Here is a 93,829-nt window from a genome sequence, read left to right as displayed (position 1 = left end):
ATCAGATTTAGGAATAGCTGTGATCAAAAACAATGCGGAAGCATTCAAGGAAAGAATTGGGTTGTGGACTACTCTAGATGAAAGGCAGCAATACATTAACTATATTACCATGCACGATAGTTTTGTTCAACAGCACTGGACTTGCATAGTTGGTTCTCTTTCCCCAGCCTATGATTCTCTTCCTGAAAACATGCAGAAAGAATTGCAGAACCTAATCAACACTATACTTAATTGGTTGACAGTCTTATTAGATAAAGGAAAGAAGAACAAAGCTTTTCATTTCAAAGGAAATGCTAAAGACCAAGCTAATATGACACACTCTGCCCTCTTGTCTTCGTTACAGATGAATAAGGTTCTACGAAATGATATATACACTTCCATACAGGCAAAGTTATTAAGCCTCTAATTTTTTTTAGCCGAACAACTTACCTACTAGTAAGTATATAAATAATAAACTAATCATTATAATATAAAGTAAACATGAATGCAACAATTAGTTCAATAGGAGTCTATCACCCCAAAAGGGAAGTATTCAATTCTTTTTTTGAGAAATCGTTAGACACCTCCGATGAATGGATAAGAGAAAGAACAGGTATAGAAAGACGTTTCTTTGCTGCCCCGAACGAATATACGAGTGATATGTGCGTAAAAGCGGCCGAGAACCTATCTGCAAATTACAATAAAGATTTAGCAGATGTTGATTTCATTATCGTAGCAACGACTACACCCGATCAGATTGTTCCCAGCGTAGCAAGTCAGGTACAAGCCAGATTGAGAATACCTCATGCCGGAGCAATTGATATTTCATGTGCTTGTGCAGGTTTTTGCAATGGTCTAATTTTAGCCAAAGGGTTGATCGCTTCCGGTTCACATAAGAAAGTATTAGTTTTTGGTGCTGATACATTATCGAAAGTAACAGACTTTACAGATAGAACCACTTGTATCTTATTCGGAGATGCCGCTGGAGCAGTTATTGTAGAAGCATCCACAGAAAACCATTTATTAAAGACGATCACAGAAACCAACGGGCACTATGGAAAAGATTTATATCTAACTAGTTCAAAAACACAAATCAACAACGAGGAAGTTGTAGCCAATAATAAACTTCATCAAAACGGAAGAACAGTTTATAAATGGGCTGTTCAAACTTTAGCCAAAGGATTAAAAGTATTAGCAGAAAAGAATGACATTCAACTGGATGATGTTAGTTACTTCTTACCTCATAGTGCAAACTATAGACTATTGGAAGCCGTTTTCAATGAATTGGAGATACCAATGGAGCAATGTTTAGATAGCGTTAGAAGATACGGGAATACTTCTGCGTCCTCTATACCTCTAGCATGGTACAATGGTATCCGGGAAGATAAGATACAACCGAATGATATGTTGATGCTAATGGGCTTTGGGGGTGGTTTTACTTATGGTGGTTTGTGTATTCAAAACAATATCTGTAAGGTAGATAACGGATCACCTGCAAAAGTATAAAATCCGATGTTTGGTTGCATTTATTCCGGTTCTTTGCCAATTTGGGTGTGAGCCTGTTTGCTTAAAACAATCTCCCCCTACATACAAGAAAAAAAGTTTTATCTCTCATGGTCTCATCATTTTAAGACTAATCACATATTAATCAAATACTTACTGAATGAGAGATACTTTTTAAAAAGCCTATCTCTCATCATTTTCTCGCTATTTTCCATCAAAAAAGGCCTATCTCTCAGTCTTTTTTAGGTATCTCTCATAAAATTAAGCCGATATTTATTGCGATTGGACTAGTATAAGCCTCAAAAAATGCAGCTATCTGGAGACTAGTTAATAGAAAGACAGGGAAACGCATGCTAACTAATCACATTTTTATTCTCTTACGTCTGCACATGCCCGTTTTATATTGAACATATCAACGGAAGTATCTTGAATAGTCACCGTATTATTAGTAAAAATGGGCCAACTAATTTCGAAAGAAGTGCCTGTCTTTCGGCTGCGCACTGGAGTGCGTAGATCGTCGCACCTAGGTGAGTAAACTTGATGCACCCTAGTGAGGTCGATCGTTGCACCCGAGTGAGACGCCTTATTATTCCCACCATATATTATTATATAACGGTTCTTAAACGAAAAACAGTTGATCATAATGATAATAAGTAGGCAATAGTACGACAAACACACGATAACACATTTTCCCCTTATAGCATGGTGGTTAACAGAATAAGGATTTCAGCAAGAAATCCAAGAATCAATGCTAAAAACGAATATGAAGGAACAGCCAGAAGGAGGAATAAATTATAGTTCTAAACGGAATTACTTACACTTATAATGCCAAACAATCTTTATTCACTCACTTAAATAGCGTATTTCGTAGGTTAATTCGTCTATCGGTACAGTCCATCCCCTAGATTCCACATTGATCTCAGTTAAAGAAAGCCCCTTCTTCCTGCGCAGATAAACGATATTTAATGCATAGCCCACAGATTTGCAGGTGATCCAGCTCCAGTTTAGGTGAGGTGTATAGGGCTTTATAATAGGGACTCACTAAAGAATAAACGAGCAGTCAAATCACTTTCTCGTATAGTTTGAACCAATCCAGTCCATAATTTCCCAACCCCAAATCTACAGTATCAATATATTCAAAACCACACCGCTCATACAGCGAGATCGCCGGGAAATTATTTTCATACACATCCAAGCGGATAAATTTCAGGCCTGATTGTTGGGCCAATTTTAACGAGTAGTCCATCAAAGCACGCCCAATGCCTATTTTTAAGAATGAGGGATGCACCACAAATGTGCGTATCACAAAAATACGGCTGTAGTCAGCATCAACTTTCCATTTTACATTATTATAGGCATCATCGGGATGATGGTCTAAAATAACCGTTTTGGAGTGCAAAGGTATGGCTTCCACCTCAATAAATAAGTTTTTTTATAGATAGTGAAAGCCATACTCGTTAGTTATTCCTTCAGCGTTTTGGCATGTTTATAAATCAGCTTATTTATAAAATCCACAGGCTGAAAGAAGTGAAAGCAAAAAGTGTACATAGACTTATATCCTCAGGCATTCTTACCGAATTCATAAGCTTCCTGCACTGCTGTCGGCTTCTTTAAGATACTGCCACTGTCTCGTGCTCCAAAACCACGCACAATACCTATTTCTCTGGAATCATATAGGCAATGGATAAATCCCCGGAATCCTTGTATAGTTCCCTCAAGAGCTTCTTCATTATTATCGGTAGCAGTGATGATGTAATAGAATTCTTTACTTTTCAGATCCTTTTCGTATTTGAAAACACGGTCGATAAGAGTCTTCATTTGTCCAGTCATCGAATAGAAATAGACAGGAGAAGAAAGCACAATCACATCGGCAGCAGCCATTTTGTGAATGATCCGGATAGCGTCATCCGCATCTTCCGGATTATCACTTCGCTCATAGTACTTGTTTTCAAAGAACTGAATATCATGATCATTGATATTGATCATTTCCACGGTGTGATTCGCCTCCTCTGCTCCTTTCTTGAACTCATTACACAGTATTTCTGAGTTACCTCCCCGTCGAGGACTGGAAGATAAGATCAGAATGGACTTTGAACCCGATTTTACTTTCTCGGTATTTACGGAACTTGTATTTTTCTCGGACGACTCTTTTCCACAAGAGATACATACCACAGCGAAGAACGCTACCATCAGTACGAATAAACCTAATTTTGTTTTCATGTCTTTTACTTTTAGAAATTAATTTGTTGTTTCAGTTGTTCAGTGTATAAATCAATACGTCTCATTTCGCTCGAAATATCAATTGCTTGTGGACAATGAGGTTTGCAGATGTCACACCCTATACAATGATTGGCCTGTCGCAATTTAGGGACACTACGATCGTATCCGACAAGGAATGCCCGACGAGCCTCTTTATAGTTTTTATCTTTGGAGTTCAGAAGCCTCTTCCCGGCACTTATGATGCGATTGTAATGCCCGAAAACTCCCGGAATATTAACTCCATACGGACAAGGCATACAATACTGACACTCGGTACATTCGATGTAGTCATCGCTCATCATTATGTTTGTGACTTTTTCCAATGCGATATATTCAGCATCACTTATCGGATCGAGTGGAGAATAAGAGCGTATATTTTCCTGCAAATGTTCCATATAAACCATACCGCTAAGTACAGTCAGCACACTTTTGGGAGTCCCAGCATACCGGAATGCCCATGATGCGGCACTCTCTTCGGGACGCATTTCTTTTAAGAGACTTAATGCCGGCGGACTTAGTCGCGACAAACGGCCGCCCAAGAGAGGTTCCATGATAACAGCAGGTACATTCTTCTTCTCCAGCTCACCCAACAGATACTCCGCATTGGTATTCCATCCGGAGGCGTGCAACCAATCTATGTAGTTGAGTTGTATCTGCACAAAATCCCACTGATAATCCATCGCAAGCAGGTAGTCGAAAACTTCTACCTCGCCATGATAAGAAAAGCCCAAGTTGCGGATACGCCCGGCCTGACGTTCTTTGAACAAGAAATCGAGTAAACCATTGTCAATAAATCGTGCATTAAAATCTTTCATTCCACCCAAGCCAATAGCATGCAACAGGTAATAATCAATGAATTCCACTTGCAGATCTTCCATCGATTTGCGATACATACCAACCGATCCCTCAAAAGTTCTCATTGCCGGATCGTCCCGATGGGTAGACATCTTAGTTGCGATAAAGAACTTATCGCGTGGATGGCGTTTCAAAGCTATACCTGTTGCCGTTTCCGACCATCCTCTTACATATACGGGAGCTGTATCGAAATAATTCACCCCGTGGGCAATGGCATAATCAACCAAATCATTCACTGCATCCTGGTCTATCTCTTCTTCTCCTTTGTCATTCGTGCGTAAAGGCCAGCGCATACAGCCATATCCCAATAGCGAAACCTTGTCTCCAGTGTGCGAATTAATACGATAGGTCATTTTATCTGTAGGCACTTCCCCCAACGAACCACCTTCAGCAGAAGCTTTATTATTGAAAGTGCAGCCGACGCGACCATCGCAGCTGTAGTCGCAACAGATCCCGCACCCAATACCTTCAGAAAATTCCGACGGCTTATCTCTTTTTTATTCTTGTTCTGATCGTTGTTCTCCATTTCTATAGACATTTAAGCAGCATGAGGACCATGCGTAATAATAAAGTTCCAGTCGTTATATGTTCCTTCCGAGTAAGAAGGCTCCTTCAACTATGGGTTTCTCCATGATCTCTCCCACATCATAAACACCTTTTCCAAGGATATGCCCTGCATCGCGCACATTAGTTAGGCATTCTAGAAAACCCTGATAAGATTTAATAGTTCCTTCCATCGCATGGTCATCTTCTTCTGCCGCTGTAGCGATCAGATAGAAATCTTTATTTTTAATCTCTGTCCATTTCATCACCGAACGATCGATGATTGTTTTCAGTTGAGCATTCATACAGTAGAAATAGACCGGAGTAGAAAGCACAACCACATCAGCATCTATCATGCTATCTATTATCGCCGGCACATCATCTTTTATCGCACATCGCCCAGCATGCTTTTTACAAGAATAACACGCCGTACAATAATTAATATCCTTCTCACGCAAGAACACCTTTTCCACTTGGTGTCCTGCTTCTTCCGCCCCATAGATAAACAGGTCGGATAAATAATCGGAGTTTCCTCCTTTTCGCGGGCTTGCTGAAATAACCAATAGCTTTTTAATCATATTTATTTCTGTAAATTATTGTATGCTTCGTCTGTTACTGCTTCATGCCATACGGTAGGACCATTTTCCCGACCGGTAATCGCTACCTGAACAAACTCGCTATCCGGACTTGCCCCATGCCAATGAGGTATGTTGTGTGGACACTTCACCACATCTCCTTTATGGAGAATTACAACAGGCTTCCCTTCTTCCTGATAATATCCCACACCCTTTAGAGCCAGTATGATTTGTCCCGCCGGATGAGAATGCCAATACGTTCGAGCACCCGGTTCGAAGGTTACGCTTCCTACCGAATTTTGATTCAGACTATCTGAATCGATTAACGAGTTCAGCCAAGCATTACCCGTAAAGTTGGCATTAGAGAGTTTGTTTCCTCTTTCAAAAATAGTTTGGCTCTGCATATTCTCACCCGGTTGCTTGTCACACGTTGTATTCTTACAAGAAGCCAATGCAAACATACTTAACACGAATAATGAAATGATTGTCTGTTTCATAATTACTTGAGGTATTGTTTAAAGAAAGAATCAAGTTTAGGAAGTGAAATAGATAAAGACTCCGGTCGGTCATACAAGTCCACATGAGAAGCTCCCGGCACAACAAACAGTTCTTTCGGTTCGGCTGCCTTACGATAGGCCTCCTCACTAAAGTAAGCAGATACCGCTCGTTCACCTACAATGAATAATAGCGGACGTGGAGAGATCGTTTCAATCTGCACGAAAGGAAAGAAATTCATCATCGGAGCCTGACTCGTCAGCGAGTAAGACGTATCCGTACGAGGATGTTGCGCCCTCGGAGTCCGGTAGTAATCATAAAACTCACGGGTATTTTCAGTATCTGCTTCCGTTATTTGAGCGGGAACGCCAAGCGTATTAGTACGTGCTTCGCCCCGGAACTCTTTAGTACGCAGTTCTCCAATACGATCAAGCGTATTCATGCGTTGCTCATAAGAGATCGCATCACCAAGCCCTTGCCGACGAGCGCGTCCCAAATCATACATGCTGACTGTTGCGATAGCTTTTATCCGATGGTCGATGGCAGCTGCGCTCACAATATATCCGCCACCACCACAGATACCAAGTCCGCCGATACGGTCTTTATCTACAATAGCAAGATTACTTAGGAAATCGACAGCAGCACTAAAATCCTCGACACGTATTTCCGGTACCTCTATGTTGCGTGGAGTTCCTCCGCTTTCGCCCCAGAAAGAGGCATCGAAGGCTAGAGCTACGTAACCTAGTTCGGCTAACCTTTGTGCATGCAAGCCGGACGTTTGTTCTTTAACACCTGTAAAGGTATGACCGACTACAATAGCCGGATATTTTCTCTGTATATCCAAGTTTGATGGATAATATAAGTTGCCTACCACATTAATATCGATCCGGTTGCGGAAAGAAACCTTTTCCACCTTAACTCCATTTATCACCTCGGATGATTGAGTATCTATACGCAGACCCTTGCTCTGCAACACCTCATTTAAAACGGTACTAGCCGCATTAGCCTCTTTTCCACCGATGTTTACTTCTATTATCCGAATCATTTCTTTCAAGTGCGCAGGAGTTATTCCCACATTTATAGAAAGATTCATATGCGAATTCAACATCGGTTCGACACCTCCTATACTCATAAGCACAGAAACTGTTACCATTTCACGTTGTGCATAAGTCAGCACATCGCGCTCAAAGATATCGGCAAATAGATGTTCCTTAAGGAAAGTCTCGATTTCGGGACTGAAACCTGCATAACCTGCGGTTGCACGTCCTTCCGGTGGCGTAACACCCGCAAGCTCTGCCAATATCTCTTTCCCCCGTTCATATTTGTCTCGGGTATCTGTAATAGGAGATGCTTCGCGCCCCCACGTATCGTTGATACCACGGGCTTTACGTTCGTCCAATACAGTCATAAACGTTTGCAATCCACGTAAACTTCTTGGAAATCCGCAGTAAGCATAAAGATGCACCAACACTTCTTTTACTTCGTTGACTGTCAACCCGGCATCAAGCCCTGCGTTTAGCTCCACGTGCAACTTATCCAACTCCCCTTTTGCTGCAAACGAGGAGATTGTAACCATCTTTTCTTGTTTCTTACTTAACATATTGTTCTGTGCATGAATGTTACCGGATATACTCAGTAACAGGCTGACTAGTCCGATGTATAAATTTACTTTATTCATGATCTGTTTATTTAGTTATTATATAATTTCAATCAAGTCTCTTTTCCTTCATCCAAGCCGAAAGCAAGTCCGCAATTTCGATATTGTTGAGGTCGGACATCAGGAAATGTGTATTGCCATATATTCCTATTTTGGGCAACTCGACCAAAGTGGCATCTCCCCCATGACGATTAACCGCTTCTACAAAAAGCCTCCCCAAAGTCAGGCGTGTACGCCAGTTCTCGGCTCCAAGTTCATGGGTTACTTCCTCCGGGATATAATCGCCGAAATACATTACAATCGGAATCTGAGTGAGTTTCATAAAATCATCCGTCGAGACTTCTACTCCGGATAATACACCTGTACGTCCGCTTATCGGTTCGGGTAGTTCGCCTTCAGGAAACGGATAACTTCCAGGTTCGTAGGCTACAATAGCTTTCACATGCTGATTCTTTATACCCGTAATCCATCCCGGTAATCCTCCTTGCGAATGAGTGATTAAAATGCCCGGTCCTGTTTTATCAAAAAGCGCAGACATACTATTACTTACCACCTCCTGATCAAACGCTCCGGTATTCGGAGTCATCTGACGGAAGAAGTTTTCAAGACTTTCTTTATCTTTTGGGAATTGTACGCCTTGGTGATAATTGGGCCATATACCTATACGGAATATCTCGTACCACATCTGTTCATCGGCGATAGGTTCTAGGGTAGACGTCCCGGTACTTCGTCCTGCTTTTCCCCGGCGGGGTTGGTCTACTAAGTAGGTACTGAAACCCTTACGAAGAAAAATATTCTGAAAACCTTCTCGCCCATCCGCCGTTGTTTCCCATGTCTTTGAAGATTGCCCCGCGCCGTGAAGGAAGACAAGAGGTAATGGACGGGCATGATCCGGTATTTGATAAAACACATAGGCATGATCGCGTGATAAGTTTGTCCTTCGGGATAAGGTTTGAAATTATCAAACTGAGTTGCGTCATAACTTCCCGAATTTTGTATCACCGTGCCGCCCACAGTAAAGCTTCCTTGTTCTTTGATCACGAGTAATTCATTATGATCTTTCCGGCAGCATCCCGACAATACGAGAAGCATCGTTATCGCCAGCATTGCAGCATGTTTCTGTTGATTCCTCATCTTAGTTGTTTTCTTTGTTGAATATACCTCTTTACGGTTACAAAGATTTAATAAATATCTACAACCTGCCTTGAGAAACAGACTAACACGAAATATTCAACCCTTAAGACGAATGGAAACAGATAAGATCCTTCTACCGGGTGATAAAAGGATCTTATTTTACTGTGTATATGGTAAACTTATTTATTCACTCACCACCCATGTTTTGAAGTCGGCAGCCTTATTTTTGCTAATATAAATACGTTCCGGAACATCCGTGTCGAGTGTAATCAGCAAGCGATTGTCGAACCAAATCGTTATATCCTTAATACTATCACGGGCTATGATGTATTGTTTGTTGGCTCGATAAAAGCCGGCCGGATTCAAAGAAGTAAAAATTTGCTCCAATGTTTTAGAATAAGGATAGGACTGGCCATCTTTCAGACAAATCTGCGTACTCTTATCGGTTGTGTAAAAGTAAGAGACATCGCGCAAATCTATTGGGAGCAGTTTATCTTTTATTGGGATCAAAATCTTGTCCTTATATCGTGGAGTAGGCGCTAGTTGCGTCAAGCGAGACAAGTATTCAACCACATCATTCCGTGTCCATTTCTTAAACTTATTCAGTGCATGTGCTAACTCTTCCGTCTTGATTGGTTTTAGCAGATAGTCTACACTATTCAACTTGAATGCTTCGATTGCGTATTCATCATAGGCGGTTGTGAAGATAATCGGAATCTCTACTTCGATACTCTCAAATATCAGAAATGAAGAACCGTCGGACAAATGAATATCCATTAAGATCAAATCCGGCTCAGTATTTGTTTGCAACCAAGCGACGGTCTGTCTCACACTTTCCGTATTTCCTACAACTTGTATAGTGGGATCAATATCTTTCAGAATTTCCACCAAGCTTTCATAAGCAGCCGTTTCATCTTCTACTATTAACACGTTCATAATATGCTATATTAGTGGTAAATATACAAGGAATGTAACTCCATCATTCTCTATTCTGATTTGCTTGTTCATCAACAGCGAAAAGCGGTTCTCCAGATTCTTCAATCCGGTACCGTTAGTTACAGGAGAAGAGAGTTTAGGATATATAGGGTTTGATACAACCAATTCTTGAGCCTCATTCAGCCAGATCCTAATTTCCATCTTATGATCGCTGTCAATCATATTGTGGACAACAATATTGTCAAGAAGCGGAAGAATAGATAAAACCGGTATTTTATACGATAGCCTTTTCGGATCCGTCTCGATGTGATATTCCAGTTTATTGGCAAAGCGTACTTCCATCATATAGCGGAACGCATCTACAAACTCCAGCTCTTCGCCTAAGGTAACGAGTCCTTTTTTATCGCTTTGCAGAATATAACGAAAAACATCCGACAGCTTATTCACATAAGTAAGTGTAACCTCATTATCTTTCTTACGGATCAAGGAAGTCAACCCATTTAAAGAATTGAAGAAGAAGTGTGGGTTTATCTGATTGGTAAGTGCGTCATAACGGCTTTGGAGGTTTTCGATTTTAAGCTGTTCTATTTCTTGTTCTTTCTTGTTTTGTTCTTTATACAAGAGGAAGATATATCCCGTAAAAGTAGTCAAAAGACACATTATGAAGAATTGAAATAACACTAAGCTCCCGAAATGTCTGACCTTTGAATAGATCAAAAAAGAGATTAGCCCATAAAGCACATAGGCGGAAATAGTAATCAAAGCATTATATCCCAAGCGTATCTTAAAAGAGGGAGTCTTTAGTTTTTGCAGATTGAGTTTGATCAACAAGAAAATCAAGGCCGCATAAAAGCCGTAACGAAAAACAAAGAAAGCGATATACCCCACGCGTTTGGACTCTTCTAGCTTGCTTAATTCCCAAGGAATCCAAGTTACTTCGGGGTATATGACAAACAACGCACACACCAGACTTATAAAAACTAACTTATAGGGACTGTATATTTTGGACCAATCTATCATCTCTTCTTTTTTATATGACTAATACATCTTCTTTCAAATATACGAAAATAGTTCTTTCCGCCCTTAAATTGATAACGAATCGAACTAAAACGAAAAAAAGAGGATCGAAGACGAAACCGCATTGCATGTCTCACTTATATTTCGGCTAGCTTTTATAAACAGACTGATTTCCAGCAAACAAAAGGTTCTCATTACTCCCTAACCACATAAAATCCGGTAGAGTAGCCTATCCAATACGTCGAACCGTCCCCACGTTCTTTCGCTTTAAGAAAGTGGATGGTTTCGTCATCATGCCAGTACACTCCTGACATATTGCGCTCGCTTCCATAAAAAAGGAAATAAGGCACATACTTTCCGTTCTCTTTGACTTCGATATAATAGTGAATACCGTCATTTTTTAAAGTGCCAAATCGATATTTGCCGGATGGAGAATAGACATAGCTTGAAGGATTGACCGAGATCTCTTCCAAAGTCTTTAAGTCGTATACAGATACATAGCCGTGCCCACCCGTTATTATTACATAGTTCAGCTCAGGGCAATATTCGCACGCGGATTCTTCTCGAAAGTAAACGGGCGGTCCGTCTTCCTGTTCGATATACACTCCAAACGTATTCGAACTTCTAAGCTTCTCATCCTTCAGAAGGAGTTTTCCGAATTTCTCATCCGCTTCTTCATCGTAGTAAATTTGATACGGGTTCTTTTTTACTTTGCCATAATCATAGACTCCTACAGCCAACGCTTTCGGACGAATGCAATATTGTTTTTCCTGCGCATGCAACTGAGACGCAGCACATACCATCAATATCCACGCAAGTAGGTTAGCAAATATGGGTAATCTATTCATTTCCTCTTAAGGGTTTTCTTTATCTGTTTCAAGACATCGTTATAGTCTTTGTACGTATCTCTGGGATTTCCATCTTCGTCTTCCTCATTCCAATAGATTACATATCCGAGGTCGATAACCGTATCCTTCCGAATCTTATAGAAAGCACTCCAATCTCTGCCGGAAAGCGCATAACTCTCGACGATATTTAGTTTTGTATGGAACGTCGGTTGGCTAACCAGCTCAAAGCCTTTGACTTTGGTTAAGCGGTTTTGAGTTGTATCAACCAAATATAAATTATACGACTCGTTACCTCGTGCACTCGATCGGTTTTGAATGAGTATGTCTTTTACTTGGTCATTGTTGAAGTCTTCAAACCGGACTTCCCCACTAACCGACAATATTGAGTCTTCCATTATCACCTTGGAGTTCTGCTTGTCGATTAGTTTGAATAATCTATTCTTTTCCCCACAATCCGGATCTATCTCCTTAAACTGAATCAATTGAACTTCATATCTTTTGCCTGGGTAAATAGGTTCGCAATCAATAAGCCGGATTGGATTATGGTTTTGCTGAGCATAAACGGTATGGGATATCCCCAACAAACCAAAGACTACTATGTAGACGATGCTCTTCATTCGGATAGATTAAAAGATCCTTTCGTGAAATTGATATCTTCAGGATATAGCGTATATTTCGTTTTACCCGTTTTCCGCAGCTGGTAAACAACCGATACTTTGCCAACCGTAGGCAGAGGATGGATGTCGGCTTTATTCCAGACATAAAACTGCGAGGTAACGGGAACTTGAGTAAAATCGATTTCTTCTCCGTTCCAAACGAATTGATTGTCGGGCAAAGTGGCGGCATAAAGGGAGTCGGCTCTGACAACTTCAACTTGATGAAGTGAGCAATCGGACGCAATGTAGTACATTCGGACAAGGTTGTTATTGGAGTTGCCCATATTACGGTAATTGTAGGTAAAGAATGCATCGCCGTTGATGTACACTATATCCATAAACTTATGCCGGACAAATTCTTCGTCTATCTCAAGGCCTCCTGCAAACCGGAAGTACCCTTTGCTGTCGAACTTCACAATGACAACGGTATCTTTTATCGCCCGTTCGAAGCGTTGAAACTGCATAAAAGCACCATCGTTCGCATAGCCAAATACCTCTTTGGGCATCTGACTATACATGAGCAGTTGTCGGTACTCGGGTACTTTGTAGAGTGCGTTCTTCTGAACGCAGCTCGAAAACACAAAGGCCAACAGCAAAAGATAGATCGCGTATTTATTCATTACCTGATTTTCCGTTCCAAATAATCGAGGTCGTTGTTTATTAACGCTGTCAGGCATTGAACGACATCGTCTTCCGTCAGGTCTGTACTTTCCGTCAGGTAATCGTTATCCAGAGTTTTCACCAAGCCGAAGAACTTCTTCACGAGTTTGGGACGTTTGAAAAACACATAATACGTGACACCTCCCTTTTCGTCATCTACCGCCGAGATAGAAAGTCCGTGTCGATTTGCCTTGTTCTCAATTTCCAACGAGGGCGAATAATAGATCTCGCTTTCGTTCGCCTTGCTCATGCGGTCAAGATAATCTCTCCAAAGGATTGATTGGAACTTGTTGATAATCTCACTTTCGTTAATTTTGCCGAGTTCGATAATTCGAGACTGGAAAGGGTCGCAAAAAGAAGCTCTGAATTCCATATTATTTATTTTAAAGTTCACTTACAAACATAGCAAATATTTGATAAACAGCTACTATTATTCATTGAATCTACGCCCTATTGCGCAGTTCGTTCCTTTTCCCTGACCGTTGCATCTAGTTTTTGAACCGTCCTGCTGTTTTCGGATTCGGACAACTACGTTCGACTTTTAGTTGCACAGAAGTTTCAGGATAGGCTAAAATCCACATCCGATACTCTTTCCAGTCAAATGATAATCGTTTTTTATCAAACAGTTCATCCGAATCGAAAGTAATTGTTTCTTCTTCTCCATTCGCTGATAATTTAATCCACCCATACCTATATCATGAAAAGCTTCATCTGCATTACGTGAGCCTCTCCCTGTTACAGACATATCAAAACTTATGACTAGGCTATCTATCATCGTTTTTTGGTTAAGTTCTAAAAAGAATGGCTTCCCGAAATCATTTTCCTCAACAATGAGGAATACTTCGGCTTTACCTTTGGTTTCGTTCACTTCCAGACTGAAAAGATGTTTGCCAAATGCTTTGGGATAATTTTCTTTGAGTCCGCTGGTATTGATTTCCCAATAGTTGAGATAGGTGGAATGTTGTTGATCGTTTTCGGCGATCTTCATCTCCAGAAACACAGTAACGGAAGAATCGCTATAAGGTTTGTCCTGTATATACAATCTAACCGGTTCTACAGTAGTGTTCTCTATTTGAAAAGAAGGATTATCGTACCCTTCGACTAGCGGGATTTTCATTTTGTTTTCTGCATCGATATCTCCTGCTGAAAAAAGCAGCAAGAATAACAAGGGGATAATAAGAGACTTAAGGAGTTTCATAAAAGGTTGTTTTATATCGTTGAGAAATTATATGTAAGTGCGTATTGTACTCATATTCGTAAATTGAATACATTTCCGGCGAAAGATGCGCCTGCCTCATCAATAAGTTAGCTTTATAGAAAAGGCTATCTGTTGAATAGAAATCGTGTATCACTTCAATCTGATAATCATCCTGCGCGTATTTAGTTTCCGTGACATAAGCACTTCCGTTCTTGTTATACATGATTTTCTTACGATAATCCGGTCGTGTTTTTATGATAATATCCAATCCCTCTTCACGATATCCGTATTGCACTAAAGTATCTCCCCGCTGTTCGGAACGATATGATACGGTGTATGAGTTTTCGGGACTGGAAAAATCTTTAAAATATTCGGATACTATTTCTTCCGTATCGCCTTTGTAAATTATGATTTGTTGCTGATTGACCGTGTCAGTTCCGTGACTGTTGAACACATGATAACTCGTCAGACGATTGAGAGTATCGTAAGTGTAGCTTTTCTCCAAAAGGCTGTTAGGGGTTTCCATCTCAAATTCGGGAACATTGGTAGCACCAATAAACCTTTTCTCATAAACGATACGTCCTTGCGAATCTTTTCTTATCTGCTCGCAAGGAATAGTATCAGCCCAATGAACACAAATATCTCATGTCCATCTGTCAAGTAGTTTGTGACTTCGGTCAAAGACCGAGAGTTACCTTCCAAAAGTTTATATTCTTCCGTACGGACAGGATTGCCGTTCTTTACCCGGTGGATATATGTATATTCAATTGTATCATCCGGAATCAGCAAACCATCGACTACCCGGTAGATCCGCTCATTAACTTTATCGAGCAGACTGTCGGCGCGATAAAGGTTTTCGTATTGATAATACATTTCCATGTGTTTACCTTGCGACTGCCCGGTTCCGGTAACCTTTCTGTTCAATAGCTTTCCACAGGCCATAAATCCTAGAAAACAAGAAAAACATATGAGTATGTAAAGGATGTTTTTCATTCCAACACAAACTTCGTTCATATTAATGATACGGTGCAAATGTAAAACTTATTTAGCACCCCTGCAATTTAATTGAAAAATAATTACCAGATTCAAAACAAGACAGCTAATTAGAGCTAGAGAGACATCGTAGTATTAATGGAAATCATCCGATTATGAAGCTAATTTAAAACGATACAGGAGTAGAAATACATGTAAAATGAATGAGAGATGCCTCAAAAATGATGAGAGATAGGCAAAAAAAAGGCTGAAAAAGTGGAAAAAACATGAGAGATACCTATTTTAAAAAGTATCTCTCATCCCATACTTCGCTAATAATAAACAAATTAGCCTCAAAACAATGAGAGCATGAGAGATGAAACTTTTTTTCTTTCTTGTAGAGCGAGAAGGGACTCAAGCCTTACATGTGAAACTCGGCGAAGCGAAAGTGTTTATTAATAATTACACCTTATAGATTAGTAGAAGTAAAGTATTACCTAAACTTCTTTTCATCCCCAACGCTTTTTATATTAACCCTCTCCTGAAATGCCCAGAAGGAGGCTTTTAAAGTAAGCAATGATCAAACCCTTGCCGCCAGAAACGGGCTTGAATGCGCAAATCAACGTATTATTACCCCTTCTAGCCTTTTTTTCCACCTGCCCGGAGTAAATGGCCTACTTTCGCAACCGAAATTTAATGTATAAACATGTATACTATGAAACTGAAATTACTATATCTATCGTTGGCTATCTTCATAAGCCTACAAGCTTCAGCTGCTGACTTTGATCTTGTCGTAGCCAAAGATGGTACAGGAGACTTCACAACTGTTCAGGAAGCAATCAATGCCGTTCCCGATTTCCGTAAGGTAAGAACACGAATTCTGATCAAAGCCGGCAGCTATAAAGAAAAAGTAATCATTCCGGCTACCAAAACATTCCTTTCATTAATTGGTGAGGACGAAGCGATCATAACCTATGACGATTACGCTTCCAAGAAAAACAGATATGGAGAGGAGGTCGGTACATCCGGTTCATCCACTCTCTATATATTCGCTCCGGATCTCTTTGCGGAGAACATCACATTCGAAAACTCTTCCGGACCTGTTGGACAAGCGGTTGCCTGTTTTGTGGCAGCGGACCGCGTACATTTCAAGCACTGCCGTTTCCTAGGTTTTCAAGACACCCTATACACCAATTACGACCAAAGTCGTCAATACTATGAAGCGTGCGAAATATGGGGTTCCATCGACTTCATCTTCGGAGCCTCCACCTGTATCTTTTATAAATGTCACATTCATAGTCTGGCTGACGGTTTCATTACCGCCCCCTCTACGAATGAAGGGGAAAAATACGGATATATCTTCTATGATTGCCGCATTACAGCCGAGAAAGAGGTCAAAGACGTATATCTTTCCCGCCCATGGCGTCCCTACGGGAAAGCGGTATTTATCCGTTGCGAACTTGGTGCACATATCAATCCGTTGGGATGGGACCCATGGGATAAGCCGAACCCAGCGCACACCGTATTTTATGCAGAATACAAAAACAGCGGAAAAGGTGCAAATACGAAACATAGAGCCGTCTTTTCACGCCAACTTAAGAACCTGGATGATTATGAGATAGAGAAAATCCTTGCGAGAGAAGACGGATGGAACCCAATACAGTCAAAACAGTAAGACTGCGGTATTTTTCCACCGTTGAAACGCTTTTTTACCCCTTCATCTGGTCTGAGCACCCTATTTTTGCGAATGATAATCAACCCTATAATCTAATTACAATGAAAAACTCAAGTTAACTCGTCCCTGTTTCGTACTGGAAAATATCTGCAAAGAACCGAATTTAATATTATAAACATCAAATTATGCAAAACTTATCAAGAATCATTTTTGCCATGAGTGTACTTTCATTTATTGACAGTTCACCCAGCTTTGCCAACGACTCGGCAAACAATTCTTCAAACAAGAGCTATGCGATTGCTTCCACGCAGCAATCAGGCCAGAAGATGAAGGCTTCCGGCATCATAACCGATGCCAAAGGAGAACCTATCATCGGGGCTTCGGTACTTGAAAAGGGTACCACCCATGGAACGATTACAGATTTCGACGGTCGATTCATGCTGGAGGTCAAAGCCAATGCAACCCTTGAAATATCCTATATAGGTTATAAAACGCAGACCGTCACATTCAATAGCCAAAAATCGCTCGCTATCGTCATGCACGAAAACTCCGAAGTGTTGGACGAGGTCGTTGTCATTGGCTACGGCACCGTTAAACGTCGCGACCTAACCGGTTCCGTCGCTTCGGTGAAGGGAAGTGATGTAGCTGCCAATCCGGTAACGAATGTAGCTGAAGCGCTTCAAGGAAGACTACCGGGTGTCAATGTCATCTCTCAAGATGGAAGGCCCGGTGCAACAATTTCCATTCGTGTGCGCGGAGGTGGTTCCATCACTCAATCCAACGAACCTCTCTACGTAGTCGACGGATTCCCCGTATCGAACATTGATAACATTTCGGCGCAGGATATCGAGAGCATCGATGTGTTGAAAGATGCTTCCTCTACCGCCATCTATGGTGCCCGAGGCGCCAATGGGGTAATCCTTGTAACAACAAAATCGGCCAAAGAAGGAAGAATCAGTGTTTCTTACGATACGTATATACAGACCAAGACTGCTGCCAAAACACTTGAAACGCTATCCGCTCAAGAATATATACTCCACAACTGGAGTTATGCGGCATCTCGGGGTACGGCCAATCAGGATGCTGTGGAGAAGTACTTCGGCCTTGGAAGCAAGTATGGCAACCATTACGCTGATTACGCCAATGTAGCTGCTCACGATTATACCGACGATATCTTACGCACAGCATGGAGTCATAGCCACAACCTGAATGTATCGGGTGGCACAGAAAAGACAAAAGTAAATCTGTCGGTCGGTTACATCGACGACCAGGGTATCAAAATCAATTCAGACTATCACCGCTTGAATACGATCCTGAAGGTTCAGCAGAAACTAGCCAAGAACCTGACATTAGACGCCGATTTCCGTTATACGGAGAGCAACCTCAACGGACGTGAAGATGTGACGAACGGGAAAGGTTCGAATATATCCGGTGCCTACAGATACCGCCCGATAGACAATCCGCTGGGAGGTGTAGACTATTCGGAAGTCGCTTCCGGTTTCAGCTTCGGTGTGGCCAACATTGACGATAAGCACAACCCGGTAGAACTGATCAACGATGTCAAGAATGAGCAGTATTCCCGTTCGCTCCGTGGTACGGCTGCTGTTACCTGGGAAATTATCAAGGGGCTGACCGCACGCAGTGAGTTCTCATTGGGACGGGGTACCAGCAAGAACTCCTACTACGAGAATGGATACACGAATGGAGAAAAGAGAGCTACTCTTTCGCGCGGCACAAGCGAAAATTTACGGTCCGCAACAACATTGAGCTATCTGTTCGATTTAGGCAAAGACCATGCGTTCAACGTGCTGGTTGGTCAAGAGTTGCTAAATTCCTCTTCCGAATCTACACAGATCAACGGACGCGGATATCCGAATAACTTTGATTTCGACCGTACCATGGCACTGATCCACACAGCGACCAATTCTTTGTCGATGACCAATACAATTGCCGTACCCGATCATACCGTATCGTTCTTCGGCCGTCTGGGTTATACCTTAAAAGACAGATACCTCTTCACCGGTACGTTCCGTGCCGACGGTTCCAGTAAATTCGCTCCCAATAATCGGTGGGGATATTTCCCGGCAGCGGCTTTTGCCTGGCGAGTAATGGAAGAACCGTTCATGGAAAACACGAAAGATTGGTTGTCTAATTTAAAGCTTCGCCTTTCCTACGGAACTTCGGGTAGTGATAATATCAATTCAAACCTTTGGCGTGAAACATGGAGCAGTTTGGGTTCGAACAACAACCATGTGCCTATAAACGGAGAGCTGATCTCCTTCTATCGCCCCGATGCTGATGGCTAACCCTGACTTGAAATGGGAAACAACAATCTCCCGCAACCTCGGTCTCGACTTCGGGTTCCTGAACAACCGCATCACCGGTAGTTTGGATCTATATTGGAATACCACGAAAGATCTGCTTATGGCTGTTCCCGTAGACAATACAAGCGGCTATTCCTATCAGTTCCAGAATTTCGGAAAAACATCAAACCGTGGTTTAGAGTTGGCTGTAAACATCGACGTTATCAACAAAGGATATTTCCGTTTCAACGTTGGCGCGATCTATAACTATAACAAAAACAAGCTGGACGAGCTTGCCAATGCCGAACAATATCTCTACTCTTCCTATTGGGGTTCTTCTTCACTAGTCCCTACCAACGACTACATGCTGGTGGAAGGAAAAGCCATCGGATTGGTACGCGGCTTCATCAGCAGAGGTTTCTATACAGTCGACGACTTCAATTACAGCAATGGGCAGTATACGTTGAAAGATGGTATTCCCGACATTACCAAGAGCCTTACCGCTACTTACCTGCATCCTTTCGACCTGCCTAGCGGACAAACCGCTTTCCCGGGTGCACCGAAATTTGAAGATGTAGACAAGAGTGGTACGGTTGACGAAGAAGATGCCACAAACTTAGGCGAAGTTATGCCCAAGCATACAGGTAGCTTCCAACTAAATTTCGGCTACAAGAACTTTGATCTCTCGGCGAACCTGAATTGGTCTTTAGGAGGTAAGATCTACAATGTAAACGCGATGATGAATGCTTCCGGACAGGAGTTCGACGGAATTGGTGCCCAGCGTTCCGCATGGGTGGCAGACGCTTTCAAAGTCTACAATGTCAATGCATCAGGTAGTTTATATGCAGTTACCGACCCGGAAGAACTGAAAGCTCTCAATGCCAATGCCAAATACCACCTCCCCTATCATCAGAGTGGAATCACCTCTTCCGAATGGTTGGAAAACGCTTCTTACCTGCGTCTTCAAACGCTGACGCTGGGTTATACCTTCCCAAAAAGCTGGTTATTTAAGGCTCACATCGAGAAGGTTCGTCTGTACCTGACAGCCACTAATTTGTTTACCATCACAGGCTATTCGGGTATCGACCCACAGGTAAACGCAACTCCGACGGGACGCTCCGGCTTCAGCAGTGACTTGCGCATCTTCCCTACACTGAACATGGACTTCGGTTCGTATCCACGTGCACGGACATTTACCCTGGGTGCTAACATCTCTTTCTAATCCATACTAATTTAATACTCAAACAAGATGAATAAGATATATAATGCAATCCTTATTTCAGCCGTAGCATGCTCAATGACGGGGTGCAGCGATTATTTGGATACTTCTTCACCAAGCGTTACAGACCGCGACTTTATCTTCTCCAACGAAGAATCTTCACGCAGCGCCTTGTATTATGGCTATCAAACACTTCAGAGTAACAGAAGTGTGCACTCGGTAGGTCTCTTCTGGACTCCGATCTGGGGTTCGGACATCGAAGACTCTCAAGATACCTACAATGAAGGTAGCGCAGGCTGTCAGGAAAAATGGTTCTACCCAAGCGGCACTGACAAATACAACATCAATCAGGGCGAGGGAACTGAGGTATTCACCAAACTCTACGAGACGATCGCAATCACAAATTCGCTGATCTCCAACTTTGAGGCTCTTCCCAACTTCGGCGAGATTATGACGGGCGAACCGAACAATCTTTCTGATATCTATGGGCAGGCGGTAGCCTGCGGGCAACCTGTTACTGGGAGTTGTGCCGTTGGTATGGCGATGTACCTCACGCTTTGGTAGCCGGGCAAAAGACCCAGGGTCTTGCTTCCAGGTATGCGATCTATGATTATCACATCAAGAAATTGATGGAAGTTGAACCACATATGTACCGTCCCGGAGAAAGTTCGAACCGTGCGGATGTGATGAACCGCTCGTATGTTCAGGGACTTATTGGACGCCTGTGTCTGTATAATGGAGGTTATGCAACCCGCCGGACAGACCTCGGTAAAGATTTCTATGTGGATGGAGATGGCAAAGTACTTACTTTCGAAGATTGGAGTGTGGAAAAGAACCATGCCATTTATGGGCGCCGCAGCGACTGGAAAGAGGTATATGCGATTGCCAAACAGTATTTGACCGCTTGCGTAATGAATCCGGGATCAGTGGTTTTGAGAACTACCGACCCGCGTACCAAAGGCTCGAAAGGTCAGGAGTATGGCAACCCGTATCAGTATACCTTCCAACAAATGCACGGAGGTAACAACCTGGATCTGACCGATGAATCACTCTACGAGATTCCAATGGAATATAATTATTCATCAGACAGGCCTGCTTATATCGGCCGTCCTTCTTCAGGTGGTAACGGGCAAGCCCCTTGCGTTGCCTGCGGACAGGACCGCATTCAGGCTCACTTCTACTATGGATGGTTTGACAACAATGACCTCCGTCGGGATGCCTCATGCTCTGTAACAGGTAGTTCGGGTCAGGGACAAGAGCTCATGCAGTCGTTCGACCGTAGTGCCTGGGGTAAGGGTTGCGGTCCCGGTACCAACAAATGGGACTGGAATAGACTTCCTTCACCCAATACCCTGAGTTACGGTACCTCCGGCATCAATATGTCCTATATGCGTATTTCGGATGTCTATCTGATGCTAGCCGAAGTTGAAGCGGCTCTCGGCAATGAGGGTACGGCTAAAACATATCTGGCAACTGTCCACAACCGTGCATTCAAGAACAACATCGACCCGAACTTCGACAACTACATCAACAGTTGTGGTTCCGTATTCAATGCCGTTATCAAGGAGCGTGCACTGGAATTCAGTGGAGAGGGTGTCCGCCGGTTTGACATCATCCGTACAGGTATTCTACCCCAAGTAGCTGTTGAAAACCGTCAAATTATGACTGCCGTGATTGCAGGTATCCGCAACAAAGGCTATTACACCTTTGAGAACGGAAACCAGATTCCAGCCTATATCTGGACGAAGATGGTTAACGCCAAATCGACTTATGGTTATCGCCTTACCACTCAGACTCCAGCTGACAAGATGGACGATCCTGTGCTGTTCCCTGGATGGCGCGGACAGCATGATGACTGGGGAAGCATCGTTCCAGTCTATGCAAACCAGAACATGACCAATGTAGCTATCAAAGGGCTGTTCAAGTACATAGCACCGGACAGTCAGGAAGCAAAGGCGCTTGAAGCCGATGGATATGTGAAAACCAATTGGGGGATCGATATGTTGAATTACGAGGACTCATACGCTACCAAACTGTTCGCCGGATATAGCGATGCAGACTATGCAGCTAAAAACCCACCCATTCACCTGCTGCCTAATACCTATCAGGTATTGCTGAACTCAGGTATTACCAATGGCTACGGATTCAAACAACAATAACCAACTACTCATAGATGTGAAAAGGCTCATTTTTGGAGCTGTGATAGGACTGGCGGGTGTACTGCCGGTCCTTTCTCAGCAAAACCCCAAGGGGTATGAATTTGAACGGGAGATGCCACTTTTCCTGGACCAACTGAAAGCAGAACTAACCTATCCGATGGCATGGGGCAACAGTCCCATAGAGGATTTCGACGCATGGAGAACTGCTGCACGGGCAACAGTTACGGAAGCGATGCTTACCCCTCCTCCCAAGTCGCAGGACTACCGGACGGAGGTTATTGCCGAAGAAAAGCGTGATGGATATACCTGCCGGAAACTGACTCTTAACCTGACAGTCTATTCACGGGTGTATGCCTATTACTTGGTTCCGGATGGCAAAGGCCCCTTCCCTACCGTACTTCTCCTACACGACCACGGTGGACACTATTCCATTGGTAAAGAGAAGATGATCCGCCCCTTCGGAGTATCGGAAGAGAAGATGAAAGATGCCGAAGATTGGGCAGCTAACTGCTACGGAGGTCAGTTCTTGGGTGATTATCTGGCAGCTCACGGATACGCGGTGTTTTGTACGGATGCCTTATTCTGGGGTGACCGTGGAAGAAAGGAGGGAATAAACGGCAACAAACATATGGATATTGCCGGGCACTTCATGATGCTCGGGCGCAGTTGGAGCGCTTTCATGAATTTCGAGGATATGTATGCAACGGACTATCTGACTACATTGCCTGAAGTAGACACCGAACGTATCGGATGTGCAGGCTTCTCGATGGGTGCTTATCGGTCGTGGATGCTGGCTGCACTTTCTGATAAAATCAAGACTGGTGTTTCCATCTGTTGGATGGTCGACACAGGCACTCAGTTCTCATGGGAATATGGAAAAGAAAACGGTGGATTTGCCAACCAACTTCCGGGACTCCGCCAATACTTGGATTACCCGCATATAGCCAGCATGGCGTGCCCCAAACCGATGTATTTCCTCAATGGCTCTACAGACAAGCTTTTTCCTGAGCCGGGTGTGAAATCGGCATTCGCTGAGATGCATAAAGTATGGAAAGACAATCGCGCCGACAATCGCTTGAAGACCGAAATTTGGGATATGTCTCATAATTGCGGCATAAAGGTGCAGCTATCCATACTGGACTATCTTGACCAATGGTTGAAGTAATTCTCATGAGTTCTTTTCGCGGTATTCCGTCGGTGTAATTCCGTATTGTTTTTTAAAGCATTTGCTGAAGTAATGAGGGTCGGAAAGACCGACTTTATAGGTTATTTCAGATAAGGTTAGATTTGATTTCAGGATGAGTTGAGCCGCCATTTTCATGCGTGCCTCACGTACAAGTTCTACAGGAGAGAAACCCGCAATGGCTTTCAGTTTCTTCTGTAGAACTGAGAGGCTCACACACAAGGCCGATGCAATGTCGTCCACACTCAACTCCGAGTTCTGGGCATTGGCCTCAACAAACTCCATCACCTTACTCACAAACTCCTTATCACGTTCGGATAGGTTATTTTCCATCGTCTGTTTCTCTTCCGCATTGATTTCCGTAACATCTACATCCAAAAGGCGTGCATGGTAGAATGCTTGTAGTTTCTTACGCTGTGCAATCAGGTTGTCGACTCTTGCTTTCAGATACGATGTGCTAAACGGCTTGGTGATATAATCATCCGCCCCGGTCTCAATACCCTCAATCCGAGACTCGATCGTGGATTTCGCTGTAAGGAATATAATCGGAATATGGCAGGTACTAACGTTGGTTCGCAATTCTTTCGCCATCTGAATACCATCCATAATAGGCATCATCACATCACTGATTATCATATCGGGCATCTGCTCTACACACATCCGGTAACCTTCTTCTCCATTACAAGCTTCCAGAGTGTTATACCTAGAAGAGAACAGTGAGCATATCAGGTAGCGCAGCTCGGCATTATCTTCAACGATGAGCATCGTCTCGGCATGTGCTTTCACTTCATCCGGCTGAAACTCTGTAGTTCTTTCCGGAGTTTCATTTACCGGAGATCCATCGGACAAGACAAACTCGGTAGATTCGTCAAAATGGCGGGTACCTTTCAACAGACAAACTGTAAACGTGCTGCCAGTTCCAACCCGGCTTTCAACCTGTATATGCCCTTTATGCAACTCAACCAATTCTTTGACCAAAGACAAACCGATACCTGTACCGGGTATGCCAAACGGCGAAGTTTGCGCCAGAGACTCAAAGCGGACGAACAAGGATTTCTGCTTCTCTTCTGAAACTCCTACTCCCTGATCTACCACACTGATGCTGACCGAATCTTTTCCGTCCTCAATAACAACCCGAATCTCCTTCTCGGAAGGTGTATATTTAAAAGCGTTGGATATCAGATTGAACAAGATCTTCTCGAACTTATCGGTATCTACCCACAACCAGATATGTGGATTCTCGCACGAGAAGGTGAAACGCATCTGATGGTCTGCGGCGAGTTGATTGAAGCTTTCCATGATTTGAGTTGTCATAGCTACAATGTCCATTTGTTGTACGCTCATCCCCATCTTATGATTCTGAATCTTCCGAAAATCGAGGATTTGATTTACCAGCCGAAGCATACGGTTGACGTTTCTCTCTACCATCGACAGTTCGGTCTTATCCTCCGATTGCAACTTCCCGCGACTGAGTATCTGCTCTATCGGAGCCGAAATGAGCGTAAGAGGGGTACGTAGTTCGTGGGAAATATTGGTAAAATATTGCAGTTTGATATTGGCAATTTCCTGCTCCATAACCACCTTTTGTTTGAGTTTAAAGAAGATGAATAGGATATAAGCCGTCCCAAATATAACAAGGAGGATAGCAACAACATACAGCATATAAGCCCAAACGGTTTCCCAAAAAGACGGAAGGATTGTAATTGGAAGACTCCGGGTGTTGTCTACCCAATTGCCATCACTGTTGGTACTTCGGATTTGAAGCGTGTAATCACCCTTGGGCAAATTCGTATAGGTAGCATTTCGTAATTTCCCTATTTTATTCCAGGTGTAATCAAAACCAACCAACCGATAGGCATACTGAATATCTTCCGGGTTCTTCATTTCCAATGCGGAGAAGTGAATCGTGAATCCGTTCTTCGCCGCCGGCAGGGTCAGCTGGTCCGTATTATTTATATGTCTACTTAGCAGGTCGCTGTTGTTGGGATCGATAATCTCTTCACCTATCTGAATGCTGGCCAAATAGATGGAAGGAACAAATGTACTTGGCTGAATCGATTCGGGACGATACTTAAGGATGCCTTTGGTACTGCAAAAAAGAAGATCACCGCCCAAAGAGTGAATGGCTGCTCCTTCATTAAAACCGAACTGTAAAGGAAAGTATCGGGAAGAATAGACTGTAATCTCCTTGCTACTGATCGTAAAGCGGCACAGGTTTTCTTCTGTCGCACACCATAAGTTACCTTTGGTATCTTCGTCAAACGAAAGAATCACGTCGGATGGAAAGCCATCTTTGATGGTGTAACTCTTGAAAGAATATTCTCCACGTTCCCTTGGGGTTACCTCGTTCAAACCTCCTCCGAAAGTGGATACGAACATTTTACCGGCCTTGGTAAAACAGATATTATGGATGCTGTTGTTGCTCAGACTAGTCGTATCACCGGGAATATTCGTAAACGATTTGAATTTCAACTTACGGAAATCCCGGATATCTCCCTCACATTTCAACAAGCCGTTGCTGGTACCTACCCAAATATCGCCTTTCGGACTTGCCGCAATCTGACGGGAACGATAACAGTTTTCAACGGGGTAGTTCAATAAGTCATTCTGCGTATTGATAAACCGAGGCTCGGAACCAGGTGATTTGACTAAGATATTCACTCCTTTTTGAAAGGTCGCCATCCAAATATTCCGGTAACGATCTTCATAAAGACTATAAATCTCATTACTGTTCAAGCTATATTTATCATGAGGGTTAACGTGGTAATGCACCAATTTGTACTTTTGAGGAGTGGAAGTCTGTTGCAAAGCAAACAAGCCATTCCCCTTGGTGCCAATATAGAGGGTTCCATCTTTTGCCTGCATAATCGTATAGGCAATACCCAATTTATCATTCCGTTTTTTATCGATAGTACCATCGATGGTCAGATTTCCCAAATAGCGATAGTTGCGATCGAAGACACGTACCACCAAATCCTTGTTTCCCGTCCATACAAATCCATTGCGATCTTGAAAAACGGACCTCACATTGTTACCCGGAAAGTCTGGATCTGAATCCTTTGCTCGGACGAAAGAGAACAAAGACGATTTCAGCACAGCCTTTTCCAATCCGTTTCGATAGGAACCAATCCACAGGTCATTCTGCTTGTCCAGATAGACTGCGGTTACCTTGTTATCGGCATTCCAACCTTCCTGATTTTGCTTATTGTAAAATGGAATAAGCGCATTGTTCTTTCTGTCGAACCACCCTAATCCTCCACCGGACGGATGCACCCAAAGGTTATTCTCGGAATCCTCACAAATCATCAAATCGGCACGGGAGTCAACTATATCGCGACCATATTTATCTTTCAGAATATAATAGTTCCATAATTCACCCTGAGGCGTGAAACGTATGACACCACAAGACTCCGTACGTATCCAAAAGTTATCCTGCTTATCAAAGTAGACATCTAAAATCCTACTATGCTTCAACTGGCCGAAACCTATAGGTAGCTGATAATTTTTGTAAGTGTCCGTTTGGGGATTAAACAGATAGAAGCCGTCCGAGTCGGTTACTACAGCCAATAGTCCATTAGTCAACGGCCGAATCCAACGAATGGCCGAATGGGTTGGAAATTGGAAACGCATTTTCATTTCGCTCTTGGTATAATGAAAGAGGGTTCCGCCATTTGCCGCAAAATACAGTGTGTTGCATGATAAGCCTCATCATAGAAAGCGTAATTTGTCCCGTTCTGCCTACCGGATTATGGCAATCAATCGTTTGCCGGTCTTTCTCCGCACGCAAAACGCCCTTATCTGTCAATATCCACTGGTTACCGATCTTATCCGCAACGATCTTGTTTACTACAAAAGCCTTGATCTGAGAAGGTACAATAGGGAAAACCGTCAAACGATGACTCACCGAATCTGTGCGAATGCGGAACAACCGATTCTTCACATCCGTCACCCATACATCAGCATTTACTACATCGAAATTGATAACCTTATCTCTTATCTGCGTAATCGGCTCGAACTTTTCCAGATCGGTATTGAATCGACAAATCTGTCCATTGTAGTTCTGCACCCAAAGATAGCCGTATGTATCATCTTGAATCTTATCCAAGCGATTGTGGTTCAACCCCTTCAGTTCTTCCGGTTTGGACTTGAAGCCATAGAAGCTATACCCATCAAACTTAAACAACCCGTCCCAGGTAGCAAACCACATGACTCCCTTACGATCTTGATAGATTTGTTGGATCGTTTTCTGAGAGAGACCATCGGAAGAGTTATATTGGCTAAACGTATACGAGGGTTGGGCATTACAAATACAGCATGCAAATACCGACCAGCAGAAAAATAGGATTCGTTTCAATTTCAACATATTTAGAAATAAGGCTTTGTACAAGATGTAACGAAAAGATAACCCATCCTTCTCTCCCCACTCCTTTTTAAACACTTTTTCAGCAGACCTATTCAGAAAGAAGATACGCTTTATAGCTTCTACAGACCGGCTAAAGTCTTTTTGTAGCTAAAAAAAAGCCTTTCATTCCATGGGTCCATAAATTAGATGAACGAGCATTTTTTCTATGCAGCGGTTTATTGGCAGAGAGAGATGAATCAGTAGAACAGGATTCCCCATTCACGTTTACAAATTTACCGAGTTTTTTTCTCTAAAACAAGGCCTTTGGATTTAAAAAAACAAAAGATCGGAGCCTCAATCTTACCGGAAACACTAAAATAAGCTAGCAAAGAATCGTCAACCGACAACAAAGACAAAGTCCAGTCAAAGTCCCGCGACGGTTCTTTATTTCAAGTACTTGAAAAAGTCGTTTATTGTACATGAAACAGTCATTTGTTGTACATGGTCCATCTGCTGCCAACCCACCTTCGCACAAAAGAAGACAATTCACTGATATTCAACAAACAATATCAATCAAAGCCATTATCAAGTGCAGCCATTATCAAAATATCGCACTAGCGCAACAGCCATTAGCCTCTCACCCAATTATCACAAAAAAGATTTACTTAAACACTCTTCTCACATGGAAAAATTAATTCACAACAATTGTGTTTATTTCAAAGATAAGATTGAATTGACAAATGGTCAACAATTGATTCAAGTATAGAGCCAAGTAATAATCGCTATTTTTGATGGGTATTACGAGCTCTTTTCTTATTTTTGCAGTAAATAGAATTAAAGTAATGCTTCGTGATTTTGCAGCTATAGATTTTGAAACAGCCAACCAGGAGTTATCCAGTGTGTGCAGTGTGGGAATTGTAATTGTACGGAATGGTATTATTACCGATCGTTTTTACAGTCTTATTCAGCCTGAGCCAAACTACTATTGTTATGGCAACAGCAACATTCATGGATTGACCGCCAAAGATACAGATAATGAAAAAGTCTTCTCGGAAGTATGGAAGCAGGTTGAACCTCTCATCGAAGGATTGCCATTAGTAGCGCACAACAAAGGATTTGACGAATCTTGCCTAAAAGCCGTGTTTAGAACCTACCGAATGGACTATCCCGATTATCGTTTCTATTGCACGCTAGCCGAATCTCGACGCCAACTCAAACATTTGCCCAATCACCAATTGCATACGGTCTCTGCTGATTGTGGTTATATGCTCACCGATCATCACCATGCACTGGCCGACGCTGAGGCTTGCGCGGAAATAGCTTTGCAGCTATTATAAGATTTCACAACGGAAAGAATATATATAAAACAAGCAAGAGCTAAAGCTATATGCAATCAACCCCGTTCTCACTGGCAATATTTTAATGATTGGATTAGGAGATTGCAGCGAAGAGAAGATCGCCGCATTTAAGAGAGAAGTTATGGACTATCCCCATTATCTTCTTCCAAAAGGCGGAAATAGCAACAGACGATTAATTCTTTTTTAAATGAATGATTATCTTTGCCCAACATAATAAGACATCTTTCAACTATGAAAAACATTTTCTATTCGAATCAATTGTTCGTGAGTATTCGCAAATACAGCTTGCTGCTTTTATGCTTAATTCCCACAGCAGGAATAAAAGCACGAGTGGAGCAAGGCAAGACCCCTGTCGACTATGTCAACCCTTGCGTCGACACCCATAAATCGCGGTGGTTTTATTTCTCTTCGGCAAGCCGCCCTTACGGTATGGTCAGCCTAAGCCCCGACACTTGGGTGAAGGGTGGTTGGAATTCAGGATACCTCTATGACTCGACTGAAGTCAGATGTTTCAGCCATGTACACTGTTGGCAGATTTCCGGGGTACCGGTCATGCCGACAACAGGCGAAATCACCGGACATAAAGGTATGGAAGTCTACAAATCGGGATTCTCGCACGATACGGAAATTGTCAAACCCGGCTATCATCAAATCATACTCGATAAATACGGCATCAAAGCTGAATTGACAGCTACTTCCCGAGTAGGTATGCACCGATATACTTTTCCTCAAAAAGAGACAGCTAATTTACTATTCGATGTGGGAGCTTTGCTCGGAGATGGTGCCATGGAGAAAGCCGCAATCCGAAGAATATCGGCAAAAGAGATTGGCGGTTATGCTGTTATGGCCCCTACTTCCAGAAGGAAAAGAACGTGTACGGTCTATTTTATAGCTCAATTCAATCGTGCAATCAGTGAGTTCGGTGGATGGGAGAAGGTCGATAAGGATAAGCAGCTAACCACCAAGCAGGCTTTGGAAGGCGAAGATATTGGAGGATACGTTCGTTTCAAGCGTCTGGGAAATGCTCCTTTATTAATGAAAGTCGCTCTGTCGTATGTCAGTGAAGAGCAAGCACGCCTGAATCTGAAAGCCGAACTTAATCATTGGGACTTTGATCGTACAGTTGAGGATTCGTATGCGGAGTGGAATCATGAATTGGGAAAGATCCAAGTGGAAGGTGGTACCGAACAAGAGAAAATCAAATTTTATACGGATTTATGGCATGCGCTATTAGGACGCCACACCTATTCGGATGCGAACGGGAAATATACGGATCATACAAGCGATATACCTAAAATCTGCCAAGTTCCGTTGGTGAAAGGAATTCCTACGCGAAACGTATATAATTCCGACGCACTGTGGGGGGCAGAGTTTAATCTGAACATCTTATGGTCTATCGCTTACCCTAAAATCATGAGTGAATTTGTCTCCACGATGGTAGGCTATTATCCTACCGGAGGGTTGGTAGCACGCGGGCCCAGCGGAGGAAATTACACCTTTGTTATGGTAGGCGACCAAGCAATTCCCTTAATTGCTGCCGCTTATAACAAGGGCATACAAGATTTCAACCTGAATGATGCCTTGGCCGGAAGCATCAAAAATGCCGAACCGGGAGGAATTCGAGACCACGCCGGTTATGAAACGGACGCCAATAAATACATGACTCATTATATAGAGAAAGGCTTTGTCCCGGAGAATATCCCCGGAAAAGGTTCCCACCGAGAAGGATGCGCAATGACACTCTATTTCGCTTATCAGGACTGGTGCTTGTCGCAATTGGCTAAAGGCATGGGTAACGATAGTATTTACCGGAAATATTACAATCGTTCATTTAACTATCGCTATATGTTCGATGCACAAACGGGTTGGATGCGTCCGCGCACCCAAGACGGAAGTTGGCTGAAGGACTTTGCACCTATTGGCAAAGGTTTCAATATGCCCGGCTTTGTAGAAAGCAATGCAGCTATCTTCACCTATTATGTTCCACACAATCTGCCAGATCTGATTCATATGCTTGGTGGTAAAAACACGTTTGTAGATAAGTTGAACCAACAGTTCGAATGGGCGGCACCTTATAATTTCATATCTCCTCACGGTCAACACGCACAGAACTGGGTCGATTATGAGAACCAGCCTTCTTTGCATATGGCTCATTTATTCAGCCATGCCGGCGCACCATGGCTAACACAGTATTGGGTAAGAAAAATCAAACAAGATGTGTTCGGTGACATAACTCCATATGGCGGTTATAATGGCGACGAAGATCAGGGCCAAATGGGAGCATTGGGCGTACTGATGGCTATCGGACTGTTCGATGTACAAGGAGGAGCTTCCACAGAGCCACGATACGAAATCACTTCCCCTATTTTTGATAAGATTACCATTCAATTGGATAACAGGTATTATGCGGGAAAAGAATTTATAATCGAGGTAAAGAATAATGCTAAAGAAAATGTGTATATACAGTCAGCCCGTCTGAACGGACAATCACTAAACACCTACTATTTCCCCCATTCCGAACTTATCAAGGGTGGTAAGCTGGAAATCGAGTTGGGCCCCAAGCCCAATACAGCTTGGGGAATAGAATGATGTAATAAATAAATCCCAACAACCAAAGGAAAGATGGATGTATCTCTCCTTTGGCTAATGGGGCATCACTTATTCATCGTTTAGTAGGGGCAACCGTTCGAGCATATTCTTCAATTTAATAGCAATGCGCGGCATGGGTTCGGCAATGGTCAGCCCGACCAAATCATACGCGGAAGCGACATCATTAATTATTCGAATAGCCTCTTCAAGCTTTAAGCCACCCGGTTCTACCCCTACTCCGGCAATAATCTCTGCCGGATCTAAGACATCCAAATCGAAATGAATCACTACTTTGGAGGCTCCGGTTCCCTTCAACCAAGCCAGAATTGCCTGACTACTATCTGCTACTTCGACCGGCGATAAACTTTTGATTCCTAGTTTCTCCTGCCGTTCTTTGGTACCACCCTCTTTCTCCCATGCACGTAACCCTACGATTAATGCTTTAGAAGCATCTACCCTGCTCGGTAATAGGTTCATGAGCACTTCGTCTCCCTGTCCCAAACAAGCGGTCAATGCCATCGCATGATACCCTTTATATTCGTCATACGGAAGATTGATATCGGGATGCGCATCGATCCAGACAATAGCAACATCCTCCGGATATTTATCTGCCAAATAGGTAAACAGAACCACGCTGACCGAACACTCTCCACCCAGCGTAACCATTCTCTTTGGATTGTTTTCACGGAGTTTGGCAAGCGCAGCCTTGGTCTGCTCAAAAATTACAGCATAGTCACTTATACCTTTTTCGACTTTTCTTTCTCCGATTTCCAACGTAATGGGGACTTCCACTACCTTCTGAGAGGTTTGAGGGGCCAGCATATTCAACAGTTGTGCTCCCAGATAGTAACCTCTCGAAGCATCATCTGCCGGAATATCGGGCATCCAGTGAGTTACAATTCCTCCTTGCCACTGAGGATAGATTAAACGAATTGTTTCCATACTTTGATTATTAGTAAATGTATTCTTCTGTGCTACTGCGAAAACTACTCCAACAGTGAGCCAGATAGATAAAAATAAGATTCTCATGTCTGTTCCTTCTGTTAATATAAACTTCAGGCAAAGGTAGATTGTTCTCTGTGATTGTACAAGTAGGGCTAAATTAGTCATATACTGATTAATTCCCCCGTATGGGAGTTAGCGATTAGCCGGCAAGCTACTTCTATATGTCCGGGTAAATAGCTATATTTGTTCAAAAATAGGATGATATGTACGAAAAGAAGATACCTTTTGACATTGATTGTGGGATTAGAATCACCATGGAAGTAATCGGGGGAAAGTGGAAAAGCTGTATTATACAGGAGTTGAGTAGAGGTGCAAAACGACCGAGCGAACTTCATCGGCTATTTGAAGAAGCCAGCCCACGGGTCATAAATCAACAGTTAAAAGAGTTAGAGATGCACGGAGTGATCCAAAAGAAAATATTTGCCGAGCTTCCTCCCCGCTCCGAATACTCCATGACGTCAACAGGTGAAACGCTCCTCCCACTCATCGAACAGATGGAAAAATGGGGCGATAACTTCCGCCCACAAATGAAGGAAATTCTAAATATAAAATGACTACACGGGAGAAAATAATCCAAACCCTCGCTCTTATAGCCAGCGAATTGCATGAAGTTTCCGCCTATTCTTATCTAATCGGAGGGGCTTCCATGATCTTACAAGGATTCGAAATTGGCGAGACAGCAGATATTGATATTCTAACGACTTCGGAAGGCGCTCAAAAGCTGCAATTGTCTTTAAAAGAATATAGGCAGATTTCTCCTCTGACTAAAGAGAATCATTTGTTTCGTTCCAATTTCGCGCGATTTCGTTTCCCATTATTGGATTTAGAAGTTATGGGAGACTTACAGGTTTGTAAGTATAAGGAGTGGCAACCTGTTCTTATTCAAGATAATCAAACGATGACTATCGGTAACTTAACTCTAAAATTCCCTACGTTGCAAGAGCAGATAAGAATACTAACTCTCTTCGGCCGGGAAAAAGATCTCAGGAGAATTGATCTACTCAAAAAGTTATCCGGTTAAGAGATACTATTTCAACAATTCAGTTCAATTCTAAAATACCGAAAAGTAGGTATTGACAATATCTGCGCAACTCTCTTACTTTGCAGGCGAAAAAGAACAGCGTTCGCTAATGATATGAGAGTATTGAAAGACGATAAATATAGAGCTATCTTACAAGCTGCCCGAAGCGAATTTATCCGCAAAGGGTATAAGGATGCATCTTTGCGTATGATCGCCAAAGATGCAGAGGTAAGTCTAAGCAATATCTATAATTACTTTAGGAATAAGGACGAGATATTCCTTACGATCGTAGAACCTGCCCGGAATAGCTTATTCCATTTTGTATCGGAGAAGCATACTGAGAAGCATATCGATTTCAATCTGATGTCATCTCTCGCCTATCAACAAGAGACCGTTGAGGCGTATATACAGCTGCTTGATAAGTATCGGGAAGAACTCCGCCTTTTGCTCTTCTATTCGGAAGGATCATCGTTAAGTAACTTCCGGGATATTTTCACCGAATACCTTACCGATGTGTCCAATCATTATATGTTGTTAGTTAAGAAGCATTATCCGCAAGCGCGGGAAGTCTCTCCTTTCTTCATTCATGCCTTATGTGCATTTATGGTAAGTATTGTAGGGGAGATCATTACACACGAATTAGAAAAACAGGAAATACATGATTTCTTTAAAGAACACTTTCGATTCGGCACCGCAGGGTGGCGCGAATTAATCGGATTGTGAAGGGAAGCTACGAAAAAGTCTTCCCTTCTTTTTTGAACAAAGCCGAACATTGTTCGCTATTGAAAAGCGTGAAATAACATAATATATCAATTTTAAAGTCAACCGTATGAATACATTAAAAAGACTACAGCACTACATGGGCAGCCGGAAAATACTCCTGCCTGTAGCAATGGCCCTATCGGCTTAAGTGCATTGACAAGCATGTTGCCGTTCATCCTGATCTGGCTCATTGTCAAAGAACTGCTCAAGACAGGAGGCCTTTCTTCTTCCGCAGAGATTATTAGCTATGCCTGGTGGGCAGCAGGTTCCGCCATAACAAGTGTCGTTCTCTACTTTGCCGCACTGATGTCTTCGCATCTTGCAGCCTTCAGAGTCGAATCGAATCTGCGTAGGGAAGCTATGGAAAAGATTATCCGAATGCCACTCGGCTTTTTCGACAATCACACCAGCGGACGTATACGCAAAATTATCGACGACAATGCAGGTATCACCCACACTTTTCTGGCACACCAATTACCTGACCTTGCCGGAACGATATTAATACCCGCAACAGCGGTCGTTCTGATCTTCGTGTTCGATTGGAAGTTAGGACTGGCTTGTATGATTCCGCTGATTGCCTCTATTGCTGTCATGACCATGATGATGGGCGGCAAAGAACGTCAATTTATGAAAAGCTATATGAATTCACTCGAAGAGATGAATACGGAAGCGGTGGAATATGTACGGGGAATTCCGGTTGTAAAGGTATTCCAGCAAACGATCTTCTCATTCAAAAACTTCCATAAAAGTATCATGAGCTACAAACAGATGGTATACGGCTACACCCGGTTGTGGGAAAAACCGATGTCGGCATTTACAGTAATCATCAACTCATTCGTTTTCATACTGGCGCCTATCTCCATTCTTCTGATCGGATATTCCGGAGATTTCGCCACGGTCTTACTCAACTTCTTCCTATTTATTCTCATTACTCCCATCTTTTCACAAAGTATTATGAGAAGCATGTATTTAGACCAGGCATTGGGACAAGCCAACGAGGCAATAAACCGACTCGATCAGCTAACAAGTTTCAATACATTGCCGACAACAACCCGCCCCACACCGCTGACAAAATTCGACATCAACTTTAAGGATGTCACGTTTAGCTATCCGGATGCCATGCAAAAAGCGGTGGACAACGTTAATTTCACCATTCCGCAAGGAAATACGTTTGCATTGGTGGGTGCTTCAGGAAGCGGTAAAACGACTATCGCAAGACTTGTACCCCGCTTTTGGGAAACAAGTGAAGGGGCCGTATCAATAGGAGGAGTTAATGTGAAAGACATCACTCAGCAAGAGTTGATGAAGCATATCTCTTTTGTATTTCAGAACACCAAGCTGTTTAAAACTTCCCTACTCGAAAACATTAAATATGGCAACCCGGACGCGACGATGGAAGAAGTTGAGCGAGCACTGGATATGGCACAATGCCGGGAGATTATAGAGAAGCTACCTCTGGGGTTGAACACGAAGATCGGAACAGAAGGAACCTATCTTTCCGGCGGAGAACAGCAGCGCATCGTATTGGCACGAGCCATTTTGAAAAATGCACCGATCGTGGTATTGGATGAGGCGACTGCTTTTGCCGACCCCGAAAACGAACATCTGATACATCAGGCTTTAAACGAACTGACCAAAGGAAAGACTGTCCTAATGATTGCTCATCGCCTGACCAGTATCGTAGATGCCGACCGGATTCTGGTTCTAAATGAAGGAAAAGTAGTGGAAGAAGGATCGCATAGCGAACTCCTACAGAAACAGGGAATATATTTACATATGTGGAACGAATACCAGCAATCGGTTCGCTGGACAATAGGAAAGGAGGCTCATCATGCTTGAAAATATAAAAAAACGGTTTGCCCTGTCGGATAAAGGAGCGAAAGATTTTGCTAAAGGTGTCATATATACCACCCTACTCGATATCGCCTTGATGTTACCGGCTGTTTTTGTTTTTCTGTTTCTCGAAGATTATCTTCGCCCGATACTTCAACCGATCGACTCCGTGCTACATGGAGCTATGTATTACACCATACTCGGGATCGCATTCTTAACGATTATGTTCGTGATAGCCGTCCTACAGTATCGCAGCACTTTCACCACTGTATACGACGAGAGTGCCAACAGACGGATTTCACTTGCCGAAAAGCTAAGAAAGCTGCCACTGGCCTTCTTCGGAGAGAAGAATCTATCGGATCTTACAGCCACCATCATGGACGATTGCACGGACTTGGAACATACCTTCTCGCATGCGGTGCCGCAACTGTTCGCCTCACTAATCAGCATCACGCTGATTGCCCTCGGTTTATTCTTCTACAACTGGCAACTGGCCTTATCGCTATTTTGGGTAGTTCCACTAGCCTTTGCCATGATTCTCATCGCAAAGAAAAAGATGACCCGGGACAACCGAATAAACTACCTGAATAAACGTGCCGTTAGCGAACAGATTCAGGAAGGGCTCGATACGATTCAAGAGATAAAGTCTTATAATCAGGAAGAAGATTACCTCGAAAAACTAGACGGAAAGATAAACTGCTACGAGAAGGTGTTAACACAAGGAGAGCTGCTGACAGGTATCTTCGTAAACGGATCGCAGAGTATTTTAAAACTGGGGCTGGCAAGTGTTATCATTGTGGGAGCCAGCCTATTGACTACCGAAACTATCGATCTGTTCACTTATCTCATATTCATGGTCATCGGGTCACGTGTATACAGTCCGATAAGTGAAGTGATGAATAATCTGGCCGCATTATTCTACCTCGACATACGCATCAACCGAATGAATGAGATGGAAGCTTTGCCCGTGCAACAAGGACGAACCAAGTTCAATCCTACCGGTTACGAACTGGAATTCAATCAAGTCGATTTCTCTTATGCTTCCGGCAAGCAAGTGCTGAAAAAGGTTTCTTTCACAGCCAAACAGGGAGAGATTACAGCACTCGTCGGACCATCGGGTAGCGGTAAAAGCACAGCAGTCAAGCTGGCAGCACGTTTTTGGGATATCCAAGCAGGCACAATATATCTGGGCGGACAAGATATCAGCCAGATAGAACCGGAAACTTTGCTCAAACACTATTCGGTTGTATTTCAGGATGTGATACTTTTCAATGCTTCGGTCATGGATAACATCCGCATCGGAAAGCGGGATGCCAGCAACGAAGAGGTGATGCGGGCAGCACGTCTTGCGCAATGTGACGAGTTTGTCGGCAGAATGCCGGAAGGGTACAATACCATTATTGGTGAGAATGGGGAAACGCTTTCGGGAGGTGAGCGTCAACGTGTTTCGATTGCCCGTGCTTTGCTGAAGGATGCTCCGATCGTACTCTTGGACGAAGCAACTGCCTCACTCGATGTAGAGAACGAAACTAAAATTCAGGCGGGAATATCCGAACTGGTACGCAACAAAACGGTATTGATCATTGCACACCGTATGCGAACAGTTGCCAATGCCGACAAGATTGTTGTTTTGGAAGACGGTGCGGTAGCTGAAACAGGCTCGGCCGAAGAACTAAAAGAACGGAATGGAATATTCGCCCGCATGGTGAGCATACAAACCATGCCGCCAGTTTAAACATAGAGCAGCAAATAAAAAGAGTCACCGGAAGCAAACCCGATGACTCTTTTACTATTATCTCAAACGACAATTAGTCGGTCGTTTCCGGTGCCTTATCAATCAGTTCCATAAACTGATCCAGCTTAGGAGTTACGATAATCTGAGTTCTGCGGTTACGTTGTTTACCCAATGCTGTACTGTTGTCGGCAATCGGGTTGTATTCGCCACGTCCTGCAGCAGTCAAACGTTTCGGATCGACTCCATAGCTATTCTGCAACACCTGTACAACAGAGGAAGCACGCAACGCACTCAAGTCCCAGTTGTTCCGGATATTCGCACGAGAGATTCGGTCCGGGTCGGTGTTACCTTCCACAAGCACATCGTAATCTCTGTAATCCATAATGATCTTAGCAATTTTGCTCAACGTCTCTCCGGCTCTTTCGTTCACCTCGTAACTTCCGGATTTGTAAAGCATATTGTCAGCCAACGAGATGTACACTACGCCTTTCAATACCTGGACATCTACATCCTTCAACTCCTCCCGGCTCAACGAACGAGTCAGGTTGGTAGTAAGAACTAAATTCAAAGAATCCGATTTGCTCTTCGTCTCAACCAATTGTTTGATAAAGCGGTTGGAAGCATTGATCTCGTCCACCAATTTAGAGATATTTACATTACCTTGCGAGTTCTGCAAAAGACTTTTATCTAGTGAACCTTGCAAAGCAGAATAAGCCGAGCGCAACTCGTCATTATTCTTCCGGGCCTCAACCAAACGGTCTTCCAAACTTTTACCACTGGTGCGACATTCCGCCAATTGAAGCTGAGCATCTTGGTACGATCTTTTTAAGTCACTGTTCTCCGTCTGCAACTTGCCGTAATCAGCTTGCAAGCCGACAAACTGTTTCTTGCTCACACACCCTGTAAACAGCAGGGATCCTGTTAAAAGGGACAATGATAAAATGTAACTTTTCATAACCATATATTATTTGATTTAGTTTCTACTTACAGCCACAGACCACTGCACATCAGTGGTTTGATACTACAATTTTACGCAAATTCTTTGTCACAAAGAGACTTATTATCAATTACTAACAATCAATTAGATAATTTAAAAAATAAGAGTTCGTAAGTCTACATGCTAAAAGAAGCAGACTAACGAACTCAAATTGTACGTTTTAATATATTAAAAAGAGCGTAACTTCTAGTCTTGTTTAGAATATTCGGAGAACTCGCAACCGAAACGCTCCACTAGCATATTGTCCATTTCATCGGCTTTGAATACCAGATCAACCAAATTACGTCCAATCTCAGCTTCCGACTCATCCGTTATATCATACAGATGTACACGGTAAGCCATATAGATCTGGCGCCCCTCAATACCCATCTTATACAGTCCGAAATCTTCGCTCAAGATATAGTCGAGTACTTTCTCTACCTCTTTTTTAGGCAATAGATTGACCGGAGAAACAGCAAACAAATAGGTATTGTTATAGACGAAGAGACGTATCTCGGAGCTTCCTTTATGGAATTTCCACGAGTCGTAGCCATCACGTGCAAGTATCGGATTGATTCCCATTTCGTTGATTGTACGTTCACAGAACACGCTTAACTGAGATTGTTCGCGTTCGGCAAAAACATCCTCAGGCAATTTCTCGCCACACGAAGGACAGTATTCTTCCGTTTCGCTTATGAGCGTATCGCAACTTCCGCATTGTACATGAAAAGCCGAACGGTCGATCGTACCCACCGATTCCAACAACTTACGCAAGGTTTCTACACGGATACCGAATCCCATATTATCCGCATTACTGAATTTGCTAACGGTTACTCCTACTACTTCATGCTTCTCATTAAAGATAGGGCACCTGAGTTTCCTGGGTTAACCGCCGCATCAGTCTGAACATAATATTTGCCTTCCAACAACTGCTTAGGCGACGAAACCGAACCTTCTGTCAACGTAAAAGGCAAGCCATAAGGGTAACCGGCCACATACACTTTGCCACCAATACCCAGCGATTCGTCTCCGGCTAGGTCGAGTGTCTCAAGTGATGAGAAGTCTCCTTCGACAGCCAATAAAGCGATATCCAAAGCCGGATTAACTAAGACAACCTTAGCCAAATACGGATTCCGATCATTGTCATGTACAGCCAACATCTGAAAACCCTTAACTACGTGATAGTTTGTCACAAAAAGATCGTATTTCTTCAAATAGAAACAGCTTCCCGATCCTGCTGAATGGGTTACTTTGAAAACCTGCTGATATATTTTATTTTGTTCCATTGAATTATGTTTAAAGTAGTTATTCCTTATTTTCCAAATATCTTGCCAAACCAGCCCTTCTTCTGCTGCGACTGGTTCTGTGGCACTTCTTCGTCTATAGACAAATCGCCTTCCATTATTTGATACATAGCCTTATAGAGGGTGCCGGACGCTTTATCCAACGGCTGCCGGCTAGCTTTCTGAAGTGCTTGCGAAATAAGCGCATTCACATCATCTTGCAGATCGACATAGAAATAAGTTTCATAGAATATATAAAGCAGACGAACTGTGCTACGCTCATAATTGCCTATTTGAATGGCCTCGGTAGCTTCTTTATAGACATCTGACATCGTAGACTGTATGTTGTTCAATGACGAACGCTGCTTGGTCGACACCAATGTATCTACAAAGTAGAGTTCTTCCGCTAGCTCTTCTTTAGGCATAGCCATTAGTTTTTCCAGAAAAGCCTTTCCCTTGGCTACGGTTTCTTCTGCCGGCAAATTGCTGTCCATATCAGATACAGCCTTATCCAGATCATTCAATAATTGACCTTGCGGACGGGCAAAATAAGAAATCTGATAAAATGTGGTATCAAGCACATTCCAGGAATATCCATATCTGCGTTCAGAATCGTATTCTTTTATCACATCCAGTGTTTCGCGTCCCAACTGTTGGATTCCGTCATAAATACGATCCACTTCTTCTTGCGGATAGGGAGTGACTTGCGGTTCGTAACAGCGTTTGGCACCAAACTTGGTACAAAACTCATCATCGTACTTATCGCCAACATGACAAATGTTTTGCAAAACAAAATACATCTTATGAGGATGGCTTTGCGACAATTGGCAGGTATACTCCATCTTCAAACTGTTATCTTGCTTAATAAAACGAGGCAATAAGAGCTTATTTAGGTTCAAATCCGCTACTTGCCGTAACATAGCAACATACCCTTTTTCGGGTAACATTAGAAAATCGGCTTTGATATAAATCGTTTCGTCTTGAATCCGGATATGTACCAGAATAGAGCCATGCGGAATGTGAAATTCAGTGCCATCCGCATTCCCGTATTTAGTCCGAAAACTACTGTTCAAATAATCGAGCAAACTATAAAATGCTTGCAAATACTCACCTTGATTGTACAAGTTTACACTCTTCTCGTAAGCTCCCACAGAAACAGAACTTTGTGTAGAATTTACTACCGGAGGAATAAAAGTCAGTGTTTGGTTCATCTGATAATAATGTTATGTGAATAAAGTATTGTCTAGTTTCATGCGAGATTCGGACGTTCGGCAACAAAGGATTTAGATCGTCCAAGAACCCCACATAGATAACATTTTCGCAAATCTCTATAATAAATTCGAAATAAGCAAGCAGTTTATTACAAAAACAAAAAACACCATTCAAAAAAGATAAATAAGACCTACAAGTATACAAAAAGGGTTATTTACTATACAAATACAAACAAAAGAAAAGGCCACCCGTAATAGGAAGCCTTTTCTTTTTATAAATATATATCACGTAAATCAGACAATATTATTCAATACCACCACCTAATGCCCGGTAAAGATCGGAAGACGCTTGCAGCTGTTGCAACTTGTCACTAACCTGATTCAATTGTGCCTCCAACAACCCCTGCTGAGCACTTAACACTTCCAGGTAAGTAACTTCACCAGCCTTCAACAGTTCTTGCGTATAGCTTACTGCTTTAGTTAATGATTCCACCTGAATTCCGCGATCGGCATTCTTCTTGACCGAAGATTCATACGTATCTAAAACATCGGAAACTTCCTGCCCGGCAGTCAATACCGTTTTTTCAAAGTTAAGCAAAGCAATCTGCTGATCCGACTTCGCTACTTTCAACTGGGTCAATAACTGCTTACGGGCAAATAATGGCTGAGTCATTCCCCCTACGATATTAGCAAACAGGTTTTCCGGTTTAAAGAACTGGCTCAATCCGTTGGCTGTAGAATATCCTATCAGTCCGGTACTTAACGTAACCGAAGGATAGAAGCTGGCTCTGGCGGCATTCGTCAATTCAAAAGCGGAACGGAATTCCAGTTCGGCCTGATTGACATCCGGACGACGTGCCAACATTTGCGCCGGAACGCCATGCGATAGATTGGTAGGCACCTTTTGTGAAGCAATAGATGATCTCACAATTCGTCCCGGCTTACGTCCCAACATAACACAAATCGCATTCTCTAGCTGACGGATACTGCTTTCCAAATCGGGAATAGACGTTTTAGTGCTAGACAAAGCTGCTCTCATCTGCTCAACAGCCGCTCCGGTTGCACTACCGGCTTCCAGTAAAGCTTCCGTTGTTTCCAAGTTTTCCTCCATCAGCACAATCATATGATTGGTTACCGCCAATTGTTCATCCAACGCCAGCAACGAATAATACGTATTGGCCACATTCGACACTAAGGATGTTTGCATCAGATTCCGCCCGGCATAGCTATTGAGCATTTGAGCATACTTAGCCCGAGACTGACGATTCATCTTACCCCACAGGTCAAGTTCCCAGCTAGCCACAATTCCCAATGAGTATTTTTCGGTATGATAAGCAAGTGAGTTTCGTTCTCTAGGTGCTCCTGTTAGAGGATCGGCACTACTCAAACGGGTCTGATTCGCCTGAGCGGTTAGCGCCAGTTCAGGAAAGTAGGCGGCACGCGCCATACCCAATGCAGCTTCTGCCTGCTTAATGCGCTCCTGCACAATCAGCATATCGTAATTATGAGTCAATGCCTCTTGTATATACGATTGCAGGAAGGGGTCCTGAAAATACTCTTGCCAGGGTATATTAGCAATCGTGTTGGTATCAACAGGTTGCTCGTCTCGATATAGGTTCTCGCTATCTATCCCAGGAGATTTATACCTATTCATTACTTGGCAGGACGATAGCCCTGTCAGAGCAATAAGCCCTGACAGTACAAATCCATTTATCTTTCTATTTTTCATACTTCTTTCTTTAAACATTATTTCTTAGCAGCTTTTACTTTCTTCCCGCTAATGCGCTCCTGCAACATCTGGAATAAGATATAGAGTGTAGGAATCACCATCACACCGATAAGCGTACCGACTAACATACCTCCTACGGCACTGATACCGATCGACCGATTTCCGATAGATCCTGCGCCACTGGCAAACATAAGAGGTAACAATCCGCAGATGAACGCGAAAGAAGTCATCAAGATCGGACGTAGACGAGCTACTGCTCCGTTAATAGCCGCTTCCACAATACTCTGCCCTTGTTGACGCCGCTGGATTGCATACTCCACAATCAGAATCGCGTTCTTGGCCAACAGACCAATCAACATGATCAACGAGATCTGCACATAGATATTGTTCACAATACCATGACTCGCCCCGAATATCTCCAGGAAGACGAACACACCCGCCAAACCTACAGGAAGCGAAGCCAATACAGCCCATGGCAGAATATAGCTTTCGTACAAAGCAGACAGCAACAGATAAACGAACAATAGACAGATCAAGAATATGAGTATAATTTGTGAGCCTTGTCCCGTTTCTTCACGAGTCATACCCGAATAGTCGTAAGCATAACCCACCGGCAACTCTTCTTTACTAACCTCCTCAACAATCTTAATAACATCACCCGTACTGTACCTTTCGAGAAGTTAGGAATAATCGTTACGTCCATAGACTGGAACATATTGAAACGAGTTAGTGACTGCGGACCGATAACCGGTTTGATATTAATAAACTCAGTAATAGGTGCCATCTCTCCCGAAGCTGTACGGATAGAAATTCCATCTATATCCTCCAACTGTTCCCGGTATTCAGGAGGTGCTTGCAGCATGACCCTAAATTGCTTACCGTAAAGATTGAAGTTAGAGATATACATACTACCAATATAAGCCTGCAATGTAGTCATCACTTCACTCAACGTAAGTCCGGCTTCTTTGATCTTCGGCAGGTTTGCTTCAATTTCACGCTGCGGGAAGTTCGGGTTGAAAGTTGTCATAGCCATCATTACCTCTTCGCGCTGGTTCATCTTAGCCAGGAACTGATTGGTAACGTCATAGAACTTATGAATATCACCTCCCGTACGGTCCTGCATCTTTAGTTCAACACCTGTACTCATACCAAACCCTTGCAGGGTAGGCATCCCAAAGAACATAAAAGTTGCGTTATTGATTTCCTGGGTACGCTTGGTTAAATAAGCTGCAACTTCGTCAGGTGTGGTATCTCTATCATCCAATGCTTGAGTTTAATCATCAAAGTAGCATAAGAACTGGACATACCCCCCAAACCACTCAGGAAGTTGATCCCGTTAATCTCTGTTACATATTCGATAGCATCTATCTCTTTGGTTATTTTAATAACTTCTTGTACCACTGAATCTGTACGTTCCAAAGAAGAACCCGGAGGCAAACTAACCAAACCAATCATACTACCACCGTCTTCCTGAGGTACAAACCCTGTCGGAGTTGTGCGCATCAATCCATATAGAACTACGGAAGCTATCGCAATAATAGCCAATGAAATCCAGCGGTTGTTCTTTCTTGCCAAAAACTTCAATGAAGACTTATACTTCTGGGTTCCGGCATTAAAGAAGATATTAAATGCATAAAAGAAACGTTGCATATAATTCTTTTTCTTCTTCGGATCACCTTCGTGAGGTTTTAAGAACAGAGCACAAAGAGCCGGACTCAGTGTTAAAGCATTAACAGCCGATATAGCAATTGCAATAGCCAACGTCAAACCGAACTGTTTGAAAAACACTCCACTTGTTCCACCGATGAAGCTCACCGGAATAAACACGGATGCCATCACCAAGGTAATAGAGATAATAGCCGGAGTAATTTCCTTCATAGCCGCTAAAGTAGCCGTCTTAGGATCTTTCTCTCCTTTTTCCATTTGAGCATGAACAGCCTCGACCACAATAATGGCATCATCCACCACAATACCAATAGCCAATACTAAAGCAAACAGCGTCAGGATATTTATCGAGAAGCCTAATACTTGCAGGAAGAAGAATGTTCCAATAATAGCTACCGGCACTGCAATAGCCGGAATCAACGTCGATTTCCAGTCTTGCAGGAAAATAAACACCACTAAGAACACGAGCAATAAAGCCTCAACAAACGTATGCAACACTTTAGAAATAGAAGCACTTAAGAACTCGTTCGCGTCCATCATATACGTCACCTTCATGCCCGGAGGGAAAGATACCGCTTCAGCATCGATTACTGTTTTGATCTTATTAATCAATTCCTGAGCATTCGACCCGGCTGTCTGGCTGATTGCAGGAACACTGCGTTATCTCCGTTCGTACGAGTCATAATAGTATAGTTCAACGCGCCCAACTCCACATCGGCCACATCTCTTAAACGCAGTACATGCCCGCTCTGCGAACGGATGATGATATCGTCAAACTCTTCGACCGACTTCAACCGGCCAGTATACTTTAATGTATATTGATAAGTCTGGTCGCTATTCTGTCCAAGTTCACCCGGAGCTGCTTCTATATTCTGATCTTGCAAAGCCGCAATCACCTCAGTCGGATTAATCTGATAAGAAGACATCACATCCGGCTTCAGCCAAATACGCATGGAATAGTCCTGAGCACCCATTACCGAAGCATCTCCTACCCCATACACACGTTTAATCTGAGGGATCAGGTTGATATTGGCATAGTTCTGAATAAATTTAGCGTCATACTCCGGATTGTCCGACGACAGGGAGATCATCATGATGTAGCTGCTCAACTGCTTTTTCACGGTTACTCCAATCTGAGTAACTTCTGTCGGCAGCTGAGGTGTAGCCGTAGCTACAAGATTCTGTACGTTTACCGCAGCAATATCCGGATCAGTCTCTTTCGTAAAGTAGACTGAGATGGAAGCCACCCCCGAGTTCGATGACGAAGAAGTCATATAGGTCATTCCTTCCACACCGTTCACAGCTTCTTCAATCGGTATAATCACACTCTTCATGACTACATCCGCACTGGCACCGGGGTACTGGGTCTGAATCTGAACGGTAGGGGGAGCAATATCCGGGTACTGTTCAATGGGCAAAGTAATAATGCCGATGATTCCCAGAGCCACTATAATAACGGATATTACAGTAGACAAAACGGGCCTTTCTATAAATGTTTTTAACATACTGTTTTTGTTTTGAGTTAAAGATTCTCACCCGGCAACCCTTTGCTACCGGAAAAGCCTCTTTTACAAGATATTTTAATTAGAGATATTAGTCGAAGTGAATTTTCTTACCATGCGACAAGGTAGCAACACCGTCAGTAACAATCCGGTCGCCGACAGTTAGTCCATCAGTAACAACATAGCTTTTACCATCGGGAGTAGGCAAAACAGAAATAGCCTTCTGCACTACGGAATCTCCCTGTGCTAAAAAGAGAACGATCTTATCCTGCTGTGAGAAAGTAGCTTTCTGAGGAATAACAATCGCCTTTTCAATAACTCGGGGTACAGATACCTTTCCGCTGGTTCCGCTACGTAGTTTTCCCTCTTTGTTGGGGAACTCTGCCCGGAAATTAGCCGAACCTGTCGTAATATTGATCGAGCCTGTTATTGTTCCTATTTTCCCTTCATGCTCATAAACCGTGCCATCGGCCAAAGTAAGAGTCACCGGAGGTGCATTCTTTATTTTCTCAGCCTGAGTATTTCCTTCCAATGTATTTAAGAAAGTAACCAACTGCTTTTCGTTGAGAGAGAAATGAGCAAATACATTTCCTGTATTAGCCACTGTTGTCAGCACATTTGCCGAACTCACCAAACTTCCCAATCGGAAAGGAATCGAACCAACGAAACCATCAACCGGACTCGTCACTTGTGTCCACCCGATTGTTGCCCGGGCATTTTTCAAGGCAGCTTCCGCTTGCGCCAGTCCAGCCAATGCAGACTGATAAGAATCTTCTGCTGTCTCCAACTGAACCTTTCCAATAATCCCTTTCTCAGCCAGCGGACGGATTCTGTTCACGTTCACTTTCGCTGTATTAACCTGCGCTTTGGCGCTCTGTAATGATGCTTCTGCCGTAGTCAAGGCCTGTTCAGCCTGAGGAGAATTTATTCTAAATAGAGTCTGCCCTTTGCGTACTACTGCTCCTTCGTCTACATTGATCGCATCAATAAACCCGTCGATGCGTGGACGAATCTCAATATCCTCCTGTCCCTTCACGGTGGCCGGATAGACGGACAACAGCTTCTCTGTTTTTTCACTCACTACGGTAGTTGGATATTTTTGTGCAACAACCTGTCTTGTTGAGTTGTCCTTATTTCCACACGAGGTGAACAATAAAGCCATAGCTGTGGTTCCAAAAAAAATCTTCAGTAATTTCATAATTCTAATGGTTTGATTTATTCAATTTATTGGATAATATTAATAATTGGGATATTATTTGTTGTTGATCAACACTCTGGTAGGTCTCTTCCCTCATCTGATCAATCTGTTTCTTAGCTATTTGATACAGCCTACTCCCTGAATAGGTTAATTCGATTTCAACCGTGCGGGTATTCACAAGCCCTCGTTCGCGAATGATTAAGTTGCGCTTTTGCAGATTTCTTAATATAGTAGAGGTAGTCATCGGATCTATCTGCGTTCTCTCTGCCAGATCGACTTGAATCACGCCCTTCTTTTCTCGCGTGCTCTGCCATATGGCCGCAAGCAAATCATACTGACTGCACGTCAAGTCAAATTCTTCCAGAACAGCCCTCTTTCTTTTATTTAGTTGCTTGGCAACTCGCCATATCAGGTTATCCACCCGCTGCGTATTTTTTTGTTCCATTGTTTCAACTTTTTCTTTAAACGTTCATTATTATAAGTCCACTTAATCTATGTTTCGAAAAAAGTAGGACATGTGCCCTAACTCTTTCTAATTTCTGTGTTTGCAAAGATCCCGGCTTTCAACAAATAATTACTCATCTTATATGCCCCATAAATGTCCATATTTGCACATTCGCCTTTTTTGCCGCTTAAAAAGCCTTAAAAGGAGGATTTAGCTATAAATAAGCATCTAAAAGGCGGATAATATCATAAATAACCTTTTTGGAAGTCCATTATCGACATACACACTGTACCAATTCGCCTCAATAATGTTCCTTTTTGCCGATTTAAAGAAATAAAAGACTCTTCTATACCAATTATATGATATATTTGCAGCAATGCTTCAGGACATAGATAATGAGTTAGGGCTGCAATTACCTAATTTTCTATAAAATAGTGAGCGTGAATAAAAAAACTGATAAGTATGACAAAGAACAAGCTGGAAAGACTTAAATTCTCTGATATTTCCGAATCTTCTCCTTACATCATCAAAAACTTCATCGCATCTAACAACCAGAGAGATAAATTGGATATTTCTTTCGACTATCCATTCTCTATCGATGCAATCGTTTTTATTATCTGCCTGAAAGGGCGTGGGAAAGTAAAGATCAACTTCAAAGAGTATATAGTGGAGGAGAATAGTATTTCAATTATTCTACCCAATCAAATCGTAGAGAAAATAGATCATTGTGAGAACCACGTTGTCGAAGTACTTTGCTGTTCGATTGATTTCCTGTCAGATCTACCGTTTCCGAACAATTTTGAATTACCTAGAAGAATCGCAGAGAATCCGATACTCAAGGTAACCCCCGAAGAGATCCAACATCTTTTAAGATACCACTCGTTTATTATTGAGACATTCAATGGTAAGCAAAATCAATTTCAAGAGAAAATTATTAAAGGATTATTATTTTCTTTACTAATGGAAATTGGAACTATTTATCTGGAGCAGGAAGGGGATATCGCACCTTGTGAAAAGATGTCGTCCAGAAACAAAGAGATTGTACAGCAGTTCATGACACTTTTGAAAGAACACTTCAAAATCGGGAGAACCGCTTCTTTTTATGCTGACAAGATGTTTATTTCACCTAAATATTTATCAGCCGTTCTGAAAAAGGAAACCGGAAGAGCTATTAATTCGTGGATTGAACAAGCCGCCATCATGGGAGCCAAGATGATGCTAAAATCGACCAATCTGACCGTACTGCAAATATCTGAAGAGCTAAATTTCCCCAATCCGTCTTACTTTGGCCGTTTCTTCAAGAAAAGCACGGGAATGACTCCTAAGTATTATCGCGAGAAAGTATAAATCCGCTTAAGCGGATTTATACCAAGAACGGATGTAACTCCGAGCTCGTCTTTATATCGTCATAAGTCTTGACCGAGATGTCTATTTTCTTAAAGAATTCCGCAGCATCAGGCTGTTCCTCCGGGATGTAAATCACATCAACTTTCTTATTCAACATCCACAGGGAAACGTAATTGATATTGAGATTGGGAATACTATTTTCTTCCAGATCGGCAATACTATCATTAAGCATACTACATACCAAAACTCGAACAGCTTTCGTATTGAACGCTTTCATCTTCTTATCTCTTAAAAACAGGGCTACTTTCATGGGCTAATCGTTTTTAATTAAACAACGTTTTCACAGTCCATCACACAAACATCCGACTGCACTACAAAGTTCAGTATAGTAAGCGAGATAATCGTGACCCTTATTCCCGCAAAAATGTCCTTATATGGATCACACTTCAATAGTTATTCACAGATAGAGATAAATGGAATACTTTTAAAGTCAATAAGATCATCACCATCCTCTACTATTAAACTAACTTTGTAACGAGGAACCAATAAATAAGAAAATCATGAATGAACAACTACTGACACTTGCTACGCATACAAAAGCAAAAGCCCGTATATTAAAAGACATTCTGGAAAAAGAAGGTGTATCGGCCTATCTGGAAAAAGTAGACGATAACGATTCTGCTGTCGAAAACTTTTACATCAAAGTAAAAGCAGCTGACTTGACCAGAGCTATGGCAGTGATAGAAGCCAACCAGCTATTTAGCTATAGCGATCAGGATACTTATAAAATAGACGATGGACGTCGCCGCATTCTCGTTGCGGTAGATTTTTCCTCCTATTCTATAAAGGCGTGTCAGGTGGCGTTCAACATCGCTCAAAAAACAAACGCCAAAGTGAAGATCCTACATGTATACAATAATATATACTTCCCCTCACATATTCCTTTTGCCGACAACCTAAAGGAGTCGCCGGAAGAGGGGTTATTGAACACCACCCGCAAACAAATGCTCAGTCTTTGTTGGGATATAGACCAGAAAATCACCGATAAGGAATGGCCTTCGGTCAATTATTCCTATTCAATACGGGAAGGCATTGTAGAAGAAGAAATCGATAACTTCGTATTGGAGTATAAACCCTTCCTACTCATACTAGGAACTAAAGGTAGTCACGCCAATCAGAACAACTTTATCGGTGATGTGACAGCCGATGTTATTGAGATGACTAATGTCCCTGTGCTGGCTGTTCCTGAGGGAATCCGTGTAGAAGATATTTTGAAAGTGAAGCATATCGCTATACTAACGAATTTGCAATCAAGGGAGATGACGCATTTCCATAAATTGGTGACTATCTTGTCCTTGTATTCGGATATCAAAATCACGCTGGTTCACATTATCAATCCAGACAGGAAGAAGAAAAGGGAAGTGTGGTCGGAACAAGAACTAGCCCAAATGAAAACCCGTTTTATTGAGAAATATAAGCATTTCAACATCGATTATGAATTAATCGATTCACCGGATACCACTGCCGCGCTCGCTTCCTTTATCGAAGAGAAAGATGTAACAGTGATATGCCTCAACACACGCCGCCGGAACCTGTTCGGGCGAATATTCGTTCCGAGTGTGTCACGAAAACTATTGGAACGTTTGAATACAGCTCTATTGGTACTTCGTGGATAAGTAGCTTATCATAAAATCCCTTTCAATAATTTGACCTAACCAACTAAGAAGCCGTTGCGAAAGTTCTTCGGATTAAACGTCCGAGACTTGTAGCAACGGCTTCTTTCGGTTTAAAACGAGAAGAGCCACACATAAATCTTTGTTAATCTACGCTAGAAAAAACTGTTCACCACTACTACTCATTAAGTGCAAGCTAGAAGATGCATTACATCGATAGCTAATCAACCTGCATGATGCGTTTTTCAAGTGAGTGAACAAATGCAATCGACTGTATGACTAAGTCACTTTTTGGCATAAATCACTATCCCACAAACCAATACAATGCGCATACTTTTTTGAGACTCGGCTTTTTAATAAATAACTCCCATTTCCAAAGGTAGCATGCTTTACCAAATTCCCTTCAATAGTTAGTAGTAAACAACCAGAAAAAGACATTTTTTCTCATTTGATTTAGCTGTTGCACAATATGTGGAACAGGTGACTCACAGTTGTGGAACAGCTGTCCCACAATATGTGAATTACCTGTCGCACATTATGTGAGTTAGCTAATTAGAGCGAATAACTAGAAAAAACGACTGCACAAATGTACGAATAGGGATCTACATTATAGATTGAAAAAAGCCTCTTTGGTTCATTAGAGACTCTATTTTTCAGGGAGAAAGCAAGCCATGCTGAACGCTCATCAAAATAAAGCGATATCAAAAAGAAGACGCAATATAAATGACTGACATTCTGAAAGATATGCAAAAAAGTGACTATGACAACATACTCAAGTAAAACATCCTGCAAAATGCTTATATTAGGCCCCGTTGATGAAGAAACATTCTACACATATGCCACCTGATGATCAGAAGCGGACAGCAGCTGTAAATGCCTTTTCATAAAAATCAACCTCTTTTCTTCATTCGGAAGATATATTTTCCTAATTTTGTACGATAGTTATAATCTTACTCCCTATGGACAGGCTATTGATAATTGATGACGAACCTATGATTCGCAAACTCCTCTCGCGAATGATGGAGCTTGAAGGATATGAAGTGCTGCAAGCCACCGATTTCTCTTCCGGCCTAAAATTGCTAAAACAACATCTCCCACAAGTGATACTTTGCGACGTATTTCTCCCGGACGGAAATGGAGTTGATATGGTTCCTGAAATTAAAAAGATCCATGCCGAGTGTGAAGTTATTCTGCTAACTGCTCACGGCAATATTCCCGATGGAGTGCAGGCTATTAAAAACGGCGCATTCGATTACATCACCAAAGGAGACGATCACAATAAAATTATTCCGATCATTAGTCGTGCCATGCAGCAGGCTAAAAAGAATCAGGGTAAAATCGCAGTTCCGGCATCATACTCGTTTGAGTCTATACAAGGAAACTCCCCAAGCGTACAACAAGCTGTATCCTTAGCGCAAAAGGTTGCCCGAACCGACGTCACCGTACTCTTAACCGGAGAAACAGGAACAGGCAAAGAGGTCTTTGCCCAAGCTATTCACCGTGCCAGCCTCCGGGAAAAAGGCGAATTTGTTGCGATCAATTGTTCCGCGTTTGGCAAAGACCTGCTCGAGAGTGAGCTATTTGGCTACAAAGCAGGTTCATTTACCGGAGCTATAAAAGATAAAAAAGGATTGTTTGAAGTAGCCGACCGTGGTACTCTCTTTTTGGATGAGATCGGTGAGATGGCTTTCGAACTACAGGCGAAACTCCTCCGCGTGCTTGAAACCGGAGAATATATCAAGATTGGTGACACCAAGCCTACTCAAGTTAACGTACGGATCATCTCAGCGACTAACCGCGATCCCAAAAAAGAGATTGAGAAAGGAAACTTCCGCGAGGATCTCTACTACCGCTTATCCGTATTCCAAATTCATCTTCCTCCGTTGCGTGAGCGCAAAGAGGATATTGAGTTATTAACCACTGTCTTCCTAAACCAGCTGTCGGCTAAACTAAATAAAACAGTTACCGGCATGACCCCGGAGTTTCTGGCAACCTTAAAGAACGCCGAGTGGAAAGGAAATATCCGCGAATTAAGAAATACCATAGAACGAAGTGTCATTGTCTGCGATAAGCAACTGACCTTACAAGACTTACCTTTGGAACTGCAAAATGTAACGATGGAGAGTGACGGGAAGAATGTATCCGACTTCGAACTCGCTACTATCGAGCGCCGACACATCGCCAAAGTATTGCAGTACACCAATGGGAACAAGACTGAAGCGTCGCGACTGTTGAAGATAGGTTTAACCACACTCTACCGCAAAATAGAAGAGTATAAAATAAACCTGTAAACGCTCTCCCTTACCAAAACAACAAGGAGACCTTTTCAAAATGGAATGGTTCCTTTTTTGCGTCCTATTCGGATTGCTGAAAAGTTCAACTGTCTATCAAAGGCTTAGGGTCGGTCGCACAAACTTGGCACATGATTCGTTTATTAAGGTATAAACAGTCTAATAAATTAAAACGTGATCGAATTATGGAGGTCTTTTCAGTTGAATTTGCAGTTTGCCTACTCAGTATTATAGCATTTATAAAGTTGTTTTATATTTGCATTGATTGGTTTGAGAATATTTAAAGAAAGGAGAGAATATGTGGTACACAATATTATTTTTAATAGGTATTATTATGTTTGGCTATCTGATCTATGTATTAATCAAGCCGGATAAATTTTAAAGAAGAAAAGTTATGCATACAGAATATCTAGGTGTTATAGCGCAACTCGTCTTGGTGTTGCTACTCAGTTATCCGACGGGAAAATACATAGCTAAGGTTTATAAAGGAGAAAAGACGTGGTTAGACTTCATGAAACCATTGGAACGGTTGATGTTCAAACTGAGCGGCATCAATCCGAACGAGGAAATGAATTGGAAACAATTTCTCAAAGCCTTGCTCACTGTCAATTTTTTCTGGTTCTTCTGGGGTATAGTACTTCTCCTAGCTCAAGGTAGCCTTCCGCTCAATCCGGATGGAAACATCGGGCAAAGCATTCATCAGGCATTCAACACAAGCATCAGTTTCATGGTGAATAGTGACCTGCAACATTATAGCGGAGAGAGCGGCCTGACTTACTTCACGCAGTTGTTTGTTATAATGCTATTCCAGTTTATCGCAGCAGCTACAGGTATGTCCGCTATGGCAGGTATAATGAAAGCACTGGCTGCCAAGACGTCCCAAACAATCGGCAACTTCTGGAACTTCCTCGTATTAAGCTGCACCCGCATTCTACTTCCACTTTCGCTCATTGCCGGTCTGTTCTTAATCCTTCAAGGCGTTCCGATGGGATTTAATGGTAAAATGGATGTTACCACGCTCGAAGGAACAACCCAACATATTTCGCAAGGACCGGCAGCAGCCATCATCGCTATCAAGCAACTCGGTTCAAACGGTGGCGGCTACTTTGGCGCCAACTCCGCCCATCCGTTGGAGAACCCGACGTACCTGACCAATATGATAGAAGGCTGCTCCATCTTATTACTACCCATGGCTATGTGTTTGGCCTTCGGCTTCTATATCAACCGCAAAAAACTAGGATATACCATATTCGGCGTGATGCTGACCGCCTACCTGATAGGCACCTGCGTCATTATCGGACAAGAGACTCAAGGCAATCCACGCATCGACGCTTTGGGTATTGCTCAAACAAACGGATCTATGGAGGGTAAAGAAGTACGCCTCGGTGCAGCGGCTACTGCCTTTTGGGCTGGTTCCACTACGGCAACATCCAATGGATCGGTCAATGGTATGCACGACTCCATGATGCCGCTTTCCGGAATGGTAGAGATGCTGAATATGCAGATCAATGCCTGGTTTGGAGGTGTCGGCGTTGGTTGGATGAACTATTTCACTTTCCTTATTATTACTGTCTTCATCAGTGGATTAATGGTGGGGCGTACTCCTGAGTTTTTAGGAAAGAAAGTAGAAGCTCGTGAAATGAAGATCGCCTCCATTCTTGCTCTACTCCACCCATTTATCATCCTATCGGGAACGGCACTGGCCGCTTATCTGTTTACACACGCTCCCCAATTGGTGGCAAGTGAAGGCGGATGGCTCAACAACCCGAGTTATCACGGACTGAGCCAAATGCTATACGAATTCACCTCTTCCGCTGCCAACAACGGTTCCGGCTTTGAAGGATTGGGTGACAACACCTGGTTTTGGAACTATTCTACCGGATTGGTACTTCTTTTGGGACGCTTTATCCCAATTATCGGACAGGTAGCTATCGCGGGTATTCTTGCCAAAAAGACCTTCATCCCGGTAAGTGCGGGAACATTAAGCACAGACACAGCTACCTTCGGAGTGATGACATTTGTTATAATCTTCATCGTTGCAGCGTTGTCTTTTTTCCCAGCACATGCCTTAAGTACGATTGCCGAACATTTAAGTTTATAGAATTATGAAAGATAGCAAATCAACTGCCTTACTTCAGAAAGAGCAGGTACTATATAGTTTGAAACAATCATTCGTGAAACTAAATCCGCGAATGATGATCAAGAATCCGATCATGTTTACCGTAGAGGTTTGTACAGCCATCATGTCCGTAGTGATGATCTACTCGCTATTTGATGACACACAGGGATCATTCGCTTATAACACATGCGTGTTTGTCATCCTATTCATTACGCTCCTCTTCGCCAACTTCGCCGAAGCCATTGCGGAGGCACGTGGTAAGGCACAAGCAGACAGTCTGCGAAAGACTCGCGAAGAGACCCCTGCCAAACTCGTAGTAAACGACCAGATTGAGCAAATAAGCAGTTCGCAATTGAAAAAAGGCGATGTATTTGTTTGCGAGGCCGGTGATACGATTCCGGCTGACGGAGAGATTATCGAAGGATTGGCTTCGATTGACGAAAGCGCCATTACCGGCGAATCGGCTCCGGTAATCCGTGAAGCGGGAGGCGATAAAAGCTCGGTCACCGGTGGTACCAAAGTATTATCCGACCACATCAAAGTGATGGTAACCACACGCCCGGGAGAAAGTTTCCTCGACAAGATGATTGCCTTGGTGGAAGGTGCTTCGCGCCAGAAAACGCCGAATGAGATTGCGTTAACGATTCTGCTGGCAACCTTTACGCTGGTCTTTATCATTGTATGTATTACCTTAAAACCGTTAGCCGATTATACCGGTACGGTTATCACGATTGCTTCTTTCCTCTCGTTGTTTGTCTGTCTGATCCCGACAACAATCGGAGGGTTGCTATCCGCCATCGGTATTGCCGGTATGGATCGTGCGTTGCGTGCCAATGTTATCACCAAGTCAGGGAAAGCAGTAGAAACAGCCGGCGACGTGGATACGTTGTTGCTTGATAAGACAGGTACGATCACCATCGGCAACCGCAAGGCGACTAAGTTCTATCCGGTTGCGGGATTGGACGAACAGGCTTTTGTTGAAGCGTGTCTGTTATCCTCGGCATCCGACGAGACGCCTGAAGGTAAGTCGATTATTGAGTTGGGACGGGAACTCGGTTTCCGCATGCGCAACCTGAATATCGAAGGAGCCCGTATGATTAAGTTTACCGCCGAGACCAAAAGTTCCGGCATCAACCTCAAAGACGGAACGGAAATCCGAAAGGGCGCATTCGATGCCATACGAACCATTACCGTTGCTGCCGGAAACGCTTTCCCAACAGAAACGGAAGAGGTGATACACAATATAACTAGCAATGGCGGTACACCGTTGGTGGTATGCATCAACAAGAAAGTAGCCGGAGTTATCGAGTTGCAGGACATTATCAAGTCGGGTATTCAGGAACGTTTCCAACGTTTGCGTAAAATGGGTGTCAAGACAGTGATGGTAACCGGGGACAATCCGTTGACAGCCAAACACATTGCAGAGAAGGCCGGAGTCGACGATTTCATTGCCGAAGCCAAGCCCGAAGATAAAATGGAATATATCAAGAAAGAGCAAGCAGCCGGTAAGCTGGTTGCCATGATGGGAGATGGAACCAATGACACCCCGGCACTCGCACAAGCCAATGTGGGCGTAGCCATGAATAGCGGCACACAAGCGGCCAAAGAAGCCGGTAACATGGTCGATCTGGACAATGACCCGACCAAGCTGATTGAGATTGTCGAAATCGGCAAACAGTTGCTAATGACCCGCGGTACACTGACTACTTTTTCCATAGCCAACGACGTGGCTAAATACTTTGCCATCGTCCCGGCTCTGTTCATGGTCTCTATCCCGCAACTCGCGGCACTGAATGTTATGGGGCTGCATAGCCCTGAAAGCGCTATTTTATCGGCAGCTATCTTTAATGCGATAATCATCCCCTTACTTATCCCGCTAGCTTTGAAAGGGGTGCAGTACAAACCGATCGGTGCATCCGCTCTGTTACGACGCAATCTCTTGCTCTACGGAGTAGGCGGAATTCTGGCTCCGTTCGTCGGTATTAAATTGATCGATTTATTGGTAGGACTTTTCTTTTAATAAATGAAGTAACAATGAAGAATTTAATCAAATCATTCAGACTAACTCTTGTATTCTGCGCATTCTTTGCCATATGCTATGTATTGGTATTGTGGATATTTGCACAGGTAGCCGGACCAAATTCCGGGGATGCCGAAGTGCTAACTGTTGACGGGAAAGTCGTAGGTTCTACCCATATCGGCCAGCAATTCACGCAAGATATATATTTCTGGGGACGCCCCTCCTATGCCGGTGACGGATACGATGCTACGCGCTCCGCAGGAAGCAATAAAGGACCGACAAACGAAGCTTACCTGAAGGAAGTCGAAGCTCGCATCGACACCTTCTTAATTCATCATCCCTATCTCAATCGTGCGGAAGTTCCTGCCGAGATGGTTACCGCTAGTGGTTCCGGTCTGGACCCGGATATAACCCCTGCCTCTGCCTACGTACAGGTGAAACGAGTAGCGCAAGCACGCCACCTGTCCGAAGAAACAGTCAAGGCATTGGTCGACCAAGCTGTTGAAGCTCCTCTATTGGGACTTTTCGGCCCCAAGAAAGTCAATGTACTCAAACTGAATATCGTATTGGATAAATCAGCCAAATAGTCGAGCCGTAAATTTAATCTTGATCCTTATATCGTATAGCAAACAAGTGTCATGAAGAAAAGAGAGGAAAACGTACAATACTTTTTAGACTTGATCAAACGCTCGAGGCGTGGAAGATTCAAGATTTACATCGGTATGATAGCCGGTGTAGGGAAGAGTTATCGTATGCTGCAAGAAGCACACGAGATGCTGGACAACGGTGTCGATGTACAAATTGGCTACATCGAAACCCACGGACGGGCCGGAACGGAAGCTTTATTGGAAGGATTGCCTGTCATACCTCGTAAAAAAGTCTTCTACAAAGGGAAAGAATTGGAGGAGATGGACTTGGAGTCAATTATCCAATTACATCCGGAGCTGGTAATTGTAGACGAATTAGCCCATACGAATATAGAAGGTAGCCGCAATGAAAAACGTTGGCAAGATGTAGTCGAACTATTGGATGCCGGTATCAATGTGATTTCCGCAGTCAACATTCAGCACATTGAAAGCCTGAACGAAGAGGTGAAAAGCATTGCCGGTATTGAGATTAAAGAACGCATCCCCGATAAAGTATTGCAAGATGCCGACGAGGTAGTAAATATCGACCTGACTGCCGAAGAACTGGTCAACCGGTTGAAAGCGGGTAAAATATACAGCCCGGAGAAAGTACAACTGGCCCTGAACAACTTCTTCAAGACTGAGAACATCCTCCAACTCCGCGAGCTGGCCTTGAAAGAGGTCGCTTTCAAGATTGGGAAAAAGGTGGAGAACGAAGTGATTCCGGGAGATAAGAAAGTACGTCATGAGAAGTTCTTGGGTTGCATCAGTAGCAACGAAAAGACACCGCGTCATATTATTCGCAAAGTAGCCCGCCTTGCTTCCCGCTACAACACGGAGTTTTATGTACTCTATGTGCAAACGCCGGCCGAGAGCAGTGACAGAATCCGATTGGCTACACAGCGACATTTGCTAAATCACTTCAACCTCGTAACCGAACTTGGAGGCGAAGTCATACAAGTAGCCTCCTCGAACATCATAGACGAAATAATTGAGACTTGTCGCGATCGTCAAATCACAACGGTCTGTATGGGACATCCGGCTTTTAGCTTCCCGATGGTTTTGGTAAACATACCCAAATATAAGAAGTTCCTCCACTTTCTAGCTGAGACGGACACTGATTTAATTATACTTACTTAAAACAATATCTGTATGAATATAAAGACGAAACTAACATTAGCCATTGGTATTTTGGTGGCAATGATTGTATTGCTGGTAATGCTCTCCGTGGTAAACCTGCAAATATTGACCGCTACTGAGCCGAATAGTCCGGCAGCCGATCTCGGACTACAACGGGCGCTGCTTTGGATCTCCATCGTAGGGGTAGCATGTATCTGCACAGGTGTTGGAATCTGGGTGCGTCTGCCCGCCTCCATTAGTAACCCAATCAAGGAGATTACGGGAGGTATTCAAGAAATAGCCAACCATAATTATGAAAAGCGACTTGATCTGGGCAATAATCAGGAGTTTATCGAAGTTTCGAAGAACTTCAATCGTATGGCAAAACGTCTGGCCGACTATCATGCCAGTACGTTATCCGACATGAAGGCTGCTAAAAAGTATATGGAGACCATAATCAACAGCCTCAACGAACCAATCATCGGACTGAACAACGAACTGGAGATTCTCTTTATCAACGATGAGGCATTGAGTGTTCTCAACCTGAAACGTACTGAAATCATTCAGAAATCAGCCGAAGAGATTGCCTTGCGCAACGACTTGCTTCGCCGACTAATCCGAGAGTTAGTTAGCCATCCGGGAGAGACTGCTACCGAAAGCAAGGAAAAGGCCAGAGAAAAGAAAGAGCCGTTGAAGATCTATGCCGACAACAAAGAAAGTTTTTTTCAGGTTAAATACATGGGAATTACACAACCCGGCAAGAATGGGGTGACCTTGGAGAAACAAGGATACGTCATCATGCTGAGAAATATAACAGAGTTCAAAGAGTTGGATTCAGCAAAGACTTCTTTCATATCTACCATTTCACACGAATTAAAGACACCGGTATCTGCCATTCTAATGAGTTTGCAATTGCTGGAGGACAAACGCATTGGCGCACTCAACGGTGAACAGGAAGATTTGGCGGACAGCATCAAAGAGAATAGCGAACGTTTGTTGAGCATCATCGGGGAGTTACTGAATATGACTCAGGTAGAATCGGGCAAGCTACAACTGAAACCGAAGATAACCAAACCGATCGAGTTGATCGAGTACGCCATCAAAGCGAATCGTGTGCAGGCTGAAAAATTCAACATCCAGATTGAAGTGGAATATCCGGAAGACAAGATAGGCAAACTCTTTGTCGACAGTGAAAAGGTTGCCTGGGTCTTAACCAACCTGCTATCTAATGCCATTCGTTACTCCTCGGAAAACGGACGGGTGATTATCGGTGCACGTCAGACAGATACGGGTACGGTAGAAATGTACGTGCAAGATTTCGGTAAAGGAATCGACCCGCGTTATCATAAGAGCATCTTCGATCATTACTTCCGGGTACCGGGTACGAAGGTACAAGGAAGTGGCTTGGGATTATCCATCTCCCGGGATTTTATGGAAGCGCACAACGGCAGCCTGACAGTAGACAGCGAACTGGGGAAAGGAAGTACCTTTATTATGCGTTTTAATTCTTAAACTTAATGTATGTTAGATGTGATTTGCTCACTGAACTTTATGCAATATCGGAATGTTATCTAGAAACCAAAACTTTTTAAAATATAGCAAACATGGAAAAATATTTGATTCATAGCAACGAACTGCATCTGATCGACAAACAGAAGATACATCAAGCAGTAGAAAAAGTAGTAGAGTCTCTTGAATTAGCCGCAGGTTCAACTAACAACTTCGATCTTTATCAGGTCGTAGAAAAGTATTTCACCGATTTGGATACGCGAAGTAAAATCAATCGGTTGGTAGGAGTAGCCGAAGAAGAAGAGGAACTGGCAGGTTATTTCGGCCTTAAGCAAGAAGACTTCGAATAATCATAAAGAGTATTATAAACAATCAGGCTGTCTTTTCAACAGCCCTGATTGTTTATGAAAATAAATACGAGAATATCAGCTTCCTTTATGCAATGTAAGCTGCGGAAATGGGAAGTTGATACCTTCCGCATTAAAGGTCTCGTAAATTTCTTTGTTTATATCGAAATAGACATCCCAATAGTCTTCTCTTTTCACCCAGACGCGTATCACCACATTCACACTGCTGGCATCCAAAGCGTGGAGAGCCACAAAAGGTACCGGATCATCTAGCAAACGCTTATCCTGCGCCAATAGTTTTCGAACAATTTGTTCGACCTTATTATAGTCCTCGCCATAATCAATGCCGATAATCCACTCGACCCGTCGGGTATTCTGATTGCTATAGTTTACAACAACCCCACTACTTATCGCACCATTAGGTACATAAATCATTTTATTGTCTGCTGTAATAAGTATTGTATGAAAGATTTGAATCTCTTTCACCGTTCCACTTACGCTCTGGCTATCGATCCAATCGCCTACTTTATAAGGTTTAAACAACAAAATGATCAAGCCACCGGCGAAGTTCTGCAAGTTACCCGACAATGCCATACCGATAGCTACACCGGCAGATGCAAGTAAAGCCGCAAACGAAGTTGTTTCAACTCCCAAAGCTCCGACCACCGAAATAATCAGCAGAACAGTCAGCAGTATATTGACTAAGCTCCTGACAAAACTTTTAATGCTGACATCAACTTTCCGACGATCCATCAAACGCCCGATAAACTTATTGAGTAACGCAATAAGGAAACGCCCGACAACGAAAACAATCGTCGCAATTAAAATACGTTCTCCGGCACGTATACCGAAATCAACAAGTTGTTCGGTTATAAACGATAACTTATCCAGACCATCTGCTTTATCCATTGCCTGTTCGACTATATCCTTTGCGCCTGCTTGAATGGAATCCGCCAACTGAGTTGCTTGTAATAATAGTAACATACCTATATGTATTAAAGTCAATAAAAAGAGTTACTTCTATATTTTATTTGCGTAGCAAAATTACACTGTTTCCTCTAATTACAAAAGATTTTCTTGCATTCTTGCTGTAAAAAAACTAAGTTTGCAGTCGATTCGCTGAGTAGGGGTGCCTTAATATGACGGGCTGAGAACATACCCATGGAATCTGAACCGGGTAATGCCGGCGTAGAGAACTAACAAATTAACGAAATGAAAAAGAATGTAATGATGGCTGTTGCCCTGACGGGTATCGGCTTCACGTTTGTACAGGCACAGAGACATACTGAGTCCGACAGCCTTCGAGTTATCAACTTACAAGAGGTACAAGTAGTGTCTACACGTGCTACTTCCAAGACACCGGTCGCTTACACCAATATCAGTCAGATGGAACTTAAAAAGGTTAACTTCGGACAAGATATACCCTATCTGCTAAGTATGACACCTTCCACGCTGACTACCTCCGATGCCGGGGCCGGAATCGGTTACACCACCCTCCGGGTGCGCGGAACGGATGCTACACGTATCAATATCACCGTAAACGGCATACCGATGAACGATGCGGAAAGCCACAATTTGTTCTGGGTCAATATGCCCGACTTCTCTTCTTCCGTAAAAGATATGCAAGTGCAACGGGGAGCCGGTACATCAACCAACGGAGCGGGAGCATTCGGTGCCAGTGTCAATATGCAGACCGAAAGCGCATCGATGAAACCTTACGCCGAGTTCAATGGTTCCTACGGATCGTTCAATACCCATAAGGAAACAGTCAAAGTAGGAACGGGACTGATCAATAACCATTGGACATTCGATGCCCGACTGTCCAACATCGGCACGGACGGGTACATCGATCGAGCATCGGTGGACTTGAGCTCCTACTATCTGCAAGGGGGCTACTTTGCCGGAAACACGTCGGTCAAACTGATCGCCTTTGCCGGAAAAGAGAAAACGTATCACGCCTGGAACTATGCCAGCAAAGAAGAGATGGCTGAACATGGCAGACGATACAATTCGTGTGGTAAATATAAAGGGGATGACGGTAAGCAACATTTTTATGACGATCAGACTGACAATTACCTGCAAAAGAATTACCAGTTACTCTTTAATCATGCATTTTCACCGATATGGAACCTCAACCTGGCGTTACACTATACCAAGGGAGACGGTTACTACGAGGAATATAAAGATGGCCGAACGCTGGTCGAATACGGACTCAAACCATTCATGCTCGATGGAAAAGAAGTATCAGCAAGTGATTTGGTTCGCCAAAAGAAGATGGATAATAAGTTTGGTGGAGGAGTATTCTCGCTCAACTATACCGGCAAAGGCCTGACAGCTTCGTTGGGTGGCGGACTCAACCAATACCGCGGCAATAACTTCGGGAAGGTGATCTGGTTGAAAAACTATATCGGAGCATTGGATCCGGGACATGAGTACTACCGCAATAACTCCCGCAAAACGGATGGTAATATCTATTTGAAAGCCAGCTACGACCTGACCAACGAGTTGAGCGCCTATGCCGATCTTCAGTATCGCCACATCAATTACACCATCGACGGCGTAAACGATAAATACGACTGGAACCAATTGGCACTTCGCCCATTGGCTGTAGATAAGAAATTCGATTTTTTCAATCCCAAAGTAGGACTTAACTGGAGCATCACACCACACCAACGGGCTTATGCTTCTTTCTCTGTCGCCCAAAAAGAACCGACACGCAACAACTACACCGACGGCGACCCAAGTGCCTATCCGAAAGCGGAAAAGCTGTTGGATTATGAACTGGGATATGCCTTTGCGAACGAATGGCTGACAGCAGGAGCTAATTTCTATTATATGGATTACACCGACCAACTCGTGTTGACCGGTTCATTGAATGACATCGGTGAGGCGCTGACGGAGAACGTACCGGACAGCTATCGCATGGGAGTCGAGCTGATGTTCGGTATCAAACCATGCAAATGGTTCCGTTGGGATATCAATGCGACATGGAGCAAAAACCGCATTCAGGACTTCGTAGAAAGCATTCCGGTGTACGATGGTTGGAAATTACTAGAAGTAGTCGATGTCACTCATAAAAGTACCCGTATCGCTTTCTCACCGGACTTCTTGCTGAACAACCGTTTCGCTTTCACGTACAATGGGTTTGATGCTTCTCTTCAGACGCAATTTGTAGGCAAACAGTATATGACCAATGCCGAGGTGGAAGCTTTGACATTGGATAAATACTTTGTAAGCAACCTCAACCTGGCCTATACGTTCAAACCGAAGAAAGTTGTGAAAGAAGTAACACTGGGCTTTACTGTCTACAACCTCTTCAACGAGGAGTATGAGAACAACGGATGGGCTTCCAGCTCGTATGCCAAAGATGTAAACCATCGGGTAGACTCTGCCGGTTATGCCGCACAGGCCGGAACCAATGTACTGGGACATTTATCGATTCGCTTTTAATCGAACTATATGGAGTTGAATTACCTCGAAATCTTCGGTACCTTTGTCGGCCTCATTTACTTGTGGCTGGAATACCGGGCGAGCATTTATTTATGGATAGCAGGCGTCGTGATGCCTGCTATCTACATCTTTGTGTACTATGATGCCGGCCTATACGCGGATGTCGGCATCAATATCTACTACCTGATAGCAGCTGCCTACGGTTGGGCGATATGGATGAAGGGAAGTTGGAGCAAAGCGAAGAAGAAAGCGGAGGCCGATGCACCGGATGAACTTCCGATCACCCATATGCCACTTCGTTTCTATCTGCCGGTAACGGCCGTTTGCCTGATTGCTTTTCTAGGAATTGCCTGGATCTTAATCAGCTATACCGACAGTAACGTCCCTTGGCTCGACAGTTTCACCACCGCACTGAGTATTATCGGGATGTGGATGTTGGCACGTAAGTTCGTAGAGCAATGGTTCGCTTGGATCATTGTCGACATCGTGTGCTGCGGACTCTATATCTACAAAGAGCTTTATTTTACGTCCGGTTTATACGGACTTTATTCCATTATCGCTATCTTTGGCTACTTCAAATGGAAGCAAATGATGAAAGCCCAATGATAAACAAAGCATATATCCCTGAAGCCGTGATACTTGCCAAAGGCGAATATCCGTCTCTCCCACTTCCTCTGCAATTATTGGAAGAAGCCCGTTATGTGGTCTGTTGCGACGGAGCCGCCAACGAATACATCTCCCGCGGCCGTACACCGGATGTGATCATCGGTGACGGTGATTCGCTTTCACCGGAAAACCGTGTGAAATATGCCGATCTCATTCAACATATTCCCGATCAGGAGACCAACGACCAGACTAAAGCTGTACATTACTTGCAAAAGAAAGGCGTACGGAATATTGCGATCGTAGGAGCGACCGGGAAACGGGAAGATCATACACTGGGAAACATCAGCTTGCTCATCGACTACATGAGAAGTGGGATTGAGGTACGTATGTTTACCGATTACGGAGTATTCATTCCGATACAACATACGCAAACATTCGCTTCACAAGTCGGGCAACAAGTATCGATCTTCAACTTCAACGCCAAAGGGCTACGAGGCGAAGGCTTGTTTTACCCACTGAGCGATTTCAACAATTGGTGGCAAGGGACGCTGAATGAAGCAACAGCCAATGAATTCACCATTCATTGCACAGGAGAATACCTTATTTTCCTCACGTATTAAGTTCACAATTATTCATATGACTAGTCTCTTTTTTTTAAAGAACGCATTAATTCTCCGAATCAATGCCGGTAGATTTATGCGATATGCAAAGGGATCACTTCAGATACCGGTTGTGTTCTTTGCTTTCTTATAGAGAACATAACTAGGGCATCGGTTTGTTGCGATCGTGCCAACGGGTGGAAACAGTTGTGCCACCGTACTGGCACAACTGTGACAATGCGATGGCACGGCTGTGCCACTGCAGTGGCACAAATAACTTATTCGATTAAACCAATTCCAAGGTTAGGCAATCAGTTTAGAGAGCAAGCAGGTAGTTCTTGAAATCCGCAAATTCTTTTGTCATCGACAGGTTTTGCTTCTCTCCCTTCATAAACTCTTGTAGTTTGACAGGCACCTCTACCTTTTCACCTAAGATGGCTTCCACTGTTTCCAGAAACTTAGCCGGGTGAGCGGTTTCAAGGAACACACCGATCTCGCCGGCTTGCAAACCTTCTTCCAACGCACGATAACCACATGCACCGTGAGGATCGAGCAGGTATTGATGTTTCTCCCATGTCTCCTTTACAGTATCCCGAATCTGCTCGTCGGTATACGTAGTTCCCGAAACATCGGCGGTAATCGCTTCATGAGAAGCTCCATACAGATCGAGCACGCGAGCAAAGTTACTCGGATCGCCTACGTCCATGGCATTGGCAATCGTAGCAATAGACGGGCGAGGATTGTATTGGCCCGTTTGCAGATACTGGAAGAATATGTCATTGCGGTTGTTAGCTGCAATGAAGCGTTTCACGGGAAGGCCCATCCGTTTGCCGAACAATCCGGCAGTAATGTTACCGAAGTTTCCGCTAGGCACACAGACAACCAATTGGTCTGCTTTTCCGGCACGTTTCAACTGGGCATACGCATAGAAATAGTAGAAAGCCTGCGGCAAGAAACGGGCTACATTGATCGAGTTGGCAGAAGTCAACGAAAGGTGTTCGTTCAATTCTTTATCCATAAACGCTGACTTCACCAAAGCCTGGCAATCGTCGAACGTTCCGTCTATCTCAAGAGCCGTAATATTCTGTCCCAGTGTCGTAAACTGCTTCTCTTGTATTTCGCTGACTTTTCCTTTCGGATAGAGCACATATACATGAATACCTTCTACGCCCAAGAATCCGTTGGCAACAGCACTCCCCGTATCTCCGGAGGTAGCCACCAGTACATTCACATCTTTCTGTCCTTCTTTCTTAATGAAGTAACCCAATAGGCGGGCCATGAAGCGTCCGCCTACGTCTTTGAAAGCCAGTGTCGGTCCGTGAAACAATTCCAACGAATAGATACTTTCCGTCACCTGTACCAAAGGAACATCAAAGTTGAGCGTATCGTATACGATCTCTTTCAAGATATCGGCCGGAATGTCTTCGCCAAAGAAAGCGTCTGCCACCCGGTAGGCTATCTCTTGGAAAGACAGCGTATCGATCGTGTCGTAGAACTCCTGCGGAAGTGGTTTGATGGTTACAGGCATAAAAAGCCCTTTATCGGAAGCAAGCCCTTTCACAACAGCTTCTTGCAACGAAGCCATCGGCGCTTGCTTGTTTGTACTATAATAATTCATAATCGTTATTTCTTCTTGCGCTACAACTTGCACTTACTCTGTAGCACCACAATTCATAAACAAATTAATAAACTCGTCTTCCTTCAGCAGGCCGCAGTCGCCATTAGAGGCAGCCTCTTCGTCGTATGTCTGCACCTCATCAGGCTTAATGCCCGGATACCAGATCAGGAAAGGAATAGGGTCAGAGGTATGCGTACGAAGTTCGCAAGGGGTAGGATGGTCCGGAAGTACGGCTATGGCAACCGGTTCTTCCCAGTCTTTTACCGCTTCATAGATAGGGCCTACCGCCCGTTTGTCGAGATTCTCGATCGTTAGCAATTTCAAGTCGATATCTCCTTCGTGTCCGGCCTCATCGCTAGCTTCAATATGCAGATAAACGAAATCATCCGTTTTCAACGCTTCGAGGCAGCGGCAACCTTATTCTCATAATTGGTATTATAAAGTCCGGTAGCTCCTTCAACTGCTATACGGCGCAAGCCGGCATAGTAACCGATCCCGTTAATGAGATCGACAGCCGAAATAACGGCTCCTCTTTTTACTTGCGGAAAGGTATCAGCCAACAATGGCATCTGCGGACGGTAACCCGGACTCCACGGCCAAATACTGTTAGCCGTATCTTTTCCTTCGGCCATACGCTTCAGGTTGAGCGGATGATCTTTCAGCAATTCCTGCGATTTCAGAATCAGTTCGTTTATTAGATCGGCAGTTTCCTGTGCTTCCGGCACCAGAGCTTTTACCATCAACGGACCGAAAGGTTTTAGCGGAACATCGTGCGGAGGCGTGCAATCAATCTGTTTATTTCCTCCTTTGATCACCAATAAATGGCGGTATTGTACTCCGGAATGAAAGCGTACGCGATCGTTTCCCAGCTTTTCTTGCAGGAATTGGATCAATACATCGGCTTCCTCCGTAGATATATGACCGGAAGAGTGATTCTTTAGAATCTCTTCTTCCACACAAATCAGGTTACAACGCATAGCCATTTCACCGGGTTGTAAATCAATCCCAATGCTGGCAGCTTCCAACGGGCCGCGTCCTTCGTACACTTTAGGTAGGTTGTACCCAAGCACAGACATATTGCTACTTCGCTTCCCGGATGAAATCCGGCGGGCACTGTTGCCAATCTTCCGTTACGTCCCATTCGGGCTAATAGATCCATATAAGGCGTCTTTGCGTATTGCAAAAGCGTCTTGTTTCCCAGTGACTTCACAGGCCAGTCGGCCATTCCGTCACCCAGTATGATAATATGTTTCATAAGACAGACAATTAAACGTTTGCAATACTCATGATGTCGGCAAATACTCCGGCAGCTGTTACATCGGCTCCGGCACCGTATCCCTGAATCATCATCGGATACTCTTTGTAGCGCTCGGTCGTCAATAGGATGATATTATTACTACCTTCCAAGCCGTAAAACGATGATTGGCTCCTACTTCCTGCAGGCCTACGGATGCTTTGCCATTGTCTAACTTGGCAACAAAACGCCAATGCTTATGTTCTGTTTCTAAGACTTGGCGGCGTGCTTCAAAGTCAGCGTCCAGGCTCGGTACACGTTTCCAGAAGTCATCCAACGAGCCATCGAAGAAATCAGTCGGTACAAAAAGATTGGTCTCCACATCTTCCTGCTCAATACAGTAACCTGCCTCACGAGCCAGAATCACCAGTTTACGAACCACATCTTTACCACTCAGGTCGATGCGTGGATCGGGTTCGGAGTACCGTTCTTCCTGCGCCATCTTGATGGTACGGCTAAAAGGAATATCGGCACTGATCTTATTGAAGATATAGTTCAGCGTACCCGAAAGAACAGCTTCAATCTTCAATATCTTGTCTCCACTGTGAATCAGGTCGTTTATAGTGTTAATAATTGGGAGTCCGGCTCCAACATTAGTTTCAAACAAGAACTTCACACCACGTTGGCGGGCAATTGTTTTCAGTTCCCGGTAGTTTTCGTAAGCCGAAGAGGCCGCGATCTTATTGGCAGCTACCACCGAAATATTATGTTGCAAGAAATCCTTATAGAGCAAAGCAATGTCCGGGCTGGCAGTACAGTCAACAAATACTGAGTTGAAGATATTCATGCCGACCACTTCCTCGCGAATGGCTTCCAACGAGCTTTCTTTTCCTTTATCTTTGAGTTCCTCACGGAAGTTAGCCAAGTCAAATCCCTGACGGCTGAATATCGCTTTCGAAGCATCGATAATACCTACGACATGCAGCTTCAAGCCATTTTCTACCATAAGTTTCTGTTGTTGGCTTCGAATCTGCTCAACCAAGCTTCCTCCTACCGTACCCACTCCACAAATAAACAGGTTCAGTACCTGGAATTCGGAGAGGAAGAAAGAGTCATGAATTACGTTGAGCGATTTGCGCAAGGACTTAGAATCGACTACAAACGAGATGTTGGTTTCCGAAGCTCCCTGTGCACAAGCTATCACGTTAATACCATTGCGGCCCAATGTACCGAACAACTTACCGGCAATACCCGGTGTATGTTTCATATTTTCGCCTACAATAGCTACCGTAGCCAGATCTCTCTCGGCCAAGATCGGCGAGATTTCTCCAACTTCGATCTCTTTGACAAATTCATCATTCAGGACTTCACAAGCAAGATCGGCATCGGCATTACGCACGCCAATCGAAGTACTGTTCTCCGAAGAAGCTTGCGACACAAGGAATACACTGATTCCGTTTTTAGCCAGCGCCTTGAATATGCGGTAGTTGACACCAATTACCCCTACCATACCGAGTCCCTGTACGGTAATCAGGCTTGTATCGTTGATAGACGAGATACCCTTAATCGCTTTACATTCCGGACTGGTTACATTTTGCTTGATAACAGTGCCTACACCGTCAGGATTAAACGTATTCTTTATTAATATAGGAATATTTTTATGATAGACCGGATAGATGGTTGGCGGATAAACCACTTTAGCGCCAAAGTTACAAAGCTCGGTCGCTTCTACATAACTCAATTCAGCAATCGTATAAGCGGTAGAGATAACCCGCGGATCGGCAGTCATGAAGCCGTCCACATCAGTCCAGATCTCCAGACTATTGGCATCAAGCGCTGCTGCAATGATAGAAGCGGTATAATCGGAACCTCCACGTCCCAGGTTGGTCACGTTTCCGGTTGTCTTGTCCGAAGAGATAAATCCCGGCACTAAAGCCACTTTCGGTATCTTTTGAAAAGCCGCTTTCACCAAACTATTGGTAAGGTCTACATCCAGTGTATCCTTATTATGTTTCTTTTCAGTTTTAATAAAGGTACGTGAGTCATACCATTCGGCTCCTTCGATCAGTTCGGCAACCAAGACCGACGATAATCGTTCACCATAACTTACAATGGTATCGGCTGTTTTTGAAGAGAGATCTTTGATCAGATAAACTCCCTGAAAAATATCTTTCAGTTCATTTAGCAGTTCACCAATACGTCGCAACAACCCTACTTGCCTTTCACCAGCCGGAACAACTTCTTTAATCATCTCTACATGGCGAAAAACAATCTCACGAAATTCTCCTTCGTAAGCCGGGTCACCGGTGGCTGCCATCTTCGATGTGTTAATCAATCTGTCGGTTATGCCTCCCAAAGCGGAAACAATAACAATAACCGGCTCGTTGGCCGACTCAACAATTCTCTTTACGCTTAAAATGCTGTCCACGGAACCTACGGATGTCCCGCCGAATTTCATTACTTTCATGAAGATACTTATTTAATACAATGCCCTGTGTAATCACTTTTAAATACAGGACGATTGATTGTTTACGAATAAATTAAAAATTGTTTTTGCCTAGTCTTATAGGCGTGAATCACGTAGATACACAAATACTATCCTCAACCCCTAAGGGTGGTGGTGCACATGGATGTGACTGTATGCGGATAGTACTTCATCATATACCTTTTTTCTACATTTGTTTTGATAAGTGTCGCAAAAGTAATAATAAAAACATTCAAACTATCACTTTTTTCGATTATTTTCTAATAAAAAGAATCATTTCAATCCTCAGCACCCCCTATAGCCCCCTTATTTTTATGACACTTTGCTACATTTTTATAAAACATATTCTTATATTTGCGAATAATACAGTTTAAAACCAGATGACAACAAACCCAAACGCTTCCGTTTTGTTAATATACACCGGCGGAACAATCGGTATGATTGAAAATGCCGAAACAGGAGCATTAGAGAATTTCAATTTTGAGCAATTACAGAAACATATTCCCGAATTGCAAAAATTTAACTTCCCGATCGTCACTTATCAGTTCGATCCTCCAATGGATTCTTCCGACATGGAGCCGGAGGCTTGGCGGAAATTGGTTCGAATCATAAACGATAATTACCATCTCTATAATGGGTTTGTTATTTTGCATGGGACAGATACAATGGCTTACACCGCTTCCGCTTTAAGTTTTATGTTGGAAGGATTGACCAAACCTGTTATTCTCACCGGCTCGCAACTGCCGATCGGTGTACTCCGGACCGATGGTAAAGAAAATCTAATGACAAGCATTGAGATAGCCACCGCACATGATGGTGAAGGCAAACCGCTGGTTCCGGAAGTCTGTATCTTCTTCGAGAATCACCTGATGAGAGGTAATCGTACAACAAAGATGAATGCGGAGAATTTCAACGCATTCCGTTCGTTTAATTATCCGGTGCTGGCCGAAGCCGGGATTCACATCAAATACAAAAACTTGCAGATTGACTCTTACACGGAAGATAGCGAGTTGAAACCTCATTATTTGCTAGATACCAATGTGGTTGTACTCAAGCTTTTCCCCGGCATTCAGGAGAATGTGATTACGGCTATCTTAAAGATTGAAGGATTAAAAGCAATTGTACTGGAAACCTATGGATCGGGAAACGCTCCTCGCAAGGAATGGTTCATACGCCGACTTTGTGAATCGAGCAAACAAGGCATCGTCATAGTCAACGTCACACAATGCAACGCTGGTACCGTAGAGATGGAGCGGTATGAGACAGGCTATCAACTGATACAAGCAGGCGTTGTCTGCGGCTATGACAGCACAACCGAATCGGCTGTCACCAAATTAATGTTCTTACTCGGACATGGGTATACGCCCGATGAGGTGCGCGAACGTATGAATCAATCCATTGCGGGCGAAATTACCATCTAAAAGAACAGACGACTCCTATTCACCACGTAATAGGAGTTTTTTTATTTAGTTCGGATGTATTGCTTCCGTTTTTTGAGCTATTGTTTTGACATTGCCCAGTTTATATCTACTTTTGTAGGGTTTGAGTTCCAAAAAGAAAAAGATAGAAGATGGCTAAAGAGAAAACCGTATATGTGTGTAGTAACTGTGGACAGGATTCTCCCAAATGGTAGGCAAATGCCCATCGTGTGGGGAGTGGAATACGTATGTAGAAGAGATTGTACGGAAAGAGCCAAGCAACCGACGGGCAATGGGAGGCCTTGAAACGCCTAAAGCAAAGCCCCTTTCGCTCAGTGAGATAGAACCGGGCGAAGAAGAAAGAATCGACATGCACGATGAAGAACTAAATCGCGTGCTGGGAGGCGGTTTAGTACCGGGCTCTCTGGTTTTAATAGGCGGCGAACCCGGTATCGGTAAATCGACCTTGGTGCTGCAAACCGTATTGCGAATGCCGGAAAGAAAGATCTTATACATATCCGGTGAAGAGAGTGCGCGACAGTTGAAACTGCGTGCCGACCGTCTCGGACAGATCTCCAATGATTGTCTTATCGTTTGCGAAACGTCACTCGAACAGATTTATGTTCACATCAAAAATACCAATCCGGATTTAGTTATTATCGATTCCATACAAACCATTTCTACCGAAAGCCTTGAGTCCTCTCCCGGAAGCGTAGCGCAAGTTCGGGAATGCTCCGCGGCTATTCTTCGGTTTGCCAAAGAAACCCATACGCCGGTACTGCTGATCGGTCATATAAATAAGGAAGGTAGCATTGCCGGCCCGAAGGTTTTGGAGCATATTGTCGACACGGTTCTCCAGTTTGAAGGTGATCAGCACTATATGTATCGCATCCTGCGCAGCATAAAGAATCGCTTCGGTAGCACAGCCGAACTGGGTATTTATGAAATGCGGCAAGACGGGCTGCGTCAGGTTAGCAATCCGTCGGAACTTCTGCTGAACCAAGATCACGAGGGAATGAGCGGTGTAGCTATCGCTTCCGCAATCGAAGGGGTACGTCCTTTCCTGATAGAGACACAAGCTTTGGTTAGTTCGGCTGTATACGGCAATCCGCAGCGTTCGGCTACGGGATTTGATATTCGCCGGATGAATATGCTGTTGGCTGTTCTCGAAAAACGGGTCGGCTTCAAGCTGGCACAAAAAGATGTCTTCCTGAATATTGCCGGTGGCTGAAGGTTAACGATCCCGCCATCGACCTGGCAGTGATTAGCGCCATTCTATCTTCCAACATGGATGCAGCCATCGAGCAGGAAGTTTGTATGGCAGGAGAAATCGGTTTATCAGGCGAAATACGTCCCGTCAACCGAATCGAACAACGAATCGGAGAAGCGGAAAAACTCGGTTTCAAACGTTTCCTGCTACCTAAATACAACCTGCAAGGAATCGACCGAAAGAAGATAAAGATCGAACTGGTTCCGGTACGGAAAGTAGAAGAAGCGTTCCGTGCATTATTTGGATAAAACTAAAAGGGAAATTGATGCAGCAGGCTGCAAATCAAAAACTATATAATAAATAACTTTTCAAAATCTCCACTCAACATATGACCAACGAATATCAAGTACGTGTACTCCCCGAAATAGCTGCCAACGAACAGCAGTTGAAAGAATTCCTAGCGGATGAAAAAGGTATCAAGCTGCGCGACATGACCGCTATCCGCATCTTGAAACGAAGCATTGATGCACGGCAACGAACGATTTTCGTAAATCTGAAGGTACGGGTTTACACCAATGAGATGGCTAAAGAAGACGAATACGAGCATACGACCTATCATAATGTAGAAGGAAAACCGCAGGTTATTGTAGTCGGTGCAGGCCCCGGTGGCTTATTCGCTGCGCTACGACTCATCGAGTTGGGGCTGCGTCCAATCGTTATCGAACGTGGCAAGGATGTACGCGAGCGGAAAAAAGATTTGGCTCAGATCAACCGGGAGCATCTTGTCGACCCGGAATCAAATTATAGTTTTGGCGAAGGAGGTGCAGGTGCCTACTCGGATGGCAAACTGTACACCCGCAGTAAGAAGAGAGGCAATGTAGATAAAGTACTGAATGTATTTTGCCAGCATGGTGCTTCTACCGCAATATTGGCAGATGCACATCCGCATATCGGGACAGACAAATTACCACGGGTAATCGAGAATATGCGCAACACCATTCTGGAGTGTGGCGGTGAAGTTCACTTCCAGACCAGAATGGACGCACTCATTATTGAAGCGAACAAGATCAAAGGGGTAGAAACCAATACCGGTAATACTTTTCTGGGGCCTGTTATTCTCGCTACCGGACACTCCGCCCGCGATGTATATCGCTGGTTGGCTGCAAACGATGTAGCGATGGAAGCCAAAGGGATTGCTGTCGGTGTTCGTTTGGAACACCCTTCGTTGCTGATCGACCAGATTCAATACCACAACCGGGACGGACGGGGTAAGCATCTTCCGGCTGCCGAATACAGCTTTGTGACCCAAGTCGAAGGACGAGGAGTGTACAGTTTCTGTATGTGCCCCGGTGGGTTTATCGTTCCTGCCGCAAGCGGACCGGAACAAGTGGTCGTAAATGGGATGTCTCCTTCCAACCGCGGATCACGCTGGAGCAACTCGGGAATGGTGGTAGAAATACAGCCCGAAGACCTCTTACAGGAGAAATTGAAAATAGAAAGCGAAGAGTTGGCTGCACAACAACGGGAACAGTTACTCGCGCTCAACCCGACACTGAGCAACACGCAGTTAGCCACCATGAGCACAGATTTGCTAGCTGTTCTACACTTTCAGGAAGAGTTAGAACGTCAGTCTTGGTTGCAGGGCGGCAGACGCCAAACGGCTCCCGCTCAACGTATGCAGGACTTTACACGTAAGAAGTTGAGTTATGACCTACCCGAATCGTCGTATAGTCCGGGGCTGATCTCCTCTCCGCTTCACTTCTGGATGCCCGAATTTATCACGCAAAGATTATCTCTGGGTTTCCAACAGTTTGGGCGTAGCAGCCGGGGCTTCCTCACCAATGAGGCCGTTATGATCGGAGTAGAAACCCGGACATCCTCGCCTTTACGTATTGTGCGCGATAAAGATACGCTGCAACATACCACAGTCAACGGCCTATTCCCTTGTGGAGAAGGTGCCGGATACGCAGGCGGTATTGTCTCCGCCGGGGTAGATGGCGAACGTTGTGCGGAAGCGGTTGCCGGCTTCCTCGGTATCTCTCAATAAGTAACATCGAAAAACAGCCTATAAGATATTGGAGTGAATTTTAACTTACTTCCCCAAAACAATGAATAATAAACCTGAAATAGCTATACTAGAGCCGAATACACTAACTGCCATCGGGCTGAAAGGAATTCTGGAAGGGATTATCCCCATGGCAACGATTCGGACTTTTCATCGTTTCAGCGAGTTAATGGACGACACGCCGGATATGTATGCTCATTACTTTATTTCCGCGCAAAGCTACCTAGAGCACACCGCTTTCTTTCTACCACGTATCCGGAAAACAATTGTACTAGCCAATGACAGCCCGCAGTTTCAGCTCTCGGGCGTGCGTGTATTAAACATTCACGAACCGGAAGAAATGTTGGTAAAGAATATCCTGAAGCTTCACCAACACGCTCATCATGATGGCTATCCGGTAAAGGGCATGCCCCTATCCCTGCCTACCACCCTCATCAGGATATACTTTCCACCCGCGAGATTGAGGTATTGGTACTAATAACTAAGGGGCTTATCAACAAAGAGATTGCCGACAAGCTCAACATCAGCCTGACAACAGTTATCACGCATCGGAAGAACATTACGGAGAAGCTAGGCATTAAGTCGGTCTCGGGACTAACCATCTATGCCGTAATGAACGGCTATATAGAAGCGGACCGGATCTAAAGCAAAAAATAATTTATCCTAATAAATGAGGATTGCACCGTAAAGGAAATTGCCGTTACTTTGCAGCCATCAAAATAATGGTCAATGAATAAGAATTGTATACTTTTAGCACTCACTTTTCTAACAACAGGAACGGCATGGGCCGAAGATAACCTAAAGGATTCTATCAAAGTGGTAGATATTGAAGAGGTGGTCATCATTGCTACTCCCAAAGAAAACCGGAAACTACGCGAACAACCCATGTCGGTAACACTCATGTCTCAGAAAGATATGCAAGCCAATCAGGTGACTTCGATCAAATCGCTCTCGGGGCTTATCCCCAATCTGTTCATCCCGGATTACGGTTCTAAGTTAACGACTTCGATGTACATTCGCGGCGTCGGTTCGCGTATCAATACGCCATCGGTCGGACTCTATGTAGACAATATTCCGTATATCGACAAGTCGGCCTTCGATTTCAGTTATGCCGACATTGAACGTATCGACATTCTCCGCGGTCCGCAAGGAACTCTATACGGACGCAACACCATGGGGGGGCTTATCAAGGTTCACACCAAATCGCCCTTTACCTATCAGGGCACAGACATCCGGATGGGAGCCGCCACTTACAACAATTACAATGTTTCATTAACGCATTACCATCGCATATCGGACACTTTCGCATTCTCTACCGGCGGCTTTTACGAGCATACGGGAGGATTCTTCGAGAACTCGGCTCTTAACAACCGGAAAATAGACCGGAGCAATGCCGGCGGTGGACGCTTCCGGGGTATTTATATGCCTACCAGCAACCTGAAAGTCGACATGACCTTAAGTTATGAGTATGACGATCAGGGTGGATATCCTTACGAATACACCGGTGTCGTGAAGGGGGAAGAAACCCGCTCGGAATATATCGGCAAGATTTCGTATAACGAGCCGAGCAGTTACCGCCGAGGCTTGCTCAATGCCGGGGTAAACTTGGAGTACCAAGGGCGCAATTTTATCCTCAGCGCTGTTACCGGATATCAGAACCTGAACGACCGGATGTTCCTTGATCAGGATTTCACGGAAAAGAACATTTATACACTGGAGCAGAAACAAAGGGGCAATACCATTTCAGAAGAAGTCACGTTCAAGTCCAAGCCCGGCAGAAACTGGCAATGGGCTACCGGAGCTTCCGGTTTCTATCAATGGCTGCATACTACAGGCCCGGTACAATTCGGACAGGAAGGAGTGCAGACTATGATTGAAGACAATGTGAATAATGTCTTCGAAAACCTGGTAGGCAACGTCCCCGGAGCTCCCAAGCTTCGCATGGATGTAAACAACTCGACTTTATCGGTAGGTGGTCGTTTCGATACTCCGATCTTAAACGGAGCAGTTTATCACCAATCGACCTATAACAATCTATTGATCGAAGGGCTCTCGGCAACAGTCGGGCTGCGCCTGGAGTATGAGAAAATAAAATTGGATTATAACTCGATTGCCGATCCGTTGAATTTTGACTTCTCTGCCATAATGCCTCCTCCTCGCCCGACTATTACCAGTAAGGGCTTGGAAGCACCGGCATCGTTCGTCGGTAAGATATCGACGGATTACTTACAACTGCTGCCTAAGTTCGCGCTGCAATACGAATGGAATAAAGGAAACAGTGTGTACGCAACCGTATCCAAAGGACACCGTTCGGGAGGTTATAACATTCAAATGTTTTCTGATATAGCGCAGGGAGGTATGCAGAACGCAGCACTCGACGCATTGGCTCAAGATAAGAACTTCGCGTCCTTCAGTGCCATGCTGGAAAAACAGAAGAAAGAACTACCGGATATAAAAGAAGCTACTCAATACAAACCTGAATATTCGTGGAGCTACGAAGTGGGAAGCCACCTCACGCTTTGGGAAGGTAAACTTTGGGCGGACCTTGCTGCCTTTTATATGGATACACGCGACCAACAGATTTCTCAGTTTGCACCAAGTGGTTTAGGACGCATTACGGTCAATGCGGGGAAAAGCCGCAGCTATGGTGCTGAAGCATCTCTCCGTGCGAGCCTGACTAGCGCGCTAAGCCTGAACGCAAGCTACGGATATACGTATGCTACGTTTACCGACTATGTAACGAACCAAAAGCAAGATGCCGAAACGCTGGGCACGTCGTATAATGGCAATTATGTTCCTTTCGTTCCCAAGCACACGCTGAATATCGGAGGAGAATATGCCATCACTTGCAGCCCCCGTTCGCTGTTCGACCGGGTTGTTTTCCAAGCTAACTATGTTGGTGCGGGACGTATTTACTGGACTGAACAGAATAATGCCAGCCAAGCATTCTACGGAACCTTGAACGGACGGGTAAACCTGGAAGTAGGCGATGCGATGATCAGCTTCTGGACACGTAACTTCCTCGATAAGGATTACAACGCTTTCTACTTTGAAACCATGAACAAAGGGTTTGCTCAACAAGGACGCCCGGCACAGTTCGGTATAGATCTCCGCTGTCGTTTCTAAAGTGACAAGTCATCGAAACGGCGTAGACACTAAAATAGTTTTATCTTTCAAAAAAGAAATTACGCAGTTTGTAAACGGTAACTTCGGATTTGATTTCGCCTCTCACCTAAGTCCGGCCTATGCTTAGCCTGAATATAGATGAGGGGCGAAATTCATTATTGCCACAGAAGAGTTGAGTGCATGGATTAATCAACCGTTCGCCCGCTTCCGAATGCCCGGGGCTTTCGTTCAAATGCCCGGGGGAAGCAACCCAATTGCCCGGGGCTTTCAGCCAAATGCCCGGGGGAAGAAAGTCGGATGCCCGCTTCATCCAGTCCGAAACATTACTTGTTTGCACGCATAAGAATACTTGTTTGGAATGAAAAGAATACTTGTTTTGAAACACTCCAACGACTCAGCAAAACTGTCCGGGTAAAGTTGACGAATAACGGAAATATTGCCTCTCTTTTTCATTGCTAACCTTTCCCGCTTTTTATCTCGGGCTACACACAAACTTAGTTTTATCAAACAACAAATAGAAGAAACACACTGGAATTACGGACCCAAACAGCAAGAAAAAAAGTTTGCTATTTTAGCTTTCAGCCTTCAGGATCGGAGGTAATAAACTAGTACACAACTCTTTTATCCTGAAAGCAGCTACATTCATTGCTTTCAGGTTTTCTCTTCTAGGAGAAATTAGTCCGATTTAGATTTTGGAATAAGTTCGCTTGATATAGCTCCTGATTTATGCTCCCATGCGGCAACCAAACACATCGCCAACTCAAATTAGCAGAGTCCGCCGGTCCGGCCTAAAGCTGTCCGCTTCGGGAGTTCGCAATCCAGTCAAAAAGTTTAGAGTCTGCGCAAGCTGAAAGCAGTGTTACTACTTTCAGCCTTAGCCTTCAGGATTATCGGATTGCATATCAGCAAGTTATCTCACAAAATGAAAGCTGAAAGCTAAAAACCAACCTTTGTGTAGGGTGGCTGTATACGGGGTATGAAAGGTGAATGCTGCAATCCGAAGGTTCCGGAATTATTCATTGATAGCCCCACAATGCGGACAAACTCCTTTTTCTTTCAACCGTTGCCCACAGTGTCCGCAGCGATACTTATACCGTACGTTGCGACGCACTTTTTTGGCAAATATCGACATGAAAAGCCCCAGAAAGATATAACCGATATAGAAATGGGTAGTCAAAATAAAGAAGAAATAGCAGAAAATGCAGCAAGACATGAGTCCTAACAGATAGGTCAGCGCAGCCTCGGGAGTCAACTGCCGGAACAAATCGTCGAGGACAGCCAGCACTACCACTAGAAAAAGCCAGATGCTGAGTAGAAATATGGAAAGAATAAACGGTACTTTAAAAGGAGACAGGGTCGGATTGAAATAGAAATGCTCCCACGTATCCGGTACAAAGACTTGCATGGTTTCATAAACAGTCGCACTGAAAGCCATCAGCAGACAAAGAAACAACGGGTAAACGCTATCGATATCGTTGAAATAGACGATTTGCAATTGCTTCTTACGGTATGCACGAAAAAGATATGCACCAACGAATAGAGCGAATATAATGACAAAATAGGAGGCGTGCGTATCACTAAAGAAGTGAATAGCTTGCGAAAGGCTATCGGTAGGAGCAAATGATGTTTTCAGATCTACCTCACGCAACCAGCCCTGTTCTTCTTGCGCATGCGCCAACTTCACCCAAACACTATCCACACTATCGGCAGGGTGAATGGCAAACTCTGCAACAACAACGCGATCGCCCCGATGCAAATGGATATAAGTATCTTTAATGGGCAAGCACTCCAAAGAGACAGAATCGCTCACTACCTCGAGGTTGGTATCAAACGTATAATGCCGCTCATACAAGTAGCGTAACGAATCTTTGGTGTCTTGCGAGTATTTTTCCGATTCTAAGTCAGGCACTTTGTAATAACAACCTGACAGAAGAGTCAAACTCATCAGCATGCATCCGACCCAGGCAAGCGAAAGTTTGCCGATACCGTGTCTGGTTACGTTGCGAAACGCTGTAACACGCAACATGCTTCTGAGTGAGAATTTCTTCATTACTCGGTTTTTACTTTCATTTGGCAGTTTTTACAATCAAACTCAAGACGGAAACGTTTTCCGTCATTAGATAGTAGATAATAGGGCTCCCGGTACGGAGAACGTACCCGTTGATGAATCGGACACCAACCCATGCTATAGCGGAGGCAATGCTTACAAAACATCAGTACGGCATCTTTGACCGGTTCTTTCTCGTAGGCCGGTGCTATTTGCTGTACGCCGTGCTCCTGATAGAATGAGGCAGCCCGGGTATTCATAACATTCCCCAAATAGGTCAGTGCTGTCTGCGGATAAGCATGCGTTGTTGGTTTCCACACCGCTACTTCCTGTTGATAGTTCGTGGTGCGAACGGACAGTAGTTTTTCCACAGCTTGCCGCCGTAAATCCGCTAATACAGATGCCGGCAGAAACCAATTATCGGCAAATTCGATCTCCACTTCTTGAGCTTCAAATGGAGTGTTTCCCAATTTAAGTAGTTGCGACCTCAGGTTCTCGGTTTGCGGCGTACGAGCTAACTCCTTTTCACGAGCTAACGCTAAGATCGCATTATTACCGTCTTCATCAGTCAGCGATAGTGAGAAACCGGACTCATTTTCAGTCAACCGAACGGAAATGCTTATTTTACGCTCTGCGGACTTATGCGAAAGAAGTTTCTCAAATTCCTGATCATAATTACGATACAGCGGCGTGCGCGGCTTAATCTTGGGCATCTCTTGCGGAAAGAGCTTATTCGCTTCTACCCGGTTGATGCGGAATCCCTGCAATCGCCCTTGTTCATCAATATAGCATACACCATCTCCGTTATTGAATGATTTCACGCCGGCTACGGTGATGTAATTGCCACGTGCTTCTTTCATGGTTCCCATCTCCTCACCCAGCGATTTGGGCGTATCGAAGGAGTGAACTCCGTTGTCACGCCCATGCAGGAAGTAATGGGTAAAACCCCGACTAAAACTCTTATCCAATTGAGGGGTGAATGTGAAACGGCTCTTCCCGGAGGAGGCACGCACATATTCGGGACGACGTGCCAGAATAGCATCTAGCTTCTGCCGATAGGCAGCGGTTACATTCTTCACATAAGAGACATCTTTCAACCGTCCCTCTATCTTAAGAGAAGAGGCGCCGGCATCCAAGAGTTGTTCCAACTCATCACTCTGATTGAGATCCTTCAACGAAAGGAGATGCTTCTCTTTTATAATGACCTTACCGTCGGCATCAACCATACTAAAAGGTAAACGACAGAATTGCGCACATTCTCCCCGGTTGGCACTGCGGCCGAAACAAGCCTGACTTACGTAGCATTGTCCGCTATAGCTAACGCACAAGGCGCCATGAACAAATACTTCCAGTGGCACATCCGGACAGGTTTGATGTATCTTGGCTATTTCACGCAAAGAGAGTTCCCGGGCTAAGACGACTTGTTTGAATCCGGCTTCGCTCAGAAACTTAACCCGCTCGGGGGTGCGATTATCCATCTGCGTGCTGGCATGAAGCGGGATAGGCGGAAGATTCAGTTTCGTGATTCCCATGTCTTGCACAATGAGCGCGTCTACTCCGACCCGATGCAAAGCGTGGATCATCTCCTCCGTTTCTTTCAGCTCTTCTTCTTTCAGGACGGTGTTGACCGTGACGTAGATGCGAACATTATACAAATGGGCATAATTCACCAATGCCTCAATATCTTCCAATGAATTTACAGCCGCCGCACGAGCCCCAAACTTCGGAGCACCGATATATACTGCATCGGCTCCATGGTTTATGGCTTCCATACCGCACTCCAAGTTTTTTGCCGGAGCAAGAAGTTCTATTTTACGCTGTTTGATCATTGAATATCGTTAATATTAAACGGAGTTTCTTGGTATACAAAGTAGTTCAGCCAGTTGGAAAAAAGCAAATTAGCGTGGGCACGCCAACGTACGACCGGTCCTTTCTCGGGATCATCATCCAGGTAATAGTTCCGGGGGAGTTCGATTTCCAATCCTCTTTCCAAGTCTCGCTGATATTCCGAATCCAACGTCAAAGGCGAATACTCCGAATGGCCGGTCACGAAGAACTCACGACCTCCACGAGCCATTACCATATAAACGCCCGCTTCCTTTGATTCGGACAATAAAGTCAGCTCCGGATTCTTTAGGATATCTTCCCGGCGCAATTCGGTATGGCGGCTATGAGGTACATAGAAGCAATCGTCGAAACCGCGAAAGATAGCATGCAAAGGTTCTAAAGCCCGATGTTCGAAGATGCCAAACATCTTTTTCTCCAAGGGGTATTTAGGTATTCCGTAATGATGATACAGTCCGGCTTGGGCTGCCCAGCATATATATAAGGTAGATGTGACGTGGGTACGTGCCCAATCAAAGATTTCGGTAACCTCATCCCAATAGGAAACCTCTTCGAAATCGAATTGCTCCACAGGTGCACCGGTGACAATCATCCCGTCATATTTCTCGTCTCTCATCTCCTCAAAATCAGTATAGAAAGCCTGCATATGTTCAACCGGTGTATTTTTAGAAGTATGGCTCTTTATCTTCATAAACGACATTTCTACCTGCAAAGGGCTATTTGATAACAAACGGATTAAATCTGTTTCCGTGGTAATCTTGAGCGGCATCAGATTCAATATCACAATCCGTAAGGGACGAATATCCTGTTGTGTGGCGCGTGAGGCGTCTATTACAAAGATATTTTCTTCCTTTAGCAGCTCTATCGCAGGGAGTCTATCGGGTAAGTTTAAAGGCATAATCGCTATATATTAGTAATTTGATTGCAAAAATACGAAAAATATAGCATAAATAAGAGGTGTTGCTTATTTAGAAGACGTACAAATTAAGTCATTTTAATCATAGAAGCATAGTAAGTCACAAATAAAAGGTTTATTTTTGCCAAACGAATTAGTACTAATAATTTAAATCTTAAAAAAATGGCTTACGTAATTAATGACGATTGTATTGCTTGCGGAACTTGCATCGACGAGTGTCCGGTAGAAGCTATCTCTGAAGGTGATATCTATTCTATCAATGCAGATGTATGCACAGACTGCGGAACTTGCGCAGATGTTTGTCCTTCTGAAGCAATTCACCCGGCTGAATAATACAATCCCAGAAAGAAATAAAAGGCTGCTCCCTACAAAGGAAGCAGCCTTTTATTTTAGTTATTCCGCATAACGCGTTTTTAAGGAATAGCTGCCCGAAGGAAAGTCAAATACGGCGTATCTGTTTTCCACCCCTACAAACTTCGCTCCTTCTTTCTCAAGCAGTCTCTGCTCCTTGCGATCCATCTTTGCATCGGTAACCGGTACATACACCTTGGCAGAAGTATTACAGGGCACAGTGATGTTCCAAAGAAAGTGGCCCTGCTCCTTTCGCCAGTCACTCTTTATCTCTCCATGCACCGACCGGAAAGATGCCTTGACGCTGCCAAGCCCTTTCACCGGATAGGGCTTCAACGTGATATGCTTGAAGCCTACACTGCCGGGCGTATTGTTTATCCCGGCCAGGTAACCATAATTCCAGACGATTAAATCACCCAGTAGCATGACATGATTGGCTGAGTTCATGGCTGGGTCTGCCGTATCACCATTCCAAAGTTCCCATATCGTAGTGGCTCCTTTATCCACCATATAGCCCCAACTGGGATAGGTGCGGTTCGTTGCAATCTGATAAGCCAGATCGCTACGCCCATAGTCGGACAGTCCGCGCATCAGTTGTTGTATCCCTACCAGCCCGGTGCTCACGTGCCCGTTGAAGTCCTTCATCGTTTTTTCAACAATGTTAGCAAAGACAGCCTGCTGATACTGTTCGGGAACCATACCAAACCGCAAAGAAAGAATATTCGCAGTCACCGTATTATTACCGTAATACCCGGCATCCGCATGGAAGTACTTGGTATTAAAGGCGTCTTTTACCGCAAGGGCTTCTTGCTGAAAGGCATCAGCATCTTGCGCATGTCCGACCAATGTGGCAAAACGACTCATCAAGCCGGATAGGTGATAATAGAATGTCGTACCCAAAACGGCGGCTTCGGTGATTCGCGAAGGATCTTTGGAATGGATCAACTCCGGAGACTCCGGAGGCATACACCAATCACCGAAATTATCTTTCGTCATGATGTGGTCTACCATGTATTTGTCCTTCATGTAGTACATCCACTTCTTCATCGAATCATAATGCTTCACGATGGGTGCTAAATCGCCAAACTGTTCATAAAGCATGTTCGCAATGATTAGATAGGCGCCGGGCCAAGTCATGTTATCGGTACAAACATCCCAATAGTTAGGAGCTACATCGGGCACGGCACCACCCTCCTTCTGCGCTTGTTCAATATCATCGAGCCATTTAGCATATAAAAGATGATTGTTGAACATATAGCTTTCGCCCTGAGATCCGACCGCTCTATCGCCCAACCAACCCATGCGTTCGTCACGTTGCGGACAATCGGTAGGCATTCCGCGATAGTTGCTACGGATACCCCAATATGAATTCTGATAGATACGATTCAGTAGCGTATCGGAGGTGACCCACTTACCGGTGAGTTCCATTTCATCATAAATCACTTGTCCCTCGAAGTCAGCCAGGGACGGTTTTTCTCTGAATCCCGTCAGTTCGACATAACGGAAACCGTGATAGGTAAAAGTTGGCTCCCATGTTTCTGGCGAAGTCCCTTTCATTATATAGGTATCCGTACAATCGGCACTGCGCAAATTGGCTGTATAGAGTGTTCCGTCCTTTTGCAACAGTTCGGCAAAACGCAGTTTTACTTGATCACCTCTTTCTCCTTTCACTTGCATCCGGAGCCATCCGACCATGTTTTGTCCCATATCCAATACGTAAGCTCCGTTGCCCAATTCGTTTAGTGCAATCGGTTTTACCGTATCCATTATCTTGATGTTCCGATTGAGTTGCGCTTCCATTCTTCCGCCCGGTGCAGTCACTAACTCTGCTTGCAGCCAACTCTGATCATCGAACCCCGAGGTATTCCATCCGGGCATCTCTTTACGGGCATCGTACGCCTCTCCGTCAAATTCACTATTTGCCAAGATGGGGCCATCTGCCGTTATTTTCCAAGAAGTATCGGTAGCTATCAGGTCTCTATCACCATCTTCGTACACTACCTCTAACTGAGCAAGTAGGCAGGGCAAACCAAAATGCCGCACACCCGGCATTCGCATCGTGCTATAGCGACCGTTACCCAGCACAACGCCTATCACATTTTCATCTCCCGACAAGTTTCCGGTTACATCAAAAGTATTGTATTTTACTGACTTTGAATAGTCGGTAGGTGTAGGTGCCAGCACTTGGTCGCCCAGTTTCTGACTATTCAAAAAGGCTTCGTAGAATCCCAGTCCGCTGACATAAAGCGTTGCCTTCTGAACCTTTTTTGTCTTCAAATAAAACGATTTGCGTACATAGCGGGCAGGTACGCTGGTCTTTCCTACCAATTTATCCGCAGGAAAACTCCGTCCAATCCATAGGGCTTGCCAATCTGTCGGATGCATAAGTCCCATTTCCCAATTGGAAGGCTCGCTCCAGGAGGTAGTGCCTTGATTGGTTTTCACTTTTACTTTCCAATAACATTTCATCCGGCTCGCCAACGCTTGACCGCCGTATGGGATATAAACTGACTGATTGGAAGTAACGAGCCCGGAATCCCATAAATCGCCTTCATCCTGATTCAGTTTATCGAGGGAGGACGATACGAGAACATGATAACATAATTGTTGTACATCTCGCGCTTCGGAGGAGATTTCCCAACTTAATCGAGGAGTGATGCAATCAAGCCCCTTGGGGTTGACACGCATTTCCGTTTGCAGACAAGAGGTGCTGATTGGGGCTTTCTTACTAAAAGCAAACATACTCAGGCTCAGGAACAGGTAGATAATAAGGCTTTTTTTCATGATATGTATTTCGTATTAGGTTCTAAGCAGAGAAACGAAAGCGGCTTTTGGGTATGCCTTTCATAAAGAAGAGGGGTACCTTCTATCAATAAATAGACGGTACCCCTCTTTGTATGTTCAAATAGACTTATTTCAACTTAGCTAATGCTTCCTTGATGCGGCGAATGGCCTCTACAATGTTTTCATCGCTAGTTGCATAACTCATTCGGATGCAATCGGGGGCACCAAAGGATGTTCCGCCTACACAAGCTACGTGAGCTTCTCCAAGCAGATACATGGCCAAATCATCTGAGTCTTTTACAACTTGATCACCGAAGCTCTTACCAAAGTAGCTATCGCATTTAGGGAACAGGTAGAATGCGCCTTGCGGAACATTTACTTCAAATCCCGGAACTTCTTTCGCCAATTCCACGATCAAATCACGACGACGTTCAAAAGCTTTTTGCATTTCCTTTACGGGTTCTTGTGTACCTGTATAGGCAGCTTCAGCAGCTTTCTGAGAAACTGAACAAGGTCCTGAGGTATACTGTCCCTGTAGCTTATTGCATGCTTTCACCAACCAATCCGGGCCGGCGATGAAACCGATTCTCCATCCGGTCATAGCATATGCTTTCGAAACTCCGTTCACGATTACTGTGCGTTCTTTCATGCCCGGGAACTGAGCGATGCTCTGATGTGCTCCGATGTAGTTGATATGTTCGTAAATCTCGTCGGCCAATACAATAACCTGCGGGTACTTAGCCAATACAGTAGCCAATCCGGCCAACTCTTCTTTGCTGTAAACCGATCCGGTAGGATTGGAAGGAGAACAAAGAATCAAGGCTTTGGTTTTAGGAGTTATCACAGCTTCCAATTGAGCAGGAGTTATTTTAAAGTCTTGTTCAATGCCGGCTGAAACAATAACCGGAGTACCTTCGGCCAGTTTAACCATCTCCGGGTAGCTCACCCAATAAGGAGCCGGAACAATCACTTCATCTCCCGGATTAACCAATACCAGAATTGCATTACAAACCGATTGTTTAGCACCATTTGCGCAAGAGATCTGAGCGGCTGTATACTCCAAGCCATTCTCTTTCTTCAATTTTTCTACGATAGCATTGCGCAAAGCCGGATAACCCGGAACCGGTGAATAACGTGAGTAGTTATCATCGATGGCTTTTTTTGCAGCTTCTTTGATGTGGTCAGGAGTATTGAAATCGGGTTCTCCTACACTCAAGTTTATTACATCAACGCCCTGTGCCTTGAGTTCATTACTCTTTTGTGACATGGCAAGTGTTGCCGAAGGTGACAAGCTGTTCAAACGATCTGATAATTGATTCATTCTGTTTTCTTTGTTAATTGTTATAAATGAATATGCTGCAAAATAAGCTATAATATCTGATATATGAAAGTAAATGAGCTAATTACTTGTTAAAATGAAGACTATGTCCCATTCTTTCTTTCTTTGTTCTCAGATAGCGTTCGTTAAATGGATTCGGTACAGTTTCAACAGCTACATTCTCTGTAATCTCTAAACCATAGGCTTCCAAACCAACACGTTTAACGGATTATTCGTCATAAGTTTCATCTTATGCACACCCAGTTCGCGGAGTATCTGCGCTCCTACACCGTAATCGCGCTCATCGGCCAAGTGTCCCAAACAAACGTTGGCGTCTACTGTGTCCATTCCGTCTTCCTGAAGTTTATAAGCTCTCATCTTTTCCATCAAGCCAATGCCACGGCCTTCCTGATTAAGATAAACGATTGCTCCTTTACCTTCTTTATCAATCATTTCCATCGCTTTGTGCAACTGCTCACCACAGTCGCAACGTCTGGAACTAAAGATATCTCCGGTAACGCAAGAGGAGTGAACACGTACCAAAATGGCTTCGTCTTCTTTCCATTCACCTTTAAACAAAGCGACATGTTCCAATCCGTTCGATTTTTGACGGAAAGGAATCAGGCGAAACATTCCATGTTCGGTAGGCATGCTTACCTCTACCCCTTTCTCTACAATTGATTCTTGCTTGAGTCGATAGGCAATTAAATCACGGATGGATATCAATTTCAATCCATGCTCATCAGCCAGCTGACGAAGTTCCGGTAAACGAGCCATAGAGCCGTCATCATTCATAATCTCCATCAAAGCACCTGCCGGATAAAGCCCAGCCAAACGTGCCAAATCAATGGTAGCTTCGGTATGTCCGGCACGGCGAAGTACGCCTTTTTCTTGTGCATACAAGGGATTGATATGTCCCGGACGGCCAAAAGTGGACGGCGTAGATTTAGGATCTGCCAAAGCCAGAATCGTTGCTGCACGGTCTGCTGCTGAGACTCCGGTAGTGCAGCCTTCTAATTTATCAATCGTTATTGTGAAAGGAGTGCCTAACACAGAAGTGTTGTCACTCACCTGATGAGGTAGATCGAGCTCTTTACAACGAGAGAGCGTAACCGGTGCACAGAGAACGCCACGAGCATATTTCAACATAAAATTCACATCCTCGGGAGTTATCTTTTCTGCAGCAATAATCAGGTCACCTTCATTCTCGCGATCTTCATCATCGACTACAATGACAAACTTGCCTTCCTTGAAGTCGGCAATCGCATCTTCTATTTTATCCATTTTAATATCTTTCATATCTCTCATTTATTTATATTCTGTATGATGAATTGAACTTGTTCGTTGTTCTTCATGATTCGTTCCATGTCTTTGGCCAAACGCACGCGGAATATCCAAATACGGAAATAAAAGAATAATCCGACAGGGAAAACAACCCCGGCCAATATGTTTAACCAATAAATAGGGAAAGGACGCATATGAGCAGTTACAGGAATTACCGGATAACTATTAAGTGCACTCAGTAACGTAACCGATTCGGTATTCGACATTTCTTCCACCAAGCCTTCCAGGTGATTGTTTATATGCACAATCTCATCATCTTTTTCTGCCGACATCCACAATTGGAAATAGTTGGGTGGTTTCTGCAACCGTCTCTTCGCAACATAGGCCTCACATTCAGCTGTAAGCGTTTGCAAATCGCCCGGTAAACGTTGATAGTTGGGGTCGTGAATTATCACTTCTTTCTTAAACAGATGCCGGACACTTCGAATTCCCGCTATCTTCTTAAACCAGTTGATATACGCATCGGCATTCAAAACGACTGAGTCATTATTTGATTTATAGGTAAGAAAAGCCCCTAAAGGTGCAAGAATAGCCGTACTGGTCCACATACCCATCCAGACAATCCACTTGCCGTCACGCGCCATCTTATAACCTGTATTATCGATAATATAATAGATGATAAACACAAATACCGAAACAATAACGGGCATACCTAACCCTCCTTTACGGATAATACCGCCCAAAGGAGCGCCAATAAAGAAGAAGAGCAGGCAGGAAAGGGATATCGTTATTTTCTTATGCCACTCCGTCTGATGCTTACGCATACTGTAATCGTTATTTGCCATGGTATAACTTTTCATGGTAAGGTCACTTCCTATATTTTCAGCCCGGCTGACTGCCGTTGTGATAATCTTCTGCTTCTGCATCAAAGTGGCTACCTCATAAAGACTATCCATATTGTATGAGCGTATGTCTGCCTGCATGATCTTGGTCGTATCTTCTTTGGTCAGCCCATAGGGGGCACGAAAGTTTCCATCCGATATTTCTTGGTAATATTGCCTCCCAATACTGTCACCCAACACCGTCATTGAATCGATTGAAGCCTGCAATGCAATCATATTCTTAGCACTGGACGTATTGTTCATGATACTGGCATCGGCCATATTGAATTCAGAATCAAACTCAATGATCGAATGTTTCTCTCGAAAAGACTCGCGCCGGTACGGAACATTCTGCGACTTCATATTCTGGGCTCTCAGATTCTCGAACAAGTCACCGTCATACAGATGCAGCCAAAGATGTTGCTTATCGGCTGTCATTTCCAATCGTCCCGAATCAGCATAGATGATATGTGCATTTTCGAACCCATCTTTCAGGTTATAGATCATCACATCATACAATACTCCCGTTTTTCGGTTCTTCTTAGCCACTTTCAAGTTATAGTCCGGAATATCGGAATAGAACACGCCCTCCGGAATATCCAGCTCCGGCGACTTTTGCTTCATTGAGATGATAAGTGTTCCCAGCTTGGCTTGAGCGATAGGTGCTACTATATTCTGGAAATAGAAAGAGACTCCAACCAGGCCACATACAAAGAAAATCAGTGGACGCATGATTTTAAGTAAAGAAATACCGGCAGCCTTCATAGCAAGCAGTTCATAACGCTCGCCAAAGTTACCGAATGTAATCAAAGAAGCCAGTAGCACTGCCAACGGCAGTGCTACTGGCACCAAAGTTAATGCTGAATAGAAAAAGAACTGAGCCATCACGCTCATTTCTAATCCTTTTCCGACTAATTCATCAACATACCTCCACAGAAACTGCATCATGAAGATGAATAGACAAATAAAAAATGTGCCGATAAAGAGCATCAAAAAGCTCTTAACGATAAATATATCTAATTTTTTTATGCGCAGCATCTCAATAGGTTCCTACATTTAAGATGCAAAATTAGCACAAAAAAAAGGATCATCGAAAATTTTTAGTTGAAAGTTAACTAAAATCCACACGTTCTTCTCAATTTGGCTACCTGAGATTCCCACAATTCCCTCATATCAATAACTTCATCCGCATCTGCGAAATCCGTGATCTCAAGTACATAGTCGCTTGTCAGTTCATTGTATCCCATCTTTATTTCAAAGTAATCACGTTCGTTTTCATCGTCCAACCAACGAAAACGAATAAAGGAAAACGAACGAATTGCTATAATCTCAGCACTTCTTTGCTCTGTTTTCCCCCAATGAAACTCTACGTTTTTATCATCCGAGACGACTCTGTCAGCAAACCAATCCTCTAGTCCGGTAGGTGTACTGATTGCTGCCCAAAGGATACTTTTAGAAGTTGCATTAAGTAAGTACTCCAAATGAATTTTTTCTTTCTTCATAGCAAGCTTAATTTGTTTTTAACGTTGCCAAGATAGAGACTTTTTCTAAATAAATAGCTATAAATCGGGCACTTTATTCTAACCAAGCATTTTTTTCGTTGCTCTAAAATCCTGATTTAAAGGAAATGTAAGCATAGAAGCATAAAACAAGGCCAAAAAAGATGCCTTTTTTTTTGGCGTTTATAGAAAAACCTCTATCTTTGCACCCGCAATCAGAAATGATGGCGGGATAGCTCAGCCGGTTAGAGCGCATGATTCATAATCATGAGGTCCCCGGTTCAATCCCGGGTCCCGCTACTGTAAGAAATAAGGTATTTGAGAGGCTTCCACTCTTGGGTGCCTTTTTCTTTTTTACATCGGTTCGCGCCAGCGTCGAATTCAACTATTGTATAAATAAAAAATCCGTTGCATCATATTCCACTTCTCATCCGAAGTTGCTCCCTCCGCACATGCTTGGAATATTGCCATGTAGTTCTCCCACTCCTCCTGTCGTGGTAACTTAGCCAACTGATTCATCGCTGTATCCCAATCAAAGTCAAGCGAAGTTTCAACAATCATAAAGAGGCGATTCTCCAAGAGATAAATCTCCATCTCTAAGATTCCCACTTCTCGGATGCCTGCCTTGATTTCAGGCCACACCTCGCTTCACTATGTCGCCTTACATATTCCGCAATTAATTCCGGTTCACCTTTCAAATCCATTGTCTGGCAATATCTTTTTACCGGACCCTCATACGCTCTTACTTTATAACCTTCAGTCATCATTTTAGTATGTTACAATTATGTTTAATTATTCAAAGCAATAGACTCATTTCCTCAAGCAAATATTGCGGTCGCCTACGCTTGAATACAGGCCCAAATATAAGAAAAGCACATGAATTATCGTCTTATCACTTGCCAAATACTTTATCCCCTCTCTATTTTAGTACCTAATAAAAGAAAGTCAGCATAAAAACCCTTATTTCTTGAAAAGGCGCAGAGGATTAAAAGGACCCAAAATGGTTTATTCAAGAAAGAATACAGTAAGTTATATAAACATATGTAATATAAATGACTCAGAATTCTAGTCCAAAAAATCAAGACTATTGAAGTTTAGTCTCAGCTAGGGATTTGTTTTTTTGCCGATAAGTTAAGAAATTCTTCCATATAAACCGTAATATGCTCGGGCGGTGCTGCAAGAAATAGAGACAAGCCATCCTCAGGGATATGCACAAGCCGGCATAGAAGCCCGTTAAGAGGTCCAAAGAGAGAAAAGGGAAATGTTTATCCGCTTAGACAATAGAGCGCATAGGGGCACGAAATAGCCTATCAGAACGTTACATTTACTACTTATATAAACGGAGAAATGAATCGAGGCCAAAGGAACGTACCAAGGTTCCCTTCATAAGTAACCATAGGAGCGACAATATATGAATATTATGATGAGATTCCAGCTATTTATAGGTGCAGATCAATACATAATAGATATCGAACCTTTCAATGCAAAAGCTTAGGTCTTTAAACTCCGAGATTCATGAATGAAATATTTGAAATACAGAAAGAGTATTGCAAATTATTTAG

The 93,829-nt window shown here is 43.7% G+C and carries 63 protein-coding genes, 1 tRNA gene, 12 pseudogenes and 1 riboswitch; of the genes and pseudogenes, 35 read left to right on the top strand and 41 right to left on the bottom strand.

Going from position 1 to position 93,829, the window contains the following annotated elements; translation table 11 throughout:
- A partial coding sequence (locus tag JCM10512_RS22800; RefSeq protein WP_044164509.1) for a hypothetical protein occupies nt 1-406 on the top strand: 406 nt, incomplete at its 5' end.
- Between the two features lie 74 nt (nt 407-480).
- Complete coding sequence (locus JCM10512_RS15340) at nt 481-1,485, top strand: beta-ketoacyl-ACP synthase 3 (protein ID WP_044164479.1); 1,005 nt, start codon at nt 481-483, stop codon at nt 1,483-1,485.
- A 1,057-nt stretch (nt 1,486-2,542) separates the two neighbouring features.
- Here the strand turns inward: JCM10512_RS15340 and JCM10512_RS15335 are convergent.
- The 16 genes and pseudogenes from JCM10512_RS15335 to JCM10512_RS15260 form a co-directional block, all read right to left on the bottom strand.
- A pseudogene (locus JCM10512_RS15335) lies at nt 2,543-2,869 on the bottom strand (GNAT family N-acetyltransferase); the annotation flags it as partial.
- A 173-nt stretch (nt 2,870-3,042) separates the two neighbouring features.
- Nucleotides 3,043-3,702: a flavodoxin family protein gene (locus JCM10512_RS15330; RefSeq protein ID WP_244437227.1), complete on the bottom strand. Its 660-nt coding sequence runs from the start codon at nt 3,700-3,702 to the stop codon at nt 3,043-3,045.
- Between the two features lie 11 nt (nt 3,703-3,713).
- A pseudogene (locus tag JCM10512_RS15325) lies at nt 3,714-5,122 on the bottom strand (aldo/keto reductase).
- A 55-nt stretch (nt 5,123-5,177) separates the two neighbouring features.
- Nucleotides 5,178-5,717: a flavodoxin family protein gene (locus JCM10512_RS15320; RefSeq protein ID WP_044164477.1), complete on the bottom strand. Its 540-nt coding sequence runs from the start codon at nt 5,715-5,717 to the stop codon at nt 5,178-5,180.
- Nucleotides 5,718-5,719: 2 nt separating this feature from the next.
- Nucleotides 5,720-6,211 carry a cupin domain-containing protein gene (locus tag JCM10512_RS15315; protein WP_044164475.1) on the bottom strand — a complete coding sequence of 164 codons (492 nt, stop codon included), beginning with the start codon at nt 6,209-6,211 and terminating at the stop codon, nt 5,720-5,722.
- Between the two features lie 2 nt (nt 6,212-6,213).
- The gene (locus JCM10512_RS15310) at nt 6,214-7,887 is read right to left on the bottom strand and encodes a carboxymuconolactone decarboxylase family protein (RefSeq protein ID WP_044164474.1); all 1,674 of its coding nucleotides are present in this window, start codon (nt 7,885-7,887) and stop codon (nt 6,214-6,216) included.
- Nucleotides 7,888-7,915: 28 nt separating this feature from the next.
- A complete protein-coding gene (locus JCM10512_RS15305; protein ID WP_244437226.1) occupies nt 7,916-8,776 on the bottom strand; it encodes an alpha/beta hydrolase in 861 nt (286 codons plus the stop codon).
- Nucleotides 8,777-9,183: 407 nt separating this feature from the next.
- Nucleotides 9,184-9,936: a LytR/AlgR family response regulator transcription factor gene (locus JCM10512_RS15300; protein ID WP_044164471.1), complete on the bottom strand. Its 753-nt coding sequence runs from the start codon at nt 9,934-9,936 to the stop codon at nt 9,184-9,186.
- A 6-nt stretch (nt 9,937-9,942) separates the two neighbouring features.
- The gene (locus tag JCM10512_RS15295) at nt 9,943-10,956 is read right to left on the bottom strand and encodes a sensor histidine kinase (protein ID WP_044164470.1); all 1,014 of its coding nucleotides are present in this window, start codon (nt 10,954-10,956) and stop codon (nt 9,943-9,945) included.
- Between the two features lie 191 nt (nt 10,957-11,147).
- The gene (locus JCM10512_RS15290) at nt 11,148-11,801 is read right to left on the bottom strand and encodes a hypothetical protein (RefSeq protein ID WP_044164469.1); all 654 of its coding nucleotides are present in this window, start codon (nt 11,799-11,801) and stop codon (nt 11,148-11,150) included.
- On the bottom strand, nt 11,798-12,418 hold the full coding sequence (locus JCM10512_RS15285) for an XAC2610-related protein (protein ID WP_044164468.1): 621 nt from the start codon (nt 12,416-12,418) through the stop codon (nt 11,798-11,800). The genes JCM10512_RS15290 and JCM10512_RS15285 overlap by 4 nt, the downstream gene beginning before the upstream one ends.
- Complete coding sequence (locus JCM10512_RS15280) at nt 12,415-13,077, bottom strand: carbohydrate-binding protein (RefSeq protein ID WP_044164467.1); 663 nt, start codon at nt 13,075-13,077, stop codon at nt 12,415-12,417. The genes JCM10512_RS15285 and JCM10512_RS15280 overlap by 4 nt, the downstream gene beginning before the upstream one ends.
- Nucleotides 13,077-13,490, bottom strand: a complete 414-nt coding sequence (locus JCM10512_RS15275; protein WP_044164466.1) for a hypothetical protein — start codon at nt 13,488-13,490, stop codon at nt 13,077-13,079. The genes JCM10512_RS15280 and JCM10512_RS15275 overlap by 1 nt, the downstream gene beginning before the upstream one ends.
- 195 nt (nt 13,491-13,685) lie before the next feature.
- Entirely contained in the window at nt 13,686-14,315 is a 630-nt protein-coding gene (locus JCM10512_RS15270) for a hypothetical protein (protein ID WP_044164464.1), read from the bottom strand.
- On the bottom strand, nt 14,302-14,841 hold the full coding sequence (locus tag JCM10512_RS15265) for a hypothetical protein (protein ID WP_044164463.1): 540 nt from the start codon (nt 14,839-14,841) through the stop codon (nt 14,302-14,304). The genes JCM10512_RS15270 and JCM10512_RS15265 overlap by 14 nt, the downstream gene beginning before the upstream one ends.
- Before the next feature lie 71 nt (nt 14,842-14,912).
- A complete protein-coding gene (locus JCM10512_RS15260) occupies nt 14,913-15,239 on the bottom strand; it encodes a hypothetical protein (RefSeq protein WP_148298425.1) in 327 nt (108 codons plus the stop codon).
- Nucleotides 15,240-16,068: 829 nt separating this feature from the next.
- Here JCM10512_RS15260 and JCM10512_RS15255 point away from each other — a divergent pair.
- The 6 genes and pseudogenes from JCM10512_RS15255 to JCM10512_RS15240 form a co-directional block, all read left to right on the top strand.
- Nucleotides 16,069-16,962, top strand: a pseudogene (locus tag JCM10512_RS15255) (pectinesterase family protein); the annotation flags it as partial.
- A gap of 185 nt (nt 16,963-17,147) precedes the next feature.
- Nucleotides 17,148-19,268, top strand: coding sequence for a SusC/RagA family TonB-linked outer membrane protein (locus tag JCM10512_RS24195; protein ID WP_244437225.1), 2,121 nt, complete (start codon nt 17,148-17,150; stop codon nt 19,266-19,268).
- Nucleotides 19,261-20,487, top strand: a complete 1,227-nt coding sequence (locus JCM10512_RS24190; RefSeq protein ID WP_244437224.1) for a TonB-dependent receptor domain-containing protein — start codon at nt 19,261-19,263, stop codon at nt 20,485-20,487. Before JCM10512_RS24195 ends, JCM10512_RS24190 begins: the two co-directional genes overlap by 8 nt.
- A gap of 27 nt (nt 20,488-20,514) precedes the next feature.
- On the top strand, nt 20,515-21,048 hold the full coding sequence (locus JCM10512_RS24185) for a hypothetical protein (RefSeq protein WP_244437223.1): 534 nt from the start codon (nt 20,515-20,517) through the stop codon (nt 21,046-21,048).
- Complete coding sequence (locus tag JCM10512_RS15245) at nt 21,009-22,643, top strand: RagB/SusD family nutrient uptake outer membrane protein (protein WP_244437222.1); 1,635 nt, start codon at nt 21,009-21,011, stop codon at nt 22,641-22,643. The genes JCM10512_RS24185 and JCM10512_RS15245 overlap by 40 nt, the downstream gene beginning before the upstream one ends.
- Nucleotides 22,644-22,659: 16 nt before the next feature.
- Nucleotides 22,660-23,808, top strand: a complete 1,149-nt coding sequence (locus JCM10512_RS15240; protein ID WP_052517245.1) for a dienelactone hydrolase family protein — start codon at nt 22,660-22,662, stop codon at nt 23,806-23,808.
- Nucleotides 23,809-23,811: 3 nt separating this feature from the next.
- Here JCM10512_RS15240 and JCM10512_RS15235 read toward each other — a convergent pair whose 3' ends face one another.
- Nucleotides 23,812-27,456, bottom strand: coding sequence for a hybrid sensor histidine kinase/response regulator transcription factor (locus JCM10512_RS15235; RefSeq protein ID WP_244437221.1), 3,645 nt, complete (start codon nt 27,454-27,456; stop codon nt 23,812-23,814).
- Nucleotides 27,401-28,180: a ligand-binding sensor domain-containing protein gene (locus JCM10512_RS24180; protein ID WP_244437220.1), complete on the bottom strand. Its 780-nt coding sequence runs from the start codon at nt 28,178-28,180 to the stop codon at nt 27,401-27,403. The genes JCM10512_RS15235 and JCM10512_RS24180 overlap by 56 nt, the downstream gene beginning before the upstream one ends.
- 830 nt (nt 28,181-29,010) lie before the next feature.
- Between JCM10512_RS24180 and JCM10512_RS15225 the strand changes: the two genes are divergently transcribed.
- Together JCM10512_RS15225 and JCM10512_RS15220 are read left to right on the top strand one after the other, a co-directional pair.
- A complete protein-coding gene (locus JCM10512_RS15225) occupies nt 29,011-29,505 on the top strand; it encodes a 3'-5' exonuclease (RefSeq protein WP_044164496.1) in 495 nt (164 codons plus the stop codon).
- Nucleotides 29,506-29,757: 252 nt separating this feature from the next.
- Nucleotides 29,758-32,115 (top strand): GH92 family glycosyl hydrolase, encoded by a 2,358-nt coding sequence (locus JCM10512_RS15220; protein ID WP_148298423.1) that lies wholly within the window; start codon nt 29,758-29,760, stop codon nt 32,113-32,115.
- A 69-nt stretch (nt 32,116-32,184) separates the two neighbouring features.
- Here the strand turns inward: JCM10512_RS15220 and JCM10512_RS15215 are convergent, their stop codons facing one another.
- Nucleotides 32,185-33,225 carry an arginase family protein gene (locus tag JCM10512_RS15215; protein ID WP_394354211.1) on the bottom strand — a complete coding sequence of 347 codons (1,041 nt, stop codon included), beginning with the start codon at nt 33,223-33,225 and terminating at the stop codon, nt 32,185-32,187.
- A 98-nt stretch (nt 33,226-33,323) separates the two neighbouring features.
- Between JCM10512_RS15215 and JCM10512_RS15210 the strand changes: the two genes are divergently transcribed.
- The 5 genes and pseudogenes from JCM10512_RS15210 to JCM10512_RS15190 all read left to right on the top strand — a co-directional run bounded on the left by JCM10512_RS15210 (nt 33,324) and on the right by JCM10512_RS15190 (nt 38,471).
- Complete coding sequence (locus JCM10512_RS15210; protein WP_183209386.1) at nt 33,324-33,674, top strand: winged helix-turn-helix transcriptional regulator; 351 nt, start codon at nt 33,324-33,326, stop codon at nt 33,672-33,674.
- Nucleotides 33,671-34,141, top strand: coding sequence for a nucleotidyltransferase family protein (locus JCM10512_RS15205; protein ID WP_044164454.1), 471 nt, complete (start codon nt 33,671-33,673; stop codon nt 34,139-34,141). The genes JCM10512_RS15210 and JCM10512_RS15205 overlap by 4 nt, the downstream gene beginning before the upstream one ends.
- Nucleotides 34,142-34,255: 114 nt before the next feature.
- Entirely contained in the window at nt 34,256-34,864 is a 609-nt protein-coding gene (locus JCM10512_RS15200) for a TetR/AcrR family transcriptional regulator (RefSeq protein ID WP_044164452.1), read from the top strand.
- A 106-nt stretch (nt 34,865-34,970) separates the two neighbouring features.
- Nucleotides 34,971-36,742, top strand: a pseudogene (locus JCM10512_RS15195) (ABC transporter ATP-binding protein).
- The gene (locus JCM10512_RS15190) at nt 36,735-38,471 is read left to right on the top strand and encodes an ABC transporter ATP-binding protein (protein WP_044164450.1); all 1,737 of its coding nucleotides are present in this window, start codon (nt 36,735-36,737) and stop codon (nt 38,469-38,471) included. Before JCM10512_RS15195 ends, JCM10512_RS15190 begins: the two are co-directional and overlap by 8 nt.
- 73 nt (nt 38,472-38,544) lie before the next feature.
- On the opposite strand, the gene JCM10512_RS15185 is transcribed toward JCM10512_RS15190, so the two are convergent.
- The 7 genes and pseudogenes from JCM10512_RS15185 to JCM10512_RS15155 form a co-directional block, all read right to left on the bottom strand.
- Entirely contained in the window at nt 38,545-39,426 is an 882-nt protein-coding gene (locus tag JCM10512_RS15185) for an OmpA family protein (protein ID WP_044164490.1), read from the bottom strand.
- Between the two features lie 228 nt (nt 39,427-39,654).
- Nucleotides 39,655-40,733 (bottom strand): annotated as a pseudogene (locus tag JCM10512_RS15180) (trypsin-like peptidase domain-containing protein).
- A gap of 26 nt (nt 40,734-40,759) precedes the next feature.
- Complete coding sequence (locus JCM10512_RS15175; RefSeq protein WP_244437219.1) at nt 40,760-41,941, bottom strand: hypothetical protein; 1,182 nt, start codon at nt 41,939-41,941, stop codon at nt 40,760-40,762.
- A 304-nt stretch (nt 41,942-42,245) separates the two neighbouring features.
- A complete protein-coding gene (locus tag JCM10512_RS15170) occupies nt 42,246-43,670 on the bottom strand; it encodes an efflux transporter outer membrane subunit (RefSeq protein WP_044164484.1) in 1,425 nt (474 codons plus the stop codon).
- 17 nt (nt 43,671-43,687) lie between these two features.
- Nucleotides 43,688-46,840 (bottom strand): annotated as a pseudogene (locus JCM10512_RS15165) (efflux RND transporter permease subunit).
- An 88-nt stretch (nt 46,841-46,928) separates the two neighbouring features.
- The gene (locus JCM10512_RS15160; protein WP_044164448.1) at nt 46,929-48,035 is read right to left on the bottom strand and encodes an efflux RND transporter periplasmic adaptor subunit; all 1,107 of its coding nucleotides are present in this window, start codon (nt 48,033-48,035) and stop codon (nt 46,929-46,931) included.
- Nucleotides 48,036-48,039: 4 nt separating this feature from the next.
- Nucleotides 48,040-48,480: a MarR family winged helix-turn-helix transcriptional regulator gene (locus JCM10512_RS15155; RefSeq protein ID WP_044164447.1), complete on the bottom strand. Its 441-nt coding sequence runs from the start codon at nt 48,478-48,480 to the stop codon at nt 48,040-48,042.
- A 462-nt stretch (nt 48,481-48,942) separates the two neighbouring features.
- On the opposite strand from JCM10512_RS15155, the gene JCM10512_RS15150 reads away from it, so the two are divergent.
- Entirely contained in the window at nt 48,943-49,827 is an 885-nt protein-coding gene (locus tag JCM10512_RS15150) for an AraC family transcriptional regulator (protein WP_044164445.1), read from the top strand.
- A gap of 16 nt (nt 49,828-49,843) precedes the next feature.
- Here JCM10512_RS15150 and JCM10512_RS15145 read toward each other — a convergent pair whose 3' ends face one another.
- The gene (locus JCM10512_RS15145) at nt 49,844-50,137 is read right to left on the bottom strand and encodes a hypothetical protein (RefSeq protein ID WP_044164444.1); all 294 of its coding nucleotides are present in this window, start codon (nt 50,135-50,137) and stop codon (nt 49,844-49,846) included.
- A gap of 250 nt (nt 50,138-50,387) precedes the next feature.
- Between JCM10512_RS15145 and JCM10512_RS15140 the strand changes: the two genes are divergently transcribed.
- The 9 genes from JCM10512_RS15140 to JCM10512_RS15105 all read left to right on the top strand — a co-directional run bounded on the left by JCM10512_RS15140 (nt 50,388) and on the right by JCM10512_RS15105 (nt 61,534).
- Entirely contained in the window at nt 50,388-51,503 is a 1,116-nt protein-coding gene (locus JCM10512_RS15140; protein ID WP_044164442.1) for a universal stress protein, read from the top strand.
- A 956-nt stretch (nt 51,504-52,459) separates the two neighbouring features.
- Nucleotides 52,460-53,791, top strand: a complete 1,332-nt coding sequence (locus JCM10512_RS15135; RefSeq protein WP_044164439.1) for a sigma-54-dependent transcriptional regulator — start codon at nt 52,460-52,462, stop codon at nt 53,789-53,791.
- Between the two features lie 298 nt (nt 53,792-54,089).
- Nucleotides 54,090-54,173 carry a K(+)-transporting ATPase subunit F gene (gene kdpF, locus JCM10512_RS24915; protein ID WP_081741356.1) on the top strand — a complete coding sequence of 28 codons (84 nt, stop codon included), beginning with the start codon at nt 54,090-54,092 and terminating at the stop codon, nt 54,171-54,173.
- Between the two features lie 12 nt (nt 54,174-54,185).
- Entirely contained in the window at nt 54,186-55,892 is a 1,707-nt protein-coding gene (gene kdpA, locus JCM10512_RS15130) for a potassium-transporting ATPase subunit KdpA (protein ID WP_044164437.1), read from the top strand.
- Between the two features lie 4 nt (nt 55,893-55,896).
- The gene (gene kdpB / locus JCM10512_RS15125) at nt 55,897-57,930 is read left to right on the top strand and encodes a potassium-transporting ATPase subunit KdpB (RefSeq protein WP_044164435.1); all 2,034 of its coding nucleotides are present in this window, start codon (nt 55,897-55,899) and stop codon (nt 57,928-57,930) included.
- A 14-nt stretch (nt 57,931-57,944) separates the two neighbouring features.
- The gene (locus tag JCM10512_RS15120; protein ID WP_044164433.1) at nt 57,945-58,517 is read left to right on the top strand and encodes a K(+)-transporting ATPase subunit C; all 573 of its coding nucleotides are present in this window, start codon (nt 57,945-57,947) and stop codon (nt 58,515-58,517) included.
- A 51-nt stretch (nt 58,518-58,568) separates the two neighbouring features.
- Nucleotides 58,569-59,696, top strand: a complete 1,128-nt coding sequence (locus JCM10512_RS15115; RefSeq protein WP_044164431.1) for a sensor protein KdpD — start codon at nt 58,569-58,571, stop codon at nt 59,694-59,696.
- 12 nt (nt 59,697-59,708) lie between these two features.
- Nucleotides 59,709-61,187 carry an ATP-binding protein gene (locus tag JCM10512_RS15110; protein ID WP_044164429.1) on the top strand — a complete coding sequence of 493 codons (1,479 nt, stop codon included), beginning with the start codon at nt 59,709-59,711 and terminating at the stop codon, nt 61,185-61,187.
- A 92-nt stretch (nt 61,188-61,279) separates the two neighbouring features.
- Complete coding sequence (locus JCM10512_RS15105) at nt 61,280-61,534, top strand: hypothetical protein (RefSeq protein ID WP_044164428.1); 255 nt, start codon at nt 61,280-61,282, stop codon at nt 61,532-61,534.
- 75 nt (nt 61,535-61,609) lie between these two features.
- Here JCM10512_RS15105 and JCM10512_RS15100 read toward each other — a convergent pair whose 3' ends face one another.
- Nucleotides 61,610-62,515: a mechanosensitive ion channel family protein gene (locus JCM10512_RS15100; protein WP_044164426.1), complete on the bottom strand. Its 906-nt coding sequence runs from the start codon at nt 62,513-62,515 to the stop codon at nt 61,610-61,612.
- A gap of 131 nt (nt 62,516-62,646) precedes the next feature.
- Nucleotides 62,647-62,743: riboswitch (TPP riboswitch) on the top strand.
- Here JCM10512_RS15100 and JCM10512_RS15095 point away from each other — a divergent pair.
- Genes JCM10512_RS15095 through JCM10512_RS15085 form a run of 3 tightly spaced genes read left to right on the top strand, consistent with a single transcriptional unit; the run spans nt 62,744 to nt 66,207 of the window.
- Entirely contained in the window at nt 62,744-64,981 is a 2,238-nt protein-coding gene (locus tag JCM10512_RS15095) for a TonB-dependent receptor (protein ID WP_044164424.1), read from the top strand.
- A 9-nt stretch (nt 64,982-64,990) separates the two neighbouring features.
- Nucleotides 64,991-65,587, top strand: coding sequence for a nicotinamide riboside transporter PnuC (gene pnuC, locus JCM10512_RS15090; RefSeq protein WP_044164423.1), 597 nt, complete (start codon nt 64,991-64,993; stop codon nt 65,585-65,587).
- A complete protein-coding gene (locus JCM10512_RS15085; protein WP_044164421.1) occupies nt 65,584-66,207 on the top strand; it encodes a thiamine diphosphokinase in 624 nt (207 codons plus the stop codon). The genes pnuC and JCM10512_RS15085 overlap by 4 nt, the downstream gene beginning before the upstream one ends.
- 295 nt (nt 66,208-66,502) lie before the next feature.
- Here the strand turns inward: JCM10512_RS15085 and thrC are convergent, their stop codons facing one another.
- The 3 genes and pseudogenes from thrC to thrA all read right to left on the bottom strand — a co-directional run bounded on the left by thrC (nt 66,503) and on the right by thrA (nt 71,505).
- A complete protein-coding gene (gene thrC, locus JCM10512_RS15080; RefSeq protein ID WP_044164420.1) occupies nt 66,503-67,804 on the bottom strand; it encodes a threonine synthase in 1,302 nt (433 codons plus the stop codon).
- A 33-nt stretch (nt 67,805-67,837) separates the two neighbouring features.
- Nucleotides 67,838-69,059: pseudogene (locus JCM10512_RS15075) on the bottom strand (cofactor-independent phosphoglycerate mutase).
- An 11-nt stretch (nt 69,060-69,070) separates the two neighbouring features.
- Nucleotides 69,071-71,505 (bottom strand): annotated as a pseudogene (thrA, locus tag JCM10512_RS15070) (bifunctional aspartate kinase/homoserine dehydrogenase I).
- Nucleotides 71,506-71,903: 398 nt separating this feature from the next.
- On the opposite strand from thrA, the gene JCM10512_RS15065 reads away from it, so the two are divergent.
- The 5 genes and pseudogenes from JCM10512_RS15065 (at nt 71,904) to JCM10512_RS15045 (ending at nt 79,342) form a co-directional block, all read left to right on the top strand.
- Nucleotides 71,904-72,944 (top strand): asparaginase, encoded by a 1,041-nt coding sequence (locus tag JCM10512_RS15065; RefSeq protein ID WP_044164418.1) that lies wholly within the window; start codon nt 71,904-71,906, stop codon nt 72,942-72,944.
- Nucleotides 72,945-73,093: 149 nt separating this feature from the next.
- A pseudogene (radA, locus tag JCM10512_RS15060) lies at nt 73,094-74,459 on the top strand (DNA repair protein RadA).
- Nucleotides 74,460-74,539: 80 nt separating this feature from the next.
- Nucleotides 74,540-76,198 carry an NAD(P)/FAD-dependent oxidoreductase gene (locus JCM10512_RS15055; RefSeq protein WP_044164415.1) on the top strand — a complete coding sequence of 553 codons (1,659 nt, stop codon included), beginning with the start codon at nt 74,540-74,542 and terminating at the stop codon, nt 76,196-76,198.
- 61 nt (nt 76,199-76,259) lie between these two features.
- Nucleotides 76,260-76,861: pseudogene (locus JCM10512_RS15050) on the top strand (helix-turn-helix transcriptional regulator).
- An 84-nt stretch (nt 76,862-76,945) separates the two neighbouring features.
- Complete coding sequence (locus tag JCM10512_RS15045) at nt 76,946-79,342, top strand: TonB-dependent receptor (protein ID WP_044164412.1); 2,397 nt, start codon at nt 76,946-76,948, stop codon at nt 79,340-79,342.
- A 106-nt stretch (nt 79,343-79,448) separates the two neighbouring features.
- Here the strand turns inward: JCM10512_RS15045 and JCM10512_RS22550 are convergent, their stop codons facing one another.
- The 4 genes from JCM10512_RS22550 to metA form a co-directional block, all read right to left on the bottom strand.
- A complete protein-coding gene (locus tag JCM10512_RS22550; protein ID WP_148298422.1) occupies nt 79,449-79,679 on the bottom strand; it encodes a hypothetical protein in 231 nt (76 codons plus the stop codon).
- A gap of 675 nt (nt 79,680-80,354) precedes the next feature.
- Nucleotides 80,355-81,392 (bottom strand): zinc ribbon domain-containing protein, encoded by a 1,038-nt coding sequence (locus JCM10512_RS15040; protein ID WP_394354210.1) that lies wholly within the window; start codon nt 81,390-81,392, stop codon nt 80,355-80,357.
- The gene (locus tag JCM10512_RS15035) at nt 81,392-83,218 is read right to left on the bottom strand and encodes a peptidase U32 family protein (RefSeq protein ID WP_044164411.1); all 1,827 of its coding nucleotides are present in this window, start codon (nt 83,216-83,218) and stop codon (nt 81,392-81,394) included. The genes JCM10512_RS15040 and JCM10512_RS15035 overlap by 1 nt, the downstream gene beginning before the upstream one ends.
- Entirely contained in the window at nt 83,215-84,132 is a 918-nt protein-coding gene (gene metA / locus JCM10512_RS15030; protein ID WP_044164407.1) for a homoserine O-acetyltransferase MetA, read from the bottom strand. Before metA ends, JCM10512_RS15035 begins: the two co-directional genes overlap by 4 nt.
- Before the next feature lie 180 nt (nt 84,133-84,312).
- On the opposite strand from metA, the gene fdxA reads away from it, so the two are divergent.
- A complete protein-coding gene (gene fdxA / locus JCM10512_RS15025) occupies nt 84,313-84,483 on the top strand; it encodes a 4Fe-4S ferredoxin (RefSeq protein WP_044164405.1) in 171 nt (56 codons plus the stop codon).
- A 60-nt stretch (nt 84,484-84,543) separates the two neighbouring features.
- On the opposite strand, the gene JCM10512_RS15020 is transcribed toward fdxA, so the two are convergent.
- The 5 genes and pseudogenes from JCM10512_RS15020 to JCM10512_RS15000 all read right to left on the bottom strand — a co-directional run bounded on the left by JCM10512_RS15020 (nt 84,544) and on the right by JCM10512_RS15000 (nt 92,270).
- Nucleotides 84,544-87,285, bottom strand: coding sequence for a glycoside hydrolase family 78 protein (locus JCM10512_RS15020; RefSeq protein WP_044164402.1), 2,742 nt, complete (start codon nt 87,283-87,285; stop codon nt 84,544-84,546).
- 127 nt (nt 87,286-87,412) lie between these two features.
- Nucleotides 87,413-88,606: a pyridoxal phosphate-dependent aminotransferase gene (locus tag JCM10512_RS15015; RefSeq protein WP_044164400.1), complete on the bottom strand. Its 1,194-nt coding sequence runs from the start codon at nt 88,604-88,606 to the stop codon at nt 87,413-87,415.
- 82 nt (nt 88,607-88,688) lie between these two features.
- Nucleotides 88,689-89,902, bottom strand: a pseudogene (locus JCM10512_RS15010) (bifunctional 3,4-dihydroxy-2-butanone-4-phosphate synthase/GTP cyclohydrolase II).
- Nucleotides 89,903-89,907: 5 nt separating this feature from the next.
- Nucleotides 89,908-91,806 (bottom strand): LptF/LptG family permease, encoded by a 1,899-nt coding sequence (locus JCM10512_RS15005; protein ID WP_044164398.1) that lies wholly within the window; start codon nt 91,804-91,806, stop codon nt 89,908-89,910.
- A 77-nt stretch (nt 91,807-91,883) separates the two neighbouring features.
- Nucleotides 91,884-92,270, bottom strand: a complete 387-nt coding sequence (locus JCM10512_RS15000) for an START-like domain-containing protein (RefSeq protein ID WP_044164396.1) — start codon at nt 92,268-92,270, stop codon at nt 91,884-91,886.
- 223 nt (nt 92,271-92,493) lie between these two features.
- Between JCM10512_RS15000 and JCM10512_RS14995 the strand changes: the two genes are divergently transcribed.
- A tRNA-Met gene (locus tag JCM10512_RS14995) sits at nt 92,494-92,567 on the top strand.
- A gap of 81 nt (nt 92,568-92,648) precedes the next feature.
- Here the strand turns inward: JCM10512_RS14995 and JCM10512_RS14990 are convergent.
- A pseudogene (locus JCM10512_RS14990) lies at nt 92,649-93,034 on the bottom strand (L-rhamnose mutarotase).
- Between the last annotated feature and the right edge of the window lie 795 nt (nt 93,035-93,829).

Origin of the sequence: Bacteroides reticulotermitis JCM 10512 (assembly GCF_000517545.1) — a bacterium.
GTDB classification, from domain to species: Bacteria; Bacteroidota; Bacteroidia; order Bacteroidales; family Bacteroidaceae; genus Bacteroides; species Bacteroides reticulotermitis.
Note: the sequence above shows the minus strand (reverse complement) of the source record. Positions and strands in the feature narration are given on the sequence as shown.

What these genes read in the sequence shown, in the direction of transcription:
- JCM10512_RS15215 (WP_394354211.1), bottom strand. Translation starts at nt 33,225, where the DNA reads ATGACTAATTTAGCCCTACTTGTACAATCACAGAGAACAATCTACCTT.
- JCM10512_RS15005 (WP_044164398.1), bottom strand. Translation starts at nt 91,806, where the DNA reads ATGCTGCGCATAAAAAAATTAGATATATTTATCGTTAAGAGCTTTTTG.
- JCM10512_RS15135 (WP_044164439.1), top strand. Translation starts at nt 52,460, where the DNA reads ATGGACAGGCTATTGATAATTGATGACGAACCTATGATTCGCAAACTC.
- JCM10512_RS15095 (WP_044164424.1), top strand. Translation starts at nt 62,744, where the DNA reads ATGAAAAAGAATGTAATGATGGCTGTTGCCCTGACGGGTATCGGCTTC.
- JCM10512_RS15020 (WP_044164402.1), bottom strand. Translation starts at nt 87,285, where the DNA reads ATGAAAAAAAGCCTTATTATCTACCTGTTCCTGAGCCTGAGTATGTTT.
- JCM10512_RS15035 (WP_044164411.1), bottom strand. Translation starts at nt 83,218, where the DNA reads ATGATCAAACAGCGTAAAATAGAACTTCTTGCTCCGGCAAAAAACTTG.
- JCM10512_RS15315 (WP_044164475.1), bottom strand. Translation starts at nt 6,211, where the DNA reads ATGAAACAGACAATCATTTCATTATTCGTGTTAAGTATGTTTGCATTG.
- fdxA (WP_044164405.1), top strand. Translation starts at nt 84,313, where the DNA reads ATGGCTTACGTAATTAATGACGATTGTATTGCTTGCGGAACTTGCATC.
- JCM10512_RS15265 (WP_044164463.1), bottom strand. Translation starts at nt 14,841, where the DNA reads ATGGAAACCCCTAACAGCCTTTTGGAGAAAAGCTACACTTACGATACT.
- JCM10512_RS15285 (WP_044164468.1), bottom strand. Translation starts at nt 12,418, where the DNA reads ATGAAGAGCATCGTCTACATAGTAGTCTTTGGTTTGTTGGGGATATCC.
- JCM10512_RS15045 (WP_044164412.1), top strand. Translation starts at nt 76,946, where the DNA reads ATGAATAAGAATTGTATACTTTTAGCACTCACTTTTCTAACAACAGGA.
- JCM10512_RS15190 (WP_044164450.1), top strand. Translation starts at nt 36,735, where the DNA reads ATGCTTGAAAATATAAAAAAACGGTTTGCCCTGTCGGATAAAGGAGCG.
- JCM10512_RS15220 (WP_148298423.1), top strand. Translation starts at nt 29,758, where the DNA reads ATGAAAAACATTTTCTATTCGAATCAATTGTTCGTGAGTATTCGCAAA.
- JCM10512_RS15320 (WP_044164477.1), bottom strand. Translation starts at nt 5,717, where the DNA reads ATGATTAAAAAGCTATTGGTTATTTCAGCAAGCCCGCGAAAAGGAGGA.
- JCM10512_RS15015 (WP_044164400.1), bottom strand. Translation starts at nt 88,606, where the DNA reads ATGAATCAATTATCAGATCGTTTGAACAGCTTGTCACCTTCGGCAACA.
- thrC (WP_044164420.1), bottom strand. Translation starts at nt 67,804, where the DNA reads ATGAATTATTATAGTACAAACAAGCAAGCGCCGATGGCTTCGTTGCAA.
- JCM10512_RS15210 (WP_183209386.1), top strand. Translation starts at nt 33,324, where the DNA reads ATGTACGAAAAGAAGATACCTTTTGACATTGATTGTGGGATTAGAATC.
- JCM10512_RS15055 (WP_044164415.1), top strand. Translation starts at nt 74,540, where the DNA reads ATGACCAACGAATATCAAGTACGTGTACTCCCCGAAATAGCTGCCAAC.
- JCM10512_RS15100 (WP_044164426.1), bottom strand. Translation starts at nt 62,515, where the DNA reads ATGTTACTATTATTACAAGCAACTCAGTTGGCGGATTCCATTCAAGCA.
- JCM10512_RS15110 (WP_044164429.1), top strand. Translation starts at nt 59,709, where the DNA reads ATGAATATAAAGACGAAACTAACATTAGCCATTGGTATTTTGGTGGCA.
- JCM10512_RS15330 (WP_244437227.1), bottom strand. Translation starts at nt 3,702, where the DNA reads ATGAAAACAAAATTAGGTTTATTCGTACTGATGGTAGCGTTCTTCGCT.
- JCM10512_RS24185 (WP_244437223.1), top strand. Translation starts at nt 20,515, where the DNA reads ATGAATAAGATATATAATGCAATCCTTATTTCAGCCGTAGCATGCTCA.
- kdpF (WP_081741356.1), top strand. Translation starts at nt 54,090, where the DNA reads ATGTGGTACACAATATTATTTTTAATAGGTATTATTATGTTTGGCTAT.
- JCM10512_RS15280 (WP_044164467.1), bottom strand. Translation starts at nt 13,077, where the DNA reads ATGAATAAATACGCGATCTATCTTTTGCTGTTGGCCTTTGTGTTTTCG.
- JCM10512_RS15200 (WP_044164452.1), top strand. Translation starts at nt 34,256, where the DNA reads ATGAGAGTATTGAAAGACGATAAATATAGAGCTATCTTACAAGCTGCC.
- JCM10512_RS15105 (WP_044164428.1), top strand. Translation starts at nt 61,280, where the DNA reads ATGGAAAAATATTTGATTCATAGCAACGAACTGCATCTGATCGACAAA.
- JCM10512_RS15295 (WP_044164470.1), bottom strand. Translation starts at nt 10,956, where the DNA reads ATGATAGATTGGTCCAAAATATACAGTCCCTATAAGTTAGTTTTTATA.
- metA (WP_044164407.1), bottom strand. Translation starts at nt 84,132, where the DNA reads ATGCCTTTAAACTTACCCGATAGACTCCCTGCGATAGAGCTGCTAAAG.
- JCM10512_RS15270 (WP_044164464.1), bottom strand. Translation starts at nt 14,315, where the DNA reads ATGAAACTCCTTAAGTCTCTTATTATCCCCTTGTTATTCTTGCTGCTT.
- JCM10512_RS15150 (WP_044164445.1), top strand. Translation starts at nt 48,943, where the DNA reads ATGACAAAGAACAAGCTGGAAAGACTTAAATTCTCTGATATTTCCGAA.
- pnuC (WP_044164423.1), top strand. Translation starts at nt 64,991, where the DNA reads ATGGAGTTGAATTACCTCGAAATCTTCGGTACCTTTGTCGGCCTCATT.
- JCM10512_RS15340 (WP_044164479.1), top strand. Translation starts at nt 481, where the DNA reads ATGAATGCAACAATTAGTTCAATAGGAGTCTATCACCCCAAAAGGGAA.
- JCM10512_RS15160 (WP_044164448.1), bottom strand. Translation starts at nt 48,035, where the DNA reads ATGAAATTACTGAAGATTTTTTTTGGAACCACAGCTATGGCTTTATTG.
- JCM10512_RS15310 (WP_044164474.1), bottom strand. Translation starts at nt 7,887, where the DNA reads ATGAATAAAGTAAATTTATACATCGGACTAGTCAGCCTGTTACTGAGT.
- JCM10512_RS15145 (WP_044164444.1), bottom strand. Translation starts at nt 50,137, where the DNA reads ATGAAAGTAGCCCTGTTTTTAAGAGATAAGAAGATGAAAGCGTTCAAT.
- JCM10512_RS15275 (WP_044164466.1), bottom strand. Translation starts at nt 13,490, where the DNA reads ATGGAATTCAGAGCTTCTTTTTGCGACCCTTTCCAGTCTCGAATTATC.
- JCM10512_RS15040 (WP_394354210.1), bottom strand. Translation starts at nt 81,392, where the DNA reads ATGAAGAAATTCTCACTCAGAAGCATGTTGCGTGTTACAGCGTTTCGC.
- JCM10512_RS24195 (WP_244437225.1), top strand. Translation starts at nt 17,148, where the DNA reads ATGCAAAACTTATCAAGAATCATTTTTGCCATGAGTGTACTTTCATTT.
- JCM10512_RS15115 (WP_044164431.1), top strand. Translation starts at nt 58,569, where the DNA reads ATGAAGAAAAGAGAGGAAAACGTACAATACTTTTTAGACTTGATCAAA.
- JCM10512_RS15065 (WP_044164418.1), top strand. Translation starts at nt 71,904, where the DNA reads ATGACAACAAACCCAAACGCTTCCGTTTTGTTAATATACACCGGCGGA.
- JCM10512_RS15290 (WP_044164469.1), bottom strand. Translation starts at nt 11,801, where the DNA reads ATGAATAGATTACCCATATTTGCTAACCTACTTGCGTGGATATTGATG.
- JCM10512_RS24190 (WP_244437224.1), top strand. Translation starts at nt 19,261, where the DNA reads ATGGCTAACCCTGACTTGAAATGGGAAACAACAATCTCCCGCAACCTC.
- kdpB (WP_044164435.1), top strand. Translation starts at nt 55,897, where the DNA reads ATGAAAGATAGCAAATCAACTGCCTTACTTCAGAAAGAGCAGGTACTA.
- JCM10512_RS15300 (WP_044164471.1), bottom strand. Translation starts at nt 9,936, where the DNA reads ATGAACGTGTTAATAGTAGAAGATGAAACGGCTGCTTATGAAAGCTTG.
- JCM10512_RS15085 (WP_044164421.1), top strand. Translation starts at nt 65,584, where the DNA reads ATGATAAACAAAGCATATATCCCTGAAGCCGTGATACTTGCCAAAGGC.
- JCM10512_RS15175 (WP_244437219.1), bottom strand. Translation starts at nt 41,941, where the DNA reads ATGAACCAAACACTGACTTTTATTCCTCCGGTAGTAAATTCTACACAA.
- JCM10512_RS15205 (WP_044164454.1), top strand. Translation starts at nt 33,671, where the DNA reads ATGACTACACGGGAGAAAATAATCCAAACCCTCGCTCTTATAGCCAGC.
- kdpA (WP_044164437.1), top strand. Translation starts at nt 54,186, where the DNA reads ATGCATACAGAATATCTAGGTGTTATAGCGCAACTCGTCTTGGTGTTG.
- JCM10512_RS15000 (WP_044164396.1), bottom strand. Translation starts at nt 92,270, where the DNA reads ATGAAGAAAGAAAAAATTCATTTGGAGTACTTACTTAATGCAACTTCT.
- JCM10512_RS15170 (WP_044164484.1), bottom strand. Translation starts at nt 43,670, where the DNA reads ATGAAAAATAGAAAGATAAATGGATTTGTACTGTCAGGGCTTATTGCT.
- JCM10512_RS15235 (WP_244437221.1), bottom strand. Translation starts at nt 27,456, where the DNA reads ATGCGTTTCCAATTTCCAACCCATTCGGCCATTCGTTGGATTCGGCCG.
- JCM10512_RS15225 (WP_044164496.1), top strand. Translation starts at nt 29,011, where the DNA reads ATGCTTCGTGATTTTGCAGCTATAGATTTTGAAACAGCCAACCAGGAG.
- JCM10512_RS15185 (WP_044164490.1), bottom strand. Translation starts at nt 39,426, where the DNA reads ATGAAAAGTTACATTTTATCATTGTCCCTTTTAACAGGATCCCTGCTG.
- JCM10512_RS15140 (WP_044164442.1), top strand. Translation starts at nt 50,388, where the DNA reads ATGAATGAACAACTACTGACACTTGCTACGCATACAAAAGCAAAAGCC.
- JCM10512_RS15155 (WP_044164447.1), bottom strand. Translation starts at nt 48,480, where the DNA reads ATGGAACAAAAAAATACGCAGCGGGTGGATAACCTGATATGGCGAGTT.
- JCM10512_RS15120 (WP_044164433.1), top strand. Translation starts at nt 57,945, where the DNA reads ATGAAGAATTTAATCAAATCATTCAGACTAACTCTTGTATTCTGCGCA.